Source organism: Micromonospora sp. NPDC005413, from assembly GCF_040606435.1.
Classification (GTDB): Bacteria; Actinomycetota; Actinomycetes; order Mycobacteriales; family Micromonosporaceae; genus Micromonospora.
In genome coordinates this window covers 104,965-219,042 of record NZ_JBEXEV010000004.1, presented here as the reverse complement: position 1 = coordinate 219,042, position 114,078 = coordinate 104,965, and the positions used below count along the sequence as shown (strand labels likewise).

Annotated in this window: 103 protein-coding genes and 4 tRNA genes (1 of these 107 only partly in view); 57 read left to right on the top strand and 50 right to left on the bottom strand. The window is 70.5% G+C overall.

Features of this window, described 5'->3' with window-relative positions; genetic code table 11:
- Nucleotides 1-87: the end of a phosphatase PAP2 family protein gene (locus ABZS37_RS08515; RefSeq protein ID WP_355166882.1), read on the top strand. 537 nt of this gene lie to the left of the window's left edge; the window shows 87 of its 624 coding nt (coding positions 538-624); its start codon lies beyond the left edge, outside the window; the stop codon is at nucleotides 85-87.
- 60 nt (nucleotides 88-147) lie between these two features.
- On the opposite strand, the gene ABZS37_RS08510 is transcribed toward ABZS37_RS08515, so the two are convergent.
- From ABZS37_RS08510 to ABZS37_RS08500, 3 genes are read right to left on the bottom strand one after another with little or no spacing between them, the layout of a single operon-like run.
- Nucleotides 148-1,371, bottom strand: a complete 1,224-nt coding sequence (locus ABZS37_RS08510) for a hypothetical protein (protein WP_355166880.1) — start codon at nucleotides 1,369-1,371, stop codon at nucleotides 148-150.
- 57 nt (nucleotides 1,372-1,428) lie between these two features.
- Complete coding sequence (locus ABZS37_RS08505) at nucleotides 1,429-3,114, bottom strand: GTPase (protein WP_355166878.1); 1,686 nt, start codon at nucleotides 3,112-3,114, stop codon at nucleotides 1,429-1,431.
- On the bottom strand, nucleotides 3,111-4,952 hold the full coding sequence (locus tag ABZS37_RS08500; RefSeq protein ID WP_355166876.1) for an ABC transporter: 1,842 nt from the start codon (nucleotides 4,950-4,952) through the stop codon (nucleotides 3,111-3,113). Before ABZS37_RS08500 ends, ABZS37_RS08505 begins: the two co-directional genes overlap by 4 nt.
- A gap of 221 nt (nucleotides 4,953-5,173) precedes the next feature.
- On the opposite strand from ABZS37_RS08500, the gene dnaK reads away from it, so the two are divergent.
- The 5 genes from dnaK (at nucleotide 5,174) to ABZS37_RS08475 (ending at nucleotide 9,914) form a co-directional block, all read left to right on the top strand.
- Nucleotides 5,174-7,045 carry a molecular chaperone DnaK gene (gene dnaK, locus ABZS37_RS08495; RefSeq protein ID WP_355166874.1) on the top strand — a complete coding sequence of 624 codons (1,872 nt, stop codon included), beginning with the start codon at nucleotides 5,174-5,176 and terminating at the stop codon, nucleotides 7,043-7,045.
- Between the two features lie 48 nt (nucleotides 7,046-7,093).
- Nucleotides 7,094-7,849, top strand: coding sequence for a nucleotide exchange factor GrpE (grpE, locus tag ABZS37_RS08490; RefSeq protein WP_355166872.1), 756 nt, complete (start codon nucleotides 7,094-7,096; stop codon nucleotides 7,847-7,849).
- Between the two features lie 85 nt (nucleotides 7,850-7,934).
- On the top strand, nucleotides 7,935-9,113 hold the full coding sequence (dnaJ, locus tag ABZS37_RS08485) for a molecular chaperone DnaJ (protein WP_355166870.1): 1,179 nt from the start codon (nucleotides 7,935-7,937) through the stop codon (nucleotides 9,111-9,113).
- 30 nt (nucleotides 9,114-9,143) lie between these two features.
- Nucleotides 9,144-9,584, top strand: a complete 441-nt coding sequence (locus tag ABZS37_RS08480) for a helix-turn-helix transcriptional regulator (RefSeq protein WP_354993127.1) — start codon at nucleotides 9,144-9,146, stop codon at nucleotides 9,582-9,584.
- Between the two features lie 135 nt (nucleotides 9,585-9,719).
- Entirely contained in the window at nucleotides 9,720-9,914 is a 195-nt protein-coding gene (locus tag ABZS37_RS08475) for a hypothetical protein (protein ID WP_355166868.1), read from the top strand.
- Nucleotides 9,915-10,070: 156 nt separating this feature from the next.
- Here the strand turns inward: ABZS37_RS08475 and ABZS37_RS08470 are convergent, their stop codons facing one another.
- From ABZS37_RS08470 to ABZS37_RS08455, 4 genes are all read right to left on the bottom strand, one after another.
- The gene (locus tag ABZS37_RS08470) at nucleotides 10,071-10,502 is read right to left on the bottom strand and encodes a hypothetical protein (RefSeq protein WP_354992878.1); all 432 of its coding nucleotides are present in this window, start codon (nucleotides 10,500-10,502) and stop codon (nucleotides 10,071-10,073) included.
- A 213-nt stretch (nucleotides 10,503-10,715) separates the two neighbouring features.
- Nucleotides 10,716-11,921: a cation:proton antiporter gene (locus ABZS37_RS08465; RefSeq protein ID WP_355166866.1), complete on the bottom strand. Its 1,206-nt coding sequence runs from the start codon at nucleotides 11,919-11,921 to the stop codon at nucleotides 10,716-10,718.
- Nucleotides 11,922-11,926: 5 nt separating this feature from the next.
- A complete protein-coding gene (locus ABZS37_RS08460; protein ID WP_124815967.1) occupies nucleotides 11,927-12,427 on the bottom strand; it encodes a TrkA C-terminal domain-containing protein in 501 nt (166 codons plus the stop codon).
- 203 nt (nucleotides 12,428-12,630) lie between these two features.
- The gene (locus tag ABZS37_RS08455) at nucleotides 12,631-13,767 is read right to left on the bottom strand and encodes an epoxide hydrolase (RefSeq protein ID WP_355166864.1); all 1,137 of its coding nucleotides are present in this window, start codon (nucleotides 13,765-13,767) and stop codon (nucleotides 12,631-12,633) included.
- An 85-nt stretch (nucleotides 13,768-13,852) separates the two neighbouring features.
- On the opposite strand from ABZS37_RS08455, the gene ABZS37_RS08450 reads away from it, so the two are divergent.
- From ABZS37_RS08450 to ABZS37_RS08410, 9 genes are all read left to right on the top strand, one after another.
- Complete coding sequence (locus ABZS37_RS08450; protein WP_355166862.1) at nucleotides 13,853-14,506, top strand: helix-turn-helix domain-containing protein; 654 nt, start codon at nucleotides 13,853-13,855, stop codon at nucleotides 14,504-14,506.
- A gap of 86 nt (nucleotides 14,507-14,592) precedes the next feature.
- Nucleotides 14,593-17,184, top strand: coding sequence for an ATP-dependent chaperone ClpB (gene clpB, locus ABZS37_RS08445; RefSeq protein ID WP_355166860.1), 2,592 nt, complete (start codon nucleotides 14,593-14,595; stop codon nucleotides 17,182-17,184).
- Nucleotides 17,185-17,285: 101 nt separating this feature from the next.
- Nucleotides 17,286-17,666: a hypothetical protein gene (locus ABZS37_RS08440; RefSeq protein WP_354992873.1), complete on the top strand. Its 381-nt coding sequence runs from the start codon at nucleotides 17,286-17,288 to the stop codon at nucleotides 17,664-17,666.
- 173 nt (nucleotides 17,667-17,839) lie between these two features.
- Entirely contained in the window at nucleotides 17,840-18,436 is a 597-nt protein-coding gene (locus ABZS37_RS08435) for a DUF4178 domain-containing protein (protein WP_355166858.1), read from the top strand.
- Between the two features lie 92 nt (nucleotides 18,437-18,528).
- On the top strand, nucleotides 18,529-19,299 hold the full coding sequence (locus tag ABZS37_RS08430; RefSeq protein WP_355166856.1) for a hypothetical protein: 771 nt from the start codon (nucleotides 18,529-18,531) through the stop codon (nucleotides 19,297-19,299).
- 72 nt (nucleotides 19,300-19,371) lie between these two features.
- A complete protein-coding gene (locus tag ABZS37_RS08425; RefSeq protein WP_355166854.1) occupies nucleotides 19,372-20,037 on the top strand; it encodes a hypothetical protein in 666 nt (221 codons plus the stop codon).
- A gap of 10 nt (nucleotides 20,038-20,047) precedes the next feature.
- Nucleotides 20,048-20,857, top strand: coding sequence for an SDR family oxidoreductase (locus tag ABZS37_RS08420; RefSeq protein WP_355166852.1), 810 nt, complete (start codon nucleotides 20,048-20,050; stop codon nucleotides 20,855-20,857).
- A 169-nt stretch (nucleotides 20,858-21,026) separates the two neighbouring features.
- Complete coding sequence (gene pyrE / locus ABZS37_RS08415; RefSeq protein WP_354992868.1) at nucleotides 21,027-21,566, top strand: orotate phosphoribosyltransferase; 540 nt, start codon at nucleotides 21,027-21,029, stop codon at nucleotides 21,564-21,566.
- Nucleotides 21,567-21,623: 57 nt separating this feature from the next.
- On the top strand, nucleotides 21,624-22,001 hold the full coding sequence (locus ABZS37_RS08410; protein ID WP_030332125.1) for a metalloregulator ArsR/SmtB family transcription factor: 378 nt from the start codon (nucleotides 21,624-21,626) through the stop codon (nucleotides 21,999-22,001).
- Nucleotides 22,002-22,171: 170 nt separating this feature from the next.
- On the opposite strand, the gene ABZS37_RS08405 is transcribed toward ABZS37_RS08410, so the two are convergent.
- From ABZS37_RS08405 to ABZS37_RS08390, 4 genes are all read right to left on the bottom strand, one after another.
- A complete protein-coding gene (locus tag ABZS37_RS08405) occupies nucleotides 22,172-22,993 on the bottom strand; it encodes a DedA family protein (protein WP_355166850.1) in 822 nt (273 codons plus the stop codon).
- A 140-nt stretch (nucleotides 22,994-23,133) separates the two neighbouring features.
- Nucleotides 23,134-24,696 (bottom strand): LPXTG cell wall anchor domain-containing protein, encoded by a 1,563-nt coding sequence (locus tag ABZS37_RS08400; protein ID WP_355166848.1) that lies wholly within the window; start codon nucleotides 24,694-24,696, stop codon nucleotides 23,134-23,136.
- A gap of 271 nt (nucleotides 24,697-24,967) precedes the next feature.
- Nucleotides 24,968-26,530, bottom strand: a complete 1,563-nt coding sequence (locus tag ABZS37_RS08395) for an LPXTG cell wall anchor domain-containing protein (RefSeq protein ID WP_355166846.1) — start codon at nucleotides 26,528-26,530, stop codon at nucleotides 24,968-24,970.
- A gap of 147 nt (nucleotides 26,531-26,677) precedes the next feature.
- A complete protein-coding gene (locus ABZS37_RS08390; RefSeq protein WP_355166844.1) occupies nucleotides 26,678-26,890 on the bottom strand; it encodes a hypothetical protein in 213 nt (70 codons plus the stop codon).
- Nucleotides 26,891-27,014: 124 nt separating this feature from the next.
- Between ABZS37_RS08390 and ABZS37_RS08385 the strand changes: the two genes are divergently transcribed.
- Both ABZS37_RS08385 and fbaA read left to right on the top strand, forming a co-directional pair.
- Nucleotides 27,015-27,398, top strand: a complete 384-nt coding sequence (locus tag ABZS37_RS08385) for a phage holin family protein (RefSeq protein WP_355166842.1) — start codon at nucleotides 27,015-27,017, stop codon at nucleotides 27,396-27,398.
- Between the two features lie 143 nt (nucleotides 27,399-27,541).
- A complete protein-coding gene (gene fbaA / locus ABZS37_RS08380) occupies nucleotides 27,542-28,567 on the top strand; it encodes a class II fructose-bisphosphate aldolase (protein ID WP_272614561.1) in 1,026 nt (341 codons plus the stop codon).
- Between the two features lie 53 nt (nucleotides 28,568-28,620).
- Here fbaA and ABZS37_RS08375 read toward each other — a convergent pair whose 3' ends face one another.
- Nucleotides 28,621-29,814 carry a hypothetical protein gene (locus ABZS37_RS08375; RefSeq protein ID WP_355166840.1) on the bottom strand — a complete coding sequence of 398 codons (1,194 nt, stop codon included), beginning with the start codon at nucleotides 29,812-29,814 and terminating at the stop codon, nucleotides 28,621-28,623.
- Between the two features lie 249 nt (nucleotides 29,815-30,063).
- On the opposite strand from ABZS37_RS08375, the gene ABZS37_RS08370 reads away from it, so the two are divergent.
- Nucleotides 30,064-30,492: a DUF3151 domain-containing protein gene (locus ABZS37_RS08370; RefSeq protein WP_355166838.1), complete on the top strand. Its 429-nt coding sequence runs from the start codon at nucleotides 30,064-30,066 to the stop codon at nucleotides 30,490-30,492.
- 45 nt (nucleotides 30,493-30,537) lie between these two features.
- Here ABZS37_RS08370 and ABZS37_RS08365 read toward each other — a convergent pair whose 3' ends face one another.
- Nucleotides 30,538-32,928: a chromosome partitioning protein gene (locus ABZS37_RS08365; RefSeq protein ID WP_355166836.1), complete on the bottom strand. Its 2,391-nt coding sequence runs from the start codon at nucleotides 32,926-32,928 to the stop codon at nucleotides 30,538-30,540.
- A 94-nt stretch (nucleotides 32,929-33,022) separates the two neighbouring features.
- Nucleotides 33,023-34,123 carry a hypothetical protein gene (locus tag ABZS37_RS08360; RefSeq protein WP_355166834.1) on the bottom strand — a complete coding sequence of 367 codons (1,101 nt, stop codon included), beginning with the start codon at nucleotides 34,121-34,123 and terminating at the stop codon, nucleotides 33,023-33,025.
- A 124-nt stretch (nucleotides 34,124-34,247) separates the two neighbouring features.
- Here ABZS37_RS08360 and ABZS37_RS08355 point away from each other — a divergent pair, with 124 nt between their 5' ends.
- From ABZS37_RS08355 to purD, 3 genes are all read left to right on the top strand, one after another.
- On the top strand, nucleotides 34,248-35,537 hold the full coding sequence (locus ABZS37_RS08355; RefSeq protein ID WP_354992856.1) for an adenylosuccinate synthase: 1,290 nt from the start codon (nucleotides 34,248-34,250) through the stop codon (nucleotides 35,535-35,537).
- Between the two features lie 192 nt (nucleotides 35,538-35,729).
- Entirely contained in the window at nucleotides 35,730-36,665 is a 936-nt protein-coding gene (locus ABZS37_RS08350; protein WP_355166832.1) for a hypothetical protein, read from the top strand.
- Nucleotides 36,666-36,774: 109 nt separating this feature from the next.
- Nucleotides 36,775-38,025: a phosphoribosylamine--glycine ligase gene (purD, locus tag ABZS37_RS08345; protein WP_355166830.1), complete on the top strand. Its 1,251-nt coding sequence runs from the start codon at nucleotides 36,775-36,777 to the stop codon at nucleotides 38,023-38,025.
- A 35-nt stretch (nucleotides 38,026-38,060) separates the two neighbouring features.
- On the opposite strand, the gene ABZS37_RS08340 is transcribed toward purD, so the two are convergent.
- The 3 genes from ABZS37_RS08340 to ABZS37_RS08330 form a co-directional block, all read right to left on the bottom strand.
- Nucleotides 38,061-39,623: an AMP-binding protein gene (locus tag ABZS37_RS08340; protein ID WP_355166828.1), complete on the bottom strand. Its 1,563-nt coding sequence runs from the start codon at nucleotides 39,621-39,623 to the stop codon at nucleotides 38,061-38,063.
- A gap of 198 nt (nucleotides 39,624-39,821) precedes the next feature.
- Complete coding sequence (locus ABZS37_RS08335; RefSeq protein ID WP_355166826.1) at nucleotides 39,822-41,036, bottom strand: acyl-CoA dehydrogenase family protein; 1,215 nt, start codon at nucleotides 41,034-41,036, stop codon at nucleotides 39,822-39,824.
- A gap of 1 nt (nucleotide 41,037) precedes the next feature.
- A complete protein-coding gene (locus ABZS37_RS08330) occupies nucleotides 41,038-41,490 on the bottom strand; it encodes an SCP2 sterol-binding domain-containing protein (protein WP_354992850.1) in 453 nt (150 codons plus the stop codon).
- Nucleotides 41,491-41,558: 68 nt separating this feature from the next.
- Between ABZS37_RS08330 and ABZS37_RS08325 the strand changes: the two genes are divergently transcribed.
- A complete protein-coding gene (locus ABZS37_RS08325; RefSeq protein ID WP_355166824.1) occupies nucleotides 41,559-42,194 on the top strand; it encodes a TetR/AcrR family transcriptional regulator in 636 nt (211 codons plus the stop codon).
- A 32-nt stretch (nucleotides 42,195-42,226) separates the two neighbouring features.
- Here ABZS37_RS08325 and ABZS37_RS08320 read toward each other — a convergent pair whose 3' ends face one another.
- From ABZS37_RS08320 to ABZS37_RS08290, 7 genes are all read right to left on the bottom strand, one after another.
- Nucleotides 42,227-42,847 carry a DedA family protein gene (locus ABZS37_RS08320; protein ID WP_355166822.1) on the bottom strand — a complete coding sequence of 207 codons (621 nt, stop codon included), beginning with the start codon at nucleotides 42,845-42,847 and terminating at the stop codon, nucleotides 42,227-42,229.
- A gap of 71 nt (nucleotides 42,848-42,918) precedes the next feature.
- The gene (locus tag ABZS37_RS08315) at nucleotides 42,919-44,181 is read right to left on the bottom strand and encodes an adenylosuccinate synthetase (protein ID WP_355166820.1); all 1,263 of its coding nucleotides are present in this window, start codon (nucleotides 44,179-44,181) and stop codon (nucleotides 42,919-42,921) included.
- Nucleotides 44,178-45,137: a hypothetical protein gene (locus ABZS37_RS08310; RefSeq protein WP_355166818.1), complete on the bottom strand. Its 960-nt coding sequence runs from the start codon at nucleotides 45,135-45,137 to the stop codon at nucleotides 44,178-44,180. Before ABZS37_RS08310 ends, ABZS37_RS08315 begins: the two co-directional genes overlap by 4 nt.
- Before the next feature lie 9 nt (nucleotides 45,138-45,146).
- On the bottom strand, nucleotides 45,147-46,118 hold the full coding sequence (locus ABZS37_RS08305; RefSeq protein ID WP_355166816.1) for a serine/threonine protein kinase: 972 nt from the start codon (nucleotides 46,116-46,118) through the stop codon (nucleotides 45,147-45,149).
- On the bottom strand, nucleotides 46,115-46,870 hold the full coding sequence (locus ABZS37_RS08300) for an NUDIX domain-containing protein (protein WP_355166814.1): 756 nt from the start codon (nucleotides 46,868-46,870) through the stop codon (nucleotides 46,115-46,117). Before ABZS37_RS08300 ends, ABZS37_RS08305 begins: the two co-directional genes overlap by 4 nt.
- Before the next feature lie 93 nt (nucleotides 46,871-46,963).
- A complete protein-coding gene (locus ABZS37_RS08295) occupies nucleotides 46,964-47,818 on the bottom strand; it encodes a MaoC/PaaZ C-terminal domain-containing protein (RefSeq protein WP_355166812.1) in 855 nt (284 codons plus the stop codon).
- Nucleotides 47,818-49,179 carry a 3-oxoacyl-ACP reductase gene (locus ABZS37_RS08290; RefSeq protein WP_355166810.1) on the bottom strand — a complete coding sequence of 454 codons (1,362 nt, stop codon included), beginning with the start codon at nucleotides 49,177-49,179 and terminating at the stop codon, nucleotides 47,818-47,820. The genes ABZS37_RS08295 and ABZS37_RS08290 overlap by 1 nt, the downstream gene beginning before the upstream one ends.
- Nucleotides 49,180-49,234: 55 nt before the next feature.
- Here ABZS37_RS08290 and ABZS37_RS08285 point away from each other — a divergent pair, with 55 nt between their 5' ends.
- Nucleotides 49,235-50,527 (top strand): acetyl-CoA C-acetyltransferase, encoded by a 1,293-nt coding sequence (locus tag ABZS37_RS08285; protein WP_355166808.1) that lies wholly within the window; start codon nucleotides 49,235-49,237, stop codon nucleotides 50,525-50,527.
- Here ABZS37_RS08285 and ABZS37_RS08280 read toward each other — a convergent pair.
- Nucleotides 50,505-50,987 (bottom strand): hypothetical protein, encoded by a 483-nt coding sequence (locus ABZS37_RS08280; protein WP_355166806.1) that lies wholly within the window; start codon nucleotides 50,985-50,987, stop codon nucleotides 50,505-50,507. The genes ABZS37_RS08285 and ABZS37_RS08280 overlap by 23 nt on opposite strands.
- A gap of 26 nt (nucleotides 50,988-51,013) precedes the next feature.
- Complete coding sequence (locus tag ABZS37_RS08275; RefSeq protein ID WP_355166804.1) at nucleotides 51,014-51,364, bottom strand: hypothetical protein; 351 nt, start codon at nucleotides 51,362-51,364, stop codon at nucleotides 51,014-51,016.
- Between the two features lie 257 nt (nucleotides 51,365-51,621).
- On the opposite strand from ABZS37_RS08275, the gene ABZS37_RS08270 reads away from it, so the two are divergent.
- Together ABZS37_RS08270 and ABZS37_RS08265 are read left to right on the top strand one after the other, a co-directional pair.
- Nucleotides 51,622-52,164, top strand: a complete 543-nt coding sequence (locus ABZS37_RS08270) for a UTRA domain-containing protein (RefSeq protein WP_355166802.1) — start codon at nucleotides 51,622-51,624, stop codon at nucleotides 52,162-52,164.
- A gap of 19 nt (nucleotides 52,165-52,183) precedes the next feature.
- On the top strand, nucleotides 52,184-52,912 hold the full coding sequence (locus ABZS37_RS08265; RefSeq protein WP_355166800.1) for a GntR family transcriptional regulator: 729 nt from the start codon (nucleotides 52,184-52,186) through the stop codon (nucleotides 52,910-52,912).
- Nucleotides 52,913-53,417: 505 nt separating this feature from the next.
- Here ABZS37_RS08265 and ABZS37_RS08260 read toward each other — a convergent pair.
- Nucleotides 53,418-54,158: an SDR family oxidoreductase gene (locus tag ABZS37_RS08260; RefSeq protein ID WP_355166798.1), complete on the bottom strand. Its 741-nt coding sequence runs from the start codon at nucleotides 54,156-54,158 to the stop codon at nucleotides 53,418-53,420.
- Between the two features lie 222 nt (nucleotides 54,159-54,380).
- Here ABZS37_RS08260 and purB point away from each other — a divergent pair, with 222 nt between their 5' ends.
- A complete protein-coding gene (purB, locus tag ABZS37_RS08255; protein ID WP_355166796.1) occupies nucleotides 54,381-55,805 on the top strand; it encodes an adenylosuccinate lyase in 1,425 nt (474 codons plus the stop codon).
- Between the two features lie 127 nt (nucleotides 55,806-55,932).
- On the opposite strand, the gene ABZS37_RS08250 is transcribed toward purB, so the two are convergent.
- Together ABZS37_RS08250 and ABZS37_RS08245 are read right to left on the bottom strand one after the other, a co-directional pair.
- On the bottom strand, nucleotides 55,933-56,496 hold the full coding sequence (locus ABZS37_RS08250) for a YbjQ family protein (RefSeq protein ID WP_355167086.1): 564 nt from the start codon (nucleotides 56,494-56,496) through the stop codon (nucleotides 55,933-55,935).
- Nucleotides 56,497-56,520: 24 nt separating this feature from the next.
- The gene (locus ABZS37_RS08245; protein WP_355166794.1) at nucleotides 56,521-57,204 is read right to left on the bottom strand and encodes a trypsin-like serine protease; all 684 of its coding nucleotides are present in this window, start codon (nucleotides 57,202-57,204) and stop codon (nucleotides 56,521-56,523) included.
- 354 nt (nucleotides 57,205-57,558) lie between these two features.
- On the opposite strand from ABZS37_RS08245, the gene purS reads away from it, so the two are divergent.
- From purS to ABZS37_RS08225, 4 genes are all read left to right on the top strand, one after another.
- Nucleotides 57,559-57,822 carry a phosphoribosylformylglycinamidine synthase subunit PurS gene (purS, locus tag ABZS37_RS08240; RefSeq protein WP_030491392.1) on the top strand — a complete coding sequence of 88 codons (264 nt, stop codon included), beginning with the start codon at nucleotides 57,559-57,561 and terminating at the stop codon, nucleotides 57,820-57,822.
- Nucleotides 57,819-58,502: a phosphoribosylformylglycinamidine synthase subunit PurQ gene (gene purQ / locus ABZS37_RS08235; RefSeq protein WP_354992835.1), complete on the top strand. Its 684-nt coding sequence runs from the start codon at nucleotides 57,819-57,821 to the stop codon at nucleotides 58,500-58,502. The genes purS and purQ overlap by 4 nt, the downstream gene beginning before the upstream one ends.
- Nucleotides 58,503-58,587: 85 nt before the next feature.
- Nucleotides 58,588-61,272: a phosphoribosylformylglycinamidine synthase subunit PurL gene (gene purL / locus ABZS37_RS08230; RefSeq protein WP_355166792.1), complete on the top strand. Its 2,685-nt coding sequence runs from the start codon at nucleotides 58,588-58,590 to the stop codon at nucleotides 61,270-61,272.
- Between the two features lie 4 nt (nucleotides 61,273-61,276).
- Nucleotides 61,277-62,032 carry a 2-phosphosulfolactate phosphatase gene (locus tag ABZS37_RS08225; RefSeq protein ID WP_355167084.1) on the top strand — a complete coding sequence of 252 codons (756 nt, stop codon included), beginning with the start codon at nucleotides 61,277-61,279 and terminating at the stop codon, nucleotides 62,030-62,032.
- Between the two features lie 126 nt (nucleotides 62,033-62,158).
- Here the strand turns inward: ABZS37_RS08225 and ABZS37_RS08220 are convergent, their stop codons facing one another.
- A complete protein-coding gene (locus tag ABZS37_RS08220) occupies nucleotides 62,159-64,171 on the bottom strand; it encodes a hypothetical protein (RefSeq protein ID WP_355166790.1) in 2,013 nt (670 codons plus the stop codon).
- 161 nt (nucleotides 64,172-64,332) lie between these two features.
- Here ABZS37_RS08220 and ABZS37_RS08215 point away from each other — a divergent pair, with 161 nt between their 5' ends.
- From ABZS37_RS08215 to amcA, 5 genes are all read left to right on the top strand, one after another.
- Nucleotides 64,333-64,686 (top strand): sterol carrier family protein, encoded by a 354-nt coding sequence (locus ABZS37_RS08215; protein ID WP_355166788.1) that lies wholly within the window; start codon nucleotides 64,333-64,335, stop codon nucleotides 64,684-64,686.
- A 167-nt stretch (nucleotides 64,687-64,853) separates the two neighbouring features.
- A complete protein-coding gene (purF, locus tag ABZS37_RS08210; RefSeq protein ID WP_355166786.1) occupies nucleotides 64,854-66,392 on the top strand; it encodes an amidophosphoribosyltransferase in 1,539 nt (512 codons plus the stop codon).
- 59 nt (nucleotides 66,393-66,451) lie between these two features.
- Complete coding sequence (gene purM / locus ABZS37_RS08205; protein WP_355166784.1) at nucleotides 66,452-67,606, top strand: phosphoribosylformylglycinamidine cyclo-ligase; 1,155 nt, start codon at nucleotides 66,452-66,454, stop codon at nucleotides 67,604-67,606.
- A gap of 131 nt (nucleotides 67,607-67,737) precedes the next feature.
- Complete coding sequence (gene amcB, locus ABZS37_RS08200) at nucleotides 67,738-68,841, top strand: cyclophane-forming radical SAM peptide maturase AmcB (protein ID WP_355167082.1); 1,104 nt, start codon at nucleotides 67,738-67,740, stop codon at nucleotides 68,839-68,841.
- A complete protein-coding gene (amcA, locus tag ABZS37_RS08195; RefSeq protein ID WP_354992829.1) occupies nucleotides 68,810-69,037 on the top strand; it encodes a multiple cyclophane-containing RiPP AmcA in 228 nt (75 codons plus the stop codon). Before amcB ends, amcA begins: the two co-directional genes overlap by 32 nt.
- 137 nt (nucleotides 69,038-69,174) lie before the next feature.
- On the opposite strand, the gene ABZS37_RS08190 is transcribed toward amcA, so the two are convergent.
- Both ABZS37_RS08190 and ABZS37_RS08185 read right to left on the bottom strand, forming a co-directional pair.
- Nucleotides 69,175-69,387 carry a DUF3073 domain-containing protein gene (locus ABZS37_RS08190; protein ID WP_354992828.1) on the bottom strand — a complete coding sequence of 71 codons (213 nt, stop codon included), beginning with the start codon at nucleotides 69,385-69,387 and terminating at the stop codon, nucleotides 69,175-69,177.
- A 300-nt stretch (nucleotides 69,388-69,687) separates the two neighbouring features.
- Nucleotides 69,688-70,770, bottom strand: a complete 1,083-nt coding sequence (locus tag ABZS37_RS08185; protein WP_355166782.1) for a Glu/Leu/Phe/Val dehydrogenase — start codon at nucleotides 70,768-70,770, stop codon at nucleotides 69,688-69,690.
- Nucleotides 70,771-70,961: 191 nt separating this feature from the next.
- Between ABZS37_RS08185 and ABZS37_RS08180 the strand changes: the two genes are divergently transcribed.
- Both ABZS37_RS08180 and ABZS37_RS08175 read left to right on the top strand, forming a co-directional pair.
- Complete coding sequence (locus tag ABZS37_RS08180) at nucleotides 70,962-71,801, top strand: hypothetical protein (protein ID WP_355167080.1); 840 nt, start codon at nucleotides 70,962-70,964, stop codon at nucleotides 71,799-71,801.
- 251 nt (nucleotides 71,802-72,052) lie between these two features.
- Entirely contained in the window at nucleotides 72,053-72,262 is a 210-nt protein-coding gene (locus ABZS37_RS08175) for a BldC family transcriptional regulator (RefSeq protein WP_007073996.1), read from the top strand.
- Nucleotides 72,263-72,348: 86 nt separating this feature from the next.
- On the opposite strand, the gene ABZS37_RS08170 is transcribed toward ABZS37_RS08175, so the two are convergent.
- On the bottom strand, nucleotides 72,349-72,738 hold the full coding sequence (locus tag ABZS37_RS08170) for a PPOX class F420-dependent oxidoreductase (protein ID WP_355166780.1): 390 nt from the start codon (nucleotides 72,736-72,738) through the stop codon (nucleotides 72,349-72,351).
- Between the two features lie 54 nt (nucleotides 72,739-72,792).
- Here ABZS37_RS08170 and ABZS37_RS08165 point away from each other — a divergent pair, with 54 nt between their 5' ends.
- The gene (locus tag ABZS37_RS08165; protein ID WP_355166778.1) at nucleotides 72,793-73,578 is read left to right on the top strand and encodes a class I SAM-dependent methyltransferase; all 786 of its coding nucleotides are present in this window, start codon (nucleotides 72,793-72,795) and stop codon (nucleotides 73,576-73,578) included.
- 52 nt (nucleotides 73,579-73,630) lie between these two features.
- Here the strand turns inward: ABZS37_RS08165 and ABZS37_RS08160 are convergent, their stop codons facing one another.
- Nucleotides 73,631-73,918 (bottom strand): hypothetical protein, encoded by a 288-nt coding sequence (locus tag ABZS37_RS08160; protein ID WP_354992824.1) that lies wholly within the window; start codon nucleotides 73,916-73,918, stop codon nucleotides 73,631-73,633.
- A 176-nt stretch (nucleotides 73,919-74,094) separates the two neighbouring features.
- On the opposite strand from ABZS37_RS08160, the gene ABZS37_RS08155 reads away from it, so the two are divergent.
- Together ABZS37_RS08155 and ABZS37_RS08150 are read left to right on the top strand one after the other, a co-directional pair.
- A complete protein-coding gene (locus ABZS37_RS08155; protein WP_355166776.1) occupies nucleotides 74,095-74,952 on the top strand; it encodes a 3-hydroxyacyl-CoA dehydrogenase family protein in 858 nt (285 codons plus the stop codon).
- A gap of 52 nt (nucleotides 74,953-75,004) precedes the next feature.
- Nucleotides 75,005-75,748 carry an enoyl-CoA hydratase/isomerase family protein gene (locus tag ABZS37_RS08150; RefSeq protein WP_355166774.1) on the top strand — a complete coding sequence of 248 codons (744 nt, stop codon included), beginning with the start codon at nucleotides 75,005-75,007 and terminating at the stop codon, nucleotides 75,746-75,748.
- 61 nt (nucleotides 75,749-75,809) lie between these two features.
- On the opposite strand, the gene ABZS37_RS08145 is transcribed toward ABZS37_RS08150, so the two are convergent.
- Nucleotides 75,810-77,153 carry an ABC transporter substrate-binding protein gene (locus tag ABZS37_RS08145; RefSeq protein ID WP_355166772.1) on the bottom strand — a complete coding sequence of 448 codons (1,344 nt, stop codon included), beginning with the start codon at nucleotides 77,151-77,153 and terminating at the stop codon, nucleotides 75,810-75,812.
- Between the two features lie 156 nt (nucleotides 77,154-77,309).
- Here ABZS37_RS08145 and ABZS37_RS08140 point away from each other — a divergent pair, with 156 nt between their 5' ends.
- A complete protein-coding gene (locus ABZS37_RS08140) occupies nucleotides 77,310-77,699 on the top strand; it encodes a hypothetical protein (RefSeq protein ID WP_355166770.1) in 390 nt (129 codons plus the stop codon).
- A 57-nt stretch (nucleotides 77,700-77,756) separates the two neighbouring features.
- On the opposite strand, the gene ABZS37_RS08135 is transcribed toward ABZS37_RS08140, so the two are convergent.
- A complete protein-coding gene (locus ABZS37_RS08135; RefSeq protein ID WP_355166768.1) occupies nucleotides 77,757-78,197 on the bottom strand; it encodes a hypothetical protein in 441 nt (146 codons plus the stop codon).
- A gap of 127 nt (nucleotides 78,198-78,324) precedes the next feature.
- On the opposite strand from ABZS37_RS08135, the gene ABZS37_RS08130 reads away from it, so the two are divergent.
- Nucleotides 78,325-79,029: a DUF2786 domain-containing protein gene (locus ABZS37_RS08130; protein WP_355166766.1), complete on the top strand. Its 705-nt coding sequence runs from the start codon at nucleotides 78,325-78,327 to the stop codon at nucleotides 79,027-79,029.
- A 14-nt stretch (nucleotides 79,030-79,043) separates the two neighbouring features.
- Here the strand turns inward: ABZS37_RS08130 and ABZS37_RS08125 are convergent, their stop codons facing one another.
- Nucleotides 79,044-79,571, bottom strand: coding sequence for an SRPBCC family protein (locus ABZS37_RS08125; RefSeq protein ID WP_355166764.1), 528 nt, complete (start codon nucleotides 79,569-79,571; stop codon nucleotides 79,044-79,046).
- A 166-nt stretch (nucleotides 79,572-79,737) separates the two neighbouring features.
- Between ABZS37_RS08125 and ABZS37_RS08120 the strand changes: the two genes are divergently transcribed.
- Entirely contained in the window at nucleotides 79,738-80,664 is a 927-nt protein-coding gene (locus ABZS37_RS08120; protein WP_355166762.1) for a hypothetical protein, read from the top strand.
- Nucleotides 80,665-80,699: 35 nt separating this feature from the next.
- Here ABZS37_RS08120 and ABZS37_RS08115 read toward each other — a convergent pair whose 3' ends face one another.
- From ABZS37_RS08115 to ABZS37_RS08105, 3 genes are all read right to left on the bottom strand, one after another.
- Entirely contained in the window at nucleotides 80,700-81,089 is a 390-nt protein-coding gene (locus ABZS37_RS08115; RefSeq protein WP_355166760.1) for a CrcB family protein, read from the bottom strand.
- 5 nt (nucleotides 81,090-81,094) lie between these two features.
- A complete protein-coding gene (locus ABZS37_RS08110) occupies nucleotides 81,095-81,463 on the bottom strand; it encodes a CrcB family protein (protein ID WP_355166758.1) in 369 nt (122 codons plus the stop codon).
- Nucleotides 81,464-81,660: 197 nt separating this feature from the next.
- Nucleotides 81,661-81,727 (bottom strand) — tRNA-Phe (locus ABZS37_RS08105).
- 388 nt (nucleotides 81,728-82,115) lie between these two features.
- Here ABZS37_RS08105 and ABZS37_RS08100 point away from each other — a divergent pair.
- From ABZS37_RS08100 to ABZS37_RS08090, 3 genes are read left to right on the top strand one after another with little or no spacing between them, the layout of a single operon-like run.
- On the top strand, nucleotides 82,116-84,104 hold the full coding sequence (locus tag ABZS37_RS08100; RefSeq protein WP_355166756.1) for a GNAT family N-acetyltransferase: 1,989 nt from the start codon (nucleotides 82,116-82,118) through the stop codon (nucleotides 84,102-84,104).
- A complete protein-coding gene (locus tag ABZS37_RS08095; protein ID WP_355166754.1) occupies nucleotides 84,101-84,580 on the top strand; it encodes a hypothetical protein in 480 nt (159 codons plus the stop codon). Before ABZS37_RS08100 ends, ABZS37_RS08095 begins: the two co-directional genes overlap by 4 nt.
- 60 nt (nucleotides 84,581-84,640) lie before the next feature.
- Nucleotides 84,641-87,355, top strand: coding sequence for an ATP-binding protein (locus ABZS37_RS08090; RefSeq protein WP_355166752.1), 2,715 nt, complete (start codon nucleotides 84,641-84,643; stop codon nucleotides 87,353-87,355).
- Between the two features lie 328 nt (nucleotides 87,356-87,683).
- On the opposite strand, the gene ABZS37_RS08085 is transcribed toward ABZS37_RS08090, so the two are convergent.
- The 8 genes from ABZS37_RS08085 to ABZS37_RS08050 form a co-directional block, all read right to left on the bottom strand.
- Nucleotides 87,684-87,757 (bottom strand) — tRNA-Phe (locus ABZS37_RS08085).
- A gap of 98 nt (nucleotides 87,758-87,855) precedes the next feature.
- Nucleotides 87,856-87,929, bottom strand: a tRNA-Asp gene (locus tag ABZS37_RS08080).
- 31 nt (nucleotides 87,930-87,960) lie between these two features.
- A tRNA-Glu gene (locus tag ABZS37_RS08075) sits at nucleotides 87,961-88,033 on the bottom strand.
- Nucleotides 88,034-88,187: 154 nt separating this feature from the next.
- Complete coding sequence (locus tag ABZS37_RS08070) at nucleotides 88,188-88,976, bottom strand: polysaccharide deacetylase family protein (RefSeq protein ID WP_355166750.1); 789 nt, start codon at nucleotides 88,974-88,976, stop codon at nucleotides 88,188-88,190.
- Between the two features lie 74 nt (nucleotides 88,977-89,050).
- Nucleotides 89,051-89,995: a MerR family transcriptional regulator gene (locus ABZS37_RS08065; protein ID WP_355167078.1), complete on the bottom strand. Its 945-nt coding sequence runs from the start codon at nucleotides 89,993-89,995 to the stop codon at nucleotides 89,051-89,053.
- Nucleotides 89,985-90,605 (bottom strand): isopentenyl-diphosphate Delta-isomerase, encoded by a 621-nt coding sequence (gene idi / locus ABZS37_RS08060; protein WP_355166748.1) that lies wholly within the window; start codon nucleotides 90,603-90,605, stop codon nucleotides 89,985-89,987. Before idi ends, ABZS37_RS08065 begins: the two co-directional genes overlap by 11 nt.
- Complete coding sequence (gene crtI / locus ABZS37_RS08055; protein WP_355166746.1) at nucleotides 90,602-92,083, bottom strand: phytoene desaturase family protein; 1,482 nt, start codon at nucleotides 92,081-92,083, stop codon at nucleotides 90,602-90,604. The genes idi and crtI overlap by 4 nt, the downstream gene beginning before the upstream one ends.
- A gap of 28 nt (nucleotides 92,084-92,111) precedes the next feature.
- Complete coding sequence (locus ABZS37_RS08050; protein WP_355166744.1) at nucleotides 92,112-93,254, bottom strand: polyprenyl synthetase family protein; 1,143 nt, start codon at nucleotides 93,252-93,254, stop codon at nucleotides 92,112-92,114.
- A gap of 65 nt (nucleotides 93,255-93,319) precedes the next feature.
- Between ABZS37_RS08050 and ABZS37_RS08045 the strand changes: the two genes are divergently transcribed.
- Complete coding sequence (locus tag ABZS37_RS08045; RefSeq protein ID WP_355166742.1) at nucleotides 93,320-94,243, top strand: phytoene/squalene synthase family protein; 924 nt, start codon at nucleotides 93,320-93,322, stop codon at nucleotides 94,241-94,243.
- Complete coding sequence (locus ABZS37_RS08040) at nucleotides 94,240-95,565, top strand: deoxyribodipyrimidine photo-lyase (RefSeq protein ID WP_355166740.1); 1,326 nt, start codon at nucleotides 94,240-94,242, stop codon at nucleotides 95,563-95,565. The genes ABZS37_RS08045 and ABZS37_RS08040 overlap by 4 nt, the downstream gene beginning before the upstream one ends.
- 13 nt (nucleotides 95,566-95,578) lie before the next feature.
- Here the strand turns inward: ABZS37_RS08040 and ABZS37_RS08035 are convergent, their stop codons facing one another.
- The gene (locus ABZS37_RS08035; RefSeq protein WP_355166738.1) at nucleotides 95,579-96,655 is read right to left on the bottom strand and encodes a serine hydrolase domain-containing protein; all 1,077 of its coding nucleotides are present in this window, start codon (nucleotides 96,653-96,655) and stop codon (nucleotides 95,579-95,581) included.
- Between the two features lie 91 nt (nucleotides 96,656-96,746).
- Here ABZS37_RS08035 and ABZS37_RS08030 point away from each other — a divergent pair, with 91 nt between their 5' ends.
- The 8 genes from ABZS37_RS08030 to ABZS37_RS07995 all read left to right on the top strand — a co-directional run bounded on the left by ABZS37_RS08030 (nucleotide 96,747) and on the right by ABZS37_RS07995 (nucleotide 112,100).
- On the top strand, nucleotides 96,747-98,222 hold the full coding sequence (locus ABZS37_RS08030) for an FAD-dependent oxidoreductase (protein WP_355166736.1): 1,476 nt from the start codon (nucleotides 96,747-96,749) through the stop codon (nucleotides 98,220-98,222).
- A gap of 519 nt (nucleotides 98,223-98,741) precedes the next feature.
- Entirely contained in the window at nucleotides 98,742-99,746 is a 1,005-nt protein-coding gene (locus tag ABZS37_RS08025) for a LacI family DNA-binding transcriptional regulator (protein ID WP_355166734.1), read from the top strand.
- Nucleotides 99,747-100,079: 333 nt separating this feature from the next.
- Nucleotides 100,080-101,459 (top strand): extracellular solute-binding protein, encoded by a 1,380-nt coding sequence (locus ABZS37_RS08020; RefSeq protein ID WP_355166732.1) that lies wholly within the window; start codon nucleotides 100,080-100,082, stop codon nucleotides 101,457-101,459.
- 87 nt (nucleotides 101,460-101,546) lie between these two features.
- Complete coding sequence (locus tag ABZS37_RS08015) at nucleotides 101,547-102,503, top strand: sugar ABC transporter permease (RefSeq protein ID WP_355166730.1); 957 nt, start codon at nucleotides 101,547-101,549, stop codon at nucleotides 102,501-102,503.
- An 11-nt stretch (nucleotides 102,504-102,514) separates the two neighbouring features.
- The gene (locus ABZS37_RS08010) at nucleotides 102,515-103,402 is read left to right on the top strand and encodes a carbohydrate ABC transporter permease (protein WP_355166728.1); all 888 of its coding nucleotides are present in this window, start codon (nucleotides 102,515-102,517) and stop codon (nucleotides 103,400-103,402) included.
- Between the two features lie 140 nt (nucleotides 103,403-103,542).
- On the top strand, nucleotides 103,543-105,168 hold the full coding sequence (locus ABZS37_RS08005) for a glycoside hydrolase family 13 protein (RefSeq protein ID WP_355166726.1): 1,626 nt from the start codon (nucleotides 103,543-103,545) through the stop codon (nucleotides 105,166-105,168).
- A gap of 142 nt (nucleotides 105,169-105,310) precedes the next feature.
- Nucleotides 105,311-108,208: a discoidin domain-containing protein gene (locus ABZS37_RS08000; protein WP_355166724.1), complete on the top strand. Its 2,898-nt coding sequence runs from the start codon at nucleotides 105,311-105,313 to the stop codon at nucleotides 108,206-108,208.
- Between the two features lie 190 nt (nucleotides 108,209-108,398).
- Complete coding sequence (locus ABZS37_RS07995; protein WP_355166722.1) at nucleotides 108,399-112,100, top strand: discoidin domain-containing protein; 3,702 nt, start codon at nucleotides 108,399-108,401, stop codon at nucleotides 112,098-112,100.
- 30 nt (nucleotides 112,101-112,130) lie between these two features.
- On the opposite strand, the gene ABZS37_RS07990 is transcribed toward ABZS37_RS07995, so the two are convergent.
- Nucleotides 112,131-112,901: a crotonase/enoyl-CoA hydratase family protein gene (locus ABZS37_RS07990; RefSeq protein ID WP_355166720.1), complete on the bottom strand. Its 771-nt coding sequence runs from the start codon at nucleotides 112,899-112,901 to the stop codon at nucleotides 112,131-112,133.
- Between the two features lie 192 nt (nucleotides 112,902-113,093).
- Between ABZS37_RS07990 and ABZS37_RS07985 the strand changes: the two genes are divergently transcribed.
- Nucleotides 113,094-113,948, top strand: a complete 855-nt coding sequence (locus ABZS37_RS07985) for a Rieske 2Fe-2S domain-containing protein (RefSeq protein ID WP_355166718.1) — start codon at nucleotides 113,094-113,096, stop codon at nucleotides 113,946-113,948.
- Nucleotides 113,949-114,078 lie beyond the last annotated feature (130 nt).

Below are 114,078 nucleotides of genomic sequence, written 5' to 3'. Positions count from 1 at the left end.
CTGAGGGACCACACGGTGCCGCAGGTGCTGGCCGGTGGTGTGCTCGGCGCGCTGATCGCAGCCCTGGTGTTCGGCCCGTTGCGCTAGGACGCGGGCCCTGGGCGGGCCCGGGGCGGGCGACGTGGTGCCGCCCGGCCCCGGATGCCGTCAGGCGCCGTCGTCGGCGAGCCGGTGCCGGTTCGCCTCGATCCAGGCGTCCAGCGCGGCCGGGTCGTCCGGGTCCACGCCGTCGGCCATCAGCTGTGCCACCGCTGCGGTGGCCGGGCTGCGCCGTTCACCCGTCGAGTAGAGGCGGGCGAACTCCGGCACCATCTCCTCGATCGCCTCGTCGGTGCGCGTCGTCGCCGCCTCGGGCAGCCCGCGCTGGCGCGACGCGTACCGGGCCCAGGCGCGCAGCACCCGGGGCAGCATCGCCGCGTCGTCCATGTCCAGCACGGCCCGGCGGTGCACCCAGTCGAGCAGGAAGAGCCCCGACACCGCGGGGCTCCAGCGCATCGGGTCGGCGTCCGGGAAGGTCGCCGAGTGGTCCAGCAGCAGGCTCAGGCAGAAGTGCAGCGAGGCCAACTCCGGACCGTCGACGGCGTCCAGCCCGAAGCGCGTGGCCTCCGGCGCGGCGAGGAACCGCCGAACCAGGTCGGTGCGCTCGGCGGCGGAGAGCGGCTCGACCTCCGCCGGGCCGGTCGGGTCGACAGCGGTGGGCAGCATCGCCAGCCGGGCGCCGACCAGCGCCCGGTCGGTGGCGAGAGACCCCTCGTCGGGCAGCTCGCCCAGGTCGTCGGTCACCGCGAGGTGGCGGGCCACCTCGCCACGGAGCCGGGCCGGATCCTCGGTGCGGAACCAGGTCAACTCGTCGTCCGCGCACATCTGCCGGACCTGGTCCAGGATCCGTTCCGCCGGCCCGCCCACGAAGATGTCCTTGGTGATCCCGATGTTGTGGTCCACCAGGGCCACCAGCGCGTGCTCCGAGCCGCCGGACGCGTCGTCGTAGGCGAAGGTGGCGAGGTAGGAGGTCTGGTCGCCGTACACGTCGCCGTACGCCCAACTGCCGGTGAGGTGCACCCGGCCCAACTGCCCGGACCAGGTGGGGGCCTGGCTGCCCGGACGCACCCGCTCGGTGCCCTCGGCGTTCGGGACGAGCGTGGCGAAGACCTGCCGAATGGTGGTCGCCGCCCCGACCCGGCGGCGGGCGGTGGCGGCGAGAAACCCGGTGACGAACTCCCGTACGGCGGTGTCGCGGTCGGTCTCCGCGATCGCGTAGACACTGCCCAGCAGCGCGCTGCCGAGCATCTCGGCGTCGAGGGCGGACTCCAGCTTGGTCACGTCGCGTGCGGCGTGCAGCACCGCGTCGTAGGGGGTCTGAGGCGTGGCCATGCTCCGACCCTACGCCGCCCAGGGCGTACGAAGAGCGGTAGCGAGTCGCGCGGGGCGTCAGCGGCGGGCGGCGTCCCGCAGCGCGTCTCGCGCCTGCGCGTACGAGCCGAGCACGATCCGTACCGGTGCCAGCACGTACTCCTCGCCCACCAGGGCGACCTTCGCCGTCAGCCGCTGTTCGGCGCGAGCCCGGGCGCGGCGGGCGGCCCAGCGCACCACCGGCCGGGTCAGCGCCGCCACCAGCAGCCCGGCCAGCAGGCCGCCGAGCAGCAGCAGGGTGGGCAGTGGCACCTGACCGACCATCGGGTTGTCCAGCTCGGGCAGGCCGAGCGCTCGCAGCGCGTAACCGAGCACCAGCCAGCCCAGCCCGACAACGGCCGCCAGGGTGACCAACCACTGCACACCGCCGACCGCCCGCCACCACAGCGGTCGACGGCCGAGGCCGAGGTCGGTGCCGGCGATCGTGCGGTCCAGGGCGTCCGGCAGGTCGCCGAGGCGCGACCGGGCGGCAGAGGTCACCGCATCGGGCCAGGCGGCGGGCAGGTCGACGGCGGCCCGGTCGGCCACCGCGCGGATCGCCAGGCCGAGCGCCGAACGCTGGGCGGCCGTCGGGTCCGGCACCGAGGTGGCCGCGACCAGGCTCTCCGCCGGGTCGACCTGGTCGCCGGTGGGCCCGGGCAGGTGCAGCCGACGCAGCGGGTCGGGCCGCAACCGTCGCCAGCCCCGGACCACGGGCCAGCCGGTGGCCGCGCCGGCCCGATGCCGGTACGCCTGCGCCACCGCCTCGGTCACCGCGGGCACACCGGCCGCCCCGGCCAACGCCCGGTTCAGCCCGTTGACGGCCGAGTCGTCCGGGCGACCCGCCGGCCGGGCCGAGCCGACCAGCTGGTCCATCCCGGCGACGACCGTGTCGACGTCACCAGCGAGCCTGCGCAGCGCGGCCTGCCGCTCGGCGACCGTACGCTCCAGCGCGCTGCGCAGCCCGACCATCCCGGCCGGGTCGATGGCGGTGGTGGACAGCAGGGGCACGCCGGTCAGCCCGTCCGTGTCGAGTAGCCGGCGCAGGTCGTCCAGGACCCTGGGCAGCTCGGCCGGGGGCAGCCGGTCGGCCTGGTTGAGCACGACCAGGGTGACGTCGCGGTGTCGGTGGAACTCGCGCAGGTAGCTGTCGTGGATGACCCGGTCGGCGTACTTCTGCGGGTCGACCACCCAGACCACCTGGTCGACCAGGCCGAGCAGCCGGTCCACCTCCAGCCGGTGGGACCGCTGCACCGAGTCGAAGTCGGGCAGGTCGAGCAGGATCAGCCCGTGCAGCGCCGTCTCGTCGTCCGCGTCGAGGGCGCTCTCCCGGACGAAACGGTGTCGGGGCAGTACGCCGATCCAGTCGAGCAGACGGTTGGCGCCCTCCAGTGGCCCCCACACGCAGGCGTGGGTGACGCCGGTGGTCGGTCGGCGGACCCCGACCGGTGAGAGCTGCAGCTGGGCCAATGCGTTGAACAGGCTGGACTTGCCGCTGCCGGTGGCGCCGGCCAGGGCGACCACGGTGTGGTCCCGGGACAGCGCGAGCCGGGTGCCGGCCCGCTCGACCAGCGTGTGCGCGGGCACCAGGTCGGCGTCCGGCAGCAGGCCGTCCACCGCGCTCAGGAACCGGCGTACCGCCTCCAGTCGGGAGATCAACGCGTCGGGGTCGATCCGCTGGTCACCGCGGAACGCCTCGCGTACCCGGCCGGTGATGTTGGTCACCGGGAACCCTCCTCGTCGGTGGCCGGCGGGATGTCGCCGCCGGCGGACAGGCCGCTGCGGTGCCGGGCCAGCTCGACCCGGCCGGCGGCCCGGCGCAGCCCGTCGCCGGCGTCCGCGGCGGTGCGGGCGTCGGCGGTGCGGCCCAGGAAGCGGTCGGCCTCCGCGTCGAGCAGCGTCCGCACCCGGTCCAGCAGATCGGCGCGGGCCTTGTCGGCGAGGGTACGCACCGCCTGGTCTCCGAAGATCGCCTGGAGGACGGCCTGCGCGGCGACCGTGGTGCCGGCCCCGGTGGCCAGCTCCAGACCGGTCGGGATGAACGCGGTGGAGGCGAAAACGGCGATCATCACGGCCAACCCGGTGGCGTTGACCGCGTACGCGGCGGTGCGGGCCACGAACCGCTTGTCGCCGCCCTCGACCCGGACCAGCTCCAGCACACCGCGCTGCCAGTCCCGGACCATTCGTTCGGCACGTTCGGGTAGGTCGTCGCTCGGGTGGGCGAGCGCCGGGTCGAGCAGCCCGGACCCTGCCGGGTGTGCCTTCCACCCCGTGTACGCGGATTCGGCGGCCTCCGAGGCCACGCCGCGCAGCAGCGTGACCAACTGCGATTCGATGGCGTCGCGCAGCTCGGCGGCGGGTGCCGGCCGGCCGGTGACAGCGGCCACGACCCGGTCCCGTAGACGCCCGATCCGCGCCTCCAGGGTGCGGAACAGCTCCCCGGTGCCGACGAACTCCTGCCAGCGGGCGAGCACCTCACCGCGGAGTAGCCGGCCGTCCCGCAGGCCCTGCTCGACGGTGCGTTCGGCACCCCGGTACGCGGCGACGACCCGTTCGTCCAGCCCGTCGGCGGCGACGACCTGCTCGTCGGCGGCATCGGCCAACTCCTCGACGGCGGGGTGCAGCGCGGCCAGCGCCCCGTCCAGCGTCTGGCGGACCACTGCCGCCCGAGCGTCCGCGTCGCCGGCCAGCCGGGCGAACCAGTCGGCCAGCTGCGCGGTCACCCCTTCGGGCAGCAGCCCCTGACCGTCGACCCAGGTCTCCGGCAGCACGAACAGTGGCGCTCGGCCGAGGTCCTGTTCGGCGAGCATCTCGGTCAGGTGCGCGGCGATCTCGTCGGTGGCCTCGGCGGGCACCCGGTCCAGCACCATGGCGATCACCGCGCCTCGCGTCCGGGCGCTGCGCAGCAGCTCCCAGGGAACCGCGTCGGCGTACCGGGCGGCGGTGGTGACGAAGAGCCAGAGATCGGCGGCGGCCAGCAACTGGGTGGCGAGCGCGCGGTTGGCGTCGACCACCGAGTCGATGTCGGGCGCGTCGAGGAAGGCCAGCCCGGCGGGCAGTGCCGGGGCGGTGACGAGGTGCAGCGCGCGCGGATCTTCGCTCGGCTCGGTGGTGCGGGTCAGCCCGGGCAGCAGGTCACCCTGCCGGAACCAGGCCGCGTCGGACGGGTTGCAGACCAGCACGGGGGACCGGGTGGTCGGCCGGAGCACGCCGGCGGCGCTGACCCGGGCCTTGACCAGGCTGTTGACCAGCGTCGATTTACCCGCGCCGGTGGAGCCGCCCACCACCACGAGCAGCGGGGCGTCGAGCCGTGCGAGCCGGGGCAGCAGGTAGTCGTCGAGTTGGTCGGTGAGGGCGGTGGCGGTGTGCCGGGCGGGACTGGCAGAGGGCAGTGCGAGGGGATACCGGGTCGCGCCGATCGCCTCCCGGAGGCTCGACAGCGCACCGGGGAGGCTGTCGTCCCCGGTGGTGGCGGGCAACTCCCCCGCGGCGTCCGGCGGGCCGGTGCGGGCTGCGACGGCGGGCGCGCCGGAACGGGTGGCGGGATCGCCGTGCGTCGTCACCGCTAAAGCGTGCCCGACCGATGCAAGGGAAGACAACCGGACGGTAATAACGGGTGGGTTGCGTCGGGTTGACTCAACTCAACTTGACGATTCGCCGGGGCGTGGCACTATTGAGTCAAGTTCACTCAACTTGTGGTGGGGCCCGCTGCGGGCGGCGCTCGCCAGGCAGCCCGCGGGCAATGCCCGTCACCTGCACAACCTTATGAAGCGAGGAAGCGAACATGGCACGTGCGGTCGGTATCGACCTCGGCACGACGAACTCCTGCGTCAGCGTTCTCGAGGGCGGTGAGCCCACCGTCATCGCCAACGCTGAGGGGTCGCGGACGACCCCGTCGATCGTCGCGTTCGCCCGCAACGGCGAGGTGCTCGTCGGTGAGGTCGCCAAGCGCCAGGCGGTGACCAACCCGGACCGGACGATCCGGTCGGTCAAGCGCGAGGTCGGCACGAACTGGTCCGTCGACATCGACGGCAAGAAGTACACCCCGCAGGAAATCTCGGCCCGGACGCTGATGAAGCTCAAGCGGGACGCCGAGGCGTACCTGGGCGAGCAGATCAGCGACGCGGTGATCACCGTCCCGGCCTACTTCAACGACAGCCAGCGCCAGGCCACCAAGGAGGCCGGTGAGATCGCCGGCTTCAACGTGCTGCGGATCGTCAACGAGCCGACCGCGGCCGCCCTGGCGTACGGGCTGGACAAGGGCTCCAAGGAGCAGACCGTCCTGGTCTTCGACCTTGGCGGCGGCACCTTCGACGTGTCGCTGCTCGAGCTGGCCGAGGGCGTCGTCGAGGTCAAGTCCACCAGCGGTGACAACCAGCTCGGTGGCGACGACTGGGACCAGCGGATCATCGACCACCTGGTCAAGACCTTCCGGGGCGAGCACGGCATCGACCTGGCCCAGGACAAGATGGCCCTCCAGCGGCTCCGCGAGGCGGCCGAGAAGGCCAAGATCGAGCTGTCTGCCGCCACCACCACCAACATCAACCTGCCGTACATCACCGCTGGCGCCGCCGGCCCGCTGCACCTCGACGTGACGCTCAGCCGCGCCGAGTTCCAGCGGATGACGCAGGACCTGCTGGACCGTTGCAAGGGCCCGTTCGAGCAGGCCGTGAAGGACGCCGGGATCAAGATCTCCGACGTCGAGCACGTGATCCTGGTCGGCGGTTCGACCCGGATGCCCGCCGTGACCGACCTGGTCAAGCAGCTCACCGGTCGCGACCCGAACAAGGGCGTCAACCCGGACGAGGTCGTCGCCGTCGGCGCTGCCCTTCAGGCCGGTGTGCTCAAGGGTGAGGTCAAGGACGTCCTGCTGCTCGACGTGACCCCGCTGAGCCTGGGCATCGAGACCAAGGGCGGCATCTTCACCAAGCTGATCGAGCGCAACACCACCATCCCGACCAAGCGCTCCGAGGTCTTCACCACGGCGGACGACAACCAGCCGTCGGTGCTGATCCAGGTCTTCCAGGGTGAGCGGGAGATCGCGGCCTACAACAAGAAGCTCGGCACCTTCGAGCTGACCGGCCTCCCGCCGGCGCCGCGCGGCGTGCCGCAGATCGAGGTCGCCTTCGACATCGACGCCAACGGCATCGTCAACGTGCACGCCAAGGACCTGGGCACCGGCAAGGAACAGAAGATGACGATCACCGGTGGCTCCTCGCTGCCGAAGGACGACATCGAGCGGATGCGCCGGGACGCCGAGGAGCACGCGGAGGAGGACAAGCGCCGCCGCGACGACGCCGAGACCCGCAACGTGGCCGAGGCGCTCCAGTGGCAGACCGAGAAGTTCCTCGCCGAGAGTGGCGACAAGCTGCCCAGCGAGAACCGTGAGCAGCTCAACGAGGCACTCGGCGAGCTGCGCGGTGCCCTCGGCGGTCAGGACATTGAGAAGATCAAGTCTGCGCACGAGCGGCTGGCGCAGGTCTCCCAGCAGGCCGGTTCGCTGCTCTACTCGCAGCAGGCCGAGCAGCCGGGTGGCGAGGCCGGCCCGGGTGCGCCCGGTGCGACCGGTCCGCAGGCCGGCGCCGCCGGTGGTGCTGCGGGCGGCGCCGACGACGTGGTCGACGCGGAGATCGTGGACGAGGACGGCAAGAAGTGACCGTCGGCCTCCGGCACGTATCCACGGCGAAGGGGATGAGGTAGCCGCATGACGCAGAAGCCACGAGCCGCCGACCCGCGCGACGCCGGGTCGACGCCGGGTGGCTCCGCGCCCACGGAGCCGACCACCGGCGACGGGGAGCGGGTCGTCATCCGCAACAACCGCAAGCTCATCGACACATCGGAGCCGGCGGGCGCCGCCGCCGACGCGGGCAACGAGGTCCCGGCCGAGGGCCTCGTCGAGGACGCCGAGGTCGTGGTCGACGAGATTGAGGTCGAGGTCAACTCCACCGACGGTCCGGAGCCGTCCGGTCCGCCGGTGGTGGACGCCCCGGCGCAGCCGGTCGACGGTGGCACGGGCACCTCGTTCGGCGCCGAGCTGGAGGCGCTCCGGGCCGAGTTGGACGAGCGCACCAGGGATCTGCAGCGGGTGTCGGCGGAGTACGCCAACTATCGCAAGCGGGTCGACCGGGACCGCAGCCTGGTGCAGGAGCAGGCGACCGGCTCGGTGCTGGCCGCGCTGCTGCCGATCCTGGATGACCTGGACCGGGCTCGGGAACATGGCGACCTGATCGGGCCGTTCGGCGCGGTGGCGGAACAGCTCACCACCGCGTTGGGCAAGTTCGGCCTCAACGCCTTCGGCGAGCAGGGCGACCCGTTCGACCCGACCCGGCACGAGGCGGTCGCGCACCAGACCTCGGCCGAGGTGAGCGAGCCGACCTGCGTGCAGGTCATGCGGCGCGGCTACCAGCTCGGTGAGCGGCTGCTGCGCCCTGCGCTGGTCGCGGTCGCGGATCCGGAATAGTGCGAGGCAGTGACCGGGCCGTCCCGCCCCCCGCGCAACGGGGGGCGGGACGGCCGGGCCATGACGGTCGGAAGGGGGTGGACCGGTGAGTTCGAAGGACTGGATCGAGAAGGACTTCTACGCCGTGCTCGGCGTGGACAAGGCCGCCTCCGCGGATGACATCAAGAAGGCGTACCGCAAGGTGGCCCGGGAGTCGCACCCGGACCACAACCCGGGCGACCCGAAGGCCGAGGAGCGGTTCAAGGCCGCGTCCGAGGCGTACAACGTGCTGTCGGACACCGGCCGCCGCCGCGAGTACGACGAGATGCGCTCACTGTTCGGCTCGGGCGCGTTCCGGCGCAACGCCCGGGGTGGTGGCCAGGCGGGTGGCACGCCGTTCGACGTCTCCGACATGTTCGGTGGCGGGGGCGGCGACCGTCGCTTCGGCGGCACCGGCTTCCAGGACCTGTTCAGCTCCATCTTCACCGGCGGTCAGGCTGGTGGGCAGGCCGCGCCGCGCGGTCCGGCCCGTGGTCGGGACGTGGAAACCGAAGTGGCGCTGGACTTCAGTGACGCGGTGCGCGGGGTGACGCTGCCCCTGACGCTGCGCGCGCCGGGAGTCTGCGAAACCTGCCACGGCAACGGGGCCAAGCCCGGCACCCAGCCGCAAACCTGCCCGGTCTGCCACGGTGCCGGCGTGACCACCCGCAACCAGGGTTCGTTCAGCTTCTCCGAGCCGTGCCGCAACTGCCAGGGCGTCGGCACGGTGGTCGAGGAGAAGTGCCCGGAGTGCCATGGCAGCGGCGGTGTCACCAAGACCCGCACCATGAACGTGCGCTTCCCGGCCGGGGTGGCCGACGGTCAGCGCATCCGGCTGGCCGGGCGCGGTGAGCCGGGTGAGCGCGGCGGCCCGGCTGGCGACCTGTTCGTACACGTCAAGGTTCGGCCGGACGAGCTTTTTGGGCGTACCGGTGACGACCTGACGCTGACCGTGCCGGTCACCTTCGCGGAGGCCGTGCTCGGCACGGACCTGCGGGTGCCCACGCTCGACGGCGCGGTGACCCTGCGGGTTCCGCCGGGCACGCCGAGCGGTCGGGTGCTGCGGGCCCGAGGCAAGGGTGTGGTCCGCCGTGACGGGCAGGCCGGTGACCTGCTGGTCACGTTGGATGTGGTGGTGCCGGCCCGGTTGTCGGACGAGGCGCGCACGGCGCTGGAGGCGTTCGCCGAGCAGAGTCCGCCGGCGGCCCGGGAACATCTCGATGCGCGGGTGCGTCGGGTCGGTTAGTCCGGTGGAATGGACGCGGAGGTGAGCGGGATGTCGGGCGACTTCTTCGGTTCAGGCGACCCTGCCTACGAGGCCAAGGTGCTGATGATCTCGGTTGCGGCCCGGATGGCGGGGATGCACCCACAGACCCTGCGCCAGTACGACCGACTGGGGCTGGTGCAGCCCGGCCGTGCCGCTGGTGGCGGGCGTCGGTACAGCGTCCGCGACGTGGTGCTGCTGCGTGAGGTGCAGCGGCTCAGCCAGGACGACGGGATCAACCTGGCCGGCGTCAAGCGGATCATCGGGCTGGAGCGGCTGCTGGAGCAGGCGCAGCAGCGGGTGGCCCGGCTGGAGGCAGAGCTGGACGCCGCGTACCACCGCGTTGCCGAGCTGGAGTCGCTGGCCCGCTTCCCGGGCCGGGATCTGGTGCCGACCAACCGCACCTCCACCGCGCTGGTGGTTTGGCGGCCCCGCCGTACACCCGATCGCTGACCTGCCGCTCGCCCGGTTCCGTTCCCTCGGCCCGGACCGCACCGGAATCCCGGCGCGGTCCGGGCCGGTTCGGTTAGCCTGTCGATACGGGTCCAATTAGCTCAATCCGGACTACCGGCATGGCGAGGGGGAGCGATGACGGAGCCGGCAAACACGGTGGCCCAGCAGACCGAGGACCGGTTGGAAGACCTGGCCGAAACCGTCCGCGAGAAGTTCGAGAAGGTGACCGAGGGAACCTTCCGGGACCAGATCATCGCGGGCCGGTTCGCCGAACAGAGCGACCATGGCGACCACAAGGACCGGGCCGAGACGGAACGAAACCAGGACTGACCGGCAACCGACGTGCGGGCCGGGACCCACGGGGGGTCCCGGCCCGTTCGCCATCCTGAGTGCGGGCCGGGACACGGTGATCGCCAGGGCGGGGCTCCCGGCCCGTTCGCCATTCGTGAGTGCGGGCCGGGACACGGTGATCGCCAGGGCCGGGACTCAGCCGAGGCGGCGGTTCTCGCGGACCAGGCCGCCCTCGCACCAGTCCCGGTAGACGAAGAGGTCCGGTCGGGCCAGCAGCACCCGGCCGTTGTGCGCCCAGATCTTCATCAGCTCGTCGCCGTCACGCTCGGCCTGCTCGACGATCTTCCGGAAGCGGCGCTTGGGGTGGGCGCGGAAGTTCGTCCGGATGCCGTCGGCCGCGTAGATGTAGAGGCAGTGCAGCGCGAAACGCCGGGCCGGGCAGGTCGGATCCATCGCTAACTCAAAGAGTGTCAGCACCAGTCGGTCGCCGGAGACCAGCAGGTCCCAGTCGGGCGGCATCGAAGCCAACGGCACCGAATCGGGCTGGTATGCCCAAGCTCGCAACTCCGCCGGAGTCGGATCGACGGGGTTGGCGAAGCCGTGGAACGTCGACTCCTGCACGCTCACCGGCCAACCTTCCGCTCTCGCCCGCGTTGGCACTGGCTGCCTGCGGACCCTGGCTGCTGGGGCGAAACGGTAACCCGCCGTGGGGGGCTGCGGTAGTCCCTGTGGGGAGCAATTCAGCAACCGTTGGTCGGGCTTGGCAAAAGAATGGTGGGACGGTTCTGCCCGCCGCCGCTGCCGTGCTGGTGTGTGAGCCACGACAGCGGCGGCGACGCTCTACTCGTGGATCGGAACCGGCACCGGCCGCTGGGCCGCCGCGCGGTTGCGCAGCCACCGCTTGAACCACGGGAAGTCGGGCAGCCGGGCCAGCATCGGCCCGGTCACCACGGTGATCAGGACGTACGCCGTGGCCAGCGCTGCCAACCGCGGCTCGACGCTTCCGGCGGCCACCGCGAGCCCGGCGATGACGATGGAGAACTCACCTCGGGGTACGAGTGCCAGGCCGGCCCGCCATCGACCGGGTTCAGCGATGCCGACCCGGCGGGCAGCGAGATAACCGGTGAGCGTCTTCGTCGCCATGGTGATCACGGCCAACGCGAGCGCCGGCAGCAGCACCGGCGGGATGTCCCGTGGGTCGGTGACCAGGCCGAAGAAGACGAAGAACACCGCCGCGAACAGGTCCCGAAGCGGGGAGAGCAACTCGGTCGCATGGTGCGCCACCGGACCGGAGAGCGCTATGCCGACCAGGAACGCGCCGACCGCCGCCGATACCTGCAGCTTCGCCGCGAGGCCGGCGATCAGCAACGTCAGACCGAGTACGCCGAGCAGCAGCGCCTCCGGATCCTTCGCCGACAGTGCGGACGAGATCAGATGGCCGTACCGGATGGCGACCACCAGCACGAGCAGCACCGTGCCCACCGCGACGGCGAGTGCGATGCCGCCACCCAGGAGACCGGTGCCGGCCAGCACGGCGGTGACCAGCGGGAGGTAGAGCGCCATCGCCAGGTCCTCGATCACCAGGACCGAGAGGATCACCGGGGTTTCCCGGTTGCCGAGTCGTCCCAGGTCGGCGAGGACCTTGGCGATCACCCCGGAGGAGGAGACCCAGGTGATACCGCCGAGCACCAGGGCGGCCACCCAGTCCCAGCCGAGCAGCAGGGCGAACCCCGCGCCGGGCAGCGCGTTGAGTACGCCGTCGATCAGCCCTGCCGGGGCCGCCGAGCGCAGGTTGCCGACCAACTCGTTGGCCGAGTATTCCAGGCCGAGCATGACCAGCAGCAGGATGACGCCGATCTCGGCGCCGACCGCGAAGAACTCCTCGCTGGCGGCGAGCGGGAGCAACCCGCCGTGGCCGAACGCCAGCCCGGCGAACAGGTAGAGAGGGATCGGTGAGAGGCCTACCCGGCGGCTGAGCCGGCCGAGGACACCAAGCAGCAGCAGCAGCGCGCCGACTTCGACGAGCAGAGTGGTGGAATCGTGCATCCGCCTCAGCCGTCCGGGTCACTGTCGGCGAGGATGGCGGACACGCCGTCGAGACCCCTGCGGGTCCCGACAACGACCACCACATCGCCGGCCGCGAAGCGGAAGGATGGGAGTGGCGAGACGATCACTTCGCCTTCGCGCAGCACCGCCACGATGGAGGCGCTGGTTCGAGTACGCGCCTTCGTGTCGCCAAGTTTGCGGTTGACGTACGGCGATCCCGCCGTGATGGCGATCTGTTCGGTGAGCAGACCGGCGGCCTGTTCGCGGAGCCCGGAGAGCTGACCGAGCATCAGCGACGCGCCGAGGATGTCGGCGAGAGCCTCCGCCTCGTCGTCGGTCAGCGGGATGTCCGCCTGGCAGGCGTCGGGGTCGTCGGGGTCGTAGAGGACAAGATCACGGCGGCCATTGCGGTGGGAGACCACGCCCAGGCGGCGTCCGGACTCCGTCACCAGATCGTGGCGTACCCCGATCCCGGGTAAGGCGGTCTGCTCGACACGTACTCGCACCCGCTAAGGCTACCGCTTCATGGCTGAAAGCTGGATCTTGGCTGAACCCGGTCCCCTCGGGGCTGGTCAGCCGGGTCGTCAGGCGTGATCGACTCCGAATCGCCGATGTTGGGGTATCCGAACCGGCGGATACCCCAACATCGGCGATGTCGTGTCCTACGACTTGTCCGCCACGAGGCCACTGGCCCAGGCGACCACCACGATCAGCGAAGACTGGCGAAGAACTCGCGGATGTCGTTGGCCAGGACGTCGGTGGCCTGGTGGGCGGCGTAGTGACCGCCGACGTCACCGCGGCCCTCGACGTCCGTCTCGTACGCCGTCCACCGGACGATGTTCGCGTGGTCCCGGTCGGCGAAGCGGCGGATGGACTGGAAGTCGCCGGGGAACATGGCCAGCGCGGTCGGCACGGTGGTCGGTTCGCTCGGCGCCTGGTCGGCGTGCGCGTCCTCCCAGTAGAACCGGATCGCGGAGGCGGCCGTGCCGGTGAACCAGTAGAGCGCCACGTTGGCCAGGACGAACTCGACGTCCAGGCTCTCGTCGAAGAGTTGGGCGTTCCAGGCGAGCAGCCCGACCGGGGAGTCGGCCAGCGCGAACGCCAGGGTCTGCGGCTGCTGGCTGTGCACCTGGTTGAAGGAGAACTTGTTCTCGTAGAACCACTGGAGGTGCTTGAGCGCCGCCTGATCCGCCTCGGAGAGCCCAGCGAACTCGGCCGGGTCGCCCGAGGGGAACGAGAAGAGCTGGGTGACGTGTACGCCGAGCACGTGCTCCGGATCGACCCGGCCCAACTCCGGCGCGATCATCGAGCCGGCGTCGTTGCCGATCGCGCCGTAGGTGTCGTACCCCAGTCGGTTCATGAGCTCGGCCCAGGCACGGGCGGTGCGGTGCCGGTTCCAGCCGGCGCTGCGGGTCGGGCCGGAGAACCCGAAGCCGGGCAGCGACGGGATGACCACGTGGAAGGCCGGCGCGTCCGGGTCGGTCGGCTCGGTGAGCGGGGCGATCACGGCCAGGTATTCCAGCACCGAGCCCGGCCAGCCGTGGGTGAGCACCAGCGCGGTGGCGTCCGGGCGGGACGACCGGACGTGCAGGAAGTGGATCTGCTCGCCGTCGATCTCGGTGACGAACTGCGGGTGGGCGTTCAGTCGGGCCTCGACGGCCCGCCAGTCGAACCCGTCCCGCCACCGGTCGGCGAGGGCGCGCACCCGGTCGTTGCTCATCCCATACGTGTCGCCCGCGCCGGGCAGGTCGGCGGGCCAGATCGTCCGGTCCAGTCGGTCGGCCAGGTCGTCGAGGGCGGTCTGGGGGATCTCGACGCGGAACGGGCGGATCGCGGTGCCGGTCATCTCGGAACTCCTTCGGAACGGAATGTTTCGTTCTGCAATCAGAGTAGCAGACCGGAACGATCCGTTCCACTGCTAACCTGGAGTCATGCCGACTCCCCCCGGAAAGACCGACGCTCCGCTGACCGGTCGCCGCGCCCAGGCCGCCCGCAACAACGAAGTCATCCTCGAAGCCGCCCGCGCGGTCTTCCTGGACGACCCGAAGGCGCCCATCGCCGCCGTCGCCGAACGCGCGGGCGTCGGCATCAGTGCCCTCTACCGGAGGTACGCGGGCAAGGAGGACCTGCTGCGCCAGCTCTGCCACGACGGGCTGCGCCGCTATATCGAGGAGGCCGAACTGGCCCTCGCCGAGCCGGACGACTGGACCGCGTTCGCGAGCTTCCTGGCCCGGGTGGTCGACGCCGACGTGCACTCGCTCACCGTCCACCTGGCCGGCACCTTCACCCCGACCGAGGAGATGGGCCGGGCCGCGATGCGCTCCAACGAGCTGGCCACGGTGCTGTTCGAGCGTGCGCGCGCCAGCGGACGCCTGCGCCCGGACGTGGTCCTGCAGGACCTGGGGCTGGTGCTGGAGGCGTGCGCCGCGGTGCGCGTACCCGATCCGGAGCGGACCGGGCAGTTGCGGAGCCGCCAACTCGCGGTGCTGCTGGCGGGCCTGTCGACGACGCCGGCCGCGGACCCGCTGCCCGGCCCGCCCCCGGCGGCGGGAGAGTTCGACTGGCGGTGGCGCCGCCGAGAGTGATGGGCGTCACAGCGTTAAGGTTGAGCGGAATACGCTCAACTCTGGTTGTGTCCAATCCAATGGACAACGCCGATCCGGGGGAGCCCATGAACACCGAACGACTCACCACCAAGAGCCGCGAAACCATCACCGGCGCCGTCGCGCTGGCCAACCAGCGTGGTCACGCCACCGTCGAGCCCTGGCACCTGCTGCTGGCACTGCTGGACACCGACGGCTCGACCGCCACCGGTCTGCTGCGCGCCGTCGGGGCCGACCCGGCCGAGCTGCGCGGGGCCGCCCAGCGCGCGGTCGACGCCCTCCCTGCCGCCCGCGGCTCCAGCATCGGCGAGCCGACGTTGGCTCGGGAGTTCGTCAACGCCATCGGTGCCGCCGAGCAGATCGCCCGGCCGTTGGGCGACGAGTACACCTCCACCGAGCACCTGCTCGCCGGCCTGGCCCGGGTGGGCGGCGCGGTGTCCGGTGCGCTGAAGACCGCCGGTGCCACCGAGGAGGCCCTGGTCGCGGCCTTCCCGACCGTCCGGGGCGGGGACCGCCGGGTCACCACCGCCGACCCGGAGCAGACCTATCAGGCCCTGACCAAGTACGGCGTCGACCTCACGGCCAGCGCCCGCGACGGCAAGATCGACCCGGTCATCGGCCGCGACTCGGAGATCCGCCGCGTCATCCAGGTGCTGTCCCGGCGTACCAAGAACAACCCGGTGCTGATCGGCGAGCCCGGCGTCGGCAAGACCGCGATCGTCGAGGGCCTGGCCCAGCGGATCGTCACCGGCGACGTGCCCGAGTCGCTGCGCGACAAGAAGTTGATCTCGCTGGATCTCGGCGCGATGGTCGCCGGCGCGCAGTACCGCGGGCAGTTCGAGGAGCGGCTGAAGTCCGTACTGGAAGAGATCAAGAACTCCAACGGGCAGGTCATCACGTTCCTCGACGAGCTGCACACCGTCGTCGGCGCCGGCAAGGGCGAGGGCTCGATGGACGCCGGCAACATGCTCAAGCCGATGCTGGCCCGCGGTGAGCTGCGGATGGTCGGTGCCACCACGCTGGACGAGTACCGCGAGCACATCGAGAAGGACCCGGCGCTGGAGCGTCGTTTCCAACCGGTGCTGGTCGGCGAACCGACGATCGAGGACACCATCGGCATCCTGCGGGGGCTCAAGGAGCGCTACGAGGTGCACCACGGCGTACGGATCACCGACGCCGCGCTGGTCGCCGCCGCGACACTGTCGGACCGGTACATCACCGAGCGGTTCCTGCCGGACAAGGCGATCGACCTGGTCGACGAGTCCGCGTCCCGGCTCCGGATGGAGATCGACTCCCGTCCGGTCGAGGTGGACGAGATCGAGCGCGCGGTCCGCCGGCTGGAGATCGAGGAGATGGCACTGGCCAAGGAGCCGGACGCGGCCTCCGCCGAGCGGCTGGAGCGGCTGCGCAAGGAGCTGGCCGACAAGCGCGAGCAGCTCACCGTGCTCTCCGAGCGCTGGCAGACCGAGAAGAGCCACATCACCAAGCTCTCCACGGCCAAGGAGGAGCTGGAGCGCCTCGGCGGCGAGGCGGAGCGGGCCGAGCGCGACGGTGAGCTGGAGCGCGCCGCCGAGCTGCGCTATGGCCGGATTCCCGCGCTCAAGGTGGAGCTGACGCGGGCCGCGGAGGAACTGGCCCAGCTCCAGGCCGATGGCGCGATGCTCAAGGAGGAGGTCGGCGCCGACGACATCGCCGCCGTGGTCGCCTCCTGGACCGGCATCCCCGCCGGTCGCCTCCTCGAGGGTGAGACGGTCAAGTTGCTGCGGATGGAGGAGTCGCTGGGCGGCCGGGTGGTCGGCCAGGCCGAGGCGGTCGGCGCGGTCTCCGACGCGGTACGCCGTGCCCGCGCCGGCATCGCCGATCCGGACCGCCCGACCGGCAGCTTCCTCTTTCTCGGCCCCACGGGCGTCGGCAAGACGGAGCTGGCCAAGGCCCTCGCCGAGTTCCTCTTCGACGACGAACGGGCGATGGTCCGCATCGACATGAGCGAGTACGGCGAGAAGCACTCGGTCGCTCGCCTGTTGGGTGCCCCGCCCGGCTACGTCGGCTACACCGAGGGTGGTCAGCTCACCGAGGCGGTGCGCCGTCGGCCGTACTCGGTGGTTCTGCTGGACGAGGTGGAGAAGGCCCACCCAGACGTCTTCGACGTGCTGCTCCAGGTGCTCGACGACGGCCGGCTCACCGACGGCCAGGGCCGCACCGTGGACTTCCGGAACGCGATCCTGATCCTCACGTCCAACCTCGGTTCGTCGGTGATCAGTGACCTGACGCTGGCCGATGAGCAGCGCCGGGAGGGTGTCCTCGCGGTGGTCCGGTCGCACTTCAAGCCGGAGTTCCTCAACCGGCTGGACGACATCGTGGTCTTCGCCTCGCTGCACGGAGACGATCTGCGCTCGATCGTCGACCTCCAGCTGGAGCTGATGCGGCGACGGCTGGCCGACCGCAGGCTCGGCCTGGAGATCACCGATGCCGCTCGGGCCTGGCTGGCCGAGCACGGGTACGACCCGATCTACGGCGCCCGCCCGCTACGCCGCCTGGTTCAGACCGCGATCGGCGACCAACTCGCGAAGGCCCTCCTCTCCGGCCAGATCAGAGACGGCGAAACGGTAAAGGTAGATCTAGCCCCCGAAACCAACACCCTGGCGGTAACCCCCGCCTGAACGCGGTGATCAAGAGGTTTGCGTCATGGAAGCGTCTTCTCATGACGCAAACCTCTTGATCAACAGGGTGGAGCGGGCGTCGGCGGGGGAAAGGTGGGGGCATGTTTGGTATCGGGAAGAAATGGGAGCGGGAACTGGGCGCTGCCGTCGACGAGTTGGTGGCCGCTGACACGCTTGCCTTTGGAGGGGTGGGGATCGCTGGCGCGACCCTGCCCGTGACCGAGGCGTACCACCGGGTCGAGGCCGCCCTCGACGACCACCCTGAGGAAGTACGCCGGCAGCTCGAACGGGTGCTGGCCGACGGCACACCCGCCGGTCGGGCGTACGCGGCCACGCTGCTGGAGCGGATCGACCCGGCGGCGGCCCGAGCGGCCTGGACGTCACTGCGGGACGACCCGAGCGAATTCACCACATTCGTCGGCTGCGTGATGGACCGCGAAACTCTCGGGCACTACGCCAGCCAGCGGCTCGCCGCAGCGTGATCAATGCCCCGGCACCGGGCGAACCAGCGCACACCGGGCCGTCCACAGTGCAGCCATGCACGCCGGGCGACGCCACCGGTGCCGTCGGTAGCTGAGCTGTCGGTCACGGTACGGGTCCCGCAGGTGCCGAAGGTTGTTACCGTTCGCGCCGACGTACCTGGGGGGATGGTCGGGTGGGCGGGTCAGTGACGTACCTGGTGGCGGCGTTTGCCGTACTCGTGGTGGTCGTGGTCGTGATCGTCGTGCGGGCCCGGCGGCGGGCGGCGGCCCGGCCCGACGGCACGCTGCCGACCGCACTGCCGGCGCGCGACGACCCGCTCCGTCTGGCCCCGGGCGACCGCGTGCGAATTCGCGAGCGGGAGTACGCGGTGAGCGGCACGATCCGCCTCGTCGAGGGGGACTGGAGCTGGGTGCAGCACCTGCTCGACGACGAGTCCGGCACCCGCCACCGGCTCTCGGTGGAGGACGGCCCCGAAACGGAGCTGGTGCTCTGGACAGCCGAGCCCGGCGCGACCGTCACCCCCGGCGCCCCGACCATCGACCTTGGCGGGCGGCGCTACACCTGGGCCGAGACCGGGCAGGCGCGCTACACCGCCACCGGGGAGACCGGGCTGCCGTCGGCCGGGACCATGCGCTACCACGACTACCAGTCCGGTGGCGCCGCGCGGCTCTCCTTCGAGGCGTACGGCGAAGAGGGCTGGAGAGTCGCCCGCGGCAACCTGCTCGACCCCGTTGACCTGACGATCCGTCCCACCTCCCAGGGCCGCTGAGCCGGACCGGGTGGGCGCGCCGGGCTCGCCACGGCATGCCGAAGTGGCAGGTTGTCGATACGGTGTGGGCGCGATCTTAGGGAAGGAGAATCGTGGTCGATTCCCAGAGCACGCCGGCCCGTCAGCGGCCATCCATTGTGTCAATCTCCAGCTATCTGCTCTTCCTGTTCCTGGCGTGCCAGGTGATCAGTCTGATCATCACGCTCAGCACCATTGGCAAGACGCGCGAGGCGCTCCGCGACGCGTACGCGGACAGCACCGTCGAGGGTGCCGACCAGGTGGCGGACGTCTTCTTCGCGGTCGGCCTCGGCAGCAGCGTCCTGCTGCTGCTGCTCGCGATCGTGTTGGGCGTGCTGGCCCTGTTCAACAACCAGGGCCGCAACGGCGCCCGGATCACCACCTGGATCGTCGGCGGCATCATGGTCTGCTGCACGGGTGGTGGCCTACTCAGCGGCGCGGCTGGCAGCCTCACCACCGGTGGTGAGACGGGCAGCAATGGGCCGAGCAGCGAAGAGGTCCAGCGCCGGCTGGAGGAGGCTCTGCCCTCCTGGGTCACCCCGGTCAGCGTCCTGCTCGGTGTGATCAGCCTGATCGCGCTGCTCGCGGCGCTGATCCTGCTGGCGCTGCCGAAGGCCAACGCGTTCTTCCGCAAGCCCACCGCGGCCTGGGAGCCGCCGACCCCGGGCGCCAGCTACCCGGGATACCCGCAGGCTCCGGGTCAGCCTGGCTACCCGCAGTCGGCCGGTGAGCCGGGCTATCCGTCGAGTGGGGAGCCGAGCTACCCGCCGCCACCGGCCACGAACCGGCCGGACGACACTCCGCCTGCGGACCGGCCCGGGTCAACCCCGCCGTCGACGAGTTGACCGCTCGATAACCACGACGCCGACGATCCCTCCGAGTAGGTTGCAACCCGACGCCTACCGGAGGGATTCGTCGTGTCGTACCCGGAATCGGCACCGGCCCGCCGGCCCGCCGTCGTCCTGTTCGCCGTAACCGTGCTGGTGGTGATGGCGGTCGCCGCGCTCGCGTACACCGTGGTCGGCCTGGTGGTGTTGGGCGGAACGATCGACGCCTTCCGCGCCGCTGCTCGCGATACCTCAGCGAGCGCCCAGGAGATCGACGACGTGGTCACCCTGCTCCGCGCGTCCGCGGTGCTGTCGGCGGTGGTGGCTGCGCTCTCCGCGCCGGTGCTCGCCGGCCTGGCCCTCGGGCTGCTGGCCGCTCGCAACGGCGCCCGGGTGGCCACCTGGGTGGTCAGCGGCCTCGGCCTACTCGCTGGCTGCTGCAGCGTGGCGGTGCTCGTCGGCGAACGGGCCGCGCCACTGCAACTGGGCGCCGGCGAGCAGGCTCTCGCCGAGCTGCTGGGCCTGATCGGCGACGCGTACCCGTCGTGGTGGATTCCCCTCAACGCAGGGCTTTCCGTCGGGCAAGGGCTCGGTTACCTTGTAGTAGCTCTGCTGCTGGCCCTGCCGGCGGCGAACGCCTGGTTCAGTCGCCACCGTTCGCCCGCGCCGACCATGCCATCCGCACCACCCGCGTTCACGCCCGCCCCGCACCAGCCCTCGTCGGCACCGCCCGCGCCCCCGTACCCGCCCAGGTGAGGACCGCCCCGTGACGCTCGACCCCTCGGCTGCCGAGCGCCGAGCCCTGATCACCGGGGCCACCGCCGGCATCGGCGCGGCGTTCACCCGACGGCTGGCCGCCGACGGCTGGAGTCTGGTGCTGGTCGCCCGCGACGCGGCCCGGCTGACCGAGATGGCCACCGAGTTGGGTTCCACGTACGGCCACGAGGTGGAGACGATTTCGGCGGATCTGTCCACCGACGACGGCTGCGCCATCGTGGAGAAGCGGCTCGCCGACGGCAGCCCCGTGCACCTGCTGGTGAACAACGCCGGGATCAGCCTGAACAAGCCGTTCCTGCGCTCCACGGCAGAGGACGAGGCGCGCCTGTTGCGGCTCAACGTGCACGCGGTCATGCGGCTGACCCTGGCGGCGCTGCGACCGATGACCGAACGCCGAAATGGGGCAGTGATAAATGTCTCTTCGGTCGCCGGATTCGGCACGGCGATGCCCGGGTCGACCTACTCAGCCAGCAAGGCGTGGGTCACCAACTTCAGCGAGTCCGTCGGCCAGTCGGCGCGGCCATTCGGCGTCCGAGTGATGGCCCTCTGCCCCGGCTACACCCGCACGGAGTTTCACCAGCGGGCCGGCATCAACATGTCCAAGACGCCGGAGTGGCTGTGGCTGCGGGCCGAGGATGTGGTCGACGAGGCCCTGCGTGACCTGCGGAAAGGCAAGATGGTCAGCGTCCCGGCGTGGAAGTACAAGGTGGTCGTTGCCGGCATGCGGCACGCGCCGCGCCGGCTGCTCCAGGCGGTCGCGCGGGACACCCGCGGTCGCATCGGTCGCGACGAGCGCTGAGCCTCGACCGGCACGCCGGTCCCGGTGGATCGTTGGCGCGCCACTGGCGCCCCGCTACCGGGCCAGTCGCTGAGCGTAGTCGAACATCGCCAACCATCGGTCCCCCGCGGGGCTGATCAGGGTGGACCCCACACGCGGCGTTCAGACTTGCGCAGTAACCTCTATCGCCATGGGGGACCACGACGACCTGCGTAAATTCATTACCGACCTGGCTGTAGTCCACGGACGGGTCGTGCTCTCCTCGGGGCGTGAGGCAGACTGGTACGTGGATCTGCGGCGCGTCACGCTCCATCACCGGGCCGCTCCTCTGGTCGGCCGGGTGTTGCTCGACCTCACCGCCGACATGGAGTACGACGCTGTCGGCGGCCTCACTCTGGGCGCGGATCCTGTCGCACTCTCGATGCTGCATGCCGCCGCTCCGACCGGTCGGGCCCTGGACGCCTTTGTGGTGCGCAAGGCGGGCAAGGCGCACGGTTTGCAGCGGCGGATCGAGGGACCGGAGGTAGCCGGCCGTCGGGTGTTGGCGGTGGAGGATACGTCCACGACGGGCGGAAGTGTTTTGACCGCTGTCGAGGCGCTTCGTGAGGCCGGGGCGGAAGTCGTGGGCGTGGCGGTTATTGTTGATCGAGGCGCCGGCGACGCGGTGCGAGCCGCCGGATTGCCGTACCGGGCGGCCTATACGTTGGCTGACCTCGGCCTTGTGGCGTAAAAGTTTGCCGATTCGGATCTGCTGATATGCAGGCGGATCGATGCTGCTGGTGGAAGGATGGAATACGTGGGAACTGCGTTGGCCGAAATGACTATGCCTCAGATCTCGCCGCTAAACGGCGAGCCGATCGAACGTGCCGATGCCGAGCGTCTCGCGGGGGTCCTCAAGGCCCTTGCTGATCCTGCTCGGTTGCGGCTGCTCAGCCTGATCCAGTCGGCCCCCGAGGGCGAGGCGTGCGTCTGTGACCTGACGGCGCCGCTCGGCCTCTCTCAGCCGACGGTCAGTCATCACCTGCGTATCCTCACCGAGGCCGGCTTGCTGCAGCGGGAGAAGCGCGGTGTCTGGGCGTACTACAGCCTGGTCCCGAGTGCGATCGCGACGATCGCCGACCTGCTGACCCCGCCGCGTAAGCGGGCCACCAAGAAGGCCCGCTGAAGTAGGCACCACACGCCGTCCCGTGCCGGGACGGCGTCCGGTGGCGAGCCAGGGGTGGCGCCACCGGTGGATGACACCTGCTCGTCCCCGGCCGCACCGCCGGAGGCCGGGTCCGACATGCCGATGGCCGACCCCCACACCAGGGGGCCGGCCATCGTCGTACCCGCGGTTCAGCGGTCCTGGCCGTGCTCCGGGTGCTGGCGGCCGTGCTGGTGTCCGTCGTGGTCGAACGTCTCGCGGGCCGCTTCCACAGCGCCAGCGGCGCTGGCAGCCGCGACCACCGCGACCGCCTCGCCGCGCTTACGAGCCCGCCGGTCGCGGAGGAACTCGAAGAAGATCGGCAGCACGGAGATCAAAATGATCAGGGCCACCACCGGCAGGATGTAGTGGTCGATCTTGTCGCCGATGGCCTGGTAGATCTGCTCGGCCAGCAGGTAGCCGATCAGCAGGATGCCGTCCACCCAGAGCACCGCACCGACGATGTTCCAGAGCAGGAACTTCCGGGCCGGCATGCCGAGCGCGCCCGCGACCGGGTTGAGGAACGTCCGGACGATCGGGATGAAGCGCGCCAGCACCACGGCCTTCGCCGGGCCGAACTTCTGGAAGTAGTACTCGGCCTTCTCCACGTACTCCTTCTTGAAGAGCCGGGAGTTTGGCCGCTCGAACATCGGCCGGCCATACCGCGCGCCGAGCCAGTGCCCCAGCTGGGCGCCGACAACCGCGCAGATCGGCCCGCCGATCAGAAGGCCGGCCAGGGAGAGCCGGGTGCCGTCGCCGAAGATCGCGTCCGCCACCGGCGACGAGGCCACCCCGGCGAGGAACAGCAGCGAGTCGCCAGGGAAGAAGAAGCCCACCAGCAGGCCGGTCTCGGCGAAGAGGATCACCCACACGCCGATCAGCCCGAAGGTCTGCAACAGATCCTTGGGATCGAGCGGGTTCAGGGCGACGCTCTCCACGAGAGCGCGGGTCTTCTCAGCTGTGTCCACGGCCACAAAGGGTACCGAAGCTCAGGTCCCGTGCCGCGCCGGACCGGCCCCTCACCACCCGCAGGCGTATTGCCCTCCGTGGTGGGCCCCGACGACGGTGCCCCGCCGACCGGGTGGTCGGCGGGGCACCGGTGGTGCGGGGTGGATCAGGCGACGAAGCGGGTCCGGCGGCGCTTGGCCACCAGGTAGCCGCCGACGCCTGCGGCGAGCAGCAGCGCGCCGAGGCCGGCGATCAGGCCGGTGGACTGACCGGTGACCGGCAGACCGCCGTCGTCGCCGCCGCCACCCTGGCCGCCGTCCTCGCCATTGGTCGCACCCTTGATGACGAAGGCCGCCGTGTCGTTCTTCGCGTCGAGGTCGGCGACGGTCGAGCCTTGCCCATCCAGGTTGAAGTGCAGCAGGTGCACAGAGCCCGGCGCGCCGGCCAGCTTGTCGATGCGCAGTCCGAACTCGAACACGGCAGCGTCACCCTTGTGCAGGACGTCGTACCACTCGCAGAGGTAGATGCGGCCGCCCGGCTCGCCGTACCCGCCGACCTCCTCGCCGTCCTTGCTCGGCGAGCACTCTGCCGGTGCCTCTACCACGGTGGCACCAGCCGGAATCGTGATCTCAGCGGCGGTAACGAGCTCATTCGGCGAGTAGGAGTTGATCATCGCGGGCCCGTTGTTGACGAAGCCGACCTTGGCGTTGACCGTCTTGCCAACGGCCCCGCTCACCTGGGACCCGGTGGCGGCCGCGTCGGCACGCTGGCTGCCGGTCACGGTCGCCAGGATGGCCGTGGCGTTGTTGCTGGAGTCCTTGTCGGTCTGCCGGAGCTGGCGGGCCTGCGCGCCCGGTGCCGGAACCAGGGCCAACGCGTCGCCGGCCCCCTTCTGCCACTCGTCGGCCGGGAACGGGAACTCCGAGAGGAACTCCGCCCAGTCGCCATCGGCGAACCACCAACCCGCGCCGTACTGCTCGCCCGGGGCCCAGGCATCCGAGGCGATCTTCAGCGTGAACGAGGAGTCCAGCTGGAGGGCCGCACCAGGCTCGATCTTCTGATCAATCGTGCACTGGGCGAAGTTCGTCCCGAACGCGTAGAGGTAGGAGCAGTTGGAGTACCGCGCGGCGGCGATACCGGAGGTGCTGGTGAGGAGCAGAACCGTGCCGTTGGCGGTCTTGTCACCCACGTTCGCGACCCGCAACGGCGCCTTCACCGATGCTCCAGGTGCTCCCGAGATCTCGAGCATGTCGGGAGCCTTGAGGTCGACGCCCTCGCCGACCTCAATGGTGGACTTGGTGGTGACGCTCGCCCTGCCCTTCGTGGCCAGGGTCAGGGTGAGATCCCCCTTCTTGCCGACCGTGGCGGCGTCCTTGGCCTGGACGGTCAGGTCGAGGACGTAGTCGATGGTCTCGGCACCCTTGAGGTTGCAGGTGATGACCGCCCCTGCTTCCGAGCAGCCCGTCAGCCTGTCAGTGAGGGTAACCGTGGCGAAGTCGGTCACCGCGCCGCGGTCAACGGTGATGGTGAAGTCCTCGGGCAGTGCCTCGGTGAAGGCTTGCACCGTGATGGCCTTGGGCTCGCCGCCAGCGGCGAGAAGCGCGTTGTTGGCGTACAGGAAGACATCGTTCGAGGACTCTTCGGCTACGGCCGGGCTGGCGGAGGCGGCGACGAACGCGCCTGCTACGCCCAGTCCGGCGAGCCAACGCCGGGTGGAGTGGGTGAGCATGAGGGGGGTTCCTCCATTTGAGGGTTCAGGTGGAGCCCGTGGATCTTAAGGAATCGCTGAGGCTGATTGCCGCCCCAAGTGCCGTCCATCTATCAAGACGAACCGAAAGGTTGATCAGCGTCACCGCAACGTTCGGTCGGTTCGCTCCCGTCATCCGAGGCAGGAGCCCGGGAGGTGTAGTGACGTACGAGGCGACCACGCCCAGTCCCCCGTGGACCGGGCCGGCGCCCCGCCAGGCAGGTACGGGAGGGGCGCCGGTCAGGCGGGTGGGTCAGGCGACGAAGTGGGTGGTGCGGCGCCGGGCGAGCAGGTAGCCGCCCGCGCCGGCGACGAGCAGCAGGCCGCCGATGCCGGCGATCAGGCCGGTGGGGGAGCCGGTGATGGGCAGCGAACCGCCGCCGCCGCCGCTTCCCGCACCTTCGTCGCCGTCGCCCTGGCCCGCATTGACAACGATCATGGCCCGGTCGTTGGCCGGCTTGATGTCGTCCTCGAAGCTGCCGCCGCCGGGGCATTCGCACGGCGCGTTGACCCGCACCGAGCCCCGGGCGTTGGGGATGACCTTGTCGATGCGCAGCCGGAACTCCATGGTGTAGGTCTCACCCGCCACCAGGAGCATCTCCGAGGCGCACTGGTACGTCCGGGTGCCCGGCCGCAGTTGGCAGCTGTCGGGAACCTCGACGGCAGTGGTGCCGGGCGGCAGCTCGACGACCGTGTGGGTGGCGGCCTCCCAGTCCGCGTTCACCTTGTCGAGCGTCGCCGGGCCGTTGTTCCGGAAGCCGACGGTTGCCGTGACGACCGCGCCGGCCCTGCCCTTGAGCCTGTCGCCGATCGCCGCGAGGTCGGTGCCGTTCGTGCCGGTGACCTTGATGGTCCAACCCGTGTAGTCATAACCCGGGCCGACGTCGGTCTGGTCGGCTTGCCGCGCCCGGCTGGGTGCCTCGGCCATGGTCAGCTTCGGGCCGCTGCCGCGCGTGCCCGCCCGGGCGCCAGCGGCTTCCTGTACGCCTGTCAGGTCCTCGAAGTCGGCCTTGGTCATGAACTGGGCATAGCCGGACTGGTTGGTCGGGGCGTAGGTGTCCTTGGCGAGCTCGAAGTTCAGCGTGGTGGCCACCCCCTCGCCCACCGGGATCTCCTCGTCGAACTGGCAGGAGACCAGGTGGTCGTCGGAGTAGAGGCAGTTGCTGAACCGGTCCCTGGTCCGGATCGAGTAGGCGAGGTCGAAGACCGCCACGAATCCCTTGACGGTCTTCTTGCCGGCGTTGGCCACGGCCAGCGGCACCGCCACCTTCCCGCCCGGCTTGGAGGAGAAGGTGGTGAACGGCCCGCCGGCCAGGTCCACCCCCTCGCCGACGCGGACCCGCGAGGTGTAGCTGCCCTGCCGCCCGCCGGCCGCCTGGAAGCTGACCACGACGTCGCCCGAGTCGCCGAGCTGCGCATCTTGGGTGGCGGCCAGGTTCACCCGCTGGGCCACGCCGCGGTGGATCCCGCTGCCAAGAGGCGGCAGCTCGCTCAGGGCGACGCCGTAGGGCTCCTCGCAGACGAGAACGCCCGGCTCCGGCGTGGCGCACTCCTGCTGGTCGGCGGGGGCCATGCTGATCTTGTCGGCAAGGGGGCGGTAGTCGTACCGCACGGAGACGTCGGTGAGCACCGTCGGCTCGTCGGCGTACAGGAACAGGGCGCGGGTGGTTGGCGCCGAGCCGACGGCCAGGGTGCTGTCCTGGAAGTAGGGCTCGATCGCGGCCGCGCCCGCGGCGACGGCGGGGGTGACGGAGCCGACGACCAACGCGCCTGCGGCGCCGAGCCCGGCCAGCCAGCGGGTCGAATGCTTGAGCATGGGGGTCCTCCCGGGGGGATACAGGTGGCGCTCGTCCAACCTAGGGAGACCACCGGCTCCTCCGGTGGCCCTGTTGGATCGTTCCCCGTCTATCGACCCGAACGGCTGAGCACCTCTGCCGCACCGGGCAGCCGGCCCCGTTGCGGGTCAGCGGTAGTCGTCCTCGTCCCCCGTGACCACCCGGGCCTGCTCCATCGCGTCCCAGTCGTCGACGTTCAGGCCGCGGTGCGGCTCGCTGTCGACGTCGACGGGGCCGACCACTGCGGCCTGCTCGACCGCGTCGGCCGGATCGGCCTCGGGGTCGCGTTCGTCCGGGGCGAGGTGGTCGCCGGGGGTGAAGTCCTCATCGGGCTGACCCATCGTCCCTCCCGGGGGTCTCGGGGCACGGTTCCCACCCACCGTACGGGCTGTGCCGGCACCGCGCCCGGAAGCGGAGTAGGCGGAATCAGCCCTCGGCGCAGCGACCCGATGCCAGGATGGTGCCGTGGGCTTCCTCATTCGACTGGTGATCACCGCGGTCGCGTTGTGGATAACCACGCTCATCGTGCCGGGTGTCGATGTGCACGGGCGCTCGGGTAGCAACACCGTCCTCACCCTGATCGTGGTGGCGCTGATCTTCGGCGTGATCAACGCGGTGCTCAAGCCGGTGATCAAGGTCGTCGGCTGCGTGTTCTACCTGCTGACTCTTGGCCTGTTCGCGCTGGTGGTCAATGCGTTGCTGTTCCTCCTCACCGACCGGATCGCTCGCGGGCTCGACCTGCCGTTCCACGTGGACGGGTTCTGGCCGGCGTTCTGGGGGGCCATCGTGATGGCCGTGGTCACCTGGCTGATCAGCGTCATCGTGCCGGACAACCTGGACACCCGGTGAACCGATCCGGGCCCGCATCCGGGTCGGTTGTTCCGGCGCACCTCACCTACGGGATACTTCCGGGTGGAGGACAGCGCGGTCCGGCGCACAAATGAACAACAGCGGCCAGCACGGCCGAGAGTGGTAAGTAAGGAGCGCATCACATGCCCATCGCTTCCCCCGAGGCCTACGCGGAGATGCTGGACCGGGCCAAGGCTGGCCGGTACGCGTACCCCGCGATCAACGTGACCTCCTCGCAGACGCTGAACGCGGCGCTCAAGGGCTTCGCCGACGCGGAGAGCGACGGCATCGTCCAGGTCTCCACCGGTGGCGCCGAGTACCTCTCCGGCCCCTCGATCAAGGACATGGTCACCGGCGCGGTGGCGTTCGCCGCGTACGCGCACGAGGTGGCCAAGAAGTACTCGGTCAACATCGCGCTGCACACCGACCACTGCCCGAAGGACAAGCTGGACGGGTTCGTCCGTCCGCTGATGGCCATCTCGCAGGAGCGGGTGAAGCGCGGCGAGGAGCCGCTGTACCAGTCGCACATGTGGGACGGCTCGGCGGTGCCGGTCGCGGAGAACCTGCAGATCGCCTCCCAGCTCCTCGACGAGGCCGCCAAGGGCAAGATCGTCCTTGAGATCGAGGTCGGCGTCGTCGGTGGCGAGGAGGATGGTGTCGAGAACGCCATCAACGACAAGCTCTACACCACCACCGAGGACGGCCTGGCCATGGTCGAGGCCCTCGGCCTCGGCGAGAAGGGCCGCTACATGGCGGCGCTGACCTTCGGCAACGTGCACGGCGTCTACAAGCCGGGCAACGTCAAGCTGCGTCCGGAGATCCTCAAGCAGATCCAGGACGCGGTCGGCGCCAAGTACGGCAAGGACAAGCCGCTCAGCCTGGTCTTCCACGGCGGTTCGGGCTCCCTGCTGAGCGAGATCCGCGAGGCGCTGGACTACGGCGTGGTGAAGATGAACATCGACACCGACACCCAGTACGCCTTCACCCGGCCCGTCGCGGACCACATGCTCCGCAACTACGACGGCGTGCTGAAGATCGACGGCGAGGTCGGCAACAAGAAGCAGTACGACCCGCGTGCCTGGGGCAAGGCCGCCGAGGCTGGCCTGGCCGCCCGGGTCGTCGAGGCGTGCGAGCACCTGCGCTCGACCGGCACCACGATGTCCAAGTAACGACGTCCCACCTACGGCCGGCTCCCCCCCCGGGGAGTCGGCCGTCGTCGTTCCTACGTCGTCAACAGACGGACGGCCTCGTGCACATCGTCGGTGAGGTGGATCGTCGACGACAGGTCACCGAACGTGGAAGCGGCCAGCAGCGGGCGCAACAGCACCTCCACCGGCAGCTCCCGGGTCCAGTAGTCGCGGTCCAGGAAGATGTACGCGCCGCTGGCCCCGTCGGTGCCGTAGTAGGTCTTCGTGGCCGCCTGGAACACCTCCTGCACGGTGCCCGCCCGCCCCGGCGCGAAGACGATGCCGCCCCGGGCAAGTCGCAGGATGGTGTCCTCCCGGATCGCGTTCGAGAAATACTTGGCGATCCGCCCGGCGAACAGGTTCGCCGGCTCGTGCCCGTACAGCCAGGTGGGAATGGCCAGCCCGCCGGCCCGCGCCCAGCCGGCGTCGTCGCCGCGCTGCCGGGGCATGGCCGCGAACCGCTGGCGGACCGTCAACGCGGTGGCGGTGTACCGGTGATGGTCGCTGAAGTCGGGTGCCGTGGCCAGTAGGTCGATCGCCGCGGTCAACTCCGTCGCAGGCCGGTCCGCCAGGTAGGCGCCGAGGTTCGCCGCCTCCATCACCCCGGGACCGCCGCCGGTCACCACCAGCCGGTCGGCCCGCGCCAGCTCCCAACCCAGCACGGCCGCCATCCGGTACGCCGGGCTGCCGCGCAGCACCGCGTGCCCGCCCATGATGCCCACCACCGACTGTGGCCCGTGCCCGGCCAGCCAGACCCGGGTGGCGTCGGCCAACGCGTTGTCCACGCCGTGGTCGTGCAGCCGCTGACCCAGCGCCTCCTTCACGTCCGGCAGCGCGCCGCCGTGCGCCCGGTAGTGCTCGTACACCCGGGTGTCGTACATCCCGGTGAACCCGCCCTCGGCGAACCCGGCGGCCAGTTCCTCCGGGGTGTAGAGGTGCGTCGGCTGGGTCGGGTACGGCAGCCCGGAGAACGGCGGCACCACGTTCGCGCCACGCCGGACCAGGTCCGCGCCGACGTCCCGGGAGGCGAACCGACAGCCCACGAAGAGGGTGCCGGTGACCTCGATGCCGGTCAGGTCGGGCACCGGCGCGAGATCGAGGCGCAGGCCCTGCACGGTCAGCCCGGTCAGTCGGCCGGTGGCCAACTGTCGGTCGAACTCGTCCAGGGTCTGGATCTCGCCGGTGTGCAGGTGCGGCTCGATGACGTCCGCGGGAGGTGGGGTCGGCACCCGGCCATCCTGCCCGTCCGGCGGCGCCGGCCAAACCCCGGGCCCGGGGTGGAACCGACAGGAGCCCGGTGGTCGTGGCCACCGGGCTCCTGCGTTACCGGTTCCTGGGGAGGCTCCGGACCATTAGTTGTAGTGGAAAACACCTGGCAGCGGCATAGGCCGCAGGCGTGACCAACTCCTCAGCCGTTCAGCGGAACGCGTCGGCCGACCCGCTCGCGTGTCGCCCTGTCCAGCGGGTTGAATGGGGCGATGCAGAACCTTTTGCCAGAGCCACCGGCCACCCGCCTGCCCGTGAACGACGAGGCCGACGCCGCCCTGGCCGCCGCCGAGGAGGCCGGCACCGATGAGGCGTTCGCCAACGTGGCGGCCCACTTCCCGACCTACAGTGCGGCCTGGGCCGCGCTCGCGGCCCGGGCGTTCGCCCAGGACCAGGTGGTGACGGCGTACGCCTACGCACGCACCGGCTACCACCGGGGCCTCGACCAGCTGCGCCGCAGCGGATGGAAGGGGCACGGCCCGGTGCCGTGGTCACACGAGCCCAACCAGGGCTTCCTCCGCTGCCTGTACGTGCTGTCCCGCGCCGCCGACGAGATCGGCGAGGCCGACGAGGCGGCCCGCTGCGCCCAGTTCCTGCGCGACTGCGACCCCGAGGCGGCGGACGCGCTGGCCAGCAACTGACCCCGCTCCGACGGCCGGCCCGGCACCGGGCCAGCCGTCGGCGGGTTACAGCCCCTCGGCGACCGCTGCGGCGATCTTCAGCCAGGCGTCCCGGGTGGCCGCGGAGAGCCCGCCGTACCGGATCGGCTCGCCAGTGTCGATGAGCCGCTCGTACGGGGCCAGCAGCACCGCCCGAGTGCGGGCCGCGAAGTGCTCCTGGATGGCCGGCAGGTCGATCTCCTTGCGGGACGGCGGCATCGACACCACCGTCACGGCCTGGCGGACCAGCCGTTGCCGGCCGCTCTGCTCCAGGTGGTCGAGCATCCGGGCGGCGGTCTCCGCTGAGTCGTTTCGGGCCGACATGGTGACCACCAACTGGTCGGTGGCGTCCATCGAGGCCTGCCAGTTCTGCGCCCGGACGTTGTTCCCGGTGTCCACGAAGATCAACTTGTAGAACCGGCTGACCACCTCACGGATCTCGGCGAACGCGGCCGCGGTCAGCATCTCGCCACCGGTGGCCGACTCGTCCGAGGCGAGTACGTCGAACATCCCCTCGCCCTGCGAGCGGACGTACTGCGACAGGTCACCGACCCGCCCGTGTGAACCCTGGAACTGCCCGAGGTCACGCAGCATGTCCCGCACCGTGCGGGAGTGGAAATCCTGCTGGGCGCGCATCCCGAGGGTGCCCTGGGTCTCGTTGTTGTCCCAGGCCAGCACGTAGCCACCGCGCTTCTGACCGAACGTCATCGCGAGCAGCAGGATGGCCACCGTCTTACCGGCACCGCCCTTCGGGTTGACCACGGTCACCTGCCGCAGCCCGCCGAAGTTGCGGCGCACCATCTCGATGTCCCGCTTGAGCTCCTGCTCCTGCCGCCCGGGAGCGAGCCGAAGCAGCCCCATCTTGTTGACGACCGCGCGTACACCCATGGTCGCCACCGGGTCGGCGGGCCGGACCTGCCGGCGTCGGGCGAAGTCCTCGGCGGTCGGTGCCGCTGTGGCCTCCGGCGTCCAGGTCGCGTCGGGGTAACCGGTGGCTTCCGGATACCCGGGGGTGTCCGGGTATCCGGTGGTGGGCACCCGGGTCACCCCGTCGGCCTCCTGGTACGGCTGCCCAGGCGGGACACCGGGCGTGCCCTGCTGCCATGGCGGTGGGTACCAACCCGGAGACGGCGGGAACGGGCCGGGCGGTGGAGTCGCCGGCCCGGCCTGCTGCGGCGCTGGGCCGCCGTGCGGCGAGTTGCTGAACTGCGTCAGGTCAGGCGGGGGTGGGATCTGCGGCGGGCCGGTCTGGCCAGGGATCGCCGGGGTGAACGACTGAGCCGAGTACGTCTGACCGGGGTGCGTCGGGCCGGAGTGCGTCTGACCGGGGCCGGCCTGCGGGACGCCGGAGTGTGGCGGCTGCGGCCTGGGCGGGGCGGGGATCGGGGGCGTTGCGGGGGCGGCCTCGTCGCGGGCCGGTGCGGGCGCCCCAGCCGGGCGCTGCGGCGGATACGCCCATGGCGACTCGGTGGCGGGCCGCGCCGCTCCGCCGACGGATCCCGCCTCCCCGGTCCCGCCACCCTGACCCGCCGGTCCGGTCGCTGCGGGACCAGCCGTCGCAGAGTCTGCCGGCGTGGGGCTCGCGGTGGCCGGCCGCTCGGTGGGCGCGGCTGTGGCCGGGCGCTCGGTCGGCGCGGCGGCTGTGGCCGGGCGCTGGGTGGGCGAGGTGGCCGCAGTGGGACGCTCGGTGGGGGCGGCGGCTGCGGTGGGACGGTCCAGCGTGAACGGCAGGTCCAGGTCGACACCGCCCGGCGCGCTCGGCGAGGCGGGGACGGCGGTCGGACCTCGGTCACTGGCCTGTGCCGCCCTGACCGCGGTGCTCGCCGCCTCGGGTGAGCCGTCCGTCGGCGTGGACGCAGCGCTGGCAGGGGAGCCGGCGCTCGCAGGGGTGCCAGCGCTCGCAGCGCTGGCGGGGATCCCGGTGCTGCCCGGGAAGCCGCTGATCGCGGGAGCGCCGGTTGCCGGCGGAGCGCCGGCTGCTGGAGGTGCCGGCGGTGCTGGCGGAGTGCCCGTTGCCGGCGGTGTCGGCGCAGCGGCAGGGTTGGCCGGCGGCCAGCTCGGCTGCGGCGGCGCCCAGCCCGTCCCGGCGCCAGACGGGCCGCTCACCCCCCAGCCCCCGGGTGCCGGAACGGCACCGGTGAGCGACGGGTAGTCGGACGGAGAGGGCGGCGGCAGGGCCGCAGCCCCGGGTTGCCCGGGAACCGGAGGTCGGCCGACCGGCGGCGCGGCCACCGGCGGTGTCACCGGCGGAGGCGCGACCGGCGACGGCGCACCCCGCTGCTCGGCGACCGCCGCCCAGGGCGGTGCCGCGCCACCTGCGCCCCGGTCGGCCGGATCCGGTGGCCAGAGTGGTTCGATGTCCCGCTCCGGCACCGGCTGCTGGCCGGGCACCTGCGCCCGGTCGGCGTTCTCGTCCATTACGGCCCTCCCCAGTCCTCCTGCGAGGATAGGCCCATCCGCCCACGAGGGCCGGTCGGCGCAGCCCGAGGTCGGCCGGTCGGCGCAGCCGAGGTCAGATCGACCAGACCCCCCACGCACCCGGCTCGATCCACCAGGAACGCTTCCGGGTCAGCTCGCCCTCGACACCATCGTCGAGGTACGGCACCTTCCCCTCCCTGGGTAGCACCGACACGGCCCGCCCGCGGGCGCGCCGAACTTCCAGGCGTACCCGCTTGCGCCCGAACGCCGAGCGGACGACCACCGGTACGGCCACCGCGACCTCGACCTGGCCGTCGGCCGGGTCTGGTTCGGTCAGCAGCGTCACGTCGCCGAGCGTCGCGTACCCGCCGGCGTTGCCGACCGCGCAGGCCAGCAGCGGTTCGTCACCGTTGGTGAGGATGGCGTCGTCCACCTCCACCCGGGCCCGCCAGTGCAGCGGCCGGCCGGCGTCGTCGGCGGCGCCGAGCAGCGCGCCGTCCAGGGTCACCGAGCCGCCGTCGTTGCGGAGCAGGTCCAGTCGGCGCGGCGTGCCGTCCAGCACCGCGGCAGCCACCGCTGCCGGGTCACGAGGCAGCCCGAGCTGCGCGGCCAGGTCCCGGTGGGTGCCGCCACGGGCCGGATCGAGCGGGAGTACGGCCACCGGCGGCAGGTCGGGCAGGGTCCGGTTGCCGGGTAGATCCGCCGGGCGGCGGCTCGGCGGTGGCGCGTACCGCCGGACCAGCCGGCGCAGCACGGCGCGCAACTGCGCGTCGCTGGCCGTTGCGACGACCAGCCGGGTCTTGCCGTCCGGGTCCGGCCAGGCGAGGCCGTCCGGACGGGCCGGGCCGTCGAGCCGGGCCAACACCTCGTCGATCTCCGCGTCGGAGCGGGCAGTGACCGTCTCGACCCGGGCGCCCCGGGCGGTCAGCGCATCGGCGCAGGCCAGCACCGGAACCCGTGGACGCTCGGTGGCGCACCGCTCGGTGTCACCGCCGACCGGGGTCGTCTGGCCGGTGTCCGTCTGGCCGGGGTCGGTCTCGCTTGTCGGGTCGGTGTCGCTTGTCGGGTCGGTGTCGACCTCGCTTGTCGGGTCGGTGTCGACCTCGGTCGCACCGCCGCAGCAGGCCCCGCCGCTGCCACAGCCCCCGGGAGCGCCCCGCTCCGATGAGAGGGTGAGCAGCACCACGTCGTACACGGAAGGAGCCTCCTGCCTCTCGACGCGACCCCTGCCGGCCACGCCGTCACTACTTGTTAACCTGACACCCCGGGCTCGCCAACCGGTCGCCACCTGGCACCCGAGCCTTCTGGAGGCGGAAAAGATGCCAGCGATCGTGCTCCTCGGCGCTCAGTGGGGCGACGAGGGCAAGGGCAAGGTTACCGACCTGCTTGGTGAGCGGGTCGACTACGTCGTGCGCTACTCCGGTGGCAACAACGCGGGCCACACGGTGATCACCCCGGACGGGCAGAAGTACGCGCTGCATCTGATGCCGTCCGGCGCGCTCTCGCCGAACGCGATGATCGTCATCGGCAACGGTGTGGTGGTCGACCCGAAGGTGCTGCTCGCCGAGATCGACGGTTTGGCCGAGCGCGGAGTCGACGTGTCCCGGCTGCGGATCTCCGGTGACGCGCACCTGATCATGCCGCACCACCGGGCGCTGGACCGGGTGATCGAGCGGTACCTCGGCTCGTCCCGGATCGGCACCACCGGCCGGGGAATCGGCCCGGCGTACGGCGACAAGGTCGCCCGGATCGGCATCCGGCTCCAGGACCTGCTCGACCCGGGCATCCTGCGCAAGAAGCTGGAACTCGCACTGCGCGAGAAGAACCAGATCCTGTTCAAGGTCTACAACCGCAAGGCGATCGACCTTGAGGCGACCGTCGAGGAGTACCTGGAGTACGCGGAGCGGCTCAAGCCGTACATCGCGGAGACCCGGGCGATGCTCTGGGACGCCCTGGACCGGGGCGAGACGGTGCTGCTGGAGGGCGCCCAGGCGACCATGCTCGACATGGACCACGGCACGTATCCCTTCGTGACCTCGTCCAACCCGACCGCCGGTGGTGCCTGCGTGGGTGCTGGCATCCCGCCGACCGCGATCAACAAGGTGATCGCGGTGAGCAAGGCGTACACCACCCGGGTCGGTGCGGGACCGTTCCCGACCGAGCTGTTCGACGCCAACGGCGCACACCTGCGCAAGATCGGCGCGGAGTACGGCACCACCACCGGGCGGGAGCGCCGGTGCGGGTGGTTCGACGCGGTCGTCGCCCGGTACGCCTGCCGCCTCAACGGCGTCACCGACCTGGTCATCACGAAGCTGGACGTGCTCACCGGCCTGCCCAAGGTGCCGATCTGCGTCGGCTACGAGATCAACGGCGTCCGGGTCGACGACATGCCGATGAGCCAGACGGACTTCCACCACGCCAAGCCCGTCTACGAGGAGCTCGACGGCTGGTGGGAGGACATCACCAAAGCCCGCACCGCCGATGACCTGCCGGAGAACGCCCGCCGCTACATAGCCCGGGTAGAAGAACTCTGCAACACCAGAGTGAGCGTCGTAGGCGTAGGCCCAGGCCGAGACGAAAACGTCCTCCTCCACCCCCTCCTCCCCTAACCCCACCCAGGCCCTTCCGGGCCCCGGGCCCCACCCCTTTCCGCCGGTGATCAAGAGGTTTGCGTCAGATTCGAGCGGAATTCTGACTGAAACTTCTTGATCAACCGGGTGGACGGCGGAGGTTATCCACAGGGCCGTGGCAGTTGTCCACAGGGGCTTCGGTGGGTCGGGGTGGGTGGGCAGGGTGTGGTGGTGGGACCACATCAGCTTCTTAGTCATGTCGCGGCCGGTCAGGACGGGATGCTGGCGCTGGCGCAGGCTCTGCGCGCTGGCCTGACCAGGGACCAGGTTCGACAGTTGCATCGGTGCGGCAGTTGGCAACGACTTCTGCGCGGATGCTTCGTTCCGAATGCGGAGTTGAGCGACTCAGCACTGCGGCGGGCGCGCATTCGGGCGGCGGTGGTGAGCCTTGGTCCGGGTGCCTTCGCTGTTCTGGACACCGCTCTGGAGTTGCACGGCATCGGGGGTCTTCGCCGGACCCCGCAGGTCCACGTCTCGGTGCCGGTTGATCGACCCCGACCTCAGCGCGCTCTGGCACCGTGGCTGATTGTGCACCAGGTGACCGTTGGCCCCGGCGACGTCGCCGAGGTCACGGGTGTTCGCGCGACCTCCCCGCTTCGCACCGTCTCGGACGTCATCCTCCGGGTTGACCGCTACCCGGCCGTCTCGGTCCTCGACTCGGCGCTGAACCAGGACCGCGTCACTCCAGCGCAGCTCGCTCTGATCCCAGGCCTGATCCGGGGGCGGCGCGGCGCTGTGGCGGCACGGTGCCACGTCGCCGAGGCGGATGGACGTGCCCAATCACCCCTGGAAACCCGCACCCGGCTGCGGCGCGTCGACGGGCGGGTGCCGCCGGACACGCTGCAGTTGGAGGTACGCGACGACGACGGGTACCTGCTCGGTACCGGCGATCTGGGCTGGCGCGGGCCGAGGGTGATCGCGGAGGCGGACGGCCGAGACGCCCACGGCACGCCGGAGGCGGCCTTCGCCGACCGTCGCCGCCAGAACCGCCTGGTCAACGCCGGCTGGACCATCCTCCGCTTCACCTGGCAGGACACCCTGAACCCCGACTACATCCCGCGAACCGTTCGGCAGGCGATCACCGCCACCCGGTACCGAACCCGGTGATCAAGAGGTTTGCGTCAGAAACCGGCCGAGCGCTGACGCAAACCTCTTGATCACCGGCTGTCTCGGGGGCTGGGGGGTGGTGGGGGTGGGGACAGTAGGATCTGGCGTTGTGCGGGTTCTTTTGGTGGGTGGTGGGGGGCGCGAGCATGCGCTTGCTCTTGGGTTGGTGGCTGACTCGGCTGTTTCTGCGCTGATTGCTGCGCCTGGTAATCCGGGGATCGCGGGTGTGGCCGAATTGCGGGCCGTCAACGCGACCGATCCGGCCGCGGTGGCGGCGCTGGCCGTGGAGACCGCGGCTGACCTGGTGGTGATCGGGCCGGAGGCGCCGCTGGTCGCCGGGGTCGCCGACGCGGTACGCGCCAAGGGCATCGCCGTGTTCGGTCCCTCGGGTGAGGCCGCCCGGTTGGAGGGTTCCAAGGCGTTCGCCAAGGACGTGATGACCGCCGCCGGCGTGCCGACCGCCCGGGCGTACGCCTGCACGGACGACGAGAGCACCGCACGGGCGCTCGACGAGTTCGGCGCCCCGTACGTGGTGAAGGACGACGGGCTCGCCGCCGGTAAGGGCGTGGTGGTGACCGACGACCGGTCCGCCGCGTTGGCACACGCGCGGGAGTGTGGCCGGGTCGTGGTCGAGGAGTTCCTCGACGGCCCGGAGGTCAGCCTTTTCGTGGTCACCGACGGCGAGGCGGCGGTGCCACTGCTGCCGGCTCAGGACTTCAAGCGGATCGGCGACGATGACACCGGCCCGAACACTGGCGGCATGGGAGCGTACGCGCCGCTGCCCTGGGCCCCGCCCGGCCTGGTCGATGACGTCATGCGCGACGTGGTCCACCCGACACTGGCCGAGATGCGGCGTCGGGGCACCCCGTTCTCCGGCCTGCTCTACGTCGGGCTCGCGATGACCCCCGTTGGCCCCCGCGTGATCGAGTTCAACGCCCGCTTCGGCGACCCGGAGACTCAGGTGGTGCTCGCACTGCTGGAGACCCCGCTGGGCGGGCTGCTGCACGCGGCGGCCACCGGCACGTTGGCCGGGCATCCGCCGCTGCGTTGGCAGCCCGGCGCCGCGGTCGCAGTGGTGCTCGCCGCCCAGGGCTATCCGGCCGCGCCGCGCACCGGCGACGTGATCACCGGTGGGGACCGGCCGGGCATCATCCACGCCGGCACCGCCCGCCGGGCCAGCGACGGCGCGTTGCTCTCCGCCGGAGGTCGGGTGCTCTGCGGTACGGCCACGGGCGCCGACCTGGCCGCCGCGCGGGACGCCGCGTACGCCCTGGTGGACGGGGTGGAGTTGGCTGGCTCGCAGCATCGCACCGACATCGCCGCCGCGGCGGTCGACGGCCGGATCACGATTCCAAGCTGAGTCGACCGCGCGAGCGACCGGCGAGCGGCGGCCGCTCAGCTGACGTAGCGGCGCAGTTCGCGGCTGAGCACCTTGCCGGTGGCGTTGCGGGGCAGGTACTTCACGAAGATCACGTCCCGGGGGACGGAGAAGCGGGCCAGGTAGTGCCGGACGTACTCGCGGACCGCCTCGGGGTCGAGCGTCTCGCCGGGGTGCAGGGCGAGGAACGCGGCCAGCCGCTGACCGTACTCGGGGTCGGGCACGCCGATCACGGCCGCTTCGCGGACCTGCGGCAGTCGGGCGACCAGGTCCTCCACTTCGGACGGGAAGACGTTCTCGCCGCCGGAGACGATCATGTCGTCGGCCCGGCCGTCGACGAAGAGCAGCCCGTCGGCGCTGAGCCGCCCGAGGTCGCCGGTGTCGAGCAGGCCGTCGCGGCTCTCCCGGCTGCTGCCGGAGGTGTAGCCCTCAAAGAGCATTTCGTTGCCGACGAAGATCCGCCCCACTCGGCCGTCGGGAACTGGCTGGCCGTCGTCGTCGAGCATCTGTAGCCGGGTGCCGTGTGGCGGCCGACCAGCCGTGGTGGGTGCCTGGCGCAGGTCCTGCGGACCGGCGATGGAGGCCCAGGAGACCTCGGTGGAGCCGTAGAGGTTGAACAGGACGTCCCCGTAGACGTCCATGAACTTCGGTGCCAGCCCGCCGGGCAGGGCGGATCCGCTGACCGCGACGACCTTGAGTGGGGGCCGCGGGTCCGGTGGGGGCACCTCCAGCAGCCGCTGCACCATCACCGGTACGGCGAACAGCGCGTCGCAGCGGTGTGCCACCAGGGCGGCGAGTGTGGCGGCCGGGTCGAAGCGGCGGTGCAGCACGATGGTGGCCCGCAGGGCGAAGCAGACCTGGAGGGCGGCGAACCCCCAGGTGTGGAAGATCGGCGCGGCGATCATCACCCGACTGTGGGTGCGCAGCGGGATGCGGTCGATGATGGACACCAGCGGGCCGAAGCCGCTCGGCGTGGGGCGGCGGGCCCCCTTCGGCGCACCGGTGGTGCCCGAGGTGAGCACGATGATGCGGCCGGCCCGCTCCGGCGGGCGCAGCTCGCCCGGCAGTGCCCCGGCCACCAGCTCCTGACGGGTGCGTTCGTCGAGGCGGGGTAGCTCGGCGGGGAGGCTGATGACCCGTTCGGCGAACTCGTCGTCGTGCACCAACAGCCGGAGTTGCTGCTCTTCGGCAACGGTGGCCAGCTGGGATGCGGAGAGCCCGGTGTTGACCAGGACCGAGTCGACGCCGAGCATCGTGGCCGCGACGATCGTCTCGATCAGCCCGTGGTGGTTGCGGCAGAGCAGGCCGATCCGGTCACCGGCCTGTACGCCGAGCCCCGCCCGCATCGACCGGGCCATCCGCTCGGCCCGGTCGAGCAGGTCCCGATAGGTCAGCTCGACGCCGTCCTCATCGATGATCGCCGTCCGGCCGGGGTCCCGGGTGGCTGCCTGGCGTAGTTCGCCGGCCAGGCTCCATCCCCAGGTGCGCAATGCGTTGAGCTGCGAGGCGATCCGGATCGGCCGGCCGGGGGTGAGTAGTCCGCGACGGGTCAGCGTGGCGATGACGAACGGCAGGTCCATGCCGCAGACCTCCTTGGGGGTGCGCGGACGGGGCAAGGGACTCCCGTCCGTCAGGGCGTCTTCTTCCTTGATCATGCACTGGGCGCGGCACCATGCCCAGCCGACGGCGGCGCGGGGTGACGAAGACGGCACGGATCGTGGGATCAGGGGTGGTGACCCCCTGGCCGGCCCCGGCGAAACGGGACCGGCCAGGGTCGGTCAGCGGATCTGCATCCCGGAGATCGACCGGGAGATGACCAGTCGCTGGATCTCGGAGGTGCCCTCGAAGATGGTGTAGATCTTGGCGTCCCGGTACCAGCGCTCGACCGGGTGGTCGCGCAGGAAGCCGGCGCCGCCGAGCAGCTGCACCGCCTTCTCGGTGACCGACACCGCCACCTCGCCGGCCTTGAGCTTGGACATCGAGCCCTCGCCGGCCGTGAACGGGCGGTTGTTTCGGCCCATCCAGGAGGCACGCCAGACCAGCAGCCGTGCCGCGTCGATTTCCATCCGCATGTCGGCGAGTGCGAACGCGACCGCCTGGTTCTCGATGATCGGTCGTCCGAACTGGACCCGGTCCTTCGCGTAGTCCAGGGCGTACTCGTAGGCGGCCCGGGCCACGCCGAGCGCCTGCGCGCCGACCGTGGGTCGGGACAGTTCGAAGGTGCGCATGGCGGCCTGCCCGGTGGCCCGCTGACCGGAGCGGGCCCGGTCGAGACGTTCCAGCAGAGCGTCCCGCCCGCCGAGCAGGCAGCGGCCGGGCACGCGTACCCCGTCGAGGAAGACGTCGGCGGTGTGTGACGCGCGCAGGCCGAGTTTGCGCAGCTTGCGGGTGGCGGCCAGGCCGGGGGTGCCCGGCGGTACGACGAATGCCGCCTGACCCCGGGAGCCGAGCGTGGGGTCGACCGAGGCGGTGACCACGTGCACTCCGGCGATGCCGCCGTTGGTGGCGTACGCCTTCTGCCCGGTCAGCACCCACTCGTCGGTGGCCTCGTCGTAGACGGCCCGGGTACGCATCGCGCCGACGTCCGATCCGGCTTCCGGCTCGCTGGTGCAGAACGCGGCGACGGCTGGCGAGTCGACGTCGCCGAAGCACTGCGGCACCCACTCGACCATCTGGTCGGGGGTGCCGGCGCCGTAGATGGCGGCGACGGCGAGGGAGGTGCCGAAGATGCTCAGCCCGATGCCGGCGTCACCCCAGAAGAGTTCCTCGTTGGCGATCGGTAGGGAGAGCCCGGTCGGGTCGGCCCAGCAGGTGGCGAGGAACTCGAAGCCGTAGAGGCCGACCTTGGCGGCTTCCTGGATCACCGGCCACGGGGTGTCCTCGCGCTCGTCCCACTCGGCGGCGGCCGGGCGCACGACCTCAGCGGCAAAGCCGTGCACCCAGTCGCGTAGATCCCGCTGTTCCTCATTCAGGTCGAGCGAGAACTCAGCCATGTCAGGCCTTGGGGATGTCGAACAGGTTGGCGATGTTGGCGGCGAGGCCGAGGTCGCCCTTCGCCTTCAGCTTGCCGGTCATGAACATCATCACCGGGTTGGCGCCACCGGAAACGATCTTCAGGAACTCGACCGGGCCCATGGTCAGGCTCAGCTTCGGGTCGTGCTGCGGGGTCTCGTTCACCACGCACTTGCCGTCGGCGATGGCCACCTCGTAGGTGTCGCTGCCGCCGTCGGGGCGACCGGTGATGACCCAGTGGATGACCGCGTTGGTGGAACCGGCCCGGTCGGCACGGAACAGCGACGGCATCCGGTCGAACACCTCGCCGAGGACCTTGCCGCGCAGGTCACCGGACATCACCTGGGCGATCTTGTCGTCCGGGGTGGACTTGACCAGCTGGGCAAACTCCTTGGGGCCGACGTTGGCGAAGGTGGCCGGGTCGAAGTCAGTCATCAGGTGCGCCTTCCGGAAGAATTGGCTACTCGCGCGTAACCCTACGCACGAGTAGGTATGCTCGCAAGGTGTCCACCGTTCCCGCCTTCAAGCGCCTGCCACGCGCCGTCCGTGAGCAGCAGATGCTCGACGCGGCCGTCAAGGTCTTCTCCCGGCGCGGCTTCCACGCCGCCAGCATGGACGAGATCGCGGAGGACGCCGGCATCTCCAAGCCGATGGTGTACGCGTACCTCGGCACCAAGGAGGAGCTCTTCGTTGCCTGCCTGCACCGGGAGGGCACCCGGATGATGCAGGCCATCGCCGGCGCGGCGGCCCCCGACCTGCCGGCAGACGTTCGGCTCTGGCGAGGGCTGAGGGCGTTCTTCGGTTTCGTGGGCGCGCACCGCGACGGCTGGGCGGTGCTCTACCGGCAGGCCCGGGGGGAGCAGCCGTTCGCTGGAGAGTTGGCCACCATGCGGACCCGGCTGGTCGAGGTGGTCGCCGGGATGCTCGACCACGCGCTGCGCGCCGAGGGCCGCGAGATCACCGCCATCGACCTGGAGGTCGTCGCGTACGCGCTGGTCGGCGCAACCGAGTCGCTGGCCGACTGGCTCGCGGACCACCCGGAGGCCGACCCGGAGAAGACCGCCACCCGGATGATGAACGTGGCCTGGCTCGGCGCCGGCCAACTCCTGCACGGTGTCACCTGGCGCCCGCAGGAGTAAGGAACGGCGCCGACAAGGAGTCACGACGTCGGTCAGTGGCCGGAGGCGGCGCGGCGGTGTGCCCGGCGGCGCAGCCACCGGATCCCCTCCAGGCTGAACGTGACGATCACCGAGAGCCCCACGCCGACCAGTACGCCGCGTATCGGGTCGCGTTCGAAGGCCAACCCGCCGAAATAACCGAGCAGCCCGCAGTACAGCGCCCAGGTGATCGCCCCGATGCTGTCGTACAGGAGGAACGCCCGGCGGGGATAGCGCACCGCGCCCATGGTGAGGGTGACCGCGGTCCGGCCGCCCGGCACGTACCGGGAGGTGGTCAGGATGATCCCGCCGCGTCGGTCCACCGCCCGCCGGGTCCACTCGGAGCTGGCCCGCCGACGGCTGCCGTCGGGCAGGCGGGCCAGCCGGTGTGCGCCTCCACCCCGGCCGATGGCATACGAGATGTGGTCGCCGACCAGCGCGCCGATCGCGGCGGTGGCGATCACCAGGACCAGGTTGGGATGCCCGCCGTCCGCCGCGAGCACCCCCGCGGTGATCACCGCTGCCTCGCCCGGCACCGCGGGGAAGAACGCGTCGACCGCCGTGAGCCCGAAGATCAGCACGTACACCCATGGCGAGGTGACCAGCTGTCGGAGCAGGTCGAGCGCGGATTCCATGCCCCCATGCTCGCCGGGCGCGACCGGCCCGGTGGTCGAGTCGCCGGATCACCCGCCGTCGGCCGTGGGCGTCAGGCGGAGCGGGCCAGGGCCGGTTCAGCGAGCAGCGGGCCGTGCGCGGTCTTGTCGTCGGCGGTGGGGCCGTGCGAGGTCAGCACCACCGGTGCGCCCAGCTCCGCGGACACCGCCTCCGCCCAGTCCGTCGGCGGGTCGTCGTAGAGCGGGCGGGAGCGCAGCAGGCGGGTGGTGAGCGCGGCCTGTCGGTCCAGGTCGCCGGGCGGGCCCGGGGTGAGCCGGTCGGTGGTGTCGTAGCGGCGGCAGATCCGCAGCCCAGGGCCGGCAAGGTCGAGGTGGGTCAGGGCCAGGCCGTCGACCCCGCCGGCCGCGGCGAGGGCGTACCGGTGGGCGACCGCGTCGAAGTGGCCGAACCGGAAGCGGCCCTGCCACGGGTTCGTCGGGTTGTGCGGGTCGGCCAGCGGCAGGTCCGTGTCCTCGGTCACCAACGGGCCGGGCCCGTGTCGGGTGGTGACCAGCCGGAGCACCCCGATCCGGGTCACGCCGCCGGCCAGGCCCGCCTCGGTGAGCAGACTGTCGGCGTTGGCGAACGTGGTGGTGCTCCACGTGGTGTACGGGTGGAAGCCGTGCCACTCGTCGAGCAGCACCCCCTGCGCGCCCTCGAAGACGCAGGTCCCGGCGCGCAGCGCCCCGGCGAGCCAGCTTTCATCGACGATCGCGACCCGCCCGGCGAACCCAGTGAACGCGGGCAGGCAGTCCTCGACCGGTGGCGCGTCCAGCGGACCCAGTTCGGCGGTCAGCCGGTCCCGCAGGGCGGTCAGCCTGCGGCGCAGCAGCACCGGGCTGCGGCAGTCGGCGACCCGGGGCGCGTCGTCGGGGTGGGCGAGACCGTACGCGACGGTCTCGCCCACCCCCAGCCCGCAGGAGCCGTGCCGGTCGGCTCCCCGGGCGATCTCCCGGGCCCGGTTGGCGGCCCGGTGGTACGGGGTGGCGAGCAGGGCCGCCCCGTCGACGGTCAGCCGGTCGAGCGCGTCGGGCACCCCGACCGTGGCGAGATGGTCGGCCTCGGCGGCCAGCGACAACGGGTCCACCACCACGTGCCGGGACAGGTGCGTACGCACACCCGGGTGGAACGTGCCCGCGCCGAACTGCGCGAACGTGTGGTGTCGCCCGTCGCGCAGCACGACGTTGTGTGCCGCCTGCGCGCCCCCGTTGAAGCGGACCACCGTGTGCACCGGGCGGGTGGCGCAGAGCCAGTCCACCACTGTGCCCTTGCCCGCGTCGCCGTAGCCGAGGTCGACCACCGCCACGTGCCTCACAGCCGGGTCACCGCACCGGTGGTGTCGCGGAAGGCCGGCAGCGTCGACACCTCGGCCCGACGCTCTCGACCGAGGCGGGCCAGCGCCTTCGACACGGTGCCGGTGGCGCCGGAGCCGGCGCGGTCCAGGTCGCGCAGGCCCTCGTCCAGGTCGATGGCCTGCTCGCCGAGGCCGATGGTGAGCGCGATGGTCTCGCAGACCGCGTCGAGGTCGTCGAGCACGACGGTGTTCTGCCCGAGCAGGTCCCGCCAGAAGTCGAGCACCGTGGCGTTGCCGGCGTAGTGGCTGCCGGCGGGGAGCAGATAGTAGGTGTCCCAGCGGCGGGTCACCTCGTCGACGACCTGCCGCAGCGGCACGTCCTCGGCCAGGTCGTCGCCGATCACGCGGGCCATCTCCCGGGCCTTCGCCTGGGGGTACGCCAGTTCGTCGCCGATGATGAACAGGTAGCCGCGCCGGCCGCGCTTCTCCCAGCAGTCGGTGGCGGTGTGCCGGGCCATGAAGTACATGGCCAGCTCGTACGACTCGCTCATCTGCCCGCCGCCACCGCCCTCCAGCACGATCCGGCCGAGGTCGTCGTCCATCCGGTTGTCCGACTCGAACTGGCCGACCTGCAACGGCACCCGGTCGCAGGTGGCGTCACCGATCGCGCCGAACATGATCTGCGGGTCGCTGGCGTAGCCCTGCCGTTGCAGCAGCCCGAGCAGTTGCGGCAGCTTGGTCTGCAGGACGCGCGGCACCTTGAGCATCGAGCCGGTCACGTCGAACAGCACCGCGACGGCCGTCGTCTGGGGGTGCTCGTCGGAGTCGCGGCTCTCGCGCGTCGCGTCGCGGGGGTCGAGGGCGGGGTGCACGGTGCGCGCCCCGCTGTCGCTGTAGGAGAAGGCGCTCTTGCCGGTCGACCGGCGGTAGCGGTCGGCGGCGTCGTACACGTCGGTGGACCAGGTTCCACTGCCCATGACAGCTCCTTAGGGGGTGAGGGTGAAGGGTCGGAAGGTGCGTGGCCCGTAGAGCCGGTCCAGCACCTGGTCGAGCTCACGCAGCAGGCGCCAGGCGTCGTCGGGCCGGGAGTCCAGAGACCGCTGCCGGCAGCCCTGCGCGAAACCGTGCAGCTTGCGGGGCGCGCGCGGCCCCATCAGCCAGCTCATGCACCGGCTGGCCATCGCGATGTCGGTGCCCGGCCCGCAGGGCCGCTTCGCGGTGACCTCCGGCGGATACCAGTCCTCGTGGCCCGGCACCAGCGCCGGGATAGTGCTCCCGACGGGTGCGGAGAAGCACCAGTCGACCAGCACCACGCCGTGGGCGTCCGGCTCGATCAGCACGTGTCGCGGCAGGACCGCCCCGTGCACCACGCCCGCCCGGTGGGCCAGGCCGAGCGCCACCAGCAGCCGCCGCCACATCCAGGCCACGTCCCGGGCGTCCAGCCCGTCGGGGTACGCGCGCCGCACCTCGTCGAGGTCGTGCAGGCCGGGCGTGGTGGCGAGCACGTTGATCCGCCGTTCGGCGCCGCTCACGGTGTCGCGGTGCCGGAAGTCGTCGACCAGCCGGGGCACGTACGGCAGGTAGCGGGGGTCGCCGCGCTCGGTGATGGTGCGTAGGGCGTGTGCCTCGCGGCCCATCAGGTCGTTGTCGGTGGGCTGTCGGGGGAGCTTGAGCAGCCGATCGGCGCCGACGTCGTAGAGGTCGGCCAGGTCGCCCGAGTGGGCCGGCGTGCCGAGGCGGTAGTCGCCGAGGACGGTGACCTGCCGGGCCTGCCACCGCGTGGTGACGTGGATGAACGCGTCGAGGGCCTCGGCGCGTACCGCCGGGTCGGCCGGCAGCCGATCGGGGTGCAGGGCCGCGACCAACTCGCGGTAGCGACGGGCCGGCTGGTCCGTGCCGAACAGGTCGGCGTCGGTGCGGGCCGCCGTGACCAGACCGATGGCCGCCGCGGTCTTCATCGCACCGTCTCCTCGCGGGCGGGGCGCAGCAGCGCCGGGTGCAGCAGGCGGGCGTCGCCGGCCCGGTAGAGCCGGGCGCGGGGGCCGCCCCGGGCGCCGCCGTGCTCGGTGCTGGCGCCCGTGCTCTCCACGAAGCCCGGCACGGAGAGCACCTTGCGGTGGAAGTTGCCGGCGTGCAGCGGGTGACCCCAGACCGTCTCGTACACGGCGCGCAGGTCGCTGATCGTGAACTCGGCGGCGAGGAAGCGCGTGGCGAGCGGGGTGTATTCCAGCTTGGACCGGGCCCGCTCCAGCGCGTCGTCGATGATCCGGCCGTGGTCGAAGGCGAGCTGCCGGCTGGTCAGCGCGGTCACCGGCAGCCAGATCGCCGCGTCGGCGTCGGTGCCGGCGGCCGGGTCCGGCAAATCGGGGGCGAACGCGAGGTGGGCGATCGAGACAACGCGCATCCGCGGGTCGCGGTCGGGGTCGCCATAGCTGCCCAACTGCTCCAGGTGTACGCGCCGAAGCCCTTCGCCGCCGAGCCCGGTCTCCTCGGCCAGCTCCCGTCGGGCGCCAGCGGTCAGGTCCTCGTCGGGGCGGACGAAGCCGCCGGGCAGCGCCCAGTGCCCCTCGAAGGGTGGCTGGCCGCGCTGGATCAGCAGGAGGTGCAGCGCGCCGTCGCGGATGGTCAGTGCCACCACGTCGACGGTGACAGCGACCGACGGGTAGGCCCGGGGGTCGTACGCGGCCAGGAAGTCCTGCTCGTCAACCATGTCTCTCTCAATCTGAGAACATCTCGTTGTGAGAAGAACGTACCGCACAAGAATGCCCCTGCCAAGCCCGAATCCGGGATTGGCAGGGGCGCGTCAGCGCACGAGACCCACCAGGTGCGGCCGGCCGCGCGAGTCGTGCAGGGCGAACCCGCCGTCCGGGAGGAGGGCGAAGCTCACCGTGCTCGGCAGGGGCACGGGCAGCTTGAAGGCGACCTCGACGGTGTAGGCGTCCGGCAATCGGTTCTCCAACGCGGCCAGGCAACGCGCCTTGCTCCACATGCCGTGCGCGATCGGCCGGGGGAAGCCGAACAGCCGCGCCCCGAGCCGGGACGTGTGGATCGGGTTGTGGTCGCCGGAGACCCGCGCGTACTGCGTGCCGACGCGGGGCTCCACCCGCCAGTGCGCCGTGGCGGCCGGCGCCTCGGGGCGTTCGCTCCGGTCGCGCCGCGCACCGCCGTCGGGCTGGCGCTGCCGACCGAGGTACGTCGAGACGCCGCGCCAGACCTCCTCCCCGTCGACCGAGCCGACCAGCACCACATCCACCTGCCGCCCCCGGTCGTGCGGGCGCAGGTTCTCCGCGTACGTCGTGAAGTCGAGGGTCTCGTCGGCGGTGATCGGGCGGCGCACGGTGATCCGGTTGCCGACGTGCACCACGCCGGTCAGCGGGATGGGGAACTCCGGAGTAGTCATCAGCCGCAGGGTCAGCGGGAAGCCCATGACGTGCGGGAACGTCGCGGGCAGCCGGTCGGTGAGCCGGAACCCGCAGACCCGGTCGTAGTCGGCCAGGTGTGCCCGGTCGACGGTCACCCCGCTCGCGGCCAGCTCGACCGTGGCCAACTCGCCCACCGGCAGGCCGGGCCCGCGCCGCCCGCCGCCGAGGCTCGGCAGCGCGCCGAGCAACGCCCGCCGGTAGAGCGCGCCGGTCGACGGCTGGATCCGCGCGCCCATCACGCCCCCAGCAGGCTCTGGCCGCAGACCCGGACCACGTTGCCGCTGACCGCGCCGCTGGCCGGCCACGCCAACCAGCCGATCGTCTCGGCCACGTCGACCGGCAACCCGCCCTGGGCCAGGCTGTTCATCCGCCGGCCCGCCTCGCGAACCACCAGTGGGATGCGCGCGGTCAGCCGCGTCTCGATGAAGCCGGGGGCGACCGCGTTGACGCTGATCCCCCGGTCGCGCAGGGCCGGGGCGAGCGAGTCGACGAGCCCGATCACGCCCGCCTTGCTGGTGGCGTAGTTGGTCTGCCCCCGGTTGCCGGCGATCCCGGCGATCGACGAGACCGACACGATCCGCCCGCCGGTCGGGATCAGCTCCCGCTCCACCAGCACGTCGTTGATCCGCTCCTGGCTGGAGAGGTTGACGTCGATCACCTGGTCCCACCGGTCGGCGTCCATCCGGCCGAGCGTCTTGTCCCGGGTGATGCCCGCGTTGTGCACCACCACGTCGACGCGGCCGTAACGGCTGGCCAGGTGGTCGGCGAGCCGGGTCGGCGCGTCCGGCGCGGTCAGGTCGAGTTGGAGCGCAGTGCCGCCGATGTCGTTCGCCACCGCGGCGAGGGCGTCGCCGGCGGCCGGAATGTCCAGTGCCACGACCCGCGCGCCGTCGCGGGCGAGCACCCGGGCCAGCGCCGCACCGATGCCCCGCGCGGCGCCGGTGACCAGCACCACCTGCCCGTCCAGGGGGCGGTCCCAGTCGGCCGGGGCGCTCGCCTCGCCGGCACCGACCCGGATGACCTGCCCCGAGACGTACGCGGATCGGCCGGACAGGAGGAATCGGAGGGTTGATTCAAGGCTCGTGAGGGCGACACTGTCGGCGCGGGTCACGTAGACGAGTTGCGCGGTGGTGCCGCGGCCGAACTCCTTGCCGATGCTGCGGACCAACCCTTCCAGGGCCCGCTGGGCGGTCGCCTCACGTGGCGTCGGGCACTCCTGCGGCGGGGTGCCCAGCACGATCACCCGACCGGCGGGGAGCACGGCCCGGGCCTGCGGATGGAAGAAGTCGTAGAGCTGGCGCAGATCGGTCGAGTCGGCGATCCCGGTGGCGTCGAAGAGCAGTGCGCCGTACCGCTGAGGGTTGTCTGTGGAGGCGGTGGCGGCCGGGTCGGCCAGCTCGACCCCGGCGGCGGCCAGGATCTTGGCGACCGGCTCGGCGAGGCGGCCGCCAGGGGCCGCGCCGAGCAGGGCCGGCCCGGGAAGCAACGGGTCGCCGGGGTGGTGTCGGCGCAGTCGCGGCGGGTCGGGCAGCCCGAGGCGCTTGACCAGCGCGCGGCCGGCGGCCGATTGGACGAAGCTCGCGTACCTGTCGGTCATGGGCGTAGCCTACTGGCGAGTAGGGTTCGAGCAACACATCTCAAGGAGGCGGATCGTGCAGAGCATCCGACGGGTCGCGGTCATCGGCGGCAACCGCATCCCCTTCGCCCGTTCCAACTCCCGCTACGCGGACGCGTCCAACGCGGACCTGCTCGGCGCCGCGCTGGACGGCCTGATCGCCCGCTACGGGCTGGCCGGGCAGCGGGTCGGCGAGATGGTGACCGGCGCGGTGCTCAAGCACTCCCGTGACTTCAACCTCACCCGTGAGGTGGTCCTCGGCTCCCGGCTCGACCCGCACACCCCGGCGTACGACATCCAGCAGGCCTGCGGCACGGGCCTGGAGGCAGCGATCCTGGTCGCCAACAAGATCGCCCTCGGTCAGCTCGACGTGGGCATCGCCGGCGGTGTCGACACCACCTCCGACGCCCCGCTCGCGGTCAACGAGGACATGCGGCGCACGCTGCTCAAACTCAACTCGGCCCGCACCCTCGGCGAGCGGCTCAAGGTCGCCGCGAAGTTGCGCCCGCTCCAGCCGTTCAAGCCGGAGATCCCGCGCAACGCCGAGCCGCGTACCGGCCTGTCCATGGGTGACCACGCCGCCCGCACCGCGCTGCACTGGCAGATCGACCGGCGATCCCAGGACGAGCTGGCGCTGCGCTCACACCAGCGCCTGGCCGCCGCGTACGACCGGGGCTTCTTCGACGACCTGATGACGCCGTACCTGGGGCTCACCCGCGACCAGAACCTGCGCCCCGACACGAGCCTGGAGAAGCTCGGCTCGCTCAAGCCGGCCTTCGGCACCCGCGGCCCGGACGCCGAGCAGGCCACCATGACCGCCGGCAACTCCTCGCCGCTCACCGACGGCGCGTCGACCGTGCTGCTGGCCAGCGAGGAGTGGGCGAGCGCGCACAACCTGCCGGTGCTGGCCTGGTTCAGCTGGTCGGAGACGGCGGCGGTGGACTTCGTGCACGGCGACGAGGGGCTGTTGATGGCTCCCGCGTACGCGGTGCCCCGGATGCTGGCCCGCGCGGGGCTGACCCTGCAGGACTTCGACTACTACGAGATCCACGAGGCGTTCGCGTCGCAGGTGCTGGCCACCCTCGCCGCCTGGGAGTCGCCGGAGTTCTGCAAGGACCGGCTGGGACTGGACGCCCCGCTCGGGTCGATCGACCGCGAGAAGCTCAACGTCAACGGCTCCTCGCTGGCGGCCGGGCACCCGTTCGCCGCCACCGGCGGGCGGATCGTGGCGACCCTGGCCAAGCTGCTGGCCGAGAAGGGCAGCGGGCGGGGGCTGATCTCGATCTGCGCGGCCGGTGGCCAGGGCGTCACGGCGATCCTGGAGCGCTGAGGCGTCCCTGTCGATCAACCTGTACGTCGTCCGGTCGCAGCCAGCCGAGGAAGCGGGTGTACAGGTCTCCGGCGGGGTGGTGGCGCAGGTCGGAGGTCGCGTCGGCCAGTTGCAGGCCGAGATACACGCCGAGGGCGGCGCGGTTCCCCGCGTAGTTGGTGAGCAGCCTGTCTCGCCGGTCTGGGCAGGGCCATGGCCGGCCGCAACCCGCACACTCCCAGCCGGGGCGGATCGGCACATGCGCGGCCGGTGCGGGGACCGGCCGGACCCGGACCGTGTCCAGCTTGGCGAGGACCCGACGCTGACGCGGCCCGGAGGGGTGATCCAGCTCGACACCCCGCAGGTGGATCCAGATGCCGTCGCTGTGCCGCTCCCGGCGACCCAGCTCGATCACCCGCAGGGTCATGGTGCCCAGTCCGTAGCAGTAGTGCTGCTCGGACAGCGCGACGACATCGCCCACCCGGAAAGGGATCGGCGGACGTGCCGTCACGGGGTGACCCAGGCGTCCGACCCGGGGGCGGGTGTGCCCAGCCGGAGGGTCCAGACGAAGGTCAGCAGCGGCGCGCGGCGGGGCATCGTCCGCCGTTGCGGCCCGAACCAGTTCCGCCAGCCGGCCCGGCGGCGCCGCGGCTCGCCAGCGGGAAGCACCGGTCGGCCCAGGTCGACGAGGCGGTTCGCCGCTGCGTTCGCCGGCCGGCACGGGCCGGCGATCAGGCAGACCACGCAAAGGTTGCTCTGCGGATCGGGTACGTGGCTGGTCAGGATTTCGCGCGCCGCCTCTGCCTCTGCCTCGTCGCGGTGCCACACCTGGCTGGTTGTTGACCGGTAGACGCCCATTCCTCGCTCCTGTCGGCGAGGGGCGGGCGCACGGCTCACCTCGGGCCGTGTGCCCGCCCCGTCACGGACCGGCGTCGCTCGTCGGGCCGACGCGACGCCGGTGTTGGCAGGGAGCGGTCACGGTCGGACGCGCCACCCCGGTCCACCTTTTGGAGTACCTTACTGCCATTCGAATAAGGCGACAAGGCTGAAGCGTTGCGCCACGCCGTATGACGGGGTCTACCCTTGCCCGCAGGCCACATGAACAGGAGTCAGACGTGAGCGGTCCCGAGTGGCTCAGCGTGTCGATGCCCTACGTCCTCCCCCGATCTCCGCAGGACAAGGACGCCTGGGCTGAGGACGCGGCTCAGCAGGGTGGTGTGGGCACCCAACGTTTGCTTGAGGTGAGCGAGGTGGCATCGACCACCGAGGTCGCCGAGGCGCTGCAGGTGGAGCCGGGTGCGCCGGTGGTCGTCCGCCGGCGGTTGATGCTGATGGACGAGCAACCGGTGGAACTCACTGACTCGTACTACCCCGTCTCCATCGCCCACGGCACGCCGCTCGCCGAGCCCCGCAAGATCCGCGGAGGAGCGGTCGGTCTGCTCGCCGAGTTGGGCTATCGTCCCGGGCAGGTGAGGGAGGACGTCTATACGCGGGCGCCGGATGCGGTCGAGCGGAGTGCGCTCAACCTGACCGGGCAGGAGTGGGTACTCGGCCTGACGCGCCTCGTCAGCACGCGAGAGGGTGTGCCGATCGAGGTCAGCGTGATGACGATGGTGCCGCAGGGCCGGCGTCTGCGGTACGAGTTGACGGTCGACTAACGGAGCGAGGGAGGGCGACATGGCCAGCGGCAGTGACGGCCGGCCTCGCCACGAGCAGATCGCGGCCGACCTCCGCGCCCGCATCATGTCCGGCGATCTGCCGACCGGGTCTCAGTTGCCCTCGATCCCGGCGTTGGTCACGCGCTATTCCGCCGCGACGGCCACCGTCCAGCGAGCCCTGGCGGCGCTCAAGGCGGAGGGATCTGTCTATAGCGAGGTCGGCAAGGGCGTTTACGTCCGGGACCGGCAACCGCTCGTGGTGGAGGCATCGCCCTACCTCATGCCTTCGCCCGGCGGGTACGCCTACCGTCTTTTGGGCGTCTCGGAGGTCGATCCGCCGCTTGAGGTGGCGCAGGCCCTCCAGCTTGCCGAGGGCGAGAAGGCTGTCCTGCGCCAGCGTGTGCTGCGCCACGACGGTGAGCCGGTCGAACTGTGCTGGTCGTATTACCCGAGTTCGATAGCTCATGGGACGGAACTGGCGGAGCGCAAGAAGATCATTGGTGGGGCGGCCCGGGTGTTGTCGGATCTCGGTCGTCCCCAGCGGAGCCTGCTCGACCGGGTGTCGGCCCGGATGCCCACCGCCGAGGAGGTCGAAGCGTTGGCACTGCCTCCCTACGTACCGGTACTGCGTCAGCTACGGGTGATCCACTCGGAGGGAGATCGCCCGGTCGAGGTGTCTGTCCTCGTCAAGGGAAGCCACCTGCACGAGCTGCGTTACCAGCTGCCCGTCCTGCCGGACGAGGGCTGACGAGACGGCGGTGAGCCGGTTGACCTCAATAGGGTCACTGGGCTGTGAAGAGAACAAGAAACGGCCCTAGCGAGACGGCCGACCACGAGCGAGTCTGCGTCACCTGACGCGGGAAAATCATCCAGCGGTTACCCCACGACATGAAGAGCGCCACACCTCTCGGTGTGGCGCTCTTCGTTGTCTTAACCCCAGCGGTATGGCCTGCCGACACGCGGCTACTAGGGACCGTCCTGGGGTCTTCGCGTCTGGAGTACGGTGATCGACCCATCGCGCTCCGTCGGATCGCAACGGTGCCGCTTCCTCCCCGGCTTCTGGTTCCTGCGCCAGTCCTCGGGAGGACGCTGGGAGATCGGCCTGTACGAGCGCGGGACACGCGACGTGCGGCAGGTTTTCGACACCGAGGAGGAGGCGTGCGCGGGGCCGTGGCGCGTTCGCCGGCCGTCCCGCTCCTCCCTGATCCAATGCAGGAACCGTGCGTGGAGGGTCCCCCGCAACCGTGACCGGGTCAGGCGGTGGCGCCGCCGTCGATGGCGATCGATGCGCCGGTGATGTGCCGGCCGCCCTCGCCCACCAGGTGGCTGACCGTCGCCGCCACGTCGGCCGGCGTCCCGTACCGGCCGAGGGCGATGTGCGACCGCTGCGCGTCGGCGCCGGCGCTGCCCGACGGGTTCATGTCGGTGTCGGTGGAACCGGGAAGGATCACGTTGACGGTGATCCCGCGCGGGCCGAGTTCACGGGCGAGGGCCCGGGTCAGGCCGTTGACCGCGCTCTTGGTCATGGCGTAGACGCTGACTCCCGGGTCTGGGACGCGGCTGGCGAAGCTGCTGCCGATGTTGACGATCCGCCCGCCGTCGCCCATGTGGCGTGCCGCCGCCTGGGTCGCCAGGAACGCCCCGCGTACGTGCACGGCGATGGCCAGGTCGAGGTAGTCGAGGCTGACCTTGTCGATCGGCCCGGCCGAGAACACGCCGGCGTTGTTGACCAGGATGTCCAGCCGCCCCAGTTCGGCGACGGTCCGCTCGACCGCCCCGGCCACCGCCGTACCGTCGGCGCTGTCGGCCCGGATCGCCAGGCCGGTGCGGCCGTACGACTCGATGTCGGCGACCACGGCCTTCGCGCTGTCTTCCGCCTCGCGGTAGGTGAACGCGACGTGGGCTCCATCTTCGGCCAGCCGGCGCGCGACGGCCGCGCCGATACCGCGGCTCCCGCCGGTGACGAGGGCGACCCTGCCGGTAAGTCTGGACACGCTTCCCCAATCCTGTCTGTCGACTCAGGAGAATGATCACCTTATCCGGCGCCCGGTCCGTGCAGCCTGGGCCGGATCCAGGTCAGCCGAGCCCGTGCCGCGTTGACGACGACCGTCTGCACGACATCCCGCGGGTGTGACCTGACCCGACCCGTTCCGCCGATCGGCCGGCGGGCCGGGCTGGCTGGGGCTGCGACCGGCGCGTACGGGAGAATGGGGCGCGTGACGACGATCCCGAACGTGCTCGCCAACCGGTACGCCTCACCCGAACTGGTCGCCCTCTGGTCACCGGAGGAGAAGGTCCGGATGGAGCGGCGGCTCTGGCTCGCCGTGCTCCGCACGCAGCGCGATCTCGGCGTGCCCGTGCCGGACGGCGTGGTCGAGGCGTACGAGCGGGTGCTCGACCAGGTCGACCTCGCCTCGATCGCGGAGCGGGAACGGGTCACCCGGCACGACGTGAAGGCCCGGATCGAGGAGTTCAGCGCGCTCGCCGGGCACGAGCACGTGCACAAGGGGATGACCTCGCGGGACCTCACCGAGAACGTCGAGCAGCTCCAGGTGCGTGCCTCGCTGGAGCTGATCCGGGACCGGGTGGTGGCCACCCTCGCCCGACTGGCCTGGCTGGCCCACGAGCACTCCGAGCTGGTCATGACCGGCCGTTCGCACAACGTGGCGGCGCAGGCCACCACGCTGGGCAAGCGCTTCGCGTCGGCGGCGGAGGAACTGCTGATCGCGTACGAGCGGCTGGAGGAGCTGATCGCCCGCTACCCGCTGCGCGGGATCAAGGGGCCGGTCGGCACGGCCGCTGACCAGCTGGACCTCTTCGACGGCGACGCCGACAAGGTGGCCGAGCTGGAGCGCCGGGTCGCCGAGCACCTGGGCTTCTCCCGGGTGCTGGACAGCGTCGGGCAGGTCTACCCGCGCTCGCTGGACTTCGACGTGCTGGCCGCGCTGGCCCAGACCGCCGCCGCGCCGTCGTCGCTGGCCACCACGATCCGGCTGATGGTCGGCCAGGAGTTGGCCACCGAGGGCTTCAAGCCGGGTCAGGTCGGCTCCAGCGCGATGCCACACAAGATGAACACTCGCTCGTCTGAGCGGGTGAACGGCTTCGCGGTGATCATCCGGGGCTACCTGTCGATGGTCGGCGAGCTGGCCGGTGACCAGTGGAACGAGGGGGACGTGTCCTGCTCGGTGGTTCGTCGGGTGGCTCTGCCGGACGCGTTCTTCGCCGCCGACGGGCTGTTCCAGACGTTCCTCACCGTGCTCGACGAGTTCGGCGCGTACCCGGCGGTGATCAACCGGGAGCTGGAGCGGTTCCTGCCGTTCCTGGCCACCACGAAGATCCTGGTGGCGGCCGTCCGGCGTGGCGTCGGCCGGGAGGTCGCGCACGAGGTGATCAAGGAGCACGCGGTCGCGGTGGCCCTCGCGATGCGCGAGAAGGGCTCGCCGGAGAACGACCTGTTCGACCGGTTGGCGGAGGACGGCCGGCTCGGCCTGTCCCGCGCCGACATCGACACCCTGGTCGCCGACCGCACGGCCTTCGTCGGCGCCACCCAAGCCCAGATAGCAGCGGTAACCCGCCGCATCACCAAGGTGGTGGAAACCCACCCAGAAGCAGCCACCTACACCCCACCCCCCATCCTCTAACCCACCCCCACCCCCACCTCGCGCTCCCCACCCCCCTGGCCCGTGTTGATCAAGAGGTTTCGGTCACCAGGGAGATCGAAGATGACGCAAACTTCTTGATCAACAGGGTGGGGTGGGGTGGGTGGGGTTACTCGCCTGTGGGGGTTTCGGCGGCCGTTCGGAGGTTGGGGGCGCTGGCCGGTTCGGCGATGCCGCCGGGCGACTCCGTGAAGCCCGCGTCGTGCGCGGTCTCCGCGGCGACCGCCGGCTGGTCGGCCGGCATGACCTCGGGCATCTTGGGTACGGCGACCACTGCCGTTCCGTACGCGCAGATCTCCATCCACATCTCACCGCAGTCCCGGCTGTCGAACCGCATGCCGATCACCGCGTTCGCGCCCAGCCGCAGGGCCTCCTCGCCGAGTCGGGCCACCGAGTCGGTGCGCCACCGGGTCAGGTTGTCCGGGGCCATCGGGTCGTACGCGCCACCGCGCAGGTTCTTGACACCCTCGCGGTACGGGTTGCGCGTCCTGGCCATCGATGACACCACCTCACCGAGAATCTGTCGGATCTCGTAGCCGGGCAGTTGCTCTGTCGTCACGACCAGCACGTTTCCGATGCTGTCAGGATCGGCGTGACCCGATCGGGTGCATTGTTCACCTGATCGGATGCTGCAAAACGACGCGGCGCGGACGGCCGGCACGCCGCCGACCATCCGCACCGAGGCGGGCGTTAACCGTCAGACACCGGCCGTCGAGGTGATCCAGGCCCGGTTGTACGCAACACTGCCGTAGTTCTGGATGCTGGAGCCGTCGGCCGTGGAGGCGACGCCGACCTGCTGGCCGTTGTAGAACTGGGGGCCGCCCGAGTCGCCCCGCCAGGCGTTGCCGTTGATCCTGGTGCTGCGGATCGCCTGACCGCCGTACGCGTCGGTGACGCTGTTACTGGTCACCCGGACGGTGGCGGTCTTGAGCTGGGTCGACGCGGCGCAGCCGCTGTAGCAGGTCATGCCCCAGCCGTAGATCGAGTTGGTCGAGTTGATCGGCGGGTTGCTGCTGGCCAGGGTCACCGTCGAGGTGCTGACGGCGCTGGAGAGCCGCATGAGGGCGAGGTCGCTACGGGTGTAGGTGGCGCTGACCGTACGGGTGACCCCGCCGGAGGTGCGGTTCACGCTGCCGATCCGGACGGACATGGTGCCGCTGATGCAGTGTCGGGCGGTGAGCACCCACTGCGAGGCGATGACGCTGCCGGAGCAGGTGAACGACCCGTTGCTGAGCACCGCGGCGGCCCAGGGTGCGGACGAGACGGTGGTGCCACCGATGATGGGTTGCGGGCCGGCGGGGGCGGCGACGGCTCCGGATGAGGCGCCGAGGACGCCGATCAGCGCGGTGCCGAGCAGGGCGAGCAGGGGGCGGATGCGCATCGGGTGGACTCCTTGGACGGGGCGGGCCCGGGGTCGCCGGGCGCGGGAGGCGGCAGCGGGGGTTTCCGCCAACACCGGAATCGACTTACATCGATGAACAGTAGGGCCCGAGGCGGTGGTTTTCAAGGAATTGATCGAGGCTAACCTATGTAACGATTCGGCCACCCGCTGCGCCGTATATGCCCTGCTGAGGCCACCTGTCCCGCGTGCAGGGCCGCACTGGGTGCCAGTAATGTTGATCACTGCCTGAACTGCGCCCGGCCGGTGCGTCCGTGGCGGTATCTGCCAGGTACGCTGGCTGCGCTCGCCCGTTGTGGGTCGGCACCCAACTGCGTACACAGTCAGGAGTGCCCAGTGCCTCGCGTCGTCGTCGACGTCATGCTCAAGCCCGAGATCCTCGATCCGCAGGGCCAGGCCGTCGCAAACGCGCTGCCCCGGCTCGGCGTCGGTGACGTCGCCTCGGTTCGGATCGGCAGGCGTATCGAGATCGAGTTCACCGGTGAACCGGACCTGGACCGCGCTCGGGAGATTGCCGACAAGCTGCTCGCCAACCCGGTCATCGAGGACTTCACCGTCCGCCTGGTCGAGGCCGACGAGACCGCGGACGCCCGCTCGTGACCGCCCGGGTCGGTGTGGTCACCTTCCCTGGCTCGCTCGACGACGGGGACGCGGCCCGGGCCGTCCGGATCGCCGGCGCTGAGCCGGTCCGGCTCTGGCACGGCGACCCGGGGCTGCACGGGGTGGATGCGGTCGTGCTGCCCGGCGGCTTCTCGTACGGTGACTACCTGCGTTGCGGCGCCATCGCCCGGTTCGCCCCGGTGATGGAGACGATCGTGGACGCCGCCCAGGGTGGTCTGCCGGTGCTCGGCATCTGCAACGGCTTCCAGATCCTGTGCGAGGCGCATCTGCTGCCCGGCGCGCTCACCCGCAACCAGCACCTGCACTTCCGCAACCGGGACCAGATCCTGCGCATCGAGTCGGCCGGCACCGCGTGGACCAACACGTTCCAGCCCGGCCAGGAGGTGCTCATCCCGGTGAAGAACGGCGAGGGCTGCTACGTCGCGGACACCGCGACGCTCGACCAGCTCGAAGCCGAGGGTCGGGTGGTCGCCCGCTACATCGGCGGCAACCCCAACGGGTCGCAGCGCGACATCGCCGCGATCACCAACGCCGCCGGCAACGTGGTCGGCATCATGCCGCACCCCGAGCACGCGGTGGAGGCGCTCACCGGCCCATCGTTGGACGGCCTCGGCTTCTTCACGTCGGTCCTCAAGCACCTGGTGGGGGCGCCAGCGTGAACGACGCCAGCGTGAGCGGCGGCACGACGATCATCGGTCAGCTCAACCGCCGGTCAGGCGGGCACGAGCGCAGCGAGGAGAGGTCATGACCACCCATCCGGACCCGGTACGGGACACACCGGAGGCGTATTCTGCCCCGGCGCAGCCGACCGAGCCGCGCCCGGCGGAACCCGCCTACCAGGCGACCGCTCCCGCCCAGCCGGCCACGGCCGACTGGACCGACGGCGTGGACACCGTGCCGCGTGCCGGTGGCACGCCGGGCGAGCTCCAGCCGTACACCGAGCTGGGTTTGCGCGACGACGAGTACGACCGGATCCGGCAGATCCTCGGCCGCCGGCCCACCCAGTCCGAGCTCGCGATGTACTCGATCATGTGGAGCGAGCACTGCTCCTACAAGTCGAGCAAGGTGCACCTGCGCCAGTTCGGTGAGAAGGCCCCGCACAGCGACCGGCTGCTCGCCGGCATCGGCGAGAACGCCGGTGTCGTGCAGATCTCCGACGAGCTGGCGGTGACCTTCAAGGTCGAGTCGCACAATCACCCGAGCTTCGTCGAGCCGTACCAGGGTGCGGCGACCGGCGTCGGCGGCATCGTCCGGGACATCCTCGCCATGGGCGCCCGCCCGGTCGCGGTCATGGACCCGCTGCGCTTCGGTGCCGCGGACCACCCCGACACCGCCCGGGTGCTCACCGGCGTGGTTGCCGGCGTCGGCGGTTACGGCAACTGCCTCGGTCTGCCCAACATCGGTGGTGAGTTGGTCTTCGACCCCTCCTACCAGGGCAACCCTCTGCTCAACGCGCTCTGCCTGGGCGTGCTGCCGGTGAACCGGCTGCAGAACAAGGCCGCCGCTGGCCCGGGCAACGTTGTCGTGCTCATGGGCGCCAAGACCGGCCGGGACGGCATCGGCGGCGTCTCGGTGCTCGCCAGTGCCACGTTCGACGAGGGCAGCGAGGCGCGTCGCCCCGCCGTGCAGGTCGGCGACCCGTTCATCGAGAAGCTGCTGATCGAGGCGTGCCTGGAGTTGTACGACGGCCAGCTGGTGGTCGGCATTCAGGATCTCGGCGGCGCCGGTCTGACCTGCGCGCTCACCGAGACCGCCGCCGCGGCCGGCACCGGCATGCGGGTCTGGCTGGAGCGCGTGCCGCTGCGCGAGCCTTCGATGGACCCGCACGAGATCCTGGCCAGCGAGTCCCAGGAGCGGATGCTGCTGGTCGTCGAGCCGGACAAGCTCGACGCGGTGCTCAAGACCGCCGAGAAGTGGGGCGTGCTCGCCACCGCGATCGGCGAGGTCACCGCCCCCGAGCCGGACGGCAGCCCGGGTCGACTGCTGATCACCTGGCAGGACCACCTGGTCGTCGACGTGCCGCCGGGTTCGCTGGTCGACGACGGCCCGGTCTACGCCCGGCCGATGCGTGAGCCGGCCGACCTGATCCTGCTCCAGGCCGACCGGGCCGAGACGCTGCCCCGCCCGGCCGACCCGGAGGCGCTGCGGGAGACCGTGCTGCGCATGATCGCGTCGCCCAACCTGGCCGACAAGACCTGGGTCACCGAGCAGTACGACCGCTACGTGCTGGGCAACACCGTGCTCGCCCAGCCGGAGGACGGCGGTGTGATCCGGATCGACGAGCGGACCGGGCTCGGCGTGGCGCTGTCGGTGGACGGCAACGGCCGGTACGCCCGGCTCGACCCGTACAACGGCACCAAGCTGGCCCTGGCCGAGGCGTACCGGAACGTCGCGGTGACCGGCGCGAAGCCGATTGCCGTGACCAACTGCCTCAACTTCGGCTCCCCGGAGGACCCGGGCGTGATGTGGCAGTTCGCCGAGGCCGTGCGTGGCCTGGCGGACGGCTGCCTGGAGCTGGGCATCCCGGTGACCGGCGGCAACGTCAGCTTCTACAACCAGACCGGTGCGGCGGCCATCCACCCGACCCCGGTGGTCGGCGTGCTGGGTGTGCTGGACAACGTCGCCGACCGGGTGCCGATGGGCTTCGTTCCGCGCGCCGGTGGCGACCACGACCAGCTCTACCTGCTCGGCGAGACGAACGTGGAGCTCTCCGGCTCGGAGTGGGCCTGGGTGACGCACGAGCACCTCGGCGGCATCCCGCCGCAGGTCGACCTTGCTCGGGAGAAGGCGCTCGCCGACCTGCTGGCCGAGGCGGCCCGGGTCGGTCACCTGACCTCCGCGCACGACCTCTCCGACGGTGGCCTCGCCCAGAGTCTGGTCGAGTCCTGCCTGCGTCGCGGCGTCGGTGCCCGGATCGCGGTGCCGGAGCACTTCGCCGGCGGCTCGATGCCGTTCGTCTACCTGTTCAGTGAGTCCGCCGCGCGGGCGCTGGTGTCGGTGCCGCGTGGCCACGACAAGGCGTTCGCGGCGCTCTGCGCCGAGCGTGGGGTGCCGTTCGAGCTGATCGGCGTCACCGACCCGTCCGGCGGCGCACTCGAGGTGCACGGCCAGTTCCGGATCGGCCTGGACGAGCTGCACACCGCGCACACCGAGACGTTGCCGCGTCTCTTCGGGGGCGCTGCCGCCGTCGAGGTGCCCGCGCCGGCCGCCGGCGTGGCGGGTGCGGTCGAGGCAGTGCCGCTGCCGGTCGCACAGGCCGAGCCGCTCGACCCGGCCGAGGTGGTCTCGGAGCCCATCGCTTCTTCAGGCCCTTCCCCGGAGACCGGCGCTGTCGAGCCGATCGGGTCGGAGCAGCCGAGCGTCACCGATCAGGACGGGTCGTCCGAGTCTGACACCGGTGTCACCGAGCCGTCGCCTGACGAGCGCTGAGGCGTTGACGGCCGCCGTCTACGGCCAACCCGGTTCCGGTGCCCGATTCGACTGGGGCCTGACCGGGGCGGCCGAGCTCGGTAGGGTCTGCGCTGCGCTGGTGGTGGTGGACGTGCTGTCGTTCACCACCGCCGTGGAGGTGGCCGTCGCCCGTGGCATGCGGGTGCACCCGTTCCCCTGGGGTGAGCAGGCCGCCGAGTACGCCGTACGTGTCGGCGCGGTCGCGGCGGTGGGCCGGCGGCGGACGACCGCGGAGCATCCGTGGTCGCTCTCGCCCGCCGCACTGAGCACGGCACCTGTGGTGGCGGACCTGGTTCTGCCCTCGCCGAACGGCTCCGCCATCAGCGCCGCCGCCAGCGCCACGGGCCTGCCGGTGGTCGCGGCGTGCCTGCGGAACGCAGACGCCGTCGGGCGTTGGCTGCGCCGCCAGGGGTACGGCACCACGGACGCTCCGATCGGTGTGATCGCCTCGGGGGAGCGGTGGCCGGACGGGTCGCTGCGACCGTCGGTGGAGGACCAGCTCGGCGCCGCCTCGGTGCTGGACTCCCTGTCCGGTGTGCCGGGCGGGCTCTCGGTGGAGGCGGCCATGGCGCTCGCCGCGCTGGCGAGCACTCCGGATGTGCCCGCCGCGGTGCGCGGGAGCATCTCCGGTCGGGAGCTGACCGAGGGCGGCTTCGCCGGGGACGTGGACATCGCCGTCCGGATCAGCGTGTCGGACGTCGTGCCGGTGCTCCACCAGGGCGTCTTCTCCGCGGCCTGACCGCGTCCACTGACTCAGCTCCGCTTCCGTGAGGCCACGGCATCCACGCGTGGACCTTGTAACAGCGAAACGGCCACCCGCAGATCCGGGTGGCCGTTTCGCTGTCGCTGAAGGCGCTGTGGTCGGTCAGTCGTCCAGCCAGTCGAGGCGTCGGCCGCCCCGCTCGGTCGGCGGCGGGGTGTCCGGCCGGGTCCGGCCGGCGGCGGGCTGACCGTAGCCGCTCTGGTCGTAGCCCCGGTCGTCGTAGCCTGCGCGCTGCTGCGGGGGCTCCTGGCCGTAGTTGGCCTGGTCGTACCCACCGGCGGCGGGTTGGCCGTAGCCACCCTGGTCGTAGCCCCGGTCGTCGTAGCCTGCGCGCTGCTGCGGGGGCTCCTGGCCATAGGTGCCCTGGTCGTATCCACCGGCGGCGGGCTGACCGTAGCCACCCTGGTCGTAGCCGCCGGCCTCCTGACCGCCGTACCCTGCGGTCGGCTCGGCAGCCCGACCGCCGTACGGGGCCGCGTCGGACTGGCCGTACCCGTGCCCCTGCTCCGGCTGGTAGACGCCGGTGGCGTACGGGTCGGCCGGAGCCGGGTACTGGGTGCTGTCGCCGGTGTAACGGCCGGTCGGTTCGTCGTACCGCTCGCCGTAGGCCGCTCCGCCAGCGGGAGCCGGCGGGTAGGCGGCGGTCCCGGCCGGGGCGGTGTAGTCACGGCTGCCGTAGCCACCGCCGGAGGCCGGAGCGTTGCCGTAGCTGCCACCGGAGGCCGGTGCGCCGCCGTAGCCGGCGCCGGAACCGGGCGCGGCGCCGTAGCCGTCACCGGCCGCGCCAGCGCCGTAGCCGCTTGCAGGAGCGCCGTAGCCGCCGCCAGAGGCGGGGGCGTTGCCATAGCCGCCGGCGCCGTACCCGCCGGGTGCCGGCTCCTCGCCGTATCCGGCGCCGCCCCAGTTCTGCTGGCCGGCACCGCCGTACGGCTGTGCAGGCGCGGCGTACGGGTCCGGTGGGACGTCATCGACCACCGGGCGGTGCATCATCGTCGGCGCCTCGCTCAGCGCGGCACCGCCGACCATGGTCGGGTCCGCCCCGCCGCCGGGACGGCCGCCGACCACGCGGGTCTGGTCGTCGGGGCCACGGAACCCGCCCCGCGCCGGTGGGACGACACCGCCGCCACCACCGGTCGCCGGGTCGTCATCGTCGTCGCCGCTCTCCTTGCGCTTCATCCAGAGCAGCACGATCGTGCCGACACCGGCGGCCACCAGAAGACCACCGAGCAAAATGATCATGTACGAGCCGAAGCCGCCGCCGTCCTCGTTGTTCGCGGCGTTCGCCGGGGCACCGGCGGTAGCCTCCGCGGTGGGCTCCTCCTCGGTGCCCTCCTCGGTCGCCTCGTCGGTGGGGACGGCCTCGGCGGTGGCGGACGGCGTCGCGCTCGGCGTCACCTCGACCTTGATCGCGAGGGTGATCCGTTGGCCGGTGACGGACTGCCCGGCGTTGGCGTTGATGGTCTTCCGGCCAACGACGTTGTCGGAGCTGGCGCCCAGTTCGAGGCGGCCGGGGGCGATCGGGTTGTCGGTGGTGCCGGTGAAGCGGAAGTTGCCGCTGTTGTCGCTGATGGCGTCGTGGCGTTTACCACCGCTGTCCAGCAGCATCACCACGGCGTTCGGCACCGCGTCGCCGTTGGCCTGTACGACGACCTTGCCGGCGACTGACTTCACGGTCTGGTTCTGCGGCGGTGGCGGAGCGGCCTTGCCCTTGACCGTCAGCGCGAAGGTTTTGGTGTCCGGGCCTGAGTCGGCCTCAACGGCCACGGTGACGGTCGCGGTCGCGTCGCCTGCATTGTCATCGGCCGCGATCCTGACCAGCTGAGACTTTGTCTGGTTCAAGGGAGAGCCGGAGAAGTTCACATCGCCGCAACCGCTGGCGCATCTGACACCCTGCGGTAGGCCAGCGAGGCTGATCGTCGCCTTGCTGTCGCCATTACCCGCGGTGACACGCACGGTGACCGTGGCGTCGCTGCCGGCGTTTACGGAGACCGAGTTCGGGGATACCTCGACGCTTGCGGCCATTGCTGGTGTGGCGGGGACGGCGAGTAGAGCGCCGGCGACCAGCGCTACGACCACACCGGCCCGCTGCTTCCAGGCACGTCGGTGTGTTGACACGTCCACCGCCTTCCGGGCTGACTTCCCTCTGACCGGCGGGGCGCCGGGCCGGGGATCATCACGGTTCGAATACGCCGTCGGCAACTATGCCTTGTCCGACTGGCTTGGCGCGACCCAGGGCCAACGTCGGATGCTCGGCCTGCGGGTCGTATCGTCCCGTCGTGTCCTCTCCGCACAGTAAGTCCGCTGCCGTAGCGGCGGCGTTGTCGGCGCTCGACGAGGGGCGTACGCCCGAAAGGCCGGTGTTCCGAGAGGCGGTCCGGTCGTTGTTGGCCGACCTCGCGGAGCGCGCCCCCGGCCGATCGGTGGAGGTGCGCGTCCCACCATACGGGGCGATCCAGTGCGTACCCGGGCCTCGACACACCAGGGGAAACCCGCCAAACGTGGTCGAGATGGGTCCCGACACCTGGTTGGAACTGGCAACCGGGAGGGTCGGGTGGGCGGAGGCGGTTGCCCAGGGTCGCGTCCAGATGAGCGGTGTTCGGGCGGACCTCTCGGCGTATCTGCCCCTCTAGTTGTCCCGATGTCCCACTCACCGTGACTCTGAGCGCAGAAATCGTGACTATCTGTGTCGACGGCGATTCGCGTACACTGTCAGGCGATGACAGTGGTCCCGGCAGAGGAGTGTGGATCCGCCCGTGATCCCGCCCGGCCGGTCCAGACCAGCATGAGGGAGCGGTAGGTGCCCCGAGGCGACGGCCGGCTGAGCCACGACCTTGACCCCCAACGACCTGGCCCACAGGATGCCTGTGGCGTCTTCGGCGTCTGGGCCCCCGGCGAAGAGGTTGCCAATCTGACCTACTTCGGCCTCTACGCCCTGCAGCACCGCGGCCAGGAGGCGGCGGGCATCGCGGTGAGCGACGGCTCCGGTGTGGTGGTCTACAAGGACCTTGGCCTGGTGGCCCAGGTCTTCGACGAGCCCACCCTGGCGAGCCTGCGTGGCCACCTGGCGATCGGGCACGCCCGTTACTCGACAACCGGCGCGTCCAACTGGGAAAACGCCCAGCCGACGATCCGGTCGACCACCGCCGGCACGACCATCGCGCTGGCCCACAACGGCAACCTGGTCAACACGGCCGAGCTGGAGAAGGAGGTCGCCGAGCGCGGCCTCGTCGCGGACGGCACGACCAACGACACCTCGCTGGTGACGATGCTGCTCGCCAGCCGACCGGATCTGTCGGTCGAGGCGGCCGCACTGGAGGTGCTGCCGCAGCTGCGCGGTGCGTTCAGCTTCGTCTTCATGGACGAGTCGACCCTCTATGCGGCGCGCGACCCGCACGGCGTCCGCCCGCTGGTGCTCGGCCGCCTGGAGCGCGGCTGGGTGGTGGCAAGTGAGACCGCCGCACTGGACATCGTCGGTGCCAGCGTGGTGCGTGAGGTCGAGCCGGGCGAGCTGATCGCGATCGACGAGAACGGGTTGCGCTCCACCCGGTTCGCCGCGCCGGAGCCGAAGGGCTGCCTCTTCGAGTACGTCTACATCGCCCGCCCGGATGCCACGATCGCCGGGCGCAACGTCCACGCGGCGCGGGTGCAGATCGGTCGGCAGTTGGCCAAGGAGCACCCGGTCGAGGCCGACCTGGTGATCCCGGTGCCCGAGTCGGGCACCCCGGCCGCGATCGGTTACGCGGAGGCGTCCGGCATCACCTACGGCGCCGGCCTCATGAAGAACACGTACGTGGGGCGCACCTTCATCCAGCCCTCGCAGACCCTGCGTCAGCTCGGCATCCGGCTCAAGCTCAACCCGCTGCGGGAGAACGTCCGGGGTAAGCGGCTGGTGGTCGTGGACGACTCGATCGTGCGCGGCAACACCCAGCGCGCCATCGTGCGGATGCTGCGGGAGGCGGGGGCGCTGGAGGTGCACGTCCGGATCTCCTCCCCGCCGGTCAGCTGGCCGTGCTTCTACGGCATCGACTTCGCCACCCGGGCGGAGCTGCTGGCCAACGGGTTGGACAACGACGGCATCCGGCGCTCCATCGGCGCCGACACGCTGGGTTACGTTTCGCTTCCTGGCCTGATCGCCGCGACCGAGCAGCCGAAGACCCGGCTGTGTCGGGCGTGTTTCGATGGGGAGTACCCGATCGAGCTGCCGGACGGCAACCTGATCGGCAAGCACGTGCTGGAAGGGGTGGGCCGACGGGTCGCCAACTCGGCGCCGGAAGCCCCGCACACCAACGGCTCGTTCGTCGCCACTCCGGGTGGCGTGACCGCAAACCGCCCGTAGCACCAACCGGCGCGGCCCGGCCACCGCCGGCGCGGCACCGAGAACCAAAGGGGAGAACCGTGACGCACGTGTCCGAGCGCAGCGGCGCAGGAAGCAGCCCGACCGGCGCCGGTGGCGACCGCCAGCCCTGGACGGCCGGCGCTGGCCGTCAGGCGCGCAAACGCTCGGTCTCGTACGCCGACGCCGGGGTCTCGATCGACGCGGGCGACCGCGCGGTGGAGCTGCTGAAGTCGAAGGTGCGCCAGACCCGCCGCCCTGAGGTGCTGGGTGACCTCGGTGGCTTCGCCGGTCTGTTCCGGCTGGACACGAAGAAGTACAAGAGCCCGATCCTGGCGTCCTCCACCGACGGTGTGGGCACCAAGCTGGTGATCGCTCAGCAGATGGACATCCACGACACGGTCGGCATCGACCTGGTCGCGATGGTCGTGGACGACCTGGTGGCCTGCGGTGCCGAGCCGCTGTTCCTGCTCGACTACATCGCCACCGGCGAGGTCGTGCCGGACAAGGTCGCCGAGATCGGCGCGGGCATCGCCGACGGCTGCCGCTACGCCGGCTGCGCCCTGCTGGGCGGGGAGACCGCCGAGCACCCCGGCGTGCTCCGCCCGGACGAGTACGACATCTCCGCGACCGGTGTCGGCGTGGTCGAGGAGGCCGACATCCTCAGCCCCGACCGGGTCGAGGTGGGCGACGTGGTGATCGCCATGCGCTCCTCCGGTCTGCACTCCAACGGCTACTCGCTGGTCCGGCACGTGCTGTTGGGCGCGGCCCGGATGCGACTGGACATCGTGATCGACGACTTCGGTCGGCAGCGGACCCTGGGTGAGGAACTGCTCACTCCGACCAAGATCTACGCCAAGGACTGCCTCAAGCTGATCGCCGAGGCCGAGGTGCGGGCGCTGGCCCACGTCACCGGCGGCGGTATCCCCGGCAACCTGGTCCGGGTGCTGCCCGAGAACGTCGACGCGGTGGTCAACCGCTCCACCTGGAAGCCGCAGCCGGTCTTCGACCTGATCCAGACGAAGGGTCGGATCGACGACCAGGACATGGAGTCGACCTTCAACATGGGCGTCGGCATGTTCGCGATCGTGTCGGCCGAGGACGCTGACCGGGCGCTGGCCACGCTGACCGGCCGTGGGGTCGAGGCCTGGCAGGCCGGCGAGATCATCGAAGGCACCGGCAACGTGCAGATGGTTGGTCAGCACACCCGGGGATGATCACGCTCTGGTGATCGTACGGGCACCTGATCAGGGCTTCACCCGAGTGGCCAATGCCGCTTAGCCTGAAGGGCACCCCTCAGGCTAAATGGAGGAGGGCGATGGCTGCTCGGGGACAGTCGTTCAGCGGGATGCGCGGTCTTGCCGCCGTCCCGTCGTACGTCGTCATGCAGCCCACCACCCTCTGCAACCTCGACTGCGCGTACTGCTATCTGCCGTTCCGTGCGGCCGACCAGCGGATGCCGGTGGCAGTGGCCGAGGCGGTGGCGGCCGCGGTCAACCCCTGGGCGGCGGCTGGCCGGTTCTCCGTGGTGTGGCATGGCGGCGAGCCGTTGGCGGCCGGTCGGGAGCACCTGGCCGACCTGATCGCGCCGTTCGGGCCTGAGGTCGAGCACCACGTGCAGACCAACGCCACCCTGATCGACGACGACTGGTGCGACTTCTTCGCCCGGCACGAGATGCGCGTGAGCGTGAGCGTGGACGGGCCCCGGGCGCGCAACGGCGACCGGGTCAACCGGGGCGGCCAGCCGGCGTACGACCGGATCCTGCGCGGCGTCACCGTGCTGCGCCGTCGTGGCCTGCCCTTCTCCGCGCTGGCCGTGGTGTCCCGGCCGGAGTCGGGGCTCGCCACCGAGCTGTACGACTACTTCCTTGAGCTTGGCTGCGACGTGTTGGGCATCAACATCGAGGAGACCGAGGGGGTCAACACCCGCGACAACCGCCACGACTCGTCGGCGGTGACCGCGTTCTGGGCGGAGTTGGTCGCGGCCTGGCGCCGTGAGCCCCGGATTCACCTACGCGAGATCGAGTGGTCGCTGCGCTACGCCGCGGCGGTGCTCGACAACTCGGCGGACGGGGTGCTGCCCCGCCAACTGGACCCGATCCCGACGATCGGGCACGACGGCTCGGTGACCGTGCTCTCCCCGGAGCTGGCCGGCTTCACCGACCCTCGCTACGGCGACTTCAGCAGCGGCAACGTGCTGAAGACCCCACTGGCGGAGATCCTGACCGGTGCGGCGGCGACGCCGTGGGTGGGTGAGTTTCTGGCTGGGGTGGAGGCGTGCCGGGCGTCCTGCCCGTACTTCGGCTTCTGCGGCGGTGGCCATGCGGCCAACCGCTACTTCGAGCTGGGGCGTTTTGACGGTACGGAGACCGAGCACTGCCGCAACAGCAAGATCCGCCTATTGGAGGGAGTGTTGGAGCATGCCCGAGACCACCAGTCACCGGCGGCCTGAGCGCGAAGTGGATGACGGAGTCACCGAGCGGGTGCGGGAGGCGGCTCCTGCGCTCGTCGCGCTGCTGCAGGAGGCCGAGGATGCGCGGCGGCTGCGCTCGGAGGTGTCGGGCGGGGACGGCGCCAGCGCGGTCTGCGCCTGGAACCACTTCGAGAACATCCCGACGTTCTACAACTGGAACAATCGCCCGCGCTGAAGATAGCCGCGATCAGGGGCCTGTCGAGCGGCCGGAGTGTCTCCGGTCGCGCCAGGCCCCTGATCGTCGGCACCTGCATCGGTACCAGACGTGCGTGAGCACGCGGGGGTCACCGCGTGCTCAACTGCATCGAGGGGTCAGCGGGTCGGACGAACCCAGGGATCCGGGTCGTCGTCCGCGTGATCCTCATCATCGTCGACGAACTCTTTGGAGTCGTCGTCGAAGTGGTGCTCAGACTTTCCAGCACCACCCAGTTCCCGCTGCAAGGCAGTGAGGTCGGTGTTCGGGGAGTGGTACTTCAACTCCCGGGCCACCTTTGTCTGCTTGGCCTTAGCACGGCCGCGCCCCATGGCTCGACCCCCTCGCACAGAATGCGGGGCAGCCCGAAGGCGGGCCCCGATGACGTCAGGCATCTCTCGTGGCTCTTACGGTACATGGGGATGCCACCGTTCGGCACCTCGGGTTACCGTCAGCCGGCTCTGCGCGTCGCGTCGATCCGGCCGTCACCCAGTGTACCGGGTAAGGAGCGGAACGGTTAGCGCCCGTGACGCCGGACAAACCGCATCAAACTTGACCCGGCCTCAGCTTACCGAGCCAGGCCGGCACAGGAGGCCCGGAGGCGGATCCCGTCGATCCGCCTCCGGAAACGCTCAGCGCAGGTGGATCGCGCGCAGCCGGCCGACATCCGCCATGCGCCGCTCCGCCAGCCGGTCCGCGGCCACCGCCGGCGGCACGCCCTCGGTGTCGGCCAGGCGCAGGATCTCGCGGGTGGTGTCGTAGATCCGGGTCGCCCGCAGCTTCGCCCGGTCGAAGTTGAAGCCCTCGATCTCGTCGGCCACCTGGATCACGCCACCGGCGTTGACCACGTAGTCCGGGGTGTAGAGGATGCCCCGGTCGGCCAGCAGCTTCTCGATGCCCGGGTGGGCGAGCTGGTTGTTCGCAGCCCCGGTCACCACCTTCGCGCGCAGCGCCGGCACGGTGTCGTCGTTCAGTGCGCCGCCGAGCGCGCACGGGGCGTACACGTCGATGTCCGCGGCGATCAGCGCGCTGGCGTCGTCCACCAGGGTGACCTCGGGGTGGTTGGCGCGCGCCCAGGCCAGCGCCTTCGGGTTGACGTCGGTGGCGACCACCTCGGCGCCATCCTCCAGCAGATGCCCGGTGAGGTACTTGCCGACCTTGCCCAGCCCGGCCACACCGACCCGCCGGCCCCGCAGGCTCGGCGTGCCCCACGTGTGCTCGGCGGCGGCCCGCATGCCCTGGAAGACACCCCAGGCGGTCAGGATCGACGAGTCGCCAGCGCCGCCGTGCTCCACGCTGCGACCGGTCACGTACCGGGTCTCGCGGGCGATGATGTCCATGTCCGCCACGTACGTGCCGACGTCGCAGGCGGTGTAGTAGCGGCCGCCCAGCGACTCCACGAAGCGGCCGTACGCGCGCAGCAACGACTCGCTCTTGATCTGCTCCGGGTCACCCCAGATGACAGCCTTGCCACCGCCCAGGTCCAGCCCGGCGAGCGCGTTCTTGTACGCCATCCCGCGGGACAGGTCGAGCACGTCGGCGAGCGCGTCGTCCTCGCTGGCGTACGGGTAGAAGCGGGTGCCGCCGAGCGCCGGCCCCAGCGCGGTGGAGTAGATCCCGATGATCGCCTTCAGGCCGCTCTGCTTGTCCTGGCAGAACACGACCTGTTCGTGACCGGTCGATACCGGGTCGTCGGTGCTCGCGAATACGCCCATGGCTGCTCCTGGAGTGGTGTGCGTCCTTGTGGGACGCGGACCTGGTGAACCCGGCGGGGATGCTGCCGGTGTGATCGAGCCTAGTATCGGCCGCCGTGCAGGCGCTCGACGCGCCGCCGCCGTCCCACGTTGCGGCGCGCGTGGTCCGGCCGCTGACCGCGTACGGGTGCGGTTCGTGGGAGGATCGCGCCGTGCCGTCGCTCTTCGCTTCTTACCTGCGCGTGTACGAACCGCTGCCCGCCTTCGATCGAGACCGGCAGAGCTACTGGCGCCGCTACGTCTCGGAGGGTCGGGCCGTGGCCCCGGTCGAGGGGCCCGGCCGGCAGCGGACGGCAGTGATCGAGGCGCTGGGCGCTGGCTGGACCCGCCTACCGGACCTGCCGGAGGAGGCGTACGTCCTGGAGACGGACGACAGTCTGCTGGTCTGCCCCTGGAATCTGCGGATCCGGGTCGCTGAGGCAGCGCTCAGCGCCCGGGACGGGGTGCCCTCGGTGCTCGCCGACGCCTTCGTGCCGCCGGTGCTCGCCGGGCAGGCCAGGGCGGTGATCGACGATTGGCGCAGCGGCGCCCGGGTGTTGGAGCACGGAGTGCCCCGGGTGCACGAGCAGATCGCCACCTGGGGCGTGCCGCTGCGCTGGTTCGTACTCTTCGACCCCTCCGAGCGGGACCTGGTCACCGAGCCGGACCGACGGGCGTTGCGCTACCGGACGGAGATCTCCAAGGCCCGCCGCCGTTCGTCGCGGGCGCTGTCGGTGCTGCGCAAGTCGGTGGGCGAGGCGCCGATCACCGAAGCGGTGGAGGAGGCGGCTCGCTGGCTGGAGGAGTTCCATCCGCGGTCGGTGGTGGAGCTGGACTACGGCGGCCTGGTCGACCTGCTCTCCGACGAGACCCTCGCCGCGGACGACTCGCCTGAGTTGGTCGCCAGTGGTCTCGCGGGGCTGTCACGCGGTGAGGCCGAGGAGGCATCGGCCGCGTACGACAAGCTGGTGGCCCGGTGGCGCGCGGTGCAGTTGCTGGAGCGGTGCAACTAGGGGCATATCACCCCAGGATCGCTCCCAAGGTGAGCGGTGCTCGTAGTTGACGCATCACGAACCGTGATCATGAGTCCGAATAAGGTACTTTCTGCCGTGTAAAAGTCGTAAAAATCGGGCATGGTTCATCCGTCCGTCTAGGGACCTTCATCCGTTCGGCCCATGTCGGACATCGGGGACTAGCCGGACCATGGGAGACGCGTCGGCCGGCGGGACCCCGGCCGATGTCTATACACGTGGAGGAGTGACCGATGGCATCGCGAACGCACGAACCAGAGCCGCTACTCACGCCGGCCGAGGTGGCGTCGATGTTCCGTGTCGACCCGAAGACGGTGACCCGGTGGGCCAAGGCTGGCAAGCTCAGTGCCATCCGCACCCTGGGTGGCCACCGTCGGTACCGCGAGTCGGAGGTCAGGGCGCTGTTGCAGGGCCAGATCCCGCAGCAGCGGCAGGGCGACTGAGCGGCAGCATATTTTCCGGTCAGGGGCGGTGGATCTCGATCCGCCGCCCCTTTCCATGTCCCGCCGGGCCCGACGTCAGCCCTGTCTCAGCGCTGCGCCTCGGCCAACGTCACCCGGATACCGACCGTGCCGCCCTCGCCGCGCCGCAGCCGGCTGCCCAGCAGACTCAGCCGACCGAGCAGGCGGTACTTGTGCTTGAGCAGGTCGCGGACCCGGCCGATGTCACCGTTCCCGTAGAGCGTCGCGTGGGCTGGCACCTCCGCCCCGTGTGGCCGGCCCCGCACGTCGCACGGCGCCACGGTCACCTCGCCGTTGCGGCGGATCCGTTTCACCTTTCCCGAGTCGGCCCGAGTCCAGACCGCCAACGCCTCGCCGTCGCGTACCGCCCAAACCGGGGTCGGCACTGCCCGACCGTCCTTGCGGAAGGTCGTGAGCAGGATGTATTTCTCGGCCGACAGCCGGTCCAACGTGGTCACGCCGCAAGGATACGGCTGCTGCGGGCCACTGAGTGGCCGGATAGCGTGAACGTCGTGATGGGCGAGCCTCAAATCGGTGACGTGATCGGTGAACTGCTGCGTGACACGCTCGCCGTGGCCACCGGGGTGGGCCCCCGACCGCTGGTCGGCGGTCGTCTGCCTCGGCCGGTCATCGAGATCATCGAACGGGACGACGGTCTGATCAATGGCGCGCCGGCCGCGCACTACCTGGACGGGCCGGCGGACTGGCAGCCGTACGACCACCGGGCGGTGGACCGGGTCCGCGGCGAGACGCTGGACATCGGCACCGGTGCCGGCCGGATCGCGCTGCTGCTCCAGGAGCGCGGCGTACCGGTCACCGGGCTGGACACCTCGGCGGGCGCGCTGGCGGTGAGCCGACGTCGCGGTGTCCGGCGACTGGTGCACGGCACCGTCGACACGCACGTCGCCGACGGCCAGCGGTACGACACGTTCCTGCTGCTCGGCAACAACCTCGGACTGTTCGAGGGTCGGGAGCGTGCCCCCGGGTTCCTGGCGGCGCTCGCCGCGCTGGCCCGACCGGGGGCGCAGATTATCGCGCACGGCACCGACCCGTACGGCACCCGCGACCCGCTGCACACCGGCTACCACGAGCGCAACCGCCGTCGGGGCCGGCTCGGCGGCCAGCTCCGGCTCCGGCTGCGCTACCGGGAGCTGGGCACCGAGTGGTTCGACTACCTGGTCTGCTCGGCGGACGAGTTCGCCGCGCTGGTGCACGGCACCGGGTGGCAGCTGACCGATGTGGACGACCGGGACGCCCCCTACTACCTGGCCACCCTGCGCCTCGCCGACTCACCCTGATAGCTGGGGAAGGGCCCCTGACCAGCGCCAGGGGCCCTTCCTCACGTAATTCTCAGACCTGGACGGTCGGGGGAAGCTGCTCGGGCGGGAAACCGCCGTCGCCGTCGACCACCTCGTCCGGGGTGCCGTCCTCGTCGATGTCGACCATGGTGATGTCCACCTTGCCGTCACCGTCGGTGTCGAACTGGAACAGGTCGGCCTTACCGTCGCCGTCGGTGTCCACCACCCACACGTCGGTCTTGCCGTCGTTGTTGGTGTCGGCGCGCAGCAGCTCGACCCGCTCGTCGCCTCGGGTCTCCACGATCTCCCCGCCGGTGACGCTCTCCGGTGCCTGGCTCATGTCGACTGGTCCTTCCCTCGGTTGACGGGCCGTCATTACCCGATCCCACGCTCCCCCACGCATGGGGCGGGTCGTGGCGCTGAATAGGGTCGCACCATGAGCGAGCGGAACGGGCGGAACACCCGGGCCGGTGTGGCGGGAACCCCGCGCGCCGGCGGGTGGGACAGGGAGGCGTGATGAGCGATCGTTTCGTGGTCGTCGGTGCCGGCACCATGGGGCTTGGCATCGCGTACGTGGCGGCCGGGGCCGGGCACGCCGTCGAGTTGGTCGAGGTGGACCCCGCGCGGGGTGCGGCCGCGCTGAACCGGCTCGCCGAGCTGTGGGAGCGGGCGGTGCAGCGCGGGAAGCTGAGTGCCGACGAGGCCGCCGCGAACCGGCAGCGGGTGACGCTGCGCCCAACGCTCGCCGAGGTCGCTCCCGCCCCCCAGGTGGTCGTGGAGGCGGTGCCGGAGCGACTCGACCTGAAGCGGGCGGTGCTGCGTGACGCCGCAGCGCTGCACCCGGCCCTGCTGGGCAGCAACACCTCCAGCATCGCCATCGGCGAGCTGGCCGCCGGGCTGGACGCGCCCGAGCGATTCCTCGGCCTGCACTTCTTCAACCCGGTCTGGGCGATGGCGCTGCTGGAGATCGTGGTCGGCCCGGCCACCGCCGAGGAGACCACGGCCGCCGCCGTTGCGCTCGCCGGCCGGTTGGGCAAGGACCCCGTCGTCGTACGCGACCTGCCCGGCTTCGCCACCTCCCGGCTCGGGGTCACCCTCGGGCTGGAGGCGATCCGGATGGTCGCCGACGGGGTGGCCAGCCCGGCCGACATCGACAAGGCGATGGTGCTGGGCTACCGGCACCCGATCGGGCCGTTGGAGCTCACCGACCTGGTCGGCCTCGACGTGCGGCTGGACATCGCCCGCACTCTCCAGGCCGCGTACGGGGATCGCTTCGCGCCGCCGCCGCTGTTGCTGGAGATGGTGGCCGAGGGGCGGTTGGGCAAGAAGTCGGGGCACGGCTTCTACCGGTGGAGCGGCGGTGCGAAGCAGTGAGCGCGAGGAGTGAGCTTGTGAGCCCCGCAGTCGTGAACGGAAGGTGGGCACAGTGACCGGCCTCCGGATCGACGAGCGGCCGGATCGACTGGTCGTCACCCTGGACCGGCCGGAGAAGCGCAACGCCATCGACGCCGACCTGATCACCGAACTGCACCAGGTCTGCGCCGAGTTGGAGGCGCGCCCCCGGCTGCTGCTGCTCACCGGCGGCGCGGCGGGCATCTTTGCCGGTGGCGCCGATATCGGCCAGCTCCGCGAACGGGGCCGCACGGACGCCCTCGCCGCGATCAACTCCGCCGCCTTCGCCCGGATCCGCGCACTGCCGATGCCGACCGTGGCCGCCGTCGACGGTCCGGCGCTGGGCGGCGGAGCGGAGCTGGCGTACGCCTGCGATCTGCGGGTGTGCACGGCACGGGCGGTCTTCGGTCAGCCGGAGGTGCGGTTGGGCATCCTGGCCGGCGCTGGCGCGACCCACCGGCTGCCCGCGTTGATCGGCGAGGGTCGGGCCAAGGAGCTGCTGTTCACCGGCCGGCGGGTGGACGCCGTAGAGGCGCTGCGGATCGGTCTGGTGAACCGGGTGGTGGACGAGCCCGGCGAGCTGCTGACGGTGGCGCACGGGCTGCTGGACGAGATCGCCCTGGGCTCGCCGCTGGCGGTCCGGCTGACCAAGCTGGCGGTGGACGCGCCCGCCGCCGCGCACCCGCAGCTCGATCTGGTCAGCCAGGCGGTGCTCTTCGAGGACGAGGAGAAGCAGCGGCGGATGACCGAGTTCCTGGAACGCCGCCGGACGCGGTGATCCCACGAAACGAACGGCCGCACCGGATGCCGGTGCGGCCGTTGTGGGTCTGCGGTCGTACCTACTGCCGGATCTGCACCCCGGCGTCGGCCAACCCCCGGATCACCTGGGCGGACTCACCGAAGCCGATGATCAGCACGGCGTCCGCACCGAAGTCCTTGATCTCCTTCGCGCCATCGCTGAAGTCGACCGGGGCTGCCTTGGCATCGGCCGGCGGCTCGTAGTTCATCAGCTTGAGGCGGTCACCGGCGATGCCGGCCTTCTCCAACTCCTCGCGGACGGTGGCCTGGAGGCCCTCGCCGTAGGAGTCCTTCCGGGCGACGATGACGATCTTCTGCGACCCGTCGCGGAGGATCACGTCGGCCAGCGCCCGGCCCTGCAGGCTGTCCGGCGGGGCGGTGCGGAAGTAGAAGCCGTTGTCCTCCACGTCGGTCAGGCCCGCATCAGTGTTGGACGGCGAGAAGAGAATCTTCCCGGCCTGCACCACGTCCGGCAGGACCGCCCGGGAGATGCCCGAGCCGCCGGCGCCGATGATCACGCTGACGCCGTCCGTCACGTGCTTGGCCACTGTCGCCTTGGCCACTGCCGGGTTGGTGCCGTCGTCACCATCCAGCCAGGTCACCGGCTTGCCCAGCGCGCCGCCAGCGGCGTTGACCTCCTTGATCGCCAACGCGGCACCGGCCGCCATCGGCGGGTAGGCGATCGACAGGTCACCGGTCTTCGGCAGCAGGCCGCCCAGGACCAGCGGCTCCTGGTCGGGGTTTCCGCCCGGGCGCTGCTTCTTCGGCTTCGGTGGAGTCTTGGTGCTCGCCGCCGACTCGATGCCAGCCCCGACGAACTCGGTCTTTCCGTCGTTGATCTGCTGCCCGTCGAAGGTCAGCGTGGCGTAGCTCGCGGTGGCCGGCTCACCCTTGTCGGTGAAGCCCGCCCGGGTCAGCGACACGCCGCGGTATTCGATGTCCTGCCCGTTACGGGCCAGCGCGAGGCAATTCGCCGGGTCCTCGCAGCGCTGCCCGTCGTTGGTCACACCGACGATCTGCTTCGCGATGGCAGCCGGGTCGGTGCTCCCGGCCAACTGGGCGGCGAGCACGGCGATCACCGTCGCGTCGTACGACTCGGCGGAGTACACGAAGTCCGTCAGCGCCGGATCGACGGCCCGCAGTCGGCTCTTGAAGTCCTCGGGCAGCGGGACGAGTGGCGTGGTGCCCTTCATCCCGTCGACGAGACTCGCGCGTTCCTTCAACTCCGCAGGATAGGAGTTGAGCATGTTGCCGTCCGTGCCGTAGAGGCGCACCTGTTGAGTGCTTGCCTCTTCGGCCTTGTCATCCCCGCAAGCGCTTGTGGCGAGCAGGATCGTCGCGCAGGCAGCCAGTGAGGCCACCCGCGAGCGGCGTGATACGAGCATGGTCGTCCTTCCTCCGGCGAAGGTCCGCTGCGCACATTAGCGTGCCGAGGCGAGCGGCGGGACCGTGGAGGTGGCGTAAAGCGCAGGTAGCTCGCGTTGAACACGCACAGTGATGGTCGCTGAGGGCCCTTGACCGCCCGTCCTACTGTGCGCTGCGTGACCGACCTACCACAGCAGACGTTCGACGACGCGGCCGCCGTGCTCCACTCGGCGCTGACCGGGGATGGAGACGCGGTGGTGGGAGCGTTCGACGCGGTCGTCGACCGGGCCGGCCTGAGCGGCGCGTACGGGGTCGCCTGGTGCCTGGCCGCGACGATGCTCGGTGACGCGCCGGCGGCCAGCGGAGCAGCGCTGGACTTCCCGGGGATCGATCAGGCCGGTTACGACACCCGCTGGGTGGCCCGCTTCGTCAGCGCGTACGCCAACCGGGACGAACCGACCGGGGAGGCGCTGTTCGGCGCCGCGGCGGCCGACGGGCTGCTCCCCGACTGCCTGCTCACGCTCGCCGGCTCGACGATCGCCACCCTGCGCAGCCGCGCCACGTGACACGCCGCCGGGTCGCGGCGTCCGTCGGGGGGCGGACGCCGCGACCGCGCGGGCCGCTCAGAACGCGTGGTACGCGATCAGCGGCTCGTACTCGTAACGCAGGTTCTCGAAGCGGACCCGGAAGTTGACCCCGTCCCGGACGTTGGTCGCCACCGTGATCCAGCCCGAGTTGGCCGGTAGGTAGGTCCAGTAGTTGCAGGCGCCTGTCTTGTCGACGAAGATCACGCACGCCTCGGTGGCGTACACGCTCGCGTTGCGGACGTTGATGTCGCGACAGCGGGTCGTGGTGCGGAACTGGCCGGCCTCGCCGCCGTAGCGGCCGGCCGCGAAGTACGACCGGACGGCCCCGCCGTAGCAGGTGGCGAGTGGGGCGAAGGCGTTCGTCTCGGGGGTGGCCGGTGCGGCTGGGGCGGCCTGAGCGGCCTGCGCGGGCGTGCCGGCGAAGAGCAGTGCGGTGGCCGTGGCGACGGCGAGCAGGCGAGCGGTCGGGGATGACATGGATGCCTCCGGAAACAGTTGTTTGACCGTCCGTATTGGACTGATCATCCGACCGTGACGATGATACTGATCGATCAATGGCGGCGTGGCCCCTGTTGTGTCCGGCCCATGTGGTAGCTCTGTAGGCATGTCCGAGGCCATGCTCAGCAAGGTTCGCAAGCTGCTGGCCCAGGCCGAGGACCCGGCCTGCACGCCCGCCGAGTCGGCCGCGTTCACCGCCAAGGCGACGGAGTTGATCGCCCGCTACGGCGTCGACCGGGCGCTGCTCGCCGCCCGCGACCCGACCACCGACCCGGTCGGCGACCGGGTGCTGGACATCGTCGCCCCGTACGCCCGCGACAAGGTCGGTCTGCTCGCCGCGGTCGCCGAACCACTGCGCTGCCGCTGCGTACGCCGCCGGCAGGGCAACGGCTTCGCGCTGCACCTGTTCGGCTTCGCCAGTGACCTGGAACGGGTCGACCTGCTCTTCACCTCACTGCTCGTGCAGGCGGCGCACGGCCTGGCCGCCACTGCGGTGCCCGCGGACGACCATCCCGCCGCCTTCCGCCGCTCCTGGTTGGCCGGGTTCGCGCAGGTGATCGGGGGCCGGCTCTGGGCGGCGGAGACGGCTGCGGCCAGCGAGTCGGGCACGGCGTCGGTGGCGCTGGTGCTGGCCGACCGGTCCGACCGGGTGCAGCGACGGCTCGTCGAGGAGTACCCGAGGTTGCGCACCGCACCGCCACGCCGGCTGGGCGGCACCGGCTTCGGTTCGGGAGCGGAGGCCGGTCGCCACGCGAACCTGGGCGGTCGGGACGTTGGCGGCTCCGCTGTTGATCGTCGGATCGGCCGCTGATCCGGTGGGGTCGGTCAGGCGGGACTGGTGGGGCGGTGGCGCGACACCGTGGCGACATAGCGGGTGAGCAACTCGTGCCAGCCGGCGGTGAGCGCCTTGCGGTATCCCTCAGCAGCCTCGCCGTGCCGGTCGAAGTGCCGGTGCTCCAGCTTGACCGCGGTGCGCTCAGGCCCCTCGGGAAGGAACAGCACCTCGACCTCGCTCGCACGGGCCGGGTCCGGCACCGGCATCCGGTCCGGGCCGATCTGCCAGACGAAGACCAGTCGGCGCGGCGGGTCCCAGGTGAGCACCCGGCCCCAGTCGGCGCGGAAGCCGTACGGGCCGAGCTCGTAGAGCATTCCGCCAGCCCGGGGCTCCATGCCCAGCTCGGCGAGAGCATCGGGACCGGACCAGGTGTATTCAGCCACCCACCAGTCGGTCAGCTCGTCGGTGAAGACCGCGAACGCGTGCTCGGCGGAGGCCGGGACGAGGAGGTTGCACCGTAAGGAGAACCGGTCGATGTCCTGCCGGATGTTGGCCGGATCGATCATCTCCTGTCCCATAGGCCCGGACCATACCGGCTGATGCCCGGGTGTGCAGCTTCGCGCGGTGCCCGGTTCCGGACAGTGGGTTGCCGAGCCGTTACGGACGGGATGCCCCGCCGGAAAGCGGGTAACCGCGCCGAACGGCCCGGACGACCGGGCCGGTGTGCAGGCGGGGCGGGAGAGCATGAGCGAGAACGCGCAGCAGCGAGAGTCGGACAGAAAGGTCGACAGCGGCGATCCTGACGTCCTGCTCGACATTCCGAAGGTCTCCGTCGACTCGATCCGGCTGGCCGTCGACGGCCTGGACGCCGACCTCTCGCTGCGGGCCCGGGTGGCCAATCTGCTTCAAATCGACGCCGGGGTACGGGTGCACCTCAGCGGCGGCGAGCTGGACATCAACGGGGTGCACGCCGAGGCGGAGCTGCGGGTGCGGTTGGAGCAGTTGACCAGGATCCTGGGGCGTGCGCTCGACACGCTCGACAACAACCCGCAGATCATCGAGGCCCTCGCTCGGACGGCCGGCACCGCCATCGACGATGTGAACCGCAGCGCGCAGCAGTTGGCCGCGGGGGCCGCGCAGGTCAGGGCTTCGGCGCGGAGCTCCGACGGCGTACTCGACGAACTGGGCAAGCAGGTGGGCACGGCCGGCGCCGACCGCGCCCGACCAGGTCCCGGCCGACCAGGGTCAGGTCCCGTCAGCTCGGGTTCCGGTGCCGAGAGTTCCGGGCCTCCTGCCGGAGGTCCGGGACCTGGCGCTGGTGGAGGTCCGGGACCTGGCGCTGGCGGACCCGGGCCTCGAGCCGGGGGCCCCGGGCCGGGTGACCAGGTACGACCGGAGTCCGGCGGCGCTGAGGGCCCGGCGGGGTCACCGACCGGGCAACCCCGCAACCGACCCGAGTCGCCCGCCCCCGGTCCCAGCCCGTCGGAAAATGGTGACGGCGGCGGCGGCGGCGGCGGCGGTCTGCCGGCCGGGGCGCAGGCCGCGGCACAGAGCGCGGCGCAGCTCGCCGAGCAGGCGGGGGAGACCCTGCGACAGGCCGGGCGCAGCGTGTGGGAGGCGATCCAGGGCGGTATGGCGCAGCACCGCCAGCAGGGGCGCCGAGATCAGTGACGAGGGGCGGGTGGTGACGCCCGGCAGGCCATGGACTAGATCAGTGAGCCGAGCCACAGACCGAACGCGGCCAGCGTGAGGCTCGCGCCGAGGCTGCCCAGCACGTTGAAGGCCTCGACGGCGCCGTTCTTACGCAGCAGCCCCACCGTGTGCCACTCCTCCGTGGAGAAGGTGGTGTAGGCGCCGAGGAAGCCGACCCCGGCGATCGCCGCGAAGTCCTGTGCCCCACCGGTGGCGTTCTTCACGGCATAGCCGGTGACGATGCCGAGCACGAAGGCACCGGAGACATTGATCAAGAAAGTGCTCGCCGGGAAGGCCTGGATGGACCCGCTGACCCGTGCCTTCCACCATGGCTTCACCAGCGCGTCGACCCCGGCGCGGCTCAGCGCCCCGAGCCCGCCGGCGAGGAACACCCCGATGCCCACCCACATCAGCGTCGCCCCTCCGCGGGACGCCCCACCCGGAGTTCTGCGAGGCGGGCGCCGAGCGCGGCGGCGATCACTCCACCGACGATGCTCAGGACGAGGTAGATGATGCCCACCCCACTGCGCCGCGCCCCGATCAGTTGATCCGACTCGACGATGAAGTGCGACCACGTGGTGAAGCCACCGATGAGACCGGTCGAGAGGAACGGTTTGCCCCACGGTCCCGGCAGCCGGTGCGCCGCGAGCAGCGTCATCACGGCGCCGAGGGCGAAGGCGCCCACCATGTTGCACAAAGGTGACCCAGGGGAAGTCCGGTGGCGTGGATGGGGCGAAGCCGAGCCCCAGGACGTACCGCAGGGTGGCGCCGATGCCACCGCCGACGATGATCGCTAGGACTGTCACCCACCCATTTACTCACCGGCTTCGGCCGTAAGGCTCAGGTCGGAAGGGCCTCACCCGTTTGGTCGAGACGGGCCGCCGTCAGAGAGGGCCGCAGGCCTCCGGGTGAAAAGCAGAACGCCGACCGGCGTTTCCGCTGATCGGCGCTCCTGTAGCCCGGCGAAAGGCTATGTGGCCAGGGGCGGGGTCGAACCGCCGACCTTCCGATTTTCAGTCTGTGGTCACTCGATCTCCTGACCAGCATCTATAGCCATTTGTCCGGATCCCCTATGTATCAAGTTCTACGGAACGTGACATTGGAATGCAGCTACTTCGCCTCCCGTGCCCCCGTGGGGGCACGAGAAACGAAGGGCGTGCCCGGCCATGGCCTCTGATCGCGAGCCCCTGGATCGAGGACCCTTCCTCTCTCGGTGCTCACTACTACGGCTTAGTGGCGGGACACGCCGGAGTTGTGACGCCAGACGTTCACTTGAGCCCTTCAGGCGGCGCTGCCCCAAAAGGTGGCTTCACACGGTGCGATCAATCGTAGACACTGCGTTCATGTCGGTTGATCCAACAGGGCGTTCACTGCCCGGTATCACCCTGGCTCGGGCCCGAGCGGGGAACGAGAGCGATGTCAGTACCGCAGTGGAGATCGGCAACCGATCGAGTGCCACGCTTGGGCTGCTACCCATTGCCGAGTACCGTGCGGCGGCAGGCCGAGGCAATCTCCTGCTGGCGCGCGCCGACGGTGAAGTAGTGGGCTATGCGCTGTACGCCTTGGCCAAGAACCGGGTCCGGCTGACACACCTGTGCGTCGATCGACAGTTTCGCGGGCTCGGCATCGCAAGACAACTCGTTGAGCAGATCAGCGCAAGCCATGCTGACCACCTAGGCATTCAGGTGCGGTGCCGGCACGACTACGGCCTAGGCGAGATGTGGATCCAGCTTGGATTCAGCCAGATGTCGGAGAAGCCGGGACGCAGTAAGGCTGGCCACATCTTGGTGGCTTGGTGGCGCGACCACGGCCACCCGACTCTTTTCACCCGCCTGAGCGAAGACGTACTGGTACGCGCCGCTGTGGACCTCAACGTCCTGCGCGATCTGGCGGAGCCTGACCGGACGGACACCCGCGATGCCCGGTCACTGATCGACGACCAGATCACCGACCGGCTCGAACTCGTACGTACGGGCGCCCTCGACGCCGAGATCAACAGCATTGAGGGGGCCTTGCGGTCTCGATGCACCGCACAGGCCCAACGTATGACCCAAGTACGTGCGGACCGAACGCGTACGGCTGAGTCTCGTGAAGAGCTCATGGCCGCCGCGAGAGCGAAGGTAGCCAACTATCCCCGCTCTGCCCAGGACGAGTTCGATCTGAGGCACGTAACGGACGCCGTGGCGGCCGACCTCAACCTGTTCATCACCCGGGACGAGGAGTTGACGCGTCTGTTCAGGGATGTAGCCGAGCAGCAGTTCAGTCTGAGGATCATGCATCCCTCAGATGTCGTGATCCATCTCGACGAACTTGTGCGCGCCGAGGCTTACCGCCCAGCAGCCCTGCTGGATACCGCATTTCGTCGCCAGCTTCTCGGGCTTGGTCACGACACCGACCTGCAGGGGATGGTCAACACGCGGACCGGCGAACGCCCACGGGACTTCCAAAGACGACTTCGCGATCTTGTCCTGGCTCACCGGGAGCGAACCGGCCTCTTCGGGCCGGACAACGAGCTGGTGGCCACCTTCAGCGCTCACCGCGATGGGTCTGAACTCGTCGTACCGCTAGCTCGTGTCGTCGACCATCCTCTGGGTGACACGCTGGCTCGGCAGCTGCTGTTCTTGCTACGCCAAAAGGCGCGGCAGGTCGGTGCCGCTCTGATCCGGCTCGCCGACGCCCACACAACTGCTGCGATCCGCCTGGCAGCCCTAAACGACGGGTTCCGCGCATTCGAGGACCACCTGCACGCCTACGCTCTCGACGCGTGCGACACGGCCGCGCAGGTGAACCATCGAGCCGCCCTCGCAGCCCGGGACGTTGGGCTCCCTGAGCCGACGCAGTTAAGATCGGGCATGCCCGCTGCAGCCGCCGCCGAGGTCGAACGTACCTGGTGGCCGGTCAAGATCACTGACAGCGAGATCCCCACCTACCTGGTTCCCATCCAGCAGGTGTTTTCGGCCGACCTGCTTGGCGTGCCGCAGACCATGTTTCCGCGACAAGATGCACTAGGGCTCAGCAGGGAACATGTCTACTACCGCAGCCCTGGCGGCATCACCCCACAGGCTCCGGCGCGCTTGCTGTGGTACATGAGCGGCACCGGACGGGATGCACCGCACGCGGCAGCTGTCATCGCCTGCTCCCAGTTGGACGCGGTCCTCATCAGTACACCTGCGCAACTGCACAGCCGGTTTAGGCACCTGGGTGTATGGGACTACAAGCAGGTGGAGCAGGCAGCAAAGGACAACCTGGTCCAGGCACTGCTCTTTACAAACACGGAGATCTTTGCCGAGCCCGTCCGTCGAGGCCGGTTGCGCGAGCTCGCCGAGACCCGCGGTGGGCACCGCGTCCCGTATCAGCCGCTGCGGATCTCCAACGAGTTGTTCGCTGCCATCTATCAGGAAAGCCGGGCAACCTTATGACGACCCAGCGAGTTCTGCTGTTGTCCCTGCGGCCCCGCTTCGCCGAGGCGATCCTCAGCGGGGCCAAGACCATCGAGCTGAGGCGCCGACCGATCAACGCCAAACCTGGAACTAAGGTCATCCTCTACTCCAGTGCACCTGTGATGGCCATCGTCGGAACTGCCCGCCTCAACCAAGTGATGGTCAGCAACCCTCAAACAGCGTGGAACGTCCATCACCCGGCTCTTGGCCTTCGTAAAGACGAATACGACGCCTATCTCGATGGCAGCCAACTGGCTTACCTGCTACATCTCAGCCAGGTTTGCACCCTCAACGAGCCGCTGCACCTCCATCGGCTACGCCAAGACGGCGGCTTCCACCCGCCGCAGAGTTTCCGCTACGTGGCCCCATCAGACCCGCTACCTCTTCGAGAACTCGTGGGGACCATCGAGCACTGGAACGGCAACCGACAGCGCTCAACGCCATCGAAGGCATAAGCAAGCACCCGTGATTCGACAAGTGCCGGGCGGCGCCTGTCCGGCAACTAAGGGGACGACGTGACCATCAGTGACCTTGTGGCCGCCCCTGACCGGCAGGCGGAGCCTTTAAAGACGCTGGCACACGTCGAGTTCCAGCTGCGTGTGCTAGGGCTGCTTTGCGCCGCCAGTGCCCGAGGCCGTACAAGGTTAAGGACGCCGGGGTCGCTCGACGTCTGGTCCAGGTACATCCTCTTGAACCGGTCTGCACTGCAATGCTACTCCTGCGAGGCCACCGCCGTAGAAGTCGCCGAGAGCATAGACGTCGAGGTAGCTCCCGGCACATCGGTCCGTCAGATGCGCAACCAGGTTTTCCATGGTGGACCCGACCCGAAGAACGTCGACCTCGACGCTCTACACCGGTTGGTCACTTCCAACGCGGAGAAGGTAGTCGAGATCCACGCGCACGGCCACTTCACTCGGCTGGAGCCGTTTTTCATCGAAATCGAGGGCGAGCTCGCCGCACTGAACGACTATTCGGAAGGATCCGCGACCTACTGGCCACGGCGGGCTCCGGCGACCGACATCGCTCAGCAGCCTGTGCTCGACGCTCTTCAGGAGCTGGAGCCGCAGGGCGGCGACCGCCAGTTGGAGAGCTTCGCCTTGGATATCCAGAAGGATCTTCGCGGGTTCGCCCAGCGGGAGTCGATCCAGGCTCTGGTCGATCCACCGCATCCGATTGTGGTCCGCTGGGACTTGCGCACCTCCGATGGCACGAAGCCGCGGGTGGACCATTTTCATCTGCAGCTCGACGGTGCCCGAGTGTGGCAGTCCGGGTCAGGGCCTCGGCCGTACAAGGCATTCCTGGCGGAAATCTGCAACTGGACGCTTCTCAAGGAGCGACTCCTGGAGGAACTCGAGGAGCAGGTCAGGCGTGAGGGGGTGGTCAACGAGGAACTGTTCGGGGATCTGAAGCGTAATGTCCCCGACGTACCCGCTCTGGTCCGCGTCGCCGGTGGCCAGATCGGTAACAGTGGCGACATGACCATCGCGCGGGCGTGTGGGGAAATCACTGCCATGACAGACACGTACCGCGGCTACACAAACCTCATCACGTTGACCGGTGAGGCCGGATCCGGAAAGACCCACAGCCTCCTGCAATACGCTCGAGACTCGCTCGTCGCCCGTGGCGAGCTGACACCGCTCGCGATCTACATCTCGTCCAGCGGGACAAGCGCGAACAGCCTCGACACGCTCCTCGATAACCGGGCTAAGAGCACTTTGCTCCTCAACAAGGCATCCGCCCTTGCGTTGTGTCGGGCAGGTTTGGCGATTCTGGTGATCGATGGCTTCGACGAGTTGCTCGGCTTCCGCTCCTACGACAATCCGCTGTCCGGTCTGAAGCCGATTCTGGATGAGCTGCGGGGCCGCGGAACCGTCATCCTCTCGGCGCGGTCCAGCTATGCAGAAGCCCGGCTCCGCAAGAACCTGGAACTCCACGCTCCGATGGAATGGCCGCCATACGTGGTGGCTCTCGAACTGCTGCCGTGGCGGCAGGAGCAACTGCGGGAGCTGACTAGCCGGCTACCCGTCGAAACCGCAGACCGGCATTTGTCTCCGGAAATCCGGCAGCTGTTGACCACGCCCTTCTTCTGCTTAGCCTACGCCGCGTGGGCCCGCTCCCCGGCACAACTGCAGTTCCTTCAGTTCGTCGTTGAGCGGTACCTCCAGCGGGAACGAGGCAAGCTGCGCGGCCCCGATGGTTCGGAGCTCTTCGACTCCGAGGCGCTGGCCGCGATCTTCTGCGAGGTCGCGGACCTGAGTGCCCGCAGTGCCATGCCTGCGGTCTCCGAGGAGGATCTCGGGCTTGCCGCCGGGTCGGCGTTGGGACGCGAGCTGGCCAACCCCGAGAAGCGCCGGCTCGGCTCGCTGTGTGGCATGAGCGCCGAGTGGTCGGAGGACGAGCAATGGTTCAAGTTCACCCACCTCGCCATTGCCGAGCACTTCCTCGCAATGCAGGTTGCCCGACTGCCCCTCGACCAGGCCACATCGCTGCTGGTTAGCGCACCCATCTCGGCGCTTTGCGCTCAGCTGATTGTCTCGATCCTCCAGTCGGAGTCCGGCCGTACGCCTGCCGACCTGGTCGCGTCGCTGCAGCAGTGGGTCGCCGCAGTGGAGTCGTACGACGAAACCCTTCCAGGAGCAATCAGTCTCGGCGAGCTGTGGGCGAAGGCGTACGGGGTGGGTGAAGGTGATCGCGCTGTACGTCGAATTACGGTCGAGCGCCTCGAACTCGGTGGTACAGGCCGCGTGTCGTTGCACGAGGCCCGTATCGAGAACCTGGTGGTAGGGCCGGGAGTCGAACTCCAGATGACCGCGAGCCACGTGGACCGGCTGGATCTGTCGAAGGCGACGGGTTCGGCTCTGCTAGGCGACTCGTACAAGCAGGTCCTGGAGTTGCTAACGCAGGGCGAGCTGGCCGTCGGGCAGGCGGGGATCATGCGTGCTCTCGGGATCGAAGACGACTTGGCCGACGAACTCAGTGAGATCGATGACTATTTCAAGTCAGAGATCAGTTTGGCCCGGGGTCCAATCATCGTGGGGGCGCGCGACTACGCTCCGGAGGCGGACAGCAGGGCCGCCTGGACATTGAACTACGGCTTGCCAGCGTGGCAGAGCTTCGTCCGCCGCATGCTTGACGAGGGGAAGTTCACCCGTGAAAAGGTGGACGCAAGCGGCCGCCGTAAGGTCCGGCTGCGCCGGACCGAGAAGTTCGACGACCCCACGGATCAGTGACTTTCTGCCACTAGGGGAGCGATAGTTGATCGACCTCCCTGCGAAGCGATCACCAGCACTACCGGGGTAAAGGACGAAACGTCATCAACCGCACCTGACGGTGAGCCTCAGGAGCCAACCTCTGGAGTGGCCCCTGCGGTTGCTCCAGGGCCTCAACTGGAAGGAAAAGTGGTCGGCGGATCGAGCTCGGCGGCCGCTGCGTGCCCCCACTGTGCCCCCAGAGATCATCAGTGGGGGAGTAGCTCATCGATGAAGATCGGTGAACAAAGCAAGATCCCCACCTGCGTTTCCGCTGGTGGGGACCTCTGTAGCCCGGCGAAAGGCTATGTGGCCAGGGGCGGGGTCGAACCGCCGACCTTCCGATTTTCAGTCGGACGCTCGTACCAACTGAGCTACCTGGCCGTATCGCTCGGCTCATGCTACCCGTCAACCGGACGAACCGACGGCAGGTGACATGCTCCGATACGCAGAACGCCGCGCGAGGCGCGGCGTCAGCGCTGCGGTCCTGACGGGACTTGAACCCGCGACCTCCGCCTTGACAGGGCGGCGAGCACTCCAACTGCTCCACAGGACCTAGCTTGTGTTGCTCCGGCTTGCGCCGGTCGTGCCCCCAACGGGATTCGAACCCGTGCTACCGCCTTGAAAGGGCGGCGTCCTGGGCCGCTAGACGATGAGGGCGGCCCCGCCATCATTGCACATTCGCAACTTCAAGCGGACTTGCTCCCATCCGGCCCCGCCGGAGGCTTGGAAAGCATACGTGATGCCCGGTCGGTCGACAAAATCGGTATCGGCAAGGGCTTGGGCCGGCTCATAACCGCAGGTCAAGGCCGTTTTAGTGGAGTCGGGTGATGCCGAAGCGTTGCTTCAGGTCGGCGATCAGGTGGGGGCAGGCGGCCAGCGTCGCGGCCCGGTTGCCGCCCCCGTCGTGCAGCAGCACGATGGCGCCGGGGCGGGTGGCGGTGTGGACTCGCTTGCCGATCGTGGCAGCGTTCGGCTTGTCCCAGTCCTGTGGGTCCACCGACCAGTGCAACGGGCGCATGCCGAGTTTCTTCGCCACCCCCAGCACCTCCGGCGTCCACCGGCCGCCCGGCTGCCGGTAGAAGGACACCTTCGCGCCGGGAGCCGCCGTCCGGATGGCCTTGTTGGTGCGGGCCAGGTCGGCCTGAATCTCGGCGACAGGTCGCCGGGCCAGGTCGAGGTCGTGCCGCCAGCTGTGGTTGCAGAGCTGGTGTCCCTCGCGGACGATCCGCCGGACCAGCTCCGGGTGGCGCTGCACCTCGCGACCGACCACGCAGAAGGTGGCGGTCACCTTGGCGGCCCGCAGTTGGTCGAGCACCTTGGGCGTCCAGGCCGGGCTGGGCCCGTCGTCGAAGGTCAAGGCGACCGGGCGTACGCCGGTGGTGCGCCGCAGGCCGGCCGGGAGCTTGTCCGGCAGCGGCCGCAGCGGAGGCTTCGGCGGCTTGGTGAGGGTGGGGTGCGGCGACGGGGTAGGGGTGGGTGGCGTGGTCGATTCCACCGGCTGCGGGGCGCCGGCGGGTGCGATGGTGCGGTCCGGCTGGGCACAGCCGGACAGGACCAGCGCCAGAGCGAGGACGGACGCCAGGGCGGCGCGGGCTTGCATCTGCTCGCTCCCGGGGGGTCGGGGTAGGCGGACGCCCCGACGCTAGTTCACGTCGTCAGCGGGCGACAGTGCGATCAGTCACCCGTCGACTGTTCCAGGGAGTCGCGGACCGCGACGGCGAGCGAGACCGCCTCGGCCAGGTCGACCGGTCGCACCACCCCGGCGGGCAGCGTGTCGGCTCGCCAGCCAGGGCCGGCGGCGAGCACCAACAGCGGGCGGCGGGGCGCCGCGAGCAGCGCGCTGAGCTGGGCCGGGTCGGCGGTGGCCCGGGTGTGCGACCAGAGCACCACGGCGGCCGGTCCGGTCCGGTTGACCGCCTCGACGAGGGCGGTCACGGGCACCCTGGCGCCGAGCATCCGGTAGCTGACTCCGGCCTCCGCGAGAGTGGCTGCCAATGCCTCCAGCGGCAGGGTGTGCTGCTCCTCGTCTGCGCAGGAGAGCAGGATCCGGGCCGGCCCGGTGGGCACCTTGGCCCGGCTGGCCGCTGAGAGAGCCTCCGACACGCAGCGGGACACCAGGTGTTCCACCTCGATCAGGCCGGCCGTGGCGGCGTGGCGTTCGCCGATGCCGGCGAGCACCGGACGGAGCAGGCCCTCCCAGGTGGCCACGACCCCGCCAGCAGCAAGGGCGTGCGCGATCGTCTCGCTGATCGCCGCCGCGTCCAGCCGCATGGCGGCCCGGGCCAGCCCGCGGGCTGCCGGGCCGGCGCGACCCACCGGGATGGTTCCGCCACCGTCGCGGCCGGATGGGAGGACCCGGCTCCCGGCGACGGTGCCGGTGGGAGCCGGATCCGGAGCCTGGCGCGCCCAGCGGGCGGCCTCCGCGGGGCTGACCCCCTCGGCCGTGAGCCGTCGCATGATCTCGAGGCGGGCCAGGTCGGTTGGCGTGTACCGGCGGTGGTGACCGGGGATGTGCTCGCTGGGCCCAAGCCCGTAGCGCTGGTGCCAGGTGCGCAGGGTCGTCACCGCGACCCCCAGCCGGCGTGCGACCGCGCCCGCGCTCAGCGCTTCATCGGCCACCCGACCGCTCCGCCGTGTCATCGGCCGACGATCCGGTCGGGGTCACGGCCCGGCGGGATGTGCCGGACATCGGCCCCGAGGGGCGCAGCAGCCGGTTCACCACCCCGCCCAGCCAGGGCGCGTACGACCGGGGGTCGAGGTCCAGTTCGGCCTCCAACGCGGTGGGATCGGCCCATCGCAGCTCGGCCACCTCGTCGGGGTCCGGCAGTAGCGGGGCCGCGGGCAGGAACTCGCCTCGCAGCACGTGGTCGTACTCGAATTCGACCCGACCGGTGGCCGGGTCCTCGGCGTAGTACACGTAGACGCCGACCTCGGTCAGCTCGACCGGGCCCGCGCCCAACTCCTCGCGCAGCCGACGGTTGGCCGCCTCGGCGAGCGACTCGCCTGGCCGCGGGTGGCCGCAGCAGGAATTCGCCCAGCGCAGCGGGAACCGGGTCTTGACGGCGGCCCGCCGCTGAAGCAGCACCTGGCCGTCCGGGTCCACCAGCAGCACCGAGAAGGCCCGGTGCAGCTGCCCCGGGGGCTGGTGGGCGGCCGCAACGGTCGTCTCGCCGTGGGCCCTGCCGGTGTCGTCGACCAACTCGACGAGGTGCTCCTCGCGGCTGCTCATCGGCCCTCCCCGGTGATCCGGTTCGCGGCGAGCTTGCCGGAGATCAACACCATCGGTACGCCGACCCCCGGTTGGGTCCCGGAGCCGACGAAGACCACGTTCGACAGGCTGCGGTGCAGGTTCGACGGCCGGAACGGGCCGGTCTGGAAGAGGGTGTGGGCGGCGGCGAACGGGGTGCCGGCGGCCATCCCCTGCTCCTCCCATTCGGCGGGGGTGATCGCCCGCAGCACCTCGACGCCGGCACCGAAACCGACGTAGCCGCGCTCCTCCAGGGTGCCGATCAGCTGGTCGGTGTAGCGCTGGGTCAGATCGCCGCGCCACTCGAACGGGGCACGGTGCAGGTTGGGCACCGGGGCGAGCACGTAGTAGGTGTGCCGGTCCGGTGGGGCTACCGAGGGGTCGGTTCGGCTCGGGTTCGTGACCAGCAGCGACGGGTCGCTCATCAACTCACCCCGCCGGATGACCTCATCGAAGGTGCCCTTCCAGGCGCGGCCGAAATGGATGTTGTGATGGGCGATCTTTGCATATGGCTGTCGGGAGCCGACGTGCAGAACGACGCAGGACGGCGAGTAGGTGAGCCGGCGCTGAGAATCGGTGGGGAGCAGGTCCCGGTAGGCGATCGGCAGATCGGGGTTGAGCACCACCACATCCGCCGGCACCAGTTCGCCGTCGGCGGTGAGCACACCGGTGGCTCGGCCGTTCGCGGTCTCCACCCGGGTCACCGTGGTGTCGTACCGGATCTGCACGCCGTGCTTCTCGGCCGCGCCGGCCATCGCCTTGGACACCGCGTGGATGCCGCCGCGCGGGAAATAGACGCCGGCCACCGAGTCGAGGTACGCGATGACCGCGTAGATGGCCAGCGCGTCGTGCGGCGCGAGGCCGGCGTACATCGCCTGGAAGGAGAAGATCCGCTGGGTACGGGGGTCCCGGAAGAACTGGTTGATCTTCGTCTGGAGGCGGCGGAAGGCCCCGCCGGTGAGCAGCTTGAGCAGGTTGCCGGTGATCAGGTCGGTAGGCGCGTCCAGGTTGCGCTCGATGAAGTCGGCCCGCTCCAGGCGCCACAGCTCCCGCGCGTAGTCGACGAAGCGCAGGTAGCCGTCGGCCTCGCGTGGCCCGCAGACCCGGGAGATCTCGGCCGCCATCCGAGTGGTGTCGGTGAGCACGTCGAGGGTCGAGCCGTCCGGGTAGTACGCCCGGTAGGCAGGGTCCAGCGGGGTCAGGTCCAGCCAGTCGTGCAACTCCTCACCGACCGCGCCGAGCGCCTCGGCGATCAGATCGGGCATGGTGAGCACGGTCGGGCCGGTGTCGAACTCATAGCCGTCCACGGCGAGCCGGCCGGCTCGCCCGCCGGGCACCGGCTCGCGCTCCAGCACCGTCACCTGTCGGCCGCTGCCCGCCAGGTGCAGCGCGCAGGCGAGCCCGCCCAGCCCGGCCCCGACGACAACCACCCGGTCCGTCCGTCCTGTCACCGTCCGCACGTGACCACCTCCTTGAAAAAGTCGCTCATCAGGCCCGCCGGTTGGTAGCGGCAGTGGCCAGCCCGGTCAGCGCGGTCCGCGCCGTCCGGTCCACGGGTGCGGCGTCGAGCGCGGCCAGCGCGTCGCCCACCCGCTCGGCGATCATCCGCTCCACCCTGGTCACCGCGCCGGTCTCGGCGACCAGTTCGGCGAGTCGGTCGACCGGCCCGTCGCCGGCCCGCTCCAACACCCTGAGCTGGGCCGGCGTGGCCAGCTCCCGGGCCACCATGAGCAGCGTGGTCGGCTTGCCGGTGCGGAGGTCGTCACCGGCCGGCTTGCCGGTGGTGGCCGGGTCGCCGTAGACGCCGAGCAGGTCGTCGCGGAGCTGGAACGCCTCGCCGACGGCCAGGCCATAGCGGGTGTACGCGGAGACCAACGAATCGTCGGCCGGCACCCCGGCCAGGCAGGCGCCCATGAGCATCGGCCGCTGGACGGTGTAGCTGGCGGTCTTGTAGCGGGCCACCCGCAGCGCCCGGTCGACCGACCAGCTGGCTGGGTCGTTCTCGCCGAGCACGTCGAGATACTGCCCGGCGACCGTCTCCACCCGCATCTGGTCGTAGCAGCGGCGGACCTCGAACAGTCGGGCCGGTGGCACCGCGGCGCGGGCCAGCAACCGGTCGGCCCAGACCAGGCAGAGGTCGCCGATGAGCACGGCGACGGCCTCGCCGAACCGGTCGGGATCACCCCGGTGGCCTGCGGCGATGTGCTGTTCGGCGAGCGCGATGTGCGTGGTGGGCCGGCCGCGGCGGGTGGTGGAGGCGTCCATCACGTCGTCGTGCACCAGCGCGAAGGCGTGCAGCAACTCGAGCGCTGCCAGCGCGGGCAGCACGGGCGGCAGGGCTTCGGTGCCGCCGACCGCCCCGCGCCAACCCCAGTAGGCGAACGTGGGCCGGATCCGCTTGCCGCCAGCCAGGACGGCCTGCCGCGCGGCGGCGGCGAAGCCGCCCATCGCGGCGTCTATCTCGGTGAGGGAGTCGACCTCGGCGGCGAGGAAGGTGGTCAGGGTGTCGTCGACCGCCGTGATCAGGTCATGGGTGTACGCGGCCAGCACGGCGCGGACCGGATCGTCCCTGTCGCCCGGCCCTGCCGGCGCTACACGGGTCGCATTGCCCGCAACTGCGTCGTTGGCCATGCGACTGAGCGTACCCTAGGCTACGAGTTGCGTCGATTGCTGCGTCGATAAATGAGGAGGGGGCGGTGGACACTGATCTCACCGTTGCCTATGACCGGTGCCGTGAGCTGCACCGACGTCATGGCCGCACCTACTATCTCGCCACCCGACTGCTTCCCGCTTGGAAACGACGACATGTGCACGCCCTCTACGGGTTCACCCGGTACGCCGACGAAATCGTCGACCGCACCGAAGACCTGCCGCCAGCCGAGCGGGCCGCCCGCCTCGACGACTGGGCCAGCCAGTTCGTGGCCGGCCTGCACGGTGCGCCAGTCAACGACCCGCTGCTGCCGGCCGTGCTCCACACGATCGCCGTCTTCGATCTCGACCGGGACGACTTTGCGTCGTTTCTGAAGAGCATGGCGATGGACCTGACCGTCACCGCGTACCCGACCTACGACCACCTGCTCGACTACATGGAGGGCTCGGCGGCGGTCATCGGCACCATGATGCTGCCGATCCTGGGCAGCTCCGACTCGGCTGCGGCACGGGAGCCGGCGCGGCAGCTCGGCTTCGCCTTCCAACTCACCAACTTCATCCGGGACGTCGCCGAGGACCTCGATCGGGGCCGCACCTACCTGCCGGACGAGGACATGGCGAAGTTCGGGGTCACCCGCGACGAACTGTCCGAGGCCCGCGCCAGAGGGCGCGGTACGCCCCGGATCCGCGAGCTGATCGAGTACGAGGTGACCCGTGCCCAGGCGCACTACGCCGCTGCCGCGCCGGGTGTCACCATGCTGGCGCCGGCCTCACAGGCCTGCATGCGCACCGCGTACGCGCTCTATGGCGGCATCCTCGACGAGGTGGCCGCGCAGGACTACGACGTCTTCGTCCGGCGGGCGCTGGTGCCGCAGCGGCGACGGATGGCGGTGGCCGCACGCGCCCTGCTCAGCTCGACCGGTACGCCGGTCACGATCCCCGGGCCGACGGTCCACCCGGCGGGCCGGTGACCGCGAGCACCGCGATCGTGCTTCTCACCCGCGACCTGCGGGTGCACGACCACCCGGCGCTGGCCACCACCTGTGCCGCCTTCGACCGGGTGGTGCCGTTGTATGTGCTCGACCCGGAGCTGGCCGGGCTGTCGGCCAACCGCATCCGGTTCCTGCACCAGGCCCTCGCTGACCTGCGCGCCGAGCTGCGCGACCGCGGTGGAGACCTGGTGGTGCGCCACGGCGACCCGGTGGCCGAGACGATTCGGCTGGCCGGCGAGGTCGACGCCACCGCCGTCGCGCTCTCCGCCGACGTCAGCCGCTACGCCCGCCGGCGGGAGCGGCGACTGCGCGCCGAGTGCGAGCGGCACCGGCTGCACCTACGACTGTTTCCCGGGCTCACCGTGGTGGAGCCGGGCGCGTTGCGGCCCGGTGGCGGCGGTGACCACTACCGGGTGTTCAGCCCGTACCACCGGGCCTGGGCGGCAAACCGGTGGCGCGAGGAGCTTGCCGCACCGCGCCGGGTGGCGCTGCCCGACGGCGTGAGCGTGGGCCAACTGCCGGCGCTGCCGACCGGGGACTCGCCGGACGCGGCGGTCGGCGGCGAGCGGGTCGCCCGGCAGCGGCTCACCGACTGGCTGCCCGACCTGGGCCGGTACGACGACCAGCACGATGACATGGCCGGCGACGACACCTCCCGGCTCAGCCCGTACCTGCGCTTCGGCTGCGTGTCCCCGCTGGCGGTGGCCAACCGTGCCGGCGACCGGTCCGGGCCGTTCGTCCGGCAGCTCTGCTGGCGGGACTTCTACTACCAGGTCACCGCCGCATTCCCGCAGATCTCGACCTCGGCGTACCGGCGGGGCGTCACCGAGCAGTGGCGCTACGACGATGACGCGTTGGCGGCCTGGACGGAAGGGCGGACCGGGATGCCGATCGTCGACGCCGGGATGCGACAGATGCGGACGCAGGGCTGGATGCACAACCGGGCCCGGCTGATCACCGCCGGCTACCTGACCAAGCACCTCGGGCAGGACTGGCGGCCCGGGGTGGCGGTGTTCTTCCGGTGGCTGCTGGACGGGGACGTGGCGAACAACTCCGGCAACTGGCAGTGGGTCGCCGGCACCGGCAACGACACCAAGCCGTACCGGGGGTTCAACCCCGTCCGGCAGGCCGAACGGTACGACCCGACCGGTGACTACGTGCGCCGGTGGGTGCCGGAGCTGGCGGGGGTGCAGGGCAAGGCCGTGCACCAACCGTGGCGACTGCCGGACCAACTCCGCAGCACCCTGGACTATCCACCGCCGCTCTCCGTGCCGGGCACCGACCCGGTCTGGATGCGCTGACCGGGCGGTTGGGTCAGAGCACCGAGTGCAGCACCTCGGCGAGCTCGTCGACCCGGTCGTGCTCGGCGAGCTGGGCGGTGGCGTACGCGAAGGTGTAGCCGCGCTCCGGGTCGGCCCACGCGCTGCTGCCGCCGAGGCCGCCCATACCCCAGCTGCCGTCGGGCTCCCACTGCATGCCCAGCGTCCACCGGGCCGTGCGGTCCAACACCAGGTCCGGCCCGTCGTACTGGACCCGGGTCGCCTCCGCCACCAACTCCGCGCTGAACAGCCGGACGCCGTCCAGGACACCACCGGCGAGCAGACCGGCGTAGAGCCGGGCCAGGCCGGACGCGGTGGCGTGCAGGTTGACCGCCGGCATCTCGACGCCCCGCCAGAGCGCACTGTTCAGCACGGCGAGATCCTGACCACCGGCCGGATTGCCCATCGCCCGTGCCCGCAGTGAGCCCGGCTCGCCGAGCGCCCGGGTCGGCCACTCCGGGTCGCCGTACCGCAGATCCGCGCAGCGCCGCTGGTCGGCATCGGCCAGCCCGAAGCCGAGATCCAGCCGCCAGGGACCGGCGATTTCCTCGGCCAGGAACCGGCCCACCGACCGCCCGTCGACCCGGCGGAGCACCTCGCCCACCAGGTGCCCGTACGTCCAGGCGTGCTCTCCGGCCACCGAGCCCGGCGCCCACTCGGGGTCGGCGGCGGCCAGGTCGCCGGTGAGCAGCGTCCAGTCGGCGATCGCGGTGGCCGGCCGGGGCACCGGGAAGGTCGGAAGCCCGGCGGTGTGCGACAACACCTGACGCACGGTGGCGGGGGTGCGGAACTCCGGCCAGTACCGGTCGACGGGCGCGTCGAGGTCGACCTTCTCCCGGTCGACGAGCGTCAACAGGCAGAGCGCGGCCACCGGCTTGCCGACCGAGTAGACGTTGACCAACGTCTCCGGCAGCCACGGCTCGCCGCTTGACCCGTCACTGGTCCGGGAGCCGCCGACCAGGTCGACGACGGGCTGCCCGTCGTACCAGATGGCCAGGCTGGCGCCGGTCTCCCGGCCGGAGGCGAGCAGGTCGTGGAAGCAGTCCCGGACCGGGGCGAAGCGTGGGTGCATCCCGCCACGGTAGGCGGGCCGGCCCGGTGAGCGCGCCGACTTTTCTCCGGCCCTGGTGGTCGGGGCGGTGGCGCTGGGGGATGCTGTTCCAGTGGCGGAGCCGGAGCTGGTGGATGTGGTCGTGGTCGGGCTCGGCGTCGGTGGCGAGGAGGTGGCCGGGCGGCTCGCCGAGGCCGGCCTGAGCGTCGTCGGCATCGAACGGGATCTGGTCGGCGGGGAGTGCCCGTACTGGGGCTGCATCCCGAGCAAGATGATGATCAGGGCGGCCAACGCGCTCGCCGAGGCCCGCCGGGTGAATGGGCTGGCCGGGACGGCGCAGGTCCAGCCGGACTGGGCGCCGGTGGCGAAGCGGATCCGCGAGGAGGCCACCGACACCTGGGACGACACGGTCGCGGTGGAGCGGTTCACCGGCAAGGGCGGCCGGTTCGTCCGGGGCAGCGGCCGGCTCGACGGCCCGGGCCGGGTCCGCGTCGGTGACCAGGTGTTCCAGGCCCGGCACGGAATCGTGCTGGGCACCGGCACCCGTCCGTCGGTGCCCCCGATCGACGGCCTGGCCGACACTCCGTACTGGACCAACCACCAGGCGATCGAGGTCGAGGAGCTGCCGGAGTCACTGCTGGTGCTCGGCGGCGGAGCGATCGGCCTGGAGTTGGCGCAGGTCTTCGCCCGCTTCGGGGTCCGGGTCACCGTGGTGGAGGCGCTGGACCGGGTGCTGGCCGTCGAGGAGCCGGAGGCGTCCGAGGTCGCCGCCGCGGCGCTGCGCGCCGACGGAGTGCAGATCCACACCGGGGTACGCGCCGAGCGGGTCGAGCACGACGGGACCCGATTCACCCTGCGGGGTGGCGGCGGGGCGCAGTTCACTGCCGACCGGCTGCTGGTGGTGACCGGGCGCAAGGCTCACCTGGACGAGCTGGGGTTGGACACGGTCGGCCTGGACGCCAGCCAGCGTTACCTGCCGGTCGACGACCGGTTGCACGTTTCCGACGACGTCTGGGCCGTCGGTGACGTGACGGGCGACGGCGCCTTCACCCACATCGCCATGTACCAGGCGGGGATCGTGGTGGCCGACATGCTGGCCCGCGCCCGGCAGGCGAAAGCGGGGGCGGACGCCAGCGGGACCTCCAGCGTGGTCGGCGGCGCGATGGGCGCGTCCAGCTCGCTGGCCGCCAGCGGGTCGAGCGGGTCGGCCGGCACCATCCCGCGTGCCGACTATCGCGCGCTGCCCCGGGTGACCTTCACCGATCCCGAGGTTGGCGCGGTCGGGCTCACCGAGCGGCAGGCCCGCGACCGCGGCATCAACGTGCAGGTTGGCTTCACCAAACTCGGCAGCTCGACCCGGGGCTGGATCCACCAGGTCGGCGACGAGGGTTTCATCAAGCTCATCGCGGACGCCGACCAAGGCGTGCTGATCGGTGCAACCTCGGTCGGCCCGGCCGGCGGTGAGGTGCTCTCCGCGCTGGTGGTGGCGGTGCACGCGGCGGTGCCGCTGAGTCAGCTCCGGCACATGATCTACGCCTACCCGACCTTCCACCGGGCCATCGAGGACGCGCTGCACAACCTGTCCTGACGGCCGCGCTGGCTCACCGCCACCATCACCTCCCATAGCGCCCCCGGTGCCTCGCGCCCGCGCCTCGCGCCTCGCGCCTCGCCCGCGCCGCGCCTGCGCCCCGCCCGCCCGCGCCCGCGCCCTGCGCCTCGCCCGCGCCCTGCGCCCCGCGCCTCGCCCGCGCTTCGCCCGCCCCCGTCCCGCTCCGCCCCGCTCGGCCCCGCCCGCCCTGAGAAGCGTTATGACTGTGAGGCATATGTATGCCACACAGTCATAACGCTCAACGGGGTGACCAGGCTCCATCCGGAGAAGCACGTCGGGCGTTGACGGGGCGCAGACGCCAGCAGCCACAGTTGCTTCGTGGCGATGCTCAGCGAGCCAACCCAGCTCGTGGACCAGTTGGCGGCCAGCCGGGCCATCTCGTCGGCCGGCGGTCACGTGTCGGAATGTCGGGCGCTGGGCAGAATGCGGCAGCGACCAAGCAAATGATTGGCAGTTTGCTGTTCATTTCTTTCATTGTGGTGACGTACGATTACGACCGTGACCAAGCGGTTGACTGAAGTTGCCAAGAAGGCGGGCGTCAGCGAGGCCACCGTCAGCCGGGTGCTCAACGGCCGTGACGGAGTCTCCGAGTCGACCCGGACTGCCGTGCTGACCGCGCTGGACGTGCTCGGTTACGAGCGGCCGACCAAACTGCGCGGCGAACGCGCCCGGCTGGTCGGGCTGGTGTTGCCCGAGTTGCAGAACCCGATCTTCCCGGCGCTGGCCGAGGTCGTCACCGGGACACTCGCCCAGCGTGGCTACACCCCGGCTCTCTGTGCCCGGACCATCGGTGGTGTGTCCGAGATGGACTACGTGGAGATGCTCCTCGACCACCAGGTCTCCGGGGTGATCTTCGCCGGTGGCTCGTACGCGCTCGCCGACGCCCGGCACGATCACTACCGCCGGCTGACCGATCGGGGTCTTCCGGTCGTTCTGGTCAACGCGGGTGTGGACGAGCTGGGTTTTCCCCGGGTCTCCACGGACGACGCGGTGGCGGTGGAGCAGGCGTACGGGCACCTGCGCTCCCTCGGGCACGAACGGATCGGGATGGTGCTCGGCCCGGAGGGACATGTGCCGTCCCGGCGCAAGCTGAACGCGATGATCCAGGCCGCGGGCTGGGGCGACGACGACGCTGAGTACGTCGAGCGCTCCAGCTTCTCCATGGAAGGGGCGCGGGTAGCCGCGACCAAACTGGTCGAGCGTGGCGTGACCGGCATCATCTGTGCCAGCGACGTACTGGCGCTGGGCACGATCCGTGCGGCCCGACGGCTGGGTCGCTCGGTGCCGACCGACGTGTCGGTGGTGGGCTTCGACGACTCCGCGTTCATGACGTGCACCGATCCGCCGTTGACCACCGTGCGGCAGCCGATCGAGACGATGGGGCAGGCGGCCGTGGACCTGCTGGTCACCCAGATCGAAGGTGCCGGCGTGCTGCACGACGAGTTGCTGTTCGAGCCCGAGTTGGTGGTACGCGGCTCGACCGCACCCGCTCCCCGCCGCTAAGGACCGCACCAAACGACGCTTCGGCCGTCGACCGCATCTCGCGGTCGGCGGCCGTTTTCGTCGTTGCTCACAGCGAGCGGCATCGACCTGTATGACTGAACCACCATAAGGGATCAAAAACCAACAATCCGGGCTGCTTTCACAGGCTTGCCAACATCTGCCGTAATCACGTCGTGTCCTTTCGGAACAGGGTCGATACCTTGCCGAAATGAGTCCTCCTCGCTACAGTGACTCCACTCACACCTGGCTCCGACGCAGCTACTGGGCGTCAGGTCGTATCACCGCAGATCAGCGAAGGTCATTGGAGTCACCCGTTCCCGAAGGGATGGACAGATGTCCGTACCGCAATACCGAAAGGCTGCGGCGGTTGCGCTCGTGGCCGGCCTGGGGTTCAGCCTCACGGCATGCTCCACGAAGAGCGACGACAAGGACACGAACGCCGCCGGCAAGGTCACCATCACGGTTGACTGCCAGCCGGTCGGCGCGCAGAAAGAGCTGTTGAAGAACTGGAACGACGACGTCGTTGAGTTCCAGCGGCTGAACCCGGACATCGCCATCAAGAGCGTGAGCGTCGGCGAGCAGTGCAACAACCCGCCGGACTTCACCGCCCGCCTCGCCGGCGGCACCGTGACCGACGTCTTCTACGGGTACATGACCGATCTCCAGCAGGTGCTCGACTCCGGTCAGGCGATGGACATCAGCCAGTACGCCAACAAGGACACGATCCCGACCTGGGACAGCGTCGACCCGGCACTCAAGGGGGTCTTCACCGACGGCGGCAAGCTCTACGCCGTTCCGGTGAAGAACTACTCGATGGGCCTGGTCTACAACAAGGTCCTCTTCCAGCAGGCCGGGCTCGACGTGAACAACCCGCCCAAGACCTGGCCAGAGGTCCGGGCCGCCGCCAAGAAGATCTCCGCGCTCGGCAACGGCATCGCCGGCTACTCGGAGTACAGCGCCGGCAACACCGGCGGCTGGCACTTCACCTCCCTGCTCTACTCACAGGGCGGCCAGGTGCTGACGACGGACGGCAAGAAGGCCGACTTCAACAACGCCATGGGTAAGCAGGTCCTGCAGAACCTCAAGGACATGCGGTACGGCGACAACAGCATGGGCGCCCGCCAGCTGCTGCAGTGGGGCGACCTGCTGACGAACGCCGGCGCGGGCAAGGTCGGCATGTTCATCGGAGCGCCGGACGCCACCCAGGCGATCGTCAGCCAGTTCCAGGGCAAGTTCCAGGACTGGGCGATGAGCCCGCTGCCCGGCCAGGACGGCGCGGCGAAGGGGACGCTCGGTGGTGGCGAGGGCTACTTCTTCAAGAAGGACCTCACTCCCGAGCAGGTCAAGGCCGGTCTGAAGTGGATCGCGTACCAGAAGCTGACCCCGGGCAAGGGCCAGTTCGACTACGCCCGGGCCAAGCCGCAGAACTACCCGGTGGGTCTGCCCCAGCCGCTGCTCTTCGCCAACGGCAGTGAGGTCCAGAAGCAGGAGCTCGAGCTGCGTAAGGCGAACGCGAACGTCGACACGGCGAACTTCGCGCTCTTCGAGGCGACCCCGGTCGCGATCAAGGGTGAACCGCGCAACGCGCAGGCGATCTACGCGGTGCTCGACGCCGCGGTGTCCGGTGTGCTGACCAACCCGAACTCGAACATCGACGCGCTGCTCAAGACCGCCGAGGAGAAGGTCAACCAGCTCCTCGCCGCCGAGAGCTGACCGATCGTGTGGGGGCCGGGACGCCGACCCGGCCCCCACATCATCCGCACCGCATCGTCGACGTCACCGACTCACCCAGGAGTTGCCTTGGCGATCACCACCGTCCCGGAGACCCCCAGGAAACCGGGCCGCCCGCCGTCGCCGTACTCGGCGAGGCCGCAGCGTGCGAGCCTCGGCCGCAAGGTACGGGACAACCTCACCGGTCACGCGTTCCTGGTCGGCGCGGTGCTCTGCTTCGTCGTCTTCTCCTGGTACCCGATGATCCGCGGCATCGTCATGAGTTTCCAGCGCACCCGGCGCGGCGAGACCACCTGGGTGGGCTGGGACAACTACTCGCGCATCATCGCCGACCCCAGCTTCTGGACGGCCTGGCAGAACACCTTCTACTTCACGGTGCTCGCGCTCGTCCTCGGGTACGTGGTGCCGTTCTTCGTGGCAGTGCTGCTCAACGAGTTCCGCCACGCCAAGGGGTACCTGCGGATCCTGGTCTACCTCCCGGTGATGCTGCCGCCGGCCTCGGCGCTGTTCCTCTTCAAGTTCTACGCGTACGACCCCAGCGAGGCTGGGCTCTTCAACGCGATCCTCAAGGCACTGCACCTGCCCACCTCGCAGTGGATGCAGTCGCCGGGGATGACCATGCCGGCGATGGTGGTCGCGTCCACCTGGATGAACATGGGCGGCGCGGTGCTGATCTACCTGGCGTCGTTGCAGAACATCCCCGGTGAGCTCTACGAGGCGGCCGAGCTGGACGGCGCCGGGATCTGGCGACGTATCCGCCACGTGACGATCCCGCAGACCCGGCTGATCCTCGCGCTCCTGGCGATGCTGCAGATCGTCGCCACGATGCAGCTCTTCATCGAGCCACTGATCCTCGCCAACGGTGCGGGCGCGGAGGACTCCGCGACCTCGGTGGCGTACCTCATCTATCAGCACGGGTTCTTCCAGAACGACCTCAACGGTGCCGCCGCACTGGGCGTGATCATGCTCGTGGTGCTGGCCGGCTTCTCCGCCGTGTACGTGCGGCTGACTGCGAAACAGGACTAGGACGGCGAGGAATGGCACAGGACTCCGGAACCCGGACCCTCATCTCTCATGCCCAGCTCAGCCGAGGGCGCGGCCGGGTCATCTACTGGACGCTGCTGGTCGTCGTCGTGGCGGGGTTCACGCTCGTCTTCCTCGGGCCGCTCTACTGGATGGCCACCGGCGCGCTCAAGTCCGGCCAGGAGATCGCGCAGACCCCACCCTCGCTGTTTCCGAAGGACCCCCAGCCGCAGAACTACATCGACGCCTGGAACAACCTGGCCCTCGCCAAGCTGCTGTTCAACACGTTCTACTACGCGACGGGCGCGGTGCTGTTCCAACTGGTCTTCGACACCGCCGCCGCGTACTCGTTGTCCAAGCTTCGGCCGATCTTCGGCAACGTCATCCTCGCCCTGATGCTGGGAACGCTGATGATTCCGGCGATGGTGCTCATCGTCCCGCAGTACGTGACCGTGATCGACCTGCCGATCGTGCACATCAACCTGCTCGACTCGCCCTTCGCCATCTGGTTGCCGCTGGTCGCCAACGCGTTCAACATCTTCCTGTTGAAGCGGTTCTTCGACTCGATTCCGGAGGAGTTGATGGCGGCGGCCCTCATGGACGGGGCGACGCCGCTGCGCACGCTCTGGTCGATCATCCTGCCGCTGTCGCGTCCCATCCTCGGCGTAGTCTCGATCTTCGCCGTGACAGCGGTCTGGAAGGACTTTCTCTGGCCGAAGCTGGTCATGCCGTCGCCCGAGACCCGGACGGTCAGCGTCGGCATCTACGCCTTCGCTGGTGGCACGCCGATGAACGTGGTGATCGCCGCGTCGGTCATCGCCGCGATCCCGACCGTCATCATCTTCCTGATCTTCCAACGGAACATCATGTCCGGTCTGACCACGGGCAGCATCAAGGGATAGCCACCACCGCATCCTTCCGCGCGGCGAACAAGGACCGTTCGCCCGAGACATATCTTCCTCCGGCGAACCCACCGACGTACTGACGCAGAAAGCAGGTGCTCGTGTCCACAGCTGACAGAAGTCCGTGGTGGCGTGGAGCCGTGATCTACCAGGTGTATCCCCGGAGCTTCGCCGACGGCAACGGCGACGGCATCGGTGACATCGCCGGCATCCGGTCGCGGTTGAACCACCTGTCCGCGCTCGGCGTCGACGCGATCTGGTTCAGTCCCTGGTATCCCTCCCCGATGGCGGACGCCGGCTACGACGTGTCCGACTACCGCGACATCGACCCGGTCTTCGGCACCCTGACCGAGGTGGAGGCGCTGATCGCGGAGGCGCACGCGCTGGGCATCCGGACCATCGTCGACGTGGTGCCCAACCACTGCTCCGACGCGCACCCGTGGTTCCAGGCCGCGCTCGCCGGCGGACCCGGCGCGCCCGAACGGGACCTGTTCTGGTTCCGACCCGGCCGCGGCCCGAACGGCGACGAGCGACCCACCGACTGGGTCGGTGAGTTCGGCGGGCCGACCTGGACCCGCACCACCAACCCGGACGGCACCCCCGGCGACTGGTACCTGCACCTGTTCGCCCCCCAACAGCCGGACCTCAACTGGGACCACCCCCGGGTGCGGGAGGAGTTCGAGGACATCCTGCGGTTCTGGTTCGACCGGGGTGTGGACGGCATCCGGATCGACTCGGCCGGGCTCCTGGTCAAGGACGGGACGCTACCCGAGGTCCGGGAGGACCAACCGCACCCGTTCCAAGACCTCGACGGGGTGCACGACATCTACCGGGGCTGGCGTCGGGTCGCCGACGAGTACGCCGACCGGGCGCTGATCGGTGAGGTGTGGTTGCCGGACCGGCAGCGGTTCGCCAACTACCTGCGCCCGGACGAGCTGCACGCCGCGTTCAACTTCGACTTCCTCGGCTGCGCCTGGGACGCCACGGCGCTGCGGGAGAGCATCGACGGGACGCTGAGCGCGCATGCGCCGGTCGGCGCGCCGGCCACCTGGGTGCTCTCGAACCACGACGTCACCCGGCACGTCACTCGCTACGGGCGGGCGGACACCAGGTTCAGCTTCGCCGCCAAGCGCGAGGGGACCCCCACCGATCTGGAGCTGGGCACCCGCCGGGCCCGGGCCGCCGCGCTGCTCTCGCTGTCGCTGCCCGGTGCCGCCTACGTCTATCAGGGCGAGGAGCTGGGCCTCTACGAGGTCGAGGACATCCCGTACGCGCTGCGTCAGGACCCGATGTGGGAACGTTCCGGCCGGATCGACCCCGGTCGCGACGGCTGCCGCGTGCCGCTGCCCTGGGCTGGTGACGAGCCGCCGTTCGAGTTCAGCCCTGCCGGTGCCGCATCGCCCTGGCTGCCGCAGCCGGCCGACTGGAAGGACCGGACAGCCCGTGCGCAGACCGGGGACTCGGCCTCGATGCTGGAGCTGTACCGGGCGGCGATCCAGGCTCGGCGGGCCGACCCGGCGCTCGGTGACGGCGAGTTGACCTGGCTGCCCGCCCCAGCCGGGGTGCTCGCGTTCAGCCGTGGCGGTGGCTTCAGCTGCCTGGTCAACCTCTCCGACACACCTGTTCCGTTGCCGGCCGACGGGGAGCTGCTACTGGCCAGCGGGCCACTCGACGACGGGCTGCTGCCGCCCGACACCGCAGTCTGGCTGCGTACCGCCGAATTGGCGAACGGGCCGCGCGCGACGGGCGGACCCGGCCTGACCTGACTCTGATCGCCGTGGTGCCGGCGGCCCGTCCCGGCCGCCGGCACCACGCACCCGAGAAGAAAGGAGGAACGAGGGGGGAACGCGCTACGCCGCACCGACACGGGGGGATCTGGCCTGCCTGACGAAAGGGAGAGCACAGCTCATGGCCAACCACACCACCGGCACCCCGCACCACCTTCGATACCCGACCCGGGCAGGGTTGGCCGCCATCGCCGCCACCCTGCTCGCCGCCACATCGCTGACCGCCCTCGCGGTCACCGGTACCGCAACCCCGGCCTCGGCGGCCGGGCTGTCCCCCTTCGACATCCCCGGCCGCGGCGCCACCGTCCCGTTCGTCGAGCAGGAGGCGGAGGAGGCCGCCCACAACGGCACGAAGATCGGCCCTGACCGGCACTACGGCACGCTGCCGTCGGAGGCATCCGGCCGGGAGGCCGTCACCCTCGACGCCGTCGGCGAGTACGTCGAGTTCACCCTCACCGCGCCGGCGAACGCGGTCACCTTCCGGTACAGCCTGCCGGACAGCCCGGCCGGCACCGGCCGGGACGCCGCCATCGACCTGCGGGCCAACGGGACGCTGCTGAGGTCGGTCCCGGTGACATCGAGGTACGGCTGGTACTACGGCGGTTACCCGTTCAACAACAACCCGGGCGACACCAACCCGCACCACTTCTACGACGAGACCCGGGCGATGTTCGGCGGTACCCAGCCTGCCGGCACGAAGATCCGGTTCCAGGTCTCCTCGACCGCCCAGTCGCCCTCGTTCACCATCGACCTGGCGGACTTCGAGCTGGTCGCACCGGCGATCACCAAGCCCGCCGGTGTGCTCGACGTGGTCACCGACTTCGGCGCGGACCCGAGCGGCGCGACCGACTCGACCGCGAAGTTCCAGGCGGCGGTCGACGCCGGGAAGGCCCAGGGCAGAGCGGTCTGGATCCCGACCGGGACCTTCACCCTCTGGGATCACGTGGTGGTCGACGGGGTGACCCTGCGTGGCGCCGGCCCCTGGTATTCGGTGCTCGGTGGCCGGCACCCCACCGAGCGGAACAAGTCCGTCGGCATCTACGGCAAGTACGTCCCCGGTGGCGGCTACACCGGCCCGGTCCGCCCGCACGAGGCGAACGGGCCGAGCCGCAACGTGACACTGCGGGACTTCGCCATCATCGGCGACATCCGTGAACGGATCGACGACGACCAGGTCAACGCCCTGGGCGGCGCGATGACCAACTCGGTGGTCGACAACCTCTGGTTGGAGAACACCAAGGTCGGGGCGTGGATGGACGGCCCGATGGACAACTTCACCATCCGCAACAGCCGGATCCTGGACCAGACCGCGGACGGGGTGAACTTCCACACCGGCGTGACCAACTCGACGGTGACGAACACGTTCGTCCGCAACACCGGCGACGACGCGTTGGCGATGTGGGCGCAGAGCGTGCCGAACGTCAACAACTCCTTCACCCACAACACCATCGGCGTGACCCTGCTGGCGAACCACCTGGTCAGCTACGGCGGGCGGGACATCAAGATCACCGACAACGTGACGGCCGACTCGCTCACCAACGGCGGTGGCATCCACGTCGCGAACCGCTACCCGGGCGTACAGGGCGCCACCGGGGTCCAGGGCACCTGGACGATCGCCCGGAACACGTTGATCCGTAACGGCAACTCGGACTACAACTGGAACTTCGGCGTCGGCGCGATCTGGTTCTCCGCCCTCAACGAGGCGTTCCAGAACCCCACCATCAACATCACCGACACCGACATCCTGGACAGCTCGTACGCGGCGCTGCACTGGATCGAGGGTCAGACCAACGGGATCAACCTCAACAACGTGCGGATCGACGGCGCCGGCACGTACGCGCTCCAGGTGCAGGCACCCAGCCAGGTGTCGTTCACCAACGTTCGCGCCACCAACATCGCGCAGAGCAACCCGATGCACAACTGCGTCGGCGGTGGTTTCCAGATCACCCAGGGCGCCGGCAACTCCGGCTGGTACACGCCGACCCCGTACTGCGGCCCGTGGCCGAACCCGCAGTGGGGTGGCGGACCCACCTCGCCGCCTCCGACCACGCCGCCGCCCACCACACCGCCTCCGACCACGCCGCCGCCCACCACTCCGCCCCCGACCAGCGGAAACCTGGCACTGAACCGGCCGGCGACCGCGACCAGCACCAACCAGAGCTACACGGCGGCCAACGTGGTGGACGGCAACGCGGCCAGCTACTGGGAGAGCGCCAACAACGCCTTCCCACAGTCAGTCACCATCGATTTGGGCTCGGCCCGGTCGGTTGACCGGGTGGTGCTCAAGCTGCCCGCCGGCTGGGAACGCCGTACCCAGACGTTGTCGGTGCTCGGTTCCACCGACAATTCGTCGTACGCCACGCTGGCGGCTTCCGCCGGTCGGGTCTTCGACCCCGGCACGGGCAACGCCGTGTCGATCGGGTTGCCCGCCGGTGACCGCCGCTACATCCGGGTGACCGTCGCCGGCAACACCGGCTGGCCGGCCGCGCAACTCTCCGAGGTCGAGGTGTACGGCGGCACGCCCACCACGCCGCCGCCGACCACGCCGCCACCCACCACGCCGCCGCCGACCACTCCACCCCCGACCACGCCGCCGCCCAGCGGCAACCTGGCGGCCGGGCGGCCGGTCACCGAGACCAGCCACTCCGACGTGTACGCCGCCCCCAATGCGGTGGACGGCAACCCGAACACCTACTGGGAGAGCGCCAACAACGCGTTCCCGCAGTCGCTGACCGTGGACCTGGGTGCCAACCGGTCGGTGTCCCGGGTCGTGCTGAAGCTCCCACCCTCATCGGCCTGGCAGACACGTACGCAGACGCTGTCGGTGCTCGGCTCCACCAACGGCTCGACGTTCACCACCCTGAAGGCGTCCGCCGGCTACACCTTCAACCCGTCCAGCGGCAACACGGTCACGGTGACCTTCGCGTCGACGAGTCAGCGGTACCTGCGGCTGACCGTCACCGGCAACAGCGGCTGGCCGGCCGGTCAGCTCAGCGAGTTCGAGATCTATTCCAGCTAGGCCGGATGCCCCCGCCCGCCCAGGGCGGGGGCGACCCGGTCCGGGCACTCCGGCGCAACGCAGCCCCGGTCGTCCGACCCCGTCCCCAACCCGCACCGTCCCCCACCTGTCGCGGAACGACGGGCGTACCCCTGCACCCGTCGCCGGGCAACGCACCCACACCCACCCCCGAAAGAGGTGTAGCGACCCCATGTCCAGAAACGGCACCAGACGAGGCACGCCGCCGACCGGCGCGCCCAATCCCGTCCCCGGCACCACCCGCACGGGCCACCGACGGCTGCTCGCCGGCGTGCTCGCCGGGATGCTCCTCGTCACCGCCCCGGTCGTCACCCCCGCGGCCAGCGCGGCACCGAAGGTGGACCCGTCCGCAGCCGCCGCACGTGTGGCCATGCTCGCCGGGCTCTCCGCCACGATGACCGCCAGCAGCTACAACCAGAACTACGTGGCGAGCAACGCCAACGACGGCAACGCGGACACCTACTGGGAGAGCGCCAACAACGCGTTCCCGCAGTGGATCCAGGCCGACCTGGGCGCCACGGTCAACGTCGACCGGGTGGTACTCAAACTGCCGCCCGCGTCGGCGTGGCAGACCCGCACCCAGACGCTGTCGGTGCTCGGCTCGACCAACGGCTCGTCCTTCACCACCCTGAAGGCGTCCGCCGGCTACACCTTCGACCCGGCCACCGGCAACACCGCGACCGTCAGCTTCACTGCCGCGAGCACCCGCTACGTGCGGGTGCAGGTCACCGGCAACAGCGGTTGGCCCGCCGCGCAGTTCTCCGAGGTCGAGGTCTACGGCGCCGTCGGCAGCCCCGACACCCAGGCTCCCAGCGTCCCCGGCAACCTGGCGTACACCCAGCCGGCCGCTGGGCAGATCCGGCTCACCTGGTCGGCGTCCACCGACAACGTCGGAGTGACCGGGTACGACGTCTACGCCAACGGCGCGCTGCGCGGCAGCGTCAACGGCTCGACGCTGACGTACACCGACAGCCAGCCCGACAGCGCCACGGTCTCGTACTCCGTACGGGCCAAGGACGCGGCCGGCAACCAGTCGGCCAACAGCAACACGGTGACCCGGACCGGCACCGGCAACCCGCCGGTTGGCACCAACCTGGCGGTCGGCAAGCCGATCAGCGCGTCCGGGTTCGTGCACACGTTCGTGGCCACCAACGCCAACGACAACAACGTGGCCACCTACTGGGAGGGCAACGGCAACCCGAGCACGCTGACCGTGCAGCTCGGCGCGAACGCCAGCCTCAGCCAGGTCGTGCTGAAGCTGAACCCGGACTCGGCCTGGGGTGCGCGTACGCAGAACATCACCGTGCTCGGCCGCGACCAGGGCTCCTCGACCTTCACCACCCTGGTCGGCGCGGCGAACTACACCTTCAACCCGGGCAGCGGCAACACGGTGACCATTCCGGTCTCCGGTGCGGCGGCCGACGTGCGGCTCTCGATCGCCTCGAACACCGGCGCCCCGGCCGGACAGGTGGCCGAGTTCCAGGTCTTCGGCACCCCGGCACCGAACCCGGACCTGACCGTGACCGGCATGTCGTTCAGCCCGTCCGCGCCCGTGGAGACCAGCACCATCACGCTCTCCGCGACCGTGCGCAACGCGGGCTCGGCGGCGTCCGGTGCCACGAACGTCAACTTCTACCTGGGCTCCACCCGGGTCGGCACCGCGTCGGTCGGCGGCCTCGCGGCCGGCGCCTCGACCACGGTCAGCGCCAGCATCGGCACGCGTGACTCGGGCAGCTACCCGCTCAGCGCGAAGGTCGACGAGTCGAACACCGTCGTCGAGCAGGACGACACCAACAACAGCTACACCAACCCCAGCCCGCTCGTGGTTGGCGCTATCGCCAGCTCCGACCTGGTCGCCTCCGCGGTCGACTGGTCACCGGGCAACCCGCCGCCCGGCAGCACGGTCACCTTCTCCGTGTCGATCCGCAACGCCGGCAATCAGGCGTCCGCGTCCGGCGCGCACGGCATCACCCTGACCGTCCTCAACGAGTCCGGCACCGTGGTCCGTACCCTGACCGGCTCGTACTCCGGCGTGATCAACGCGGGGGCGACGGTCGGCCCGATCAGCCTGGGCACCTGGACCGCCGCGAACGGCAAGTACACCGTCCGGGTGGTGCTCGCCGTCGACGGCAACGAGCTGCCGGTCAAGCAGACCAACAACACCAGTGACCGCCCGCTCTTCGTGGGGCGCGGCGCCAACCTCGGCTACGACATGTACGAGGCGGAGGACGGCACGACCGGCGGTGGCGCCGGACAGGTCGGGCCCAACCGGGACATCGGTAATCTTGGCGGCGAGGCGTCCGGACGTCGGGCGGTGACCCTGAACAGCACCGGCTCGTACGTCGAGTGGACCACCCGGGCGGCGACCAACACCCTGGTCACCCGCTTCTCCATCCCCGACTCGCCGGGCGGCGGAGGCATCGACTCGACGTTGAACATCTACGTCAACGGCACCCTGCACAAGCCGATCAACCTGACCTCCAAGCACATCTGGCTCTACGGTGCGGAGGCCGGCCCGAGTGACTCGCCGAGCGCCGGCCCGCCTCGCCACCTGTACGACGAGGCGAACGTCATGTTGAACTCGACCATCCCGGCCGGCAGCAGGATCCGACTACAGAAGGACCCGGCCAACACCACCACGTACGCGATCGACTTCATCAACCTGGAGTTGGTCGCACCGCGGGCCAACCCGGACCCGGCCCGATACCGGGTGCCGACCGGCTTCAGCCACCAGGACGTCCAGAACGCGTTGGACGCCGTGCGGATGGACACCACCGGCAACCTGATCGGTGTCTACCTGCCGGCCGGCACCTACGAGACCGCGCAGAAGCTTCAGGTGTACGGAAAGCCGATCACGGTGGTCGGCGCGGGCATGTGGTACACCCGCTTCCAGACGCCGACCAACCAGCAGAACACTGACGCGGGCTTCCGGGTGGAGTCCTCGGCCAGCGGGTCGACCTTCTCGCACCTGGCCTTCTTCGGCAACTACACCAACCGCATCGACGGGCCGGGCAAGGTCTGGGGTGAGCTGAAGGACGTCGACAACATGACCCTGGACAGTGTCTGGGTCGAGCACACCGTCTGCGCGTACTGGGGTGTGAGCGTCAGCGGGCTGACCATCCGCAACAGCCGCTTCCGGAACACCTTCGCCGACGGTGTGAACCTGACCAACGGCAGCACCAACAACCTGGTCACGAACACCGAGGGGCGGTCGAACGGCGATGACGCGTTCGCCCTCTTCTCGGCCACCGACCAGGGCGCCTCGACCTCCAACCACGGCAACGTGTTCGAGAACCTGTCGGCCACGCTGACCTGGCGGGCGGCCGGGCTGGCCGTCTACGGCGGCTACGACAACGTGTTCCGCAACCTGTACATCGCGGACATGCTGACGTACTCGGGGATCACCATCAGTTCGCTGGACTTCGGCTATCCGTTCATCGGGTTCGGGGCCAGCCCGCCGACCCAGTTCCAGAACATCTCGCTGATCCGGGCCGGCGGGCACTTCTGGGGATCGCAGACATTCCCCGCGATCTGGGTCTTCTCGGCCTCGAAGGAGTTCCGCGGCATCCGGGTGTCCGACGTGGACATCGTCGATCCGACGTACACCGGGATCATGTTCCAGACCAAGTACAACGGATCCCAGCCGGAGAACCCGATCACCGACACGGTCTTCACCAACGTCTCGATCAGCGGCGTCCGTAAGAGCGGTGACGCGTTCGACGCGAAGTCGGGCTACGCGATCTGGGCCAACGAGATGCCGGAACCCGGCCAGGGCCCGGCGGTCGGCTCGGTCACCTTCAACAACCTGCGGCTGACCAACAACTACCAGGACATCCGCAACACCACGACAACCTTCACCATCAACCGCAACTGATCTGGCCCGCACCAGGTGCCGCCGGGAGGTTCACCCTCCCGGCGGCATCGTGCCGTGCCGACCCTCGCCGGCGGCGAACCGGGACGCTCCGGCAGCCGTGTCGGTGGCCAGCGAGTTCATCCCGTACGCCAACTCGGTCGCCAGCGCCTCCGACTCGGGCCGCCCGGCGCCGGCCAGCACCGCCGCCCGATCGTTGCGCAGGCAGGTCTGCGGGTGCCGGGCGATCTCCGCCGCCAACTCCTCGGCCGCGGTCCGCGCCTGGCCGGGTGGCACCAACCGATTGACCAACCCCATCGCGTACGCCTCATCGGCCGGCACCGGGCGGCCCGTGAGGATCAGGTCCATCGCCCGGCTCTCGCCGATCAACCGGGGCAGCCGGACGGTGCCACCGTCGATCAGCGGCACTCCCCAGCGACGGCAGAACACCCCGAGCGTCGCGTCGGACTCGGCGACCCGCAGGTCGCACCAGAGCGCCAACTCCAGCCCGCCCGCCACCGCGTACCCGGAGATCGCCGCGATCACGGGTTTGCTGAGCGCCATCCGGGTCGGACCCATCGGGCCATCTCCCTCGGGCTCGACCCGGTTGCCGCTCGGTGTCCCGATCGCCTTGAGGTCGGCTCCCGCGCAGAAGGTGCCACCGGCCCCCCAGAGCACGGCCACCGCCGCGTCCGGGTCGGCCTCGAAGGCGCGGAAGGCGTCCGCCAGCGCCCGGGCGGTTGGCCCGTCAACGGCGTTCCGAGCAGCCCTCCGATCCAACACCACGGTAGTGACGGCACCGACCCGTTCCACCCACACACCCATCACGTCAGCATGCTCGCCGAGCCCCGCCACCCACAATCCCCGTCGATCTTGCACTTTCATTCGCCAGTATGAGGCTTTTGTCAGGTCTTGTCGGGGCAGGAAGTGCAAGATCAAAGGGGCATGATCACGTTGCGCTACAGGTTTGTCACCCTTGGTCGGTTTGCGACCTCGTTTGCCGGGAAGTCGGTACTCGTGCGAGAACTTCTGACGAAAGTTGAGCAGGCATCCAGCCTCGACCGGACCGGTGACCGCTTGCAGCGCGCGGTCCTGAGCACGCTGCGTCCGCGGCGGCTGCGGGACCTGCTGCACGGGGTGACCCTGGGGCATCCCCTGCACCCGGCGATGGTGCAGGTGCCAGTGGGTGCCTGGATCAGCGCTGCCGTGCTGGACCTGATGCCGGGGCAACGCCGGCCCGCCACCATGCTGGTCGGCCTGGGCACCGTCAGCGCGGTGCCGGCGGCCATCGCGGGGCTGAACGACTGGGCGGCACTCGCGCGGGACCAGCGCCGGGTCGGCCTGGTGCACGCCGCCGCCAACACCGTCGGCATGACGCTCTACGCCGGCTCGCTGGCCGCACGGCTCTCCGGTCGGCACGGCGTCGGCCGGGCACTCGGGTTTATCGGGCTCTCCGCCGTGAGCCTCGGGGCGTACATCGGGGGTCACCTCGCGTACAAGCAGGGGGCGCAGGTCAACCAGAGCGTCTCCGAGCTGCACCGGATGACCGACGGCTGGCACTCGCTGGTCGACATGGCGACGCTGCCGCAACGCACCCTGATCACCCGAGAGGTGGACGACGACATCTCGGTGATCCTCTACCGGCACGATGACGAGGTCACCGTGATGTTGGAGCGTTGCCCGCACCAGAGCGGGCCACTCGGCCAGGGTGAGGTCCAAGAGATCGACGGTCACGCCTGCGTGGTCTGCCCGTGGCACGGCAGCGCGTTCCGACTCAACGGCGGCGAGGTCGTGCAGGGCCCGTCCGGCAACGACCAACAGATCCTGCCGACCCGGATCCAAAACGGAGTGCTCCAGACCCGCCTGCCCTGACAGCCACGACCGTGGCGGCACCCTGACAGTCGCGCAGTCGCGCAGTCGCGCAGTCGCGCAGTCGCGCAGTCGCGCAGTCGCGCAGTCGCGCAGTCGCGCAGTCGCGCAGTCGCGCAGTCGCGCAGTCGCG

Bases quoted from the DNA above. Each gene is read 5' to 3' on its own strand.
- ABZS37_RS08450 (WP_355166862.1), top strand. From the start codon at position 13,853: ATGCCGACTCCCCCCGGAAAGACCGACGCTCCGCTGACCGGTCGCCGC.
- ABZS37_RS08455 (WP_355166864.1), bottom strand. From the start codon at position 13,767: ATGACCGGCACCGCGATCCGCCCGTTCCGCGTCGAGATCCCCCAGACC.
- ABZS37_RS08395 (WP_355166846.1), bottom strand. From the start codon at position 26,530: ATGCTCAAGCATTCGACCCGCTGGCTGGCCGGGCTCGGCGCCGCAGGC.
- clpB (WP_355166860.1), top strand. From the start codon at position 14,593: ATGAACACCGAACGACTCACCACCAAGAGCCGCGAAACCATCACCGGC.
- ABZS37_RS08305 (WP_355166816.1), bottom strand. From the start codon at position 46,118: ATGAAGACCGCGGCGGCCATCGGTCTGGTCACGGCGGCCCGCACCGAC.
- ABZS37_RS08355 (WP_354992856.1), top strand. From the start codon at position 34,248: ATGCCAGCGATCGTGCTCCTCGGCGCTCAGTGGGGCGACGAGGGCAAG.
- ABZS37_RS08300 (WP_355166814.1), bottom strand. From the start codon at position 46,870: ATGGTTGACGAGCAGGACTTCCTGGCCGCGTACGACCCCCGGGCCTAC.
- ABZS37_RS08000 (WP_355166724.1), top strand. From the start codon at position 105,311: ATGGCCAACCACACCACCGGCACCCCGCACCACCTTCGATACCCGACC.
- amcB (WP_355167082.1), top strand. From the start codon at position 67,738: ATGCGCGGTCTTGCCGCCGTCCCGTCGTACGTCGTCATGCAGCCCACC.
- ABZS37_RS08145 (WP_355166772.1), bottom strand. From the start codon at position 77,153: ATGCTCGTATCACGCCGCTCGCGGGTGGCCTCACTGGCTGCCTGCGCG.
- ABZS37_RS08400 (WP_355166848.1), bottom strand. From the start codon at position 24,696: ATGCTCACCCACTCCACCCGGCGTTGGCTCGCCGGACTGGGCGTAGCA.
- ABZS37_RS08095 (WP_355166754.1), top strand. From the start codon at position 84,101: ATGACGACCCAGCGAGTTCTGCTGTTGTCCCTGCGGCCCCGCTTCGCC.
- ABZS37_RS08465 (WP_355166866.1), bottom strand. From the start codon at position 11,921: ATGCACGATTCCACCACTCTGCTCGTCGAAGTCGGCGCGCTGCTGCTG.
- ABZS37_RS07995 (WP_355166722.1), top strand. From the start codon at position 108,399: ATGTCCAGAAACGGCACCAGACGAGGCACGCCGCCGACCGGCGCGCCC.
- ABZS37_RS07990 (WP_355166720.1), bottom strand. From the start codon at position 112,901: ATGGGTGTGTGGGTGGAACGGGTCGGTGCCGTCACTACCGTGGTGTTG.
- ABZS37_RS08190 (WP_354992828.1), bottom strand. From the start codon at position 69,387: ATGGGGCGCGGCCGTGCTAAGGCCAAGCAGACAAAGGTGGCCCGGGAG.
- ABZS37_RS08120 (WP_355166762.1), top strand. From the start codon at position 79,738: ATGAGCGAGAACGCGCAGCAGCGAGAGTCGGACAGAAAGGTCGACAGC.
- idi (WP_355166748.1), bottom strand. From the start codon at position 90,605: ATGAGCAGCCGCGAGGAGCACCTCGTCGAGTTGGTCGACGACACCGGC.
- ABZS37_RS08510 (WP_355166880.1), bottom strand. From the start codon at position 1,371: ATGGCCACGCCTCAGACCCCCTACGACGCGGTGCTGCACGCCGCACGC.
- ABZS37_RS08290 (WP_355166810.1), bottom strand. From the start codon at position 49,179: ATGACCGACAGGTACGCGAGCTTCGTCCAATCGGCCGCCGGCCGCGCG.
- ABZS37_RS08320 (WP_355166822.1), bottom strand. From the start codon at position 42,847: ATGGAATCCGCGCTCGACCTGCTCCGACAGCTGGTCACCTCGCCATGG.
- ABZS37_RS08070 (WP_355166750.1), bottom strand. From the start codon at position 88,976: ATGCAAGCCCGCGCCGCCCTGGCGTCCGTCCTCGCTCTGGCGCTGGTC.
- ABZS37_RS08125 (WP_355166764.1), bottom strand. From the start codon at position 79,571: ATGGGACAGGAGATGATCGATCCGGCCAACATCCGGCAGGACATCGAC.
- ABZS37_RS08160 (WP_354992824.1), bottom strand. From the start codon at position 73,918: ATGAGCCAGGCACCGGAGAGCGTCACCGGCGGGGAGATCGTGGAGACC.
- amcA (WP_354992829.1), top strand. From the start codon at position 68,810: ATGCCCGAGACCACCAGTCACCGGCGGCCTGAGCGCGAAGTGGATGAC.
- ABZS37_RS08330 (WP_354992850.1), bottom strand. From the start codon at position 41,490: ATGACTGACTTCGACCCGGCCACCTTCGCCAACGTCGGCCCCAAGGAG.
- fbaA (WP_272614561.1), top strand. From the start codon at position 27,542: ATGCCCATCGCTTCCCCCGAGGCCTACGCGGAGATGCTGGACCGGGCC.
- ABZS37_RS08440 (WP_354992873.1), top strand. From the start codon at position 17,286: ATGTTTGGTATCGGGAAGAAATGGGAGCGGGAACTGGGCGCTGCCGTC.
- grpE (WP_355166872.1), top strand. From the start codon at position 7,094: ATGACGCAGAAGCCACGAGCCGCCGACCCGCGCGACGCCGGGTCGACG.
- ABZS37_RS08050 (WP_355166744.1), bottom strand. From the start codon at position 93,254: ATGGCCAACGACGCAGTTGCGGGCAATGCGACCCGTGTAGCGCCGGCA.
- ABZS37_RS08265 (WP_355166800.1), top strand. From the start codon at position 52,184: ATGGCCAGCGGCAGTGACGGCCGGCCTCGCCACGAGCAGATCGCGGCC.
- ABZS37_RS08245 (WP_355166794.1), bottom strand. From the start codon at position 57,204: ATGCGCATCCGCCCCCTGCTCGCCCTGCTCGGCACCGCGCTGATCGGC.
- ABZS37_RS08365 (WP_355166836.1), bottom strand. From the start codon at position 32,928: ATGGACGAGAACGCCGACCGGGCGCAGGTGCCCGGCCAGCAGCCGGTG.
- ABZS37_RS08155 (WP_355166776.1), top strand. From the start codon at position 74,095: ATGAGCGATCGTTTCGTGGTCGTCGGTGCCGGCACCATGGGGCTTGGC.
- ABZS37_RS08335 (WP_355166826.1), bottom strand. From the start codon at position 41,036: ATGGCTGAGTTCTCGCTCGACCTGAATGAGGAACAGCGGGATCTACGC.
- ABZS37_RS08135 (WP_355166768.1), bottom strand. From the start codon at position 78,197: ATGTCATCCCCGACCGCTCGCCTGCTCGCCGTCGCCACGGCCACCGCA.
- ABZS37_RS08370 (WP_355166838.1), top strand. From the start codon at position 30,064: ATGCAGAACCTTTTGCCAGAGCCACCGGCCACCCGCCTGCCCGTGAAC.
- purL (WP_355166792.1), top strand. From the start codon at position 58,588: ATGACCACCCATCCGGACCCGGTACGGGACACACCGGAGGCGTATTCT.
- ABZS37_RS08480 (WP_354993127.1), top strand. From the start codon at position 9,144: ATGTCGGGCGACTTCTTCGGTTCAGGCGACCCTGCCTACGAGGCCAAG.
- ABZS37_RS08020 (WP_355166732.1), top strand. From the start codon at position 100,080: ATGTCCGTACCGCAATACCGAAAGGCTGCGGCGGTTGCGCTCGTGGCC.
- ABZS37_RS08340 (WP_355166828.1), bottom strand. From the start codon at position 39,623: ATGGACCTGCCGTTCGTCATCGCCACGCTGACCCGTCGCGGACTACTC.
- dnaK (WP_355166874.1), top strand. From the start codon at position 5,174: ATGGCACGTGCGGTCGGTATCGACCTCGGCACGACGAACTCCTGCGTC.
- ABZS37_RS08130 (WP_355166766.1), top strand. From the start codon at position 78,325: ATGTCCGAGGCCATGCTCAGCAAGGTTCGCAAGCTGCTGGCCCAGGCC.
- ABZS37_RS08185 (WP_355166782.1), bottom strand. From the start codon at position 70,770: ATGGGCGTATTCGCGAGCACCGACGACCCGGTATCGACCGGTCACGAA.
- ABZS37_RS08035 (WP_355166738.1), bottom strand. From the start codon at position 96,655: ATGCACCCACGCTTCGCCCCGGTCCGGGACTGCTTCCACGACCTGCTC.
- ABZS37_RS08475 (WP_355166868.1), top strand. From the start codon at position 9,720: ATGACGGAGCCGGCAAACACGGTGGCCCAGCAGACCGAGGACCGGTTG.
- ABZS37_RS08175 (WP_007073996.1), top strand. From the start codon at position 72,053: ATGGCATCGCGAACGCACGAACCAGAGCCGCTACTCACGCCGGCCGAG.
- ABZS37_RS08250 (WP_355167086.1), bottom strand. From the start codon at position 56,496: ATGGTCGGCGGCGTGCCGGCCGTCCGCGCCGCGTCGTTTTGCAGCATC.
- pyrE (WP_354992868.1), top strand. From the start codon at position 21,027: ATGGGGGACCACGACGACCTGCGTAAATTCATTACCGACCTGGCTGTA.
- ABZS37_RS08390 (WP_355166844.1), bottom strand. From the start codon at position 26,890: ATGGGTCAGCCCGATGAGGACTTCACCCCCGGCGACCACCTCGCCCCG.
- ABZS37_RS08010 (WP_355166728.1), top strand. From the start codon at position 102,515: ATGGCACAGGACTCCGGAACCCGGACCCTCATCTCTCATGCCCAGCTC.
- ABZS37_RS08275 (WP_355166804.1), bottom strand. From the start codon at position 51,364: ATGGGCGTCTACCGGTCAACAACCAGCCAGGTGTGGCACCGCGACGAG.
- ABZS37_RS08410 (WP_030332125.1), top strand. From the start codon at position 21,624: ATGGAATACGTGGGAACTGCGTTGGCCGAAATGACTATGCCTCAGATC.
- ABZS37_RS08295 (WP_355166812.1), bottom strand. From the start codon at position 47,818: ATGGGCGCGCGGATCCAGCCGTCGACCGGCGCGCTCTACCGGCGGGCG.
- ABZS37_RS08310 (WP_355166818.1), bottom strand. From the start codon at position 45,137: ATGGGCAGTGGAACCTGGTCCACCGACGTGTACGACGCCGCCGACCGC.